General features: G+C 53.8%; 98 protein-coding genes and 1 pseudogene (2 of these 99 only partly in view). 66 read left to right on the top strand and 33 right to left on the bottom strand.

Features of this window, described 5'->3' with window-relative positions; all coding sequences use genetic code 11:
- Positions 1–48: the 3' end of a hypothetical protein gene (locus ABO_RS07355; RefSeq protein WP_041704951.1), read on the top strand. Its footprint begins 717 nt before the window's first position; 48 of the gene's 765 nt are visible here — the last part of the coding sequence; its start codon lies off the left edge, out of view; it ends in the stop codon at positions 46–48.
- A gap of 32 nt (positions 49–80) precedes the next feature.
- On the opposite strand, the gene ABO_RS07350 is transcribed toward ABO_RS07355, so the two are convergent.
- A complete protein-coding gene (locus ABO_RS07350) occupies positions 81–1,208 on the bottom strand; it encodes an alpha/beta fold hydrolase (protein ID WP_041704950.1) in 1,128 nt (375 codons plus the stop codon).
- Between the two features lie 135 nt (positions 1,209–1,343).
- Between ABO_RS07350 and ABO_RS07345 the strand changes: the two genes are divergently transcribed.
- The 3 genes from ABO_RS07345 (at position 1,344) to ABO_RS07335 (ending at position 3,518) form a co-directional block, all read left to right on the top strand.
- A complete protein-coding gene (locus tag ABO_RS07345) occupies positions 1,344–1,814 on the top strand; it encodes a PaaI family thioesterase (RefSeq protein ID WP_046961881.1) in 471 nt (156 codons plus the stop codon).
- Positions 1,811–2,275 carry a PaaI family thioesterase gene (locus ABO_RS07340; RefSeq protein WP_011588698.1) on the top strand — a complete coding sequence of 155 codons (465 nt, stop codon included), beginning with the start codon at positions 1,811–1,813 and terminating at the stop codon, positions 2,273–2,275. Before ABO_RS07345 ends, ABO_RS07340 begins: the two co-directional genes overlap by 4 nt.
- Before the next feature lie 130 nt (positions 2,276–2,405).
- Positions 2,406–3,518, top strand: coding sequence for a ferritin-like domain-containing protein (locus ABO_RS07335; protein ID WP_011588697.1), 1,113 nt, complete (start codon positions 2,406–2,408; stop codon positions 3,516–3,518).
- Here the strand turns inward: ABO_RS07335 and ABO_RS07330 are convergent.
- Positions 3,500–4,333 (bottom strand): patatin-like phospholipase family protein, encoded by an 834-nt coding sequence (locus tag ABO_RS07330; RefSeq protein WP_011588696.1) that lies wholly within the window; start codon positions 4,331–4,333, stop codon positions 3,500–3,502. The genes ABO_RS07335 and ABO_RS07330 overlap by 19 nt on opposite strands.
- Here ABO_RS07330 and ABO_RS07325 point away from each other — a divergent pair.
- Positions 4,327–5,571 carry an MFS transporter gene (locus ABO_RS07325; protein ID WP_011588695.1) on the top strand — a complete coding sequence of 415 codons (1,245 nt, stop codon included), beginning with the start codon at positions 4,327–4,329 and terminating at the stop codon, positions 5,569–5,571. The two genes, ABO_RS07330 and ABO_RS07325, sit on opposite strands and share 7 nt — an antisense overlap.
- A 22-nt stretch (positions 5,572–5,593) precedes the next feature.
- On the opposite strand, the gene ABO_RS07320 is transcribed toward ABO_RS07325, so the two are convergent.
- From ABO_RS07320 to ABO_RS07310, 3 genes are all read right to left on the bottom strand, one after another.
- Complete coding sequence (locus ABO_RS07320) at positions 5,594–6,469, bottom strand: DNA-3-methyladenine glycosylase 2 (protein WP_011588694.1); 876 nt, start codon at positions 6,467–6,469, stop codon at positions 5,594–5,596.
- Positions 6,466–7,554, bottom strand: coding sequence for a bifunctional DNA-binding transcriptional regulator/O6-methylguanine-DNA methyltransferase Ada (ada, locus tag ABO_RS07315; protein WP_231860737.1), 1,089 nt, complete (start codon positions 7,552–7,554; stop codon positions 6,466–6,468). The genes ABO_RS07320 and ada overlap by 4 nt, the downstream gene beginning before the upstream one ends.
- A gap of 191 nt (positions 7,555–7,745) precedes the next feature.
- Positions 7,746–8,411, bottom strand: a complete 666-nt coding sequence (locus ABO_RS07310) for an OmpA family protein (protein WP_011588692.1) — start codon at positions 8,409–8,411, stop codon at positions 7,746–7,748.
- A gap of 146 nt (positions 8,412–8,557) precedes the next feature.
- Here ABO_RS07310 and ABO_RS07305 point away from each other — a divergent pair, with 146 nt between their 5' ends.
- The 6 genes from ABO_RS07305 to ABO_RS07280 all read left to right on the top strand — a co-directional run bounded on the left by ABO_RS07305 (position 8,558) and on the right by ABO_RS07280 (position 15,738).
- Positions 8,558–9,382, top strand: coding sequence for a lysophospholipid acyltransferase family protein (locus ABO_RS07305; RefSeq protein ID WP_011588691.1), 825 nt, complete (start codon positions 8,558–8,560; stop codon positions 9,380–9,382).
- Between the two features lie 130 nt (positions 9,383–9,512).
- Complete coding sequence (locus ABO_RS07300; protein ID WP_041704948.1) at positions 9,513–11,123, top strand: FAD-binding oxidoreductase; 1,611 nt, start codon at positions 9,513–9,515, stop codon at positions 11,121–11,123.
- A gap of 21 nt (positions 11,124–11,144) precedes the next feature.
- Positions 11,145–12,704, top strand: a complete 1,560-nt coding sequence (locus ABO_RS07295) for a glycerol-3-phosphate dehydrogenase/oxidase (RefSeq protein ID WP_011588689.1) — start codon at positions 11,145–11,147, stop codon at positions 12,702–12,704.
- Positions 12,704–14,266 carry an FGGY-family carbohydrate kinase gene (locus tag ABO_RS07290; RefSeq protein WP_011588688.1) on the top strand — a complete coding sequence of 521 codons (1,563 nt, stop codon included), beginning with the start codon at positions 12,704–12,706 and terminating at the stop codon, positions 14,264–14,266. Before ABO_RS07295 ends, ABO_RS07290 begins: the two co-directional genes overlap by 1 nt.
- A gap of 117 nt (positions 14,267–14,383) precedes the next feature.
- The gene (locus ABO_RS07285; RefSeq protein ID WP_186326989.1) at positions 14,384–15,295 is read left to right on the top strand and encodes a hypothetical protein; all 912 of its coding nucleotides are present in this window, start codon (positions 14,384–14,386) and stop codon (positions 15,293–15,295) included.
- Positions 15,296–15,300: 5 nt separating this feature from the next.
- Complete coding sequence (locus ABO_RS07280) at positions 15,301–15,738, top strand: MerR family transcriptional regulator (protein WP_011588686.1); 438 nt, start codon at positions 15,301–15,303, stop codon at positions 15,736–15,738.
- A gap of 57 nt (positions 15,739–15,795) precedes the next feature.
- Here ABO_RS07280 and ABO_RS07275 read toward each other — a convergent pair whose 3' ends face one another.
- On the bottom strand, positions 15,796–17,754 hold the full coding sequence (locus tag ABO_RS07275) for a cation:proton antiporter (RefSeq protein WP_011588685.1): 1,959 nt from the start codon (positions 17,752–17,754) through the stop codon (positions 15,796–15,798).
- Positions 17,755–18,155: 401 nt separating this feature from the next.
- Here ABO_RS07275 and ABO_RS07270 point away from each other — a divergent pair, with 401 nt between their 5' ends.
- Positions 18,156–19,331, top strand: a complete 1,176-nt coding sequence (locus ABO_RS07270; RefSeq protein ID WP_035460384.1) for a multidrug effflux MFS transporter — start codon at positions 18,156–18,158, stop codon at positions 19,329–19,331.
- On the opposite strand, the gene ABO_RS07265 is transcribed toward ABO_RS07270, so the two are convergent.
- The gene (locus tag ABO_RS07265) at positions 19,314–21,719 is read right to left on the bottom strand and encodes an ABC transporter permease (RefSeq protein ID WP_011588683.1); all 2,406 of its coding nucleotides are present in this window, start codon (positions 21,717–21,719) and stop codon (positions 19,314–19,316) included. The genes ABO_RS07270 and ABO_RS07265 overlap by 18 nt on opposite strands.
- Positions 21,712–22,389: an ABC transporter ATP-binding protein gene (locus ABO_RS07260; RefSeq protein WP_011588682.1), complete on the bottom strand. Its 678-nt coding sequence runs from the start codon at positions 22,387–22,389 to the stop codon at positions 21,712–21,714. The genes ABO_RS07265 and ABO_RS07260 overlap by 8 nt, the downstream gene beginning before the upstream one ends.
- Here ABO_RS07260 and ABO_RS07255 point away from each other — a divergent pair.
- Both ABO_RS07255 and ABO_RS07250 read left to right on the top strand, forming a co-directional pair.
- Positions 22,388–23,023, top strand: a complete 636-nt coding sequence (locus tag ABO_RS07255; protein WP_035460388.1) for an arylesterase — start codon at positions 22,388–22,390, stop codon at positions 23,021–23,023. The two genes, ABO_RS07260 and ABO_RS07255, sit on opposite strands and share 2 nt — an antisense overlap.
- Before the next feature lie 5 nt (positions 23,024–23,028).
- Positions 23,029–23,643, top strand: coding sequence for a DUF924 family protein (locus tag ABO_RS07250; protein WP_035460389.1), 615 nt, complete (start codon positions 23,029–23,031; stop codon positions 23,641–23,643).
- Positions 23,644–24,088: 445 nt separating this feature from the next.
- Here ABO_RS07250 and ABO_RS07245 read toward each other — a convergent pair whose 3' ends face one another.
- Positions 24,089–26,662, bottom strand: a complete 2,574-nt coding sequence (locus tag ABO_RS07245) for a DUF349 domain-containing protein (protein ID WP_041704947.1) — start codon at positions 26,660–26,662, stop codon at positions 24,089–24,091.
- Between the two features lie 41 nt (positions 26,663–26,703).
- On the bottom strand, positions 26,704–27,597 hold the full coding sequence (locus ABO_RS07240) for an acyltransferase (RefSeq protein ID WP_011588678.1): 894 nt from the start codon (positions 27,595–27,597) through the stop codon (positions 26,704–26,706).
- 107 nt (positions 27,598–27,704) lie between these two features.
- Here ABO_RS07240 and ABO_RS07235 point away from each other — a divergent pair, with 107 nt between their 5' ends.
- Positions 27,705–28,841: a hypothetical protein gene (locus tag ABO_RS07235; RefSeq protein WP_186326988.1), complete on the top strand. Its 1,137-nt coding sequence runs from the start codon at positions 27,705–27,707 to the stop codon at positions 28,839–28,841.
- 57 nt (positions 28,842–28,898) lie between these two features.
- Here the strand turns inward: ABO_RS07235 and ABO_RS07230 are convergent, their stop codons facing one another.
- The 3 genes from ABO_RS07230 to ABO_RS07220 all read right to left on the bottom strand — a co-directional run bounded on the left by ABO_RS07230 (position 28,899) and on the right by ABO_RS07220 (position 30,652).
- On the bottom strand, positions 28,899–29,561 hold the full coding sequence (locus ABO_RS07230) for a TIGR04211 family SH3 domain-containing protein (RefSeq protein ID WP_011588676.1): 663 nt from the start codon (positions 29,559–29,561) through the stop codon (positions 28,899–28,901).
- A 148-nt stretch (positions 29,562–29,709) separates the two neighbouring features.
- A complete protein-coding gene (locus ABO_RS07225) occupies positions 29,710–30,009 on the bottom strand; it encodes a YciI family protein (protein ID WP_011588675.1) in 300 nt (99 codons plus the stop codon).
- The gene (locus ABO_RS07220) at positions 29,987–30,652 is read right to left on the bottom strand and encodes an inner membrane-spanning protein YciB (protein ID WP_035460393.1); all 666 of its coding nucleotides are present in this window, start codon (positions 30,650–30,652) and stop codon (positions 29,987–29,989) included. The genes ABO_RS07225 and ABO_RS07220 overlap by 23 nt, the downstream gene beginning before the upstream one ends.
- Before the next feature lie 223 nt (positions 30,653–30,875).
- Between ABO_RS07220 and ABO_RS07215 the strand changes: the two genes are divergently transcribed.
- The 6 genes from ABO_RS07215 (at position 30,876) to rluB (ending at position 36,602) form a co-directional block, all read left to right on the top strand.
- Positions 30,876–31,712 carry a PHP domain-containing protein gene (locus ABO_RS07215; RefSeq protein WP_011588673.1) on the top strand — a complete coding sequence of 279 codons (837 nt, stop codon included), beginning with the start codon at positions 30,876–30,878 and terminating at the stop codon, positions 31,710–31,712.
- Positions 31,713–31,826: 114 nt separating this feature from the next.
- Positions 31,827–32,450, top strand: a complete 624-nt coding sequence (locus tag ABO_RS07210; protein WP_011588672.1) for an L-threonylcarbamoyladenylate synthase — start codon at positions 31,827–31,829, stop codon at positions 32,448–32,450.
- A 141-nt stretch (positions 32,451–32,591) separates the two neighbouring features.
- Positions 32,592–33,806: a tryptophan--tRNA ligase gene (locus ABO_RS07205; RefSeq protein ID WP_197017555.1), complete on the top strand. Its 1,215-nt coding sequence runs from the start codon at positions 32,592–32,594 to the stop codon at positions 33,804–33,806.
- Positions 33,807–33,818: 12 nt separating this feature from the next.
- On the top strand, positions 33,819–34,805 hold the full coding sequence (locus tag ABO_RS07200) for a segregation and condensation protein A (RefSeq protein WP_011588670.1): 987 nt from the start codon (positions 33,819–33,821) through the stop codon (positions 34,803–34,805).
- Between the two features lie 2 nt (positions 34,806–34,807).
- Entirely contained in the window at positions 34,808–35,767 is a 960-nt protein-coding gene (scpB, locus tag ABO_RS07195; protein WP_011588669.1) for an SMC-Scp complex subunit ScpB, read from the top strand.
- Positions 35,760–36,602 (top strand): 23S rRNA pseudouridine(2605) synthase RluB, encoded by an 843-nt coding sequence (gene rluB / locus ABO_RS07190; RefSeq protein WP_011588668.1) that lies wholly within the window; start codon positions 35,760–35,762, stop codon positions 36,600–36,602. The genes scpB and rluB overlap by 8 nt, the downstream gene beginning before the upstream one ends.
- A gap of 103 nt (positions 36,603–36,705) precedes the next feature.
- On the opposite strand, the gene ABO_RS07185 is transcribed toward rluB, so the two are convergent.
- Positions 36,706–37,557: a 16S rRNA (uracil(1498)-N(3))-methyltransferase gene (locus tag ABO_RS07185; protein WP_231868096.1), complete on the bottom strand. Its 852-nt coding sequence runs from the start codon at positions 37,555–37,557 to the stop codon at positions 36,706–36,708.
- Between the two features lie 62 nt (positions 37,558–37,619).
- On the opposite strand from ABO_RS07185, the gene ABO_RS07180 reads away from it, so the two are divergent.
- Both ABO_RS07180 and ABO_RS07175 read left to right on the top strand, forming a co-directional pair.
- A complete protein-coding gene (locus ABO_RS07180; protein ID WP_011588666.1) occupies positions 37,620–38,462 on the top strand; it encodes an AAA family ATPase in 843 nt (280 codons plus the stop codon).
- An 18-nt stretch (positions 38,463–38,480) separates the two neighbouring features.
- Positions 38,481–39,659 carry a vWA domain-containing protein gene (locus tag ABO_RS07175; protein WP_011588665.1) on the top strand — a complete coding sequence of 393 codons (1,179 nt, stop codon included), beginning with the start codon at positions 38,481–38,483 and terminating at the stop codon, positions 39,657–39,659.
- A 184-nt stretch (positions 39,660–39,843) separates the two neighbouring features.
- Here ABO_RS07175 and ABO_RS07170 read toward each other — a convergent pair whose 3' ends face one another.
- Genes ABO_RS07170 through ABO_RS07160 form a run of 3 tightly spaced genes read right to left on the bottom strand, consistent with a single transcriptional unit; the run spans position 39,844 to position 45,499 of the window.
- The gene (locus tag ABO_RS07170) at positions 39,844–42,963 is read right to left on the bottom strand and encodes an efflux RND transporter permease subunit (protein WP_011588664.1); all 3,120 of its coding nucleotides are present in this window, start codon (positions 42,961–42,963) and stop codon (positions 39,844–39,846) included.
- 11 nt (positions 42,964–42,974) lie between these two features.
- The gene (locus ABO_RS07165; RefSeq protein WP_011588663.1) at positions 42,975–44,204 is read right to left on the bottom strand and encodes an efflux RND transporter periplasmic adaptor subunit; all 1,230 of its coding nucleotides are present in this window, start codon (positions 44,202–44,204) and stop codon (positions 42,975–42,977) included.
- Positions 44,201–45,499 carry a TolC family protein gene (locus tag ABO_RS07160; RefSeq protein ID WP_011588662.1) on the bottom strand — a complete coding sequence of 433 codons (1,299 nt, stop codon included), beginning with the start codon at positions 45,497–45,499 and terminating at the stop codon, positions 44,201–44,203. The genes ABO_RS07165 and ABO_RS07160 overlap by 4 nt, the downstream gene beginning before the upstream one ends.
- A gap of 702 nt (positions 45,500–46,201) precedes the next feature.
- Here ABO_RS07160 and ABO_RS07155 point away from each other — a divergent pair.
- The 9 genes from ABO_RS07155 to ABO_RS07115 all read left to right on the top strand — a co-directional run bounded on the left by ABO_RS07155 (position 46,202) and on the right by ABO_RS07115 (position 57,120).
- Positions 46,202–46,969 carry an alpha/beta fold hydrolase gene (locus ABO_RS07155; protein WP_011588661.1) on the top strand — a complete coding sequence of 256 codons (768 nt, stop codon included), beginning with the start codon at positions 46,202–46,204 and terminating at the stop codon, positions 46,967–46,969.
- Positions 46,970–48,346: 1,377 nt separating this feature from the next.
- Positions 48,347–49,657: a TolC family protein gene (locus ABO_RS07150; RefSeq protein ID WP_011588660.1), complete on the top strand. Its 1,311-nt coding sequence runs from the start codon at positions 48,347–48,349 to the stop codon at positions 49,655–49,657.
- Positions 49,658–49,675: 18 nt separating this feature from the next.
- Positions 49,676–50,908: an efflux RND transporter periplasmic adaptor subunit gene (locus tag ABO_RS07145; RefSeq protein ID WP_011588659.1), complete on the top strand. Its 1,233-nt coding sequence runs from the start codon at positions 49,676–49,678 to the stop codon at positions 50,906–50,908.
- A gap of 14 nt (positions 50,909–50,922) precedes the next feature.
- Positions 50,923–54,045: an efflux RND transporter permease subunit gene (locus tag ABO_RS07140; protein WP_041704946.1), complete on the top strand. Its 3,123-nt coding sequence runs from the start codon at positions 50,923–50,925 to the stop codon at positions 54,043–54,045.
- Between the two features lie 143 nt (positions 54,046–54,188).
- Positions 54,189–55,040: a HupE/UreJ family protein gene (locus tag ABO_RS07135; protein ID WP_050731531.1), complete on the top strand. Its 852-nt coding sequence runs from the start codon at positions 54,189–54,191 to the stop codon at positions 55,038–55,040.
- A 28-nt stretch (positions 55,041–55,068) separates the two neighbouring features.
- A complete protein-coding gene (locus tag ABO_RS07130) occupies positions 55,069–55,419 on the top strand; it encodes a DUF6488 family protein (RefSeq protein WP_041704945.1) in 351 nt (116 codons plus the stop codon).
- Between the two features lie 8 nt (positions 55,420–55,427).
- Positions 55,428–55,787, top strand: a complete 360-nt coding sequence (locus ABO_RS07125) for a DUF3147 family protein (protein WP_011588656.1) — start codon at positions 55,428–55,430, stop codon at positions 55,785–55,787.
- A 67-nt stretch (positions 55,788–55,854) separates the two neighbouring features.
- Positions 55,855–56,778: a cation diffusion facilitator family transporter gene (locus ABO_RS07120; RefSeq protein ID WP_011588655.1), complete on the top strand. Its 924-nt coding sequence runs from the start codon at positions 55,855–55,857 to the stop codon at positions 56,776–56,778.
- Between the two features lie 12 nt (positions 56,779–56,790).
- Positions 56,791–57,120: a YnfA family protein gene (locus ABO_RS07115; protein WP_011588654.1), complete on the top strand. Its 330-nt coding sequence runs from the start codon at positions 56,791–56,793 to the stop codon at positions 57,118–57,120.
- 1,119 nt (positions 57,121–58,239) lie between these two features.
- On the opposite strand, the gene ABO_RS07110 is transcribed toward ABO_RS07115, so the two are convergent.
- Together ABO_RS07110 and ABO_RS14700 are read right to left on the bottom strand one after the other, a co-directional pair.
- Positions 58,240–58,491: an AbrB/MazE/SpoVT family DNA-binding domain-containing protein gene (locus ABO_RS07110; RefSeq protein WP_031226830.1), complete on the bottom strand. Its 252-nt coding sequence runs from the start codon at positions 58,489–58,491 to the stop codon at positions 58,240–58,242.
- Positions 58,492–58,565: 74 nt separating this feature from the next.
- Positions 58,566–58,928: an SEC-C metal-binding domain-containing protein gene (locus ABO_RS14700; protein ID WP_011588652.1), complete on the bottom strand. Its 363-nt coding sequence runs from the start codon at positions 58,926–58,928 to the stop codon at positions 58,566–58,568.
- An 87-nt stretch (positions 58,929–59,015) separates the two neighbouring features.
- On the opposite strand from ABO_RS14700, the gene ABO_RS07100 reads away from it, so the two are divergent.
- Positions 59,016–59,231 carry a helix-turn-helix domain-containing protein gene (locus ABO_RS07100; RefSeq protein ID WP_011588651.1) on the top strand — a complete coding sequence of 72 codons (216 nt, stop codon included), beginning with the start codon at positions 59,016–59,018 and terminating at the stop codon, positions 59,229–59,231.
- A 309-nt stretch (positions 59,232–59,540) separates the two neighbouring features.
- On the opposite strand, the gene lspA is transcribed toward ABO_RS07100, so the two are convergent.
- The gene (gene lspA, locus ABO_RS07095) at positions 59,541–60,053 is read right to left on the bottom strand and encodes a signal peptidase II (RefSeq protein ID WP_022986212.1); all 513 of its coding nucleotides are present in this window, start codon (positions 60,051–60,053) and stop codon (positions 59,541–59,543) included.
- Positions 60,054–60,057: 4 nt separating this feature from the next.
- Positions 60,058–60,954 (bottom strand): cation transporter, encoded by an 897-nt coding sequence (locus tag ABO_RS07090; protein ID WP_011588649.1) that lies wholly within the window; start codon positions 60,952–60,954, stop codon positions 60,058–60,060.
- Positions 60,955–61,049: 95 nt separating this feature from the next.
- On the opposite strand from ABO_RS07090, the gene cadR reads away from it, so the two are divergent.
- A complete protein-coding gene (cadR, locus tag ABO_RS07085) occupies positions 61,050–61,457 on the top strand; it encodes a Cd(II)/Pb(II)-responsive transcriptional regulator (protein ID WP_004364961.1) in 408 nt (135 codons plus the stop codon).
- 464 nt (positions 61,458–61,921) lie between these two features.
- Here the strand turns inward: cadR and ABO_RS07080 are convergent, their stop codons facing one another.
- The gene (locus ABO_RS07080) at positions 61,922–63,256 is read right to left on the bottom strand and encodes an ATP-binding protein (protein WP_011588647.1); all 1,335 of its coding nucleotides are present in this window, start codon (positions 63,254–63,256) and stop codon (positions 61,922–61,924) included.
- Between the two features lie 19 nt (positions 63,257–63,275).
- Positions 63,276–63,944 (bottom strand): response regulator, encoded by a 669-nt coding sequence (locus tag ABO_RS07075; protein WP_007151491.1) that lies wholly within the window; start codon positions 63,942–63,944, stop codon positions 63,276–63,278.
- Between the two features lie 203 nt (positions 63,945–64,147).
- On the opposite strand from ABO_RS07075, the gene ABO_RS07070 reads away from it, so the two are divergent.
- From ABO_RS07070 to ABO_RS07025, 9 genes and pseudogenes are all read left to right on the top strand, one after another.
- On the top strand, positions 64,148–64,681 hold the full coding sequence (locus tag ABO_RS07070) for a cupredoxin domain-containing protein (RefSeq protein WP_011588646.1): 534 nt from the start codon (positions 64,148–64,150) through the stop codon (positions 64,679–64,681).
- 88 nt (positions 64,682–64,769) lie between these two features.
- Complete coding sequence (locus tag ABO_RS07065) at positions 64,770–66,551, top strand: copper resistance system multicopper oxidase (RefSeq protein ID WP_011588645.1); 1,782 nt, start codon at positions 64,770–64,772, stop codon at positions 66,549–66,551.
- Positions 66,548–67,297 carry a copper resistance protein B gene (locus tag ABO_RS07060; protein ID WP_011588644.1) on the top strand — a complete coding sequence of 250 codons (750 nt, stop codon included), beginning with the start codon at positions 66,548–66,550 and terminating at the stop codon, positions 67,295–67,297. Before ABO_RS07065 ends, ABO_RS07060 begins: the two co-directional genes overlap by 4 nt.
- Positions 67,298–67,426: 129 nt before the next feature.
- Positions 67,427–68,779: an APC family permease gene (locus ABO_RS07055; protein WP_011588643.1), complete on the top strand. Its 1,353-nt coding sequence runs from the start codon at positions 67,427–67,429 to the stop codon at positions 68,777–68,779.
- A gap of 30 nt (positions 68,780–68,809) precedes the next feature.
- Complete coding sequence (locus ABO_RS07050; RefSeq protein ID WP_007151136.1) at positions 68,810–71,119, top strand: heavy metal translocating P-type ATPase; 2,310 nt, start codon at positions 68,810–68,812, stop codon at positions 71,117–71,119.
- A gap of 390 nt (positions 71,120–71,509) precedes the next feature.
- Positions 71,510–71,644: pseudogene (locus ABO_RS14375) on the top strand (Cd(II)/Pb(II)-responsive transcriptional regulator); the annotation flags it as partial.
- Between the two features lie 724 nt (positions 71,645–72,368).
- Positions 72,369–73,664, top strand: a complete 1,296-nt coding sequence (locus ABO_RS07035) for a TolC family protein (protein ID WP_011588640.1) — start codon at positions 72,369–72,371, stop codon at positions 73,662–73,664.
- Positions 73,654–75,393: an efflux RND transporter periplasmic adaptor subunit gene (locus ABO_RS07030; RefSeq protein WP_011588639.1), complete on the top strand. Its 1,740-nt coding sequence runs from the start codon at positions 73,654–73,656 to the stop codon at positions 75,391–75,393. Before ABO_RS07035 ends, ABO_RS07030 begins: the two co-directional genes overlap by 11 nt.
- Positions 75,390–78,518, top strand: coding sequence for an efflux RND transporter permease subunit (locus ABO_RS07025; protein WP_011588638.1), 3,129 nt, complete (start codon positions 75,390–75,392; stop codon positions 78,516–78,518). Before ABO_RS07030 ends, ABO_RS07025 begins: the two co-directional genes overlap by 4 nt.
- A 505-nt stretch (positions 78,519–79,023) precedes the next feature.
- Here ABO_RS07025 and ABO_RS14115 read toward each other — a convergent pair.
- The 4 genes from ABO_RS14115 to ABO_RS07000 form a co-directional block, all read right to left on the bottom strand.
- The gene (locus ABO_RS14115; protein WP_050731506.1) at positions 79,024–79,452 is read right to left on the bottom strand and encodes a DUF6262 family protein; all 429 of its coding nucleotides are present in this window, start codon (positions 79,450–79,452) and stop codon (positions 79,024–79,026) included.
- Entirely contained in the window at positions 79,449–81,563 is a 2,115-nt protein-coding gene (locus ABO_RS07010) for a tyrosine-type recombinase/integrase (RefSeq protein WP_011588637.1), read from the bottom strand. Before ABO_RS07010 ends, ABO_RS14115 begins: the two co-directional genes overlap by 4 nt.
- The gene (locus ABO_RS07005; protein WP_011588636.1) at positions 81,554–82,756 is read right to left on the bottom strand and encodes a tyrosine-type recombinase/integrase; all 1,203 of its coding nucleotides are present in this window, start codon (positions 82,754–82,756) and stop codon (positions 81,554–81,556) included. Before ABO_RS07005 ends, ABO_RS07010 begins: the two co-directional genes overlap by 10 nt.
- Before the next feature lie 156 nt (positions 82,757–82,912).
- Entirely contained in the window at positions 82,913–83,818 is a 906-nt protein-coding gene (locus ABO_RS07000; RefSeq protein ID WP_011588635.1) for a LysR family transcriptional regulator, read from the bottom strand.
- 117 nt (positions 83,819–83,935) lie between these two features.
- On the opposite strand from ABO_RS07000, the gene ABO_RS06995 reads away from it, so the two are divergent.
- From ABO_RS06995 to ABO_RS06930, 14 genes are all read left to right on the top strand, one after another.
- Positions 83,936–84,925, top strand: coding sequence for a zinc-dependent alcohol dehydrogenase family protein (locus tag ABO_RS06995; protein WP_041704943.1), 990 nt, complete (start codon positions 83,936–83,938; stop codon positions 84,923–84,925).
- Between the two features lie 343 nt (positions 84,926–85,268).
- Positions 85,269–86,699: a cytochrome-c oxidase, cbb3-type subunit I gene (gene ccoN, locus ABO_RS06990; RefSeq protein WP_011588633.1), complete on the top strand. Its 1,431-nt coding sequence runs from the start codon at positions 85,269–85,271 to the stop codon at positions 86,697–86,699.
- A gap of 10 nt (positions 86,700–86,709) precedes the next feature.
- Entirely contained in the window at positions 86,710–87,345 is a 636-nt protein-coding gene (ccoO, locus tag ABO_RS06985; RefSeq protein ID WP_011588632.1) for a cytochrome-c oxidase, cbb3-type subunit II, read from the top strand.
- Positions 87,342–87,509 carry a cbb3-type cytochrome oxidase subunit 3 gene (locus ABO_RS06980; RefSeq protein ID WP_011588631.1) on the top strand — a complete coding sequence of 56 codons (168 nt, stop codon included), beginning with the start codon at positions 87,342–87,344 and terminating at the stop codon, positions 87,507–87,509. Before ccoO ends, ABO_RS06980 begins: the two co-directional genes overlap by 4 nt.
- Positions 87,506–88,423: a cytochrome-c oxidase, cbb3-type subunit III gene (gene ccoP, locus ABO_RS06975; protein WP_011588630.1), complete on the top strand. Its 918-nt coding sequence runs from the start codon at positions 87,506–87,508 to the stop codon at positions 88,421–88,423. Before ABO_RS06980 ends, ccoP begins: the two co-directional genes overlap by 4 nt.
- A gap of 140 nt (positions 88,424–88,563) precedes the next feature.
- Positions 88,564–89,973 (top strand): cytochrome c oxidase accessory protein CcoG, encoded by a 1,410-nt coding sequence (ccoG, locus tag ABO_RS06970; protein WP_041704942.1) that lies wholly within the window; start codon positions 88,564–88,566, stop codon positions 89,971–89,973.
- Positions 89,942–90,460, top strand: a complete 519-nt coding sequence (locus ABO_RS06965) for a FixH family protein (RefSeq protein WP_011588628.1) — start codon at positions 89,942–89,944, stop codon at positions 90,458–90,460. Before ccoG ends, ABO_RS06965 begins: the two co-directional genes overlap by 32 nt.
- Positions 90,457–92,823: a heavy metal translocating P-type ATPase gene (locus ABO_RS06960; protein WP_011588627.1), complete on the top strand. Its 2,367-nt coding sequence runs from the start codon at positions 90,457–90,459 to the stop codon at positions 92,821–92,823. Before ABO_RS06965 ends, ABO_RS06960 begins: the two co-directional genes overlap by 4 nt.
- Positions 92,802–93,053 (top strand): cbb3-type cytochrome oxidase assembly protein CcoS, encoded by a 252-nt coding sequence (gene ccoS / locus ABO_RS06955; RefSeq protein WP_011588626.1) that lies wholly within the window; start codon positions 92,802–92,804, stop codon positions 93,051–93,053. Before ABO_RS06960 ends, ccoS begins: the two co-directional genes overlap by 22 nt.
- Positions 93,028–93,828 (top strand): sulfite exporter TauE/SafE family protein, encoded by an 801-nt coding sequence (locus ABO_RS06950; protein ID WP_011588625.1) that lies wholly within the window; start codon positions 93,028–93,030, stop codon positions 93,826–93,828. Before ccoS ends, ABO_RS06950 begins: the two co-directional genes overlap by 26 nt.
- 76 nt (positions 93,829–93,904) lie before the next feature.
- A complete protein-coding gene (gene hemN / locus ABO_RS06945; protein ID WP_011588624.1) occupies positions 93,905–95,278 on the top strand; it encodes an oxygen-independent coproporphyrinogen III oxidase in 1,374 nt (457 codons plus the stop codon).
- A gap of 38 nt (positions 95,279–95,316) precedes the next feature.
- On the top strand, positions 95,317–96,069 hold the full coding sequence (gene fnr / locus ABO_RS06940; RefSeq protein WP_011588623.1) for a fumarate/nitrate reduction transcriptional regulator Fnr: 753 nt from the start codon (positions 95,317–95,319) through the stop codon (positions 96,067–96,069).
- A complete protein-coding gene (locus tag ABO_RS06935; RefSeq protein ID WP_011588622.1) occupies positions 96,066–96,983 on the top strand; it encodes a universal stress protein in 918 nt (305 codons plus the stop codon). Before fnr ends, ABO_RS06935 begins: the two co-directional genes overlap by 4 nt.
- Positions 96,984–97,011: 28 nt before the next feature.
- A complete protein-coding gene (locus ABO_RS06930; RefSeq protein ID WP_011588621.1) occupies positions 97,012–97,314 on the top strand; it encodes a hypothetical protein in 303 nt (100 codons plus the stop codon).
- A 51-nt stretch (positions 97,315–97,365) separates the two neighbouring features.
- Here ABO_RS06930 and yaaA read toward each other — a convergent pair whose 3' ends face one another.
- Entirely contained in the window at positions 97,366–98,142 is a 777-nt protein-coding gene (gene yaaA, locus ABO_RS06925; protein ID WP_011588620.1) for a peroxide stress protein YaaA, read from the bottom strand.
- Between the two features lie 74 nt (positions 98,143–98,216).
- Here yaaA and ABO_RS06920 point away from each other — a divergent pair, with 74 nt between their 5' ends.
- Entirely contained in the window at positions 98,217–98,696 is a 480-nt protein-coding gene (locus tag ABO_RS06920; protein ID WP_011588619.1) for a hypothetical protein, read from the top strand.
- Positions 98,697–98,762: 66 nt separating this feature from the next.
- A complete protein-coding gene (locus ABO_RS06915; RefSeq protein WP_041704941.1) occupies positions 98,763–99,599 on the top strand; it encodes an MBL fold metallo-hydrolase in 837 nt (278 codons plus the stop codon).
- Positions 99,600–99,640: 41 nt separating this feature from the next.
- Here the strand turns inward: ABO_RS06915 and corA are convergent, their stop codons facing one another.
- On the bottom strand, positions 99,641–100,591 hold the full coding sequence (corA, locus tag ABO_RS06910; protein WP_035458205.1) for a magnesium/cobalt transporter CorA: 951 nt from the start codon (positions 100,589–100,591) through the stop codon (positions 99,641–99,643).
- A gap of 58 nt (positions 100,592–100,649) precedes the next feature.
- Here corA and ABO_RS06905 point away from each other — a divergent pair, with 58 nt between their 5' ends.
- Positions 100,650–101,288 carry an alpha-ketoglutarate-dependent dioxygenase AlkB family protein gene (locus tag ABO_RS06905; protein ID WP_011588616.1) on the top strand — a complete coding sequence of 213 codons (639 nt, stop codon included), beginning with the start codon at positions 100,650–100,652 and terminating at the stop codon, positions 101,286–101,288.
- An 18-nt stretch (positions 101,289–101,306) separates the two neighbouring features.
- Here ABO_RS06905 and ABO_RS06900 read toward each other — a convergent pair whose 3' ends face one another.
- Positions 101,307–102,530: a nucleoside recognition domain-containing protein gene (locus tag ABO_RS06900; RefSeq protein WP_011588615.1), complete on the bottom strand. Its 1,224-nt coding sequence runs from the start codon at positions 102,528–102,530 to the stop codon at positions 101,307–101,309.
- Between the two features lie 164 nt (positions 102,531–102,694).
- Here ABO_RS06900 and ABO_RS06895 point away from each other — a divergent pair, with 164 nt between their 5' ends.
- Entirely contained in the window at positions 102,695–104,803 is a 2,109-nt protein-coding gene (locus ABO_RS06895) for a carboxy terminal-processing peptidase (protein WP_035458207.1), read from the top strand.
- 109 nt (positions 104,804–104,912) lie between these two features.
- On the opposite strand, the gene ABO_RS06890 is transcribed toward ABO_RS06895, so the two are convergent.
- Positions 104,913–105,701, bottom strand: a complete 789-nt coding sequence (locus ABO_RS06890; RefSeq protein ID WP_011588613.1) for an alpha/beta fold hydrolase — start codon at positions 105,699–105,701, stop codon at positions 104,913–104,915.
- A 90-nt stretch (positions 105,702–105,791) separates the two neighbouring features.
- On the opposite strand from ABO_RS06890, the gene ABO_RS06885 reads away from it, so the two are divergent.
- The 4 genes from ABO_RS06885 (at position 105,792) to ABO_RS06870 (ending at position 110,348) form a co-directional block, all read left to right on the top strand.
- Complete coding sequence (locus ABO_RS06885; protein WP_035458208.1) at positions 105,792–107,219, top strand: ABC1 kinase family protein; 1,428 nt, start codon at positions 105,792–105,794, stop codon at positions 107,217–107,219.
- A 241-nt stretch (positions 107,220–107,460) separates the two neighbouring features.
- Entirely contained in the window at positions 107,461–108,684 is a 1,224-nt protein-coding gene (locus tag ABO_RS06880; protein WP_035458209.1) for a Re/Si-specific NAD(P)(+) transhydrogenase subunit alpha, read from the top strand.
- Positions 108,684–108,959 (top strand): NAD(P) transhydrogenase subunit alpha, encoded by a 276-nt coding sequence (locus tag ABO_RS06875; RefSeq protein ID WP_011588610.1) that lies wholly within the window; start codon positions 108,684–108,686, stop codon positions 108,957–108,959. The genes ABO_RS06880 and ABO_RS06875 overlap by 1 nt, the downstream gene beginning before the upstream one ends.
- A 3-nt stretch (positions 108,960–108,962) precedes the next feature.
- Positions 108,963–110,348 (top strand): NAD(P)(+) transhydrogenase (Re/Si-specific) subunit beta, encoded by a 1,386-nt coding sequence (locus tag ABO_RS06870; protein ID WP_011588609.1) that lies wholly within the window; start codon positions 108,963–108,965, stop codon positions 110,346–110,348.
- 572 nt (positions 110,349–110,920) lie between these two features.
- Here ABO_RS06870 and ABO_RS06865 read toward each other — a convergent pair.
- A complete protein-coding gene (locus ABO_RS06865) occupies positions 110,921–111,706 on the bottom strand; it encodes a DUF481 domain-containing protein (protein WP_011588608.1) in 786 nt (261 codons plus the stop codon).
- 10 nt (positions 111,707–111,716) lie between these two features.
- On the bottom strand, positions 111,717–112,535 hold the full coding sequence (locus ABO_RS06860; protein WP_011588607.1) for a mechanosensitive ion channel family protein: 819 nt from the start codon (positions 112,533–112,535) through the stop codon (positions 111,717–111,719).
- A gap of 301 nt (positions 112,536–112,836) precedes the next feature.
- Here ABO_RS06860 and metH point away from each other — a divergent pair, with 301 nt between their 5' ends.
- On the top strand, positions 112,837–115,343 hold the 5' portion of the coding sequence (gene metH / locus ABO_RS06855; RefSeq protein ID WP_011588606.1) for a methionine synthase. It continues 1,195 nt past the right edge of the window; the window shows 2,507 of its 3,702 coding nt (coding positions 1–2,507); its start codon is at positions 112,837–112,839; the stop codon falls past the right edge of the window.

The raw sequence follows: 115,343 nt of genomic DNA, 5'->3' as shown, positions 1-115,343 counted from the left end.
GCGACACAAATGGCTGAACACGTGAGCGAACTGCTGGCTCAGCCATAACCGCTGCTGTGATTTATCACCTGGCGGCGCCGCTATGCTGAGCGCGCCGCCAACCAGTCAGCGCTGATGCGCCAGGCATTGGAAGGTGCTTTCGAACCGCAAAAAGCGCCTGCGTGTCCGCCAGGTACTTCCTCGAAGCGTTTTTCTTTGCTGCCGACAAGTTGGATGATATCCCGTGCGGCTCGAAGACTGACAATGTTGTCGGTAATGCCTGCAAAAGCGAGCAAATCCTGCTGAATGGATGAGAAATCCACGCTGCGGCCGCCGATGTGGATTTTGCCTTTGGCCAGACTATTGGCAAGAAGCATTTTCTCGATAACCTCACGCACCACCGCACCAGGATAATCGACCATGTCGTTAAACCACTGCCCCATGGTCATGTACTCGGTGACGTATTCTCGGTCACCGATATTGCGGATCAGATCCATGTAGGCCTGCACCACTCCTGGAGGGTTGGTCATCTTGAATCCAAGTGCCAGGAGGCTGGCAGGGATATGGAATAGCTTATCACTGAGCGGTTCAAGACGAATCTTAAACCGGTCATGGAGCTGCATGGCAGGGATAGCCGCCAGCCCTAAGGCCTTGCCGAAAAGGCCGCTTTTGTGAAAATTCACGGGGCTGGCAATGGTAATCAGGCTACGCACCGGCGCATCACTGTGGCCGCCTAGATACATTAGGCACAGCAGTCCGCCCATGCAGTAGCCCATCATGTTGATGGTTTCGGTCTGCGCATGTTTTCGCACTGTTTCAACTGCAGAGGGCAACCAGCGATTGACGTAGGTGTCCAAATTTAGGCTGCAGTCGGTATCTGAAGGCTTTCCCCAGTCAACCAGATAGACCTCATAACCATGAGCCATAAGATAACGGACCATGGATCGGTTTGGCATCAAATCGTAGGTCCAGCAATGAATACCCAGCGCCGGAACCAACAAAAGGGGGATGCGGTGTTTTACAGGGGAAACAGGCAGGAAATCATCGTTAATCGAGATTTTAGCCGTAGCCGTAGAGGGTAGGCTGTAATGGCGTACCGCCATGATGCCGTCACGATACACTTCCTCCCACGGGCATTTATCCACGTGGATAAAGCGTTGCGGGTGGCGCCTGCGCTCAACAATGTGGCCAACGGCACGCAGACTTTTTTTTAATCGTGATTTAGCCATCCACAACGACTCCTGGAAATGGGCGGTAAGCCTAACAGAGGGCAAGGCCGTTTTTATGGTAAAATAAGTAATACTTGCAGATTAGCTGGCAGTCGTTAATCTTGGCCCCGAAACTTGCTGGAGACATTGGCCGTCGTGACAGAAAAAACGCTTCCGTATACACCCAAGGACCTATGTAATCGCTTCCTAGAATCTGTTCGCCACTCTGCTGTTCTAGGGCTCGAAGTCGTTAGTGCCACAAAGGACAGTGTCCGGCTGAGGATGCCCTGGCGCGAAGACCTAGTCGGCAACCCGGAGACTGGAGTTGTACACGGCGGGGCCATCTTTGCGATGATGGACCAGGCTGGTGGCATGGCGATTACGTGCCGTAATTTCCCCACGTTTGAGATTACCCCGACCATCGATTTTCGGGTGGATCACCTGCGGAGTCCCGGAAAAGGCAAGGCTGTGGTGTGTGAAGCCATCTGTTACCGGCTTACGAACCATGTGGCCTTTGTTAGTGTAACGACTTGGGAAGAAGGGGGTGACGATGAGCCTGTCGCCACCGGGCTGGCCACATATACACGATTACAAATTAATAAAGCAGGCGCGATGGTGGGCCAATGAAAGCATTGAAAACATTGATCGAAGAGTGCCGCAGTGGCAAGGCAGAGTATCAGGCCTTGATCGATCGTGTGCCGTACGCGCGTTTTTTGGGCATTCAGGTGGTGGCCCAGGGGGACGAACTCACGTTTGTGCTGCCTAAACACGACAATGTGATTGGCAACCCGACTTTGCCCGCTTTGCACGGTGGGGCCGTGGCCGGATTCATGGAGCAGGCTGCCATTATCTTCATATTGCTTCAAATGGGGGAGCCTAAGGTACCAAAAACCATCGACTTCACCATTGATTACCTGCGCGCCGGGCTGTTTCGTCACACCTACGCGCAATGCAGTGTGACGCGGCTGGGCCGGCGTATTGCCAATGTGCATATTAGTGCGTGGCAGAAAAACCGACAGGAGCCGATCACCATTGCCCGCGCCCATTTCCTGCTGTCGGATGATACCAGCCCAGAAATAACCGGTTGATCACAGCCCCGCTTCGGGGCTGCAATTGTGTTTATGCGCCACGGACGGCGCTGATTGTCATTCCACGACATTGTTCCTTTCACGGCATCCGCCTAGCGTTTAATTGACTAAGCGCTACCAAGGATGCCTTATGAAAATAACCAAAGTTAGCACGCCGCCTAGTGACGTCAGGATCTATCAACATTGGGACGGCCCGGGTCACGAAGACATTGAAAACAAGCTGACCACCCAGCACATTGAAGATGTGGTGGAAATCTTCCAGACCCCCCTTACCGGGCATTACAATTGGGATTATTCCTCTGCTGACGGCCGAATCCGCAAATTGTACCGGCTGGGCAAAGAGCTCAATTGGAATGCGGACATGGATGTGGATTGGTCCCAGACTTTTCCCAAATCCGAAGCTCCCCTCGATCAGTCGTTTAACCCTTTTAATGGTTGGTCTGTTTTTGAGTCGCTTAGCGATGAGGAAAAGCTGCGTTTCGGCTGGCACAATCTGGCCTGGACACTGGCGCAATTTGTTCACGGTGAGCAGGGGGCGTTGCTGGTGGCCTCCCAGTTAGCCAGTTGCGCCCCCTCCTACGATGCAAAACTGTATGCGGCCAGCCAAACATTTGATGAAGCTCGGCACGTGGAAGTGTTTACCCGTTACCTGCAGGAAAAGGTCGGCATTTTCTATCCGGTGAATCCCAACCTAAAGTTGTTACTCGACAAGATTCTTTCTGATCCTCGCTGGGATCTAAAATTTATCGGGATGCAGATCATCATCGAAGGGCTGGCACTGGCTGCGTTCAATACCCTGCAAATGACCGCACAGGACCCACAGTTAAAGCAGATTATTCATCTGGTAATTCGTGATGAGGCTCGTCATGTTACCTTTGGTGTCAACTACTTAGAAAGTTTTGTTGAGACTCTAACTGAAGAGGAAAAAGAGGAGCGTGCGCAGTTCGCCTTTGAGGCCTGCGTGGTGATGCGAGAGCGACTGATCAGCACCGAGGTATTCGAGGAGTTTGGTTGGAATGCGGACGAAGCCCGTGAACAAGTGTTGTCGTCTACCATCATGGTGCAGTTCCGCAATCTGTTGTTCACCCGGATTATGCCGAACTTGAAGCGCATTGGCTTACTGACTGAATCCGTACGTCCCCGTTTTGAGGAGCTCGGGATTTTGCAGTTTGAAAATCTGGTGGATGATGGCCAGATAGACTGGGCAGAATTGTCCAAGCCGCTTTATGATGAAGCCTCTTGAACTGACTCAAGAATGAGCGAGTTACCCACCGGCCGGGCCAATGCCCGGCCGGTGGCGTTATAGGCTTGCAGCATGGCTTGCCTGCCCTTTTCCAGCTTATTGGGGCCACTGCGGGCGAGGCCGTCAATGGCAATAGTCACCAAATTGGGTCGCCTTGGGTGGTGTAATGCTGAGCTGTTACGGGCACGCCAGGGGGAGCGGGACTGCAAATGGTGATAAAGTACGCGCTCTGCGAGGTAGGTGGCAGCTAATCCATGCCGATCGGCGATGCCGCCATCCCAGTAGTAGTTCTTGCCAATGCGAGCGGGCTGAAACAGCAGAGGAACTGCGCAGGACGCGTATACAGACTCGACCAAATTGCCGCTCCGTAAAACGTGCGTACGCCGGCTTCTGCCATGCCAGGCAGAGACCGCTAGTGGGGCTAGGGTATGTTCCATGCGCTGGATGGGCAGCAGAGCTGCTAGCATTGTGCGAAAGGATTGCCCGGATAACAGTCCCAGACCTGGGGAAGGATCCCAGAATTGTGCGCGATCCAAGCCAAGCAGGGTATCTTCGATGGCGTTGACGCTGGCACCGGACGCCATGCAGCCGCCCACCAGCGCTCCGGCACTTGAGCCACAAAAACGGGCAGGTTGCAGGCCATGGTCGAGCAGAGCGCGCACGGTGCCAAAATGGGCAAAGAAGCCGAAAAAACCGGATGACATGGCCAAAGTGAATGGTGCTTTTGCCAACCAGTCCGCCAGCAACTCGTGATGATGGCCACCCTGCCGTGGCGTGTGCTCCGCCACCCCTTGAATCGGAATTTTTAATGTCACAGCTTAGCCCTTCCTCTGAAATCGCTGGCAAGCCTACCTCGCACACCTTCAGTCATACAATGTTATTGACCGCCGTAGCGGTTACCGCGCTAGGGCAGACGCTGGTGTTTACATTGCTGCCCTCACTGGGACGTGCTACCGGTATGACGGAAATGCAGGTAGGGCTAATCATCAGTTGCTCCGCGTTAGTGTTCGCCTTAGCCAGCCCGGTCTGGGGTACTTTGAGTGAATCCCTAGGGCGCAAGCGGGTAATGGTGATCGGTTTGTCAGGCTACTCGCTAGGAACCTTGTCGTTTGCTGTTGTTTTTGATCTCGGGTTACGAGGGGGGCTGGTGGGTATCGGGCTGGTGGCCGCGCTGGTGCTCAGCCGTATGCTACAGGCCGCCATAATGGCGGCTACTCCGGCGGCGGCGGCTGCGTATACCGCTGACATTACCACTCCAGCCCAGCGCACTCAGGGCATGGGCCGGATCGGTGCGGCGAATAATGTTGGCACCGTCGTCGGCCCGGTATCCGGCGGCATACTGGCCACGGTTGCACTGGTGTTTCCACTCTATGGAGTGGCTGCGTTAACGGCGCTTATGGCGATTAGCGTGGCACTTTGGCTGCCGCCATCACCGCATCGGCCAACAACCAGAACCGTGCCGTTACGTTCGGTGTTACGCCACGGGCTGGCAGCCTATGCGGATCCGCGTTTGCGGGACCTGCTATTGGTGGGGGTCATGCTGTTTATGAGTTTCGCGCTAATTCAGCAAACCCTGGGTTTCCTTTTTCAGGACCAGTTTCAGATGAGCCCGGCGGAAGCGGCCAGAGCCTTGGGTTTGACCATGATGATGGCGGCACTAACGTCATTGTCGGGGCAACTGATCGTAGTGCAGTGGTTAAAGGCCCCTGCGACACTGTTGGTCGCCCTCGCGGTGCCCAGCATCGGCGCCGGGGCGATCATTCTTTGGCTGGCGGAGGCCGAGGCTTTGATGAGTGGCGCGGTGATGTTGGTGGGGCTGGGCCTTGGCTTCGGCATGCCGGCAATTATGTCGCTGGCCAGCCTGCGAGTGCCGACGGAAGAGCAGGGGCGGGTGGCGGGTCTGGCCAGTGCCTGCCCGGCACTGGGCTTTATCGTTGGGCCTCTGGTGGGCACGGGGCTATACACGCTGGACCAGCGCTGGCCGTACCTGTTAGTGATTACGCTACTGGCGCCCATGTCGATTCTGGCATGGCGGCTGGCTCGCAAGGTCTAATCCGGGACACTAGAAAGTGCCTTCACGCTTGTGTCGATAAGGATTGCCACAGGTGTGCGGCCACCAGTGCCCGCCAGGGCGTGAAGTCTGCCAACCAATCCCGGGTTACTCTGGCCGTGGGACGTTCCGGTTGCCCAAGCAACATTTGTAGCGCCTTTTGTACCGCCACGTCGGCATGCAGGCTTCCGTCCAGAAAACCGTAGCCTCTTAGCAGGGTGTAATTCACGCTCCAGGGTCCCAGGCCACGAATCTCAAGCAGGTTGCGCTCCAGTTGCTCCGCGTAAGCGTCGAGATGCAATGTTTCTGGCAAAAGTTGCTGGTCGCGACAGAGCCGGGACACGGCCAGTAAAGTGTCAGCTTTGGTGGCGGAAAATCCCACGCTGCGAAGAGCGTCTGGCGTCAGCAAGCAGACTGTGGCGGCATCCGGGTAGCAGTGAAGGCCATCGTGTCGAACCGGGCTCGCCAGCTGGATAAAACGGCGGCGAATAGCGGTGGCCGCACTCACGCTAATCTGTTGGCCAATAATGGCCCAGGTAAGCGCCTCGAACGGCGTTGCCGATTGCGGCACCCGCAGCCCTCTTTGTCGTTGCACCAAAGTATTCAAAGGGGGCTTTGTGCCTATCGCCGTTTCGAATACCTCCACAGGTTGATTCAGGCCCAGCATGGCGCTGGCTTGGCGGGTCAAGGCCGGGGCGGTGGTGTCTGTGGCGTTAGTAATCACGTGCCCGACTTGGTTGAAGTCCATTTTCAGGATACAGGGCCGGAGGTTAAAGATAATGGCTTTGTGCAGCGTAAGGGCATCTACCCGTTCGGAAACGGCATGACTGTCTCGACCATGAAAATGAAGAAAGTCGGAAACGCTAAAGTGGGCGGGTAGTGGCAGCTTTACCGTTGTCATTTGTCGCTGGGCTCCCGTTCGCGGTCGAGTAAAGCGGCTTTGCGGCCAACACCCCAGCGGTAGCCAGACAGCCCGCCATCAGTGCGCACAATACGATGACAAGGAACCAAAACAGCCAGCCGGTTACTGGCGCAGGCCTGGGCAACAGCTCGGGCGGCTGTAGGCTTGCCAAGCTTTACTGCCAGTGCCTGATAAGACAGGGTCTGGCCTGTGGGAATCGTCTGTAGTGCCGCCCAGACTTGTTGCTGGAAGGCGGTCCCTCGAATATCCAAAGGCAGCAGATCACGAGGTGCTTGAGTAATCTGATGCGGGTCGTCGATTAGGGTAATGACCATGGCAACGCGCTGATCAAACTCACTATTACCCGGCAGCAGGGTGGCGCCACTGAATTCCTGTTCGAAATCCTGCAGTAACACGCTGGGATCATCCCCTATGGTGACGGCACAGATGCCACGCTCGCTTTCTGCCACCAGCACAGAGCCGAGTGAGCTTTCGGCGATGGCAAATCGAAGTGCCATATCTTTACCTGCTTGTCGATATTGGCCTGGTTTCATGCCAAGGGTGTTGCCAGCGACGGCATGTAGGTGGCTAGTCGAGTCAAATCCGGCCAAGTGAGCCGAGAGGGTCAATGACTGTTTATAGCGGAGCTGCTGTTGCGCTCGCCGGCGGCGAATGGCGACACCGTACTGGTGCGGTGAAATGCCGGCAACCGCTTTGAATTGGCGTTGCAGATGATGAGCGCTCCAGCCCGATTGCGCCGATAACTCCGTGAGCGTGGGTTTTCGTTCGGCCGCTTCAATCAATCGACATAGCGCAATCACTGTGGCTGTTGATGGTGCGGCGATATCTCCAAGTGGATGGCAGCGCCGACAGGGTCGGTAGCCATTCTGAATAGCCTGTACGGGGGTGTCGAAGAGACGAACATTTTCATCGCGAGGACGTCGCGATGGACAGATAGGCAAGCAGAAAATTCCCGTCGTCAGCACACCATAAACAAAGTTATCTCCCGGCAAGGGGGAGTGGTCTTTGATGGCTTGTCGCCGTTGTTGCTCGGTGCTCATGGTTGTATTCAGACCTGTTTCCATATGTGCTACCCGCAGTATGAAGGGAAATGAGACTGACTGGGAGCATCGCGGAAACCAGGGTGAGTGAGCATCCAAAAAGTTGCGATTATATTGGTAAAACGATGCAGAGGTAGAGGAGGAAAGGGGCGAGTAAAGATGTGAGTAAGTGCAATGGCGGTGGGTGCGAACCCACCGCCATCAGCCTGCTGATATTACTTGGTGTAAGGCAGCAATGTGAGTTCAACGCGACGGTTTTGCTCTCGACCACTAGCGCTGCTGTTACTGGCAATCGGTTGGGTTTCACCGAAGCCAACTGGGTCCAGGCGAACCTGCTCCACTCCGAAGGCGGAGAGCTTGTTAGAGACCGCCTGAGCTCGTTGTTGGGAAAGCAGTAGGTTGTAGCGGTCGCCACCGGTACTGTCGGTGTGCCCGGCCACTTGGATCATGGTCGATTTGTACTCTTTGAGGACTTCCGCCACAGCCTCCAGCACCGGATCGAAAGAAGGCTTCACGTCGGTGCTGTCGGTAGCGAAGGTCAGGTTGCCCGGCATGTTCAGGATAATATTTTCGCCATCACGGGTAACGGATACCCCGGCCCCTTCGAGCTTCTGGCGCAGTTTGGCTTCCTGGACATCCATGTAGTAACCCACGCCGCCGCCGGTGACTGCGCCGATGCCAGCACCTGCGAGGGCGCGCTCTTTGCGTTCCTTGGCGCTATCGGAAGTGGCGATACCGATCAGGGCGCCCGCTACCGCACCAATGGCCGCACCAGAGGTTGCCTTCGAGGTTTGTTTTTCTCCTGTGTAAGGGTTAATCGTGCTGCACCCCGTAACGGCAATGGCACTGGCCAGCGCAATAGACCCGGCAAATCGTTTCATGAAAGCTCCTTGAGATTCGATAACATATTGGTTTTTTTTACTGCTTTAGGGCTGAATGAACCATAGCGGTAGTGTAAAAGCTGGTAAAGTGACTGGCGTCATTAGCGCCTTAAATTTGACCACACTATTACAGTACAGGACATCGTTTGAGTATTAAGAGTTTTTCTCCGCCGTCACTGGCAACAATGGACCGGTTACTTGCCCTGCCACGGCGTTATTTCGCGCCTCGGTTATTTGGGGCTGAGCATGTGAGCTTACAGCGGCCAGCGTTGTTTGTGGGTAATCATGGCCTGTATGGGCTGATCGATTCGCCGCTTTTTTTGCTCGAGCTGTATCGGGAAACGGGGGTGTTTCCCCGGGCGCTGGGGGATCGTCTGCATTTTCGGGTGCCAGGTTGGGGGGCATTGGTTAAACGTTGGGGGGCGGTGGAAGGCAACCCAGACAATTGTACCGCGCTAATGCAGTCCGGGCAGCCCGTGCTGGTATTCCCCGGTGGGGCACGGGAAGTGGCCATGCGTAAGGATGAAGTACACAAGCTAGTATGGAAGAATCGGACCGGTTTTGCCCGTTTGGCGATTGAGCACGGCTACGACATTATCCCGTTTGCCTCGGCGGGTTGTGATCAAGCCTATCGTGTTTTAGTCGATGGCAGTGACTTCCAGCAATCAAGGCTTGGTCGCACCCTGCTGAAATCGCCCCGCGTGGACAAGTTACTGCGTGGTGGTGATATGTTTATGCCATTAAGCCGTGGCGTGGGCCCCACTCTGGTGCCGCGGCCGGAGCCGCTCTGGTTCCAGCTCGGTGCACCGATTTCCACCGCGCCCTGGGCTGGCAAGCAGGGTGACGCTGACGCCCGCTGGGCAGTGCGGGAAATTGTGGCTGAATCCATTGAATCCATGCTGCTCTCACTGAATCAGGAACGCTCTGAGGCTCGCCAACAAGGCTGGCGCCGTTGGTTGCTAAAGCCCTGAAGCTATTATTCCCCTTCCTTACTATACGCAAGTCACTTCTTTGTCATAAATAGTCCATTCAATGTCCTGCTACGCCAGTGAAAGCGAAGCGTGTCAGGGCTACTATTGAATGAAAATAAGGAGTGCATGCATGCGACGCTGGAATGGCTGGGGTGACAGCAATAACCACTATCCGTTAAAACCGTCTGGGCTGGCGTTTGTCCAACAACGGCTGGGGCGTGCAGAACCGTTACCCGATGCGGAGATGACGGCGGTTGTCGCGAAGGTGCCTGCCTCCCGTTTACCTGAGCATCCTAGTGTAGACACTCGGCCGGAAACCCGGCTTCGTCATGCGCGAGGGCAAAGCCTGCCCGATTGGCTAGCCATGCGCTCCGGTGAGTTTGAGCGTTTTCCTGATGGGGTGGCTACCCCTGCTAGCAGTGGGGCTGTACGTGAACTACTGGACTGGGCTCTGGAGCAGGGAATTACCGTAATTCCCTATGGCGGCGGCACCTCCGTTGCTGGCCACATTAATCCCCCTGAAAGTGATGCGCCGGTTTTGACCCTAAGCCTAGCAGGCATGGATCAGCTCATGGATTTGGATACCGAAAGCCAAATTGCTACCTTCGGCGCCGGAACGCCGGGGCCAATGGTGGAACAGCAACTTCGTGAAAGAGGATACATGCTGGGGCATTTCCCCCAATCCTGGGAGCTCTCCACCATTGGCGGTTGGGTTGCCAGTCGATCCAGCGGCCAACAGTCCATGCGCTACGGCCGTATCGAGCAGATGTTCGCAGGCGGCAGAGTGGAAACCCCAAAGGGTACCCTGATCATTCCAACCATGCCTGCTTCCTCAGCAGGGCCGGATTTGCGCGAAATTATCCTCGGCTCGGAAGGGCGAATGGGGGTAATTACTGAGGTCAAAGTGCGAGTAACACCGTTGCCAGAAACGGAAAGTTTTCAGGTTGCGTTTGCCCCTGATTGGGAGACTGGCAAAGAGCTGGTGCGCAAGATGATTCAGGCGAAAATTCCTCTGTCGATGTTGCGCCTGTCCAATGCTGAGGAAACGCGCACCCACCTGATGCTCGCTGGCCACGAAAAACTGGTCGGTATTTTGCATAGGTATCTTGGCGTACGCGGTTGTGGCGACAGTAAATGCATGATCACCTTCGGGGTGACGGGCGATAAATCCCAGGCACGTTATGTGCTGAGCCAAACACGCAAACACATTCGCCAAGCCGGTGGCGTGATGGTGGGTAGGTTGCTGGGTAAAAAGTGGGAAGAGTCCCGTTTCCGTTCCCCGTATTTGCGTCACGGCTTGTGGGAGCACGGGTACGTGGTGGATACGTTTGAAACGGCGGTGGACTGGAATCGGGTCACCTCTGCGGTGGAGACCATGGAGAAGGCGGTGCGTGATAACGCCGGTGATGGCGAGCAGGTGCACGTGTTTACCCACCTGTCACATCTGTACTCGCAGGGTTCAAGTATCTACACCACCTATGTTTTCCGCTGTTCCGACAGTTATGAAAAAACCTTGGCTCGCTGGCGTGTGCTCAAAGAAGCTGCCAGTAATGCCATTGTGGCGAGCGGCGGCACCATCAGCCATCAGCATGGCGTGGGGCGGGATCATGCTCGCTGGCTACACCACGAGAAAGGCGAGCTGGGCATGGCGGTATTGGATCGGCTGGTGAATCACTTCGACCCTCAGCACCGTCTTAATCCAGGTTGCCTGATCGAGAACGCTCCGCGCACGATTCGATAACGGCTACACAGGGGTAATCTTATGCTCGGCCAGCGCCGCACGCTGACAGAATTAGCCACACCGACAGCGCCACAAGCCCCACACTGGGACCTGATCGTCATTGGAGGCGGCATTACTGGCGCGGGCGTCATGCTGGAAGCGGCCCGACGCGGCCACCGCGTGCTGTTATTGGAGCAGACTGATTTTTCTTGGGGCACCTCCAGCCGTTCTTCGAAGATGGTGCACGGTGGTCTGCGCTACATTGCCCAGGGTGACATCACCCTGACGCGGCATTCACTGCTTGAGCGCGAACGGCTGCTGAATGAGCTGCCGGGCCTGGTAGAGCGGGCCATCTACCTGTTCCCGTTACGCAAAGGGGTCTTCCCCGGGCGTTGGCCCATGAAGATGGTGCTGTGGCTATATGATTTTCTGGCAGGTATTCGCGATCATCGTTACCTGAACCGCAAGCAGCTACTGGAACGAGTACCCGCTTTGCGGAATCAAGATCTCACCGGTGCCATGTGTTACACCGATGCCCTGACCGATGATTGTCGTTTAGTGATGCGTACTTTGTTGGAAGGCGCCCGGCATGGCGGATTGGCACACAATTACGCTCGCGTTGTTCAAGCCGAGCGGAAAGAGCAAGGCTTTGCCGTTGCCGTGGAAGACCGTGTTAGTGGCGAACGGGTAACCCTAAATGCATCGGCAGTGGTGAGCGCTACGGGGGCCTGGGCCGATCGTTTTTCTGGTGCTGAGGCTCGGGTGCGGCCATTACGCGGCAGCCACCTGTTTATCGACCCCGCCGTATTGTCGGTGAACGACTGCCTTACAGTGATGCATCCCGATGACGGCCGGCCGGTGTTCGTATTCCCTTGGGAAGGCGTCACTTGTGTGGGCACGACGGATCTGGATCATCCTGAGGACATGGATATTGAGGCGGCAGCCAGTGACCGCGAGGTGGTATATCTTCTCAAACTCATTAATACCCAGTTTCCAGGCTGCAATGTGACCCGCGAGAATATCTATTCCACCATTGCCGGGGTACGCCCGGTGATTGCCTCTGGTAAAGGTGTAGATCCGTCCAAAGAGCGCAGGGACCATGCGGTTTGGGGCGACAACGGCATTGTCACGGTGAGTGGCGGCAAGCTGACGACGTTCCGTTTGATTGCACTGGATGCCTTGTTGGCTACCGGATTAATCGATGATAGCGAACATCGCCGCAGCCAGAAAAGCAAAGTCTCAAGCTTTGATCCACTGGAAAATGCGCCCCACGCGGTGGAGGCCTTCTTGCATGCAGATCAGTCGGACCCGGCATTTATCCAGTGGGTTTTGGACCATGAATCCGTTGTGCACCTAGACGACCTAATGCTGCGCCGCACGAGATTAGGGCTGATAAAGCCTACAGCAGGTATAGCCGCGCTGAACGGGTTACGCCCGCAAATCCAGCAAACCCTGGGCTGGGATGATGCGCAGTGGGATAAGGAGCTTGTTCGCTATAAGGGTATCCATCAACGATTCTATAGCGTACCCGCCCCAGCCAGTAAGGGCGATGCCACAGAGGCCGTTGAGGCTGATGGCGCTCCTGGGCAGCAGGCAAGGTAATGGACGACCCGCTGGTATTGGCACTGGATCAGGGTACACAGAGTGCCCGGGCCATGTTGTTTAACCGTAAAGGTGAACTGGTTGCCCGCTATCAGCAGCATATTGAACCCTACTTTTCTGATAAACCTGGCCAAGCAGAACAGCACGCCGATTATTTTTGGGAGCAGCTTGGGCTGGCGTGTCAGGGTTTATGGCAACAGCACGAGCCACTGAAACACCGTGTTATAGCGGTGGCGTTGACCACCCAGCGGGCCTCGGTGGTGTGCCTTGATGATAATAAGCAGCCGCTGCGCCCGGCGATTATATGGCTGGATCAACGCCGAACAGATTCCATTCCTCGGCTACCCTGGTGGCTGGCTGCGCCAGTAACGATGATGGGCCAGAGTGAAACACTCCGGCAGTTCCAGGCCAAAGCCGAATTCAATTGGCTGGCCGTGGATGAGCCGGCAATTTGGCAGCAAACCCGACACTTTTTACTGCTTTCCGGCTATTTGAATTACCGGCTTACCGGGCAATTGCGCGATTGCACCGCGTCCCAAGTCGGCTACATTCCCTTTGATTACAAAGGGCGCTGTTGGGCGCCGCCCCATGACCTTAAGTGGAAGGCGTTGCGGGTACACCGCGAACAGCTCCCCGAACTGGTCGAGCCTGGCAAAACGCTGGGAACCATCACAGAGCAAGCCTGCCAAGCCACCGGCATCCCCGAAGGCTTGCCATTGATTGCTTGCGGCGCAGACAAGGCCTGCGAAGTGCTTGGTGCCGGGGCGTTTACACCGGAAATCGGCAACCTCAGCTACGGCACCACAGCGACCTTCAATACGTGTAATGAGCGCTATGTGGAGCCTATTACTTTTGTCCCGGCCTACGGGGCGGCTGTGCCTGATCGCTATAATTCCGAGATCATTGTTCAGCGCGGCTACTGGATGGTGAACTGGTTCAAGCGAGAGTTTGGGCAACAGGAAGTACAACAGGCTGAAACGCTTGGCGTGGCTGCTGAAACGCTTTTTGAAGCCTTGTTGGAACAAACGTCACCGGGTGCCATGGGCTTGATGCTGCAACCATTTTGGAACCCTGGTGTGCGGATTCCTGGCCCGGAAGCGAAAGGAGCGATTATAGGGTTTGGCGATGTGCATACCCGTGCCCACTTGTACCGCGCAATTATTGAAGGTATTGCCTATGCGCTGCGCGAGGGCAAAGATCGACTGGAGAAGCGCAACCGCATTGCGGTGACCTCCCTGCGTGTTTCTGGGGGAGGTTCGCAAAGCGATGCAATCATGCAGATCACTGCAAACATCTTTAATTTACCGGCGATTCGACCTCACACCACGGAAACCTCCGGGCTGGGGGCGGCCATCAGTGCGGCGGTGGCTCTGGGCCTGCATCCGGATTATCCCTCGGCGGTGGCCGCGATGACCCGTCCCGGTGATACCTTTTTGCCTGATGCAGCAATCGCGCACCATTACGACGACCTTTACCGTGGCGTGTACCTGAAGCTTTATCCCCGGCTGGCGCCGTTATATCGCTCTATTCGGCGTATTACCGGTTACCCAGCACGGCTTTAGTGCCGATCGAGCTGCGCCCTGTGGTAGGGTCGTCCTATTATTATTTCCGGGTCTATTTTGATGTCTCGCTGGTCACAAATCGCGTGCCTTTTCCTTTTCTTATTGGTTTATTTTCCTGTGCAGGCGAGCGAGGTATTACGGCAATTGCGTGCCGATCTGGCGCAGGGGCAACTGAACGTATTATTGCTGCGCCAGGATATCGTGCGGTTGCCTACAGTGGCCATTAAGCCGTGGGTTAAGGCGCAGTCCATCGACCGGTTTGCCATTACCGGCTTCAATGAAAACGACCGCCGTTTTGCCGCCCGAGTGCGGTTGCATTTTCCTGACGGCGATATCAGTTTTTTACGCCTTGAAGGCATGGCCGCAAATCCCTACACCTTGACTGACTGGTATGACTACAGTTCCGGTTTGCAACTAACGGCATTGTTGGAAAAGCGCCGCTGGTTGCAGAGCGAACGTGGCAAGGCATTTCTTGCTCAATTGGGGGCAGCACCGGGCTTACCCGACCTAGCTAATTTGGCCGAAGGGCGCCCAGCAGCGCTGAAACTGTGGCTGACCCAATGCCTGGGTAAACCTTGTGAGCGTGTTGCTGCTGCCCACCAGCTTGAATCGGAACAACCGATGATTTGGTTACTTCGCAGGGGGATTGCCAGCGGCGATATGGGGCAATACCAGCAACAGCATAACGTTCTGATTAATGCCTTGGGTGATGATGCCTATTTATGGTGGCTTGAAGGTCAGTATGCATTGAGCTACCAGCAATGTGGCTGGCTCGCCGGCCCGTTGCGGACGGCCTGGCAGCGCCATCAGGAGGTGGTGCCGCTGGCTGATGTGGCATTGCAGTGCACCTTGACTGAAACCCCAAAAGCGACAAATTTCGGGACCGCATTAACTCAGCAGTTGAGCATCGAAACGATTATGGGTTCAGTGAATGCATTTTTTGCGGCGCACAACCGCCCGTTACCAAAAGCCTGGAGGCAGTGGGCTCAGTCACATTCTGAAGCTTCCCTGTCTTCTCATCAGGAGTAGCATTTATGCGCGTATCGGAACTGGCGAAACAGGCTAAAACCACGGCTGAAACGGTTCGCCACTATACGAATATTGGTTTGTTATCGCCCAGTCGTGACAGCCATAACGGCTATCGTTATTACCGCGCTGAGGACTTGCGGTTGTTACGCTTTGCACTAAAAGCTCGTTCTCTAGGTTTTACCCTCAGCGATATTCAGTCCCTGATCCACGCATCCCGTGAAGGGGAGACCCCTTGCGGTCAGGTTCGCACTTTAATTGAAGACCGGCTAAATCAGGTAGAAACCCGAATCACTGAGCTGCAGGCGCTTAGTGACCGCATGCGTGATGCTATGGAGCAATGGCAGGGGGCACCGGATTGTCGGCTGGATGATGGTCGAGTGTGCGGGTTGATTGACTCATTTGTGGGGGATGAGGATTCAGAGCCGAGCCCTGATAGCAACTAAAAAGCCTGCCCCGTAGTAAAGTTGGGCAGGCTCTTTAGTTAGCAGTGAGGCAACAGGTCAATTTTGCTGTGTTTTGCCTGCCGTTTGTTTTGAACCCTTATTGGTGTCCGTCTTTTCGTCACGTTTATGGGTTTTTGACTCGTTTTTGTCCTCTGATTTATTTGCAGTGGCTACCTTTTCGGCGGCCGCCTCTGCACGAGCTTCAGCCTTTTTTTCTTCCTTGGCAGCATCTTCTTTTACTAACCCGAGAATGTACCAGCCGGCTTTGGGCTCGGGGCTTTCTTCCGCAGAGAACACAACAATATGTTCGCGGGGATCAATGGCAAATAATGGCCAAACTTGGCGTCCTGGTGTTTCGTTGTAAGCCTGAAAACTAAATTCTTCAGTCAGCCGCGTTTTACGAATTTCTGCGCCTTGGCTGAGCAGGCTGGCTAGGCGGGCATAGGTCATGTCGGGAGCGAAGAGGGTGGCACCACGGTGCTCCGGGGCGACCTCATGCTTCACTTCCTTTTCCGTTTTTTGCGTGGGCAGGCTAAAGATGTTTTGCTCTCCGAATTCCAGCCGGTAGCGCATGGTCGCCATAGTGTTGAGCTCTCGCCGAGGGCTTAACCCCAGCAGTTTTCCGTAACCAACGAGATCCAAATATTGGTCAGCGTGCTGTGAGACCGGGTTTCCATAAAAGGTTCCTAGTCCTTCCATACGGGCAGAACGGATGGATTCCCAACTGGAATCCGTGACCACGACCGGGTATTGGTTCTTCTGCAAGGCAGCGCCAATGGCACGGGCCACCGGGTTAGCACCGATAATCAGGAAACCGCGTGGCGCCGGCTCTGCTACTTTCAGCAGGCGAGCCAGTGGACGGGCGGTGAGACTCTGTAATGCCACCGTGCCGATAATCACCATGAAGGTAAGTGGCACCAGTTTCTCGGCACCGGGAACACCGTTTTGCTGTAACCGTTCGGCGAACAGGGCCGAGATCGCCGCGGCGACAATGCCCCGTGGTGCAATCCAGGCGAGCAGTGATTTTTCACGCCAATTCAGTGAGGAGCCAAGAGTAGATAACCATACTGACAATGGCCGAGCAACGAACTGAATAATCACTAAAACCGCCAGAGCGGTAGCACCGAGTTGACTGAGTTCGCTCATTTCCAATCGTGCGGCAAGCACGATAAAGAGACCGGAAATCAGCATCACTGATAGGTTTTCTTTGAAGTGGAGAATGTCGTCGGTGCGCACGCCTTTGCGGTTAGCCAACACGATCCCGGTTACGGTAACCGCAACCAGTCCGGATTCCTCACTCAGGCCATTGGCTAAAACAAACTCACCAATGATGGACGACAGCACCAGAAAGCTGCGCAAGTATTCAGGGATTAGATGCCGACGCAACAACTCGGCCAAGCCGAAAGCCACAGCACAACCGATGGCTGCTCCCACGCCGATTGTCTGGAAGAACAGCCACAGCGTGTGCAGTATGGCCCCATCTTGGCCGCTGGCCACCACCAACTCGTAGGCCAATACAGCAAAAATAGCGCCCAAGGGATCGATAACGATGCCTTCCCAACGCAGCAATCGAGATACGCTGCTTACTGGGCGGACACTGCGTAGCAGAGGAACAATAACGGTTGGGCCTGTCACCACGACCAGCGCACCAAAAAGTAAAGCTAGACCCAAGGGGAGTTTTAGCACCCACCAAGCAGAGACGGTAACAATGCTCCAGGTGACTAAGGCACCCCAAGTAACAAGCCGGCGAACGGTTTTTTCCAAGCCGCGAATTTCATCGAAGCGCAGTGTCATGGCGCCTTCGAACAGAATGATAGAGACCGCCAGGGATACACCGGGAAGTAGCAAATCACCGAACAGTTCTTTGGGTTGTAGTACACCCCAAAGCGGGCCAAGCGCCAAACCGGTAAGCAGCAATGGCAAAATGGCAGGGAGTTTGATTCTCCAAGACAGCCATTGGCAGAGAAAAGCGACCACAGTGATAATGGCTAGCTGGAAAGGGACACTTAAATCCATGAAGTTCCTAGGTGATTAGACGGTTCCGCAACCCTCGTGCACGCCACTAAGCATCGGGCAGGCATGCTAACGTAGCTCATGGCAAAGTGGGGTTGGAGATGATTTCCTTGCCGAGCGTTGGCGCATTATGCCTGATTGTTCGGGCCGGTAAATGCGTATTCTGGCTGAAGCAGCGGCTTAGTGTACCGTGGCTTGCCCTATTGAGTGCAATGATAGCTACTGATGCATAATAGGTTATTAATAATAAAACTGAATTAGATTCATTGAGTAACTGAAAGCCCACAGCGATTACGTTACCATCCTGCCGGATTATGTGTTCACTCAGGCTTTGAGAATAGGCCTTCCATCAGTCTTGATGCATGACGCATCGCCGGACCTCGAAACTGTATCAGGATGTACCCATGCAAACTCTTTCTCCCGGCCGCTTGGCATTTCTGCTTGCCTCGTTGGTGGCGCTGGGGCCATTGGCCATTGATACCTATTTACCTGCATTACTGGCCATGTCCGGGCATTTTGCGGTGGAAATCCACGCTGTCGAAGTCTCGGTGAGTGTCTATGTGTTGGGTGTGGCGGCAGGCCAGTGGTTGGGTGGGCCGCTTTCTGATCAGTTTGGCCGCAAGCCGGTAGCCTATGTGGGGCTGTGTCTGTTCATTCTCGGCTGCTTAAGTATCCCGCTGTCATCCAGTATCGACATGCTTTATGTGCTGCGTTTTTTACAAGCCCTGGGCGGCGGCGCCACCGTGGTGATCGCCGCCGCCTCGGTGCGAGACCACTTCACAGGTAAGGAGGCAGCTAAGGTCATGACCACTATTGGCCTGGTTATGCTGATGGCGCCGCTACTTGCTCCAGCACTGGGGGCGCTGCTGCTTAAGCTTTTTGGCTGGCAGAGCATTTTCTACATGCTGGCCCTCTACGGGTTGATGCTGTTCGGTATTGTGCGATTTATGCTGCCCAGTGTGGCGGTGAAGCCCAGTGGTGAGCCCCTGCGCCAACGCATGTTCCTGGCTTATGGCCGGGTATTGCGCAATCGCCCGGCCATGGGTTTTATTTTGGCCAATGGCCTAGCGTTTGCAGCCTTATTTACCTTCATTACCGATGCGGCGTTTCTTTACATGGAGTATTTCCGCATTAGCCCGGAAGCGTTTCCACTGTATTTCGGAGCCAACGTAGTAACCATGCTGGGCATGAACCGGTTGAATGTCTTGTTGCTGCGCCGCTATACCAGCGCCTCAATTATGCGCGTGGCGCTGGCGCTACAAATGACCGCGTGTGTGACGCTGCTGGTGTTAACGTTAGCAGGCTTGCTGACCTTGTGGTTGGTGGTGCCGTTAATTATGGTGGCGGCCGGCATGGTGGCACTGATCATGCCCAACGGCATCGCCAGCTTCCTAGACTTGTTTGACCACGATAGTGGAGCTGCCACTGGCTTGAACGGCGCTTTGCAATTTTTGCTCGCGGGCCTTATTGGCATCGTGCTCGGCATACTCCACGACGGCAGTACGCTGCCCATGACCGCTTTGATGGCCACCAGTAGCGTGGCCGCTTGGGCTGCCTTTTCGTTAGTGGCTCGTCGCTGATGCTTTGGGCATCAGCGGTGGTGCTAGCAAAGCGGCCAGTGTGACTAGAGCGGCGATACTCCAGGGCAGTAGCAGCCAGGGGCTTAGCGGTAGCTGGCTGTCGAACAGGCGCATGCCCAATGGAATCAATGCGGCCAGATGAATCAAATTGGCTAATAGCGCCGCACCACCGAACAGATAGAACGCCTGTAGTGCGGCGGTCTTACGCAGTAAGGCACGGCGCCCGCCAATAACCACCAGCAAGTGATTATCGCGCCGCAAGGTATCGGTCATCGCCAACAGCGCGGCCATAAGCACCAGCAATGCGGCCAGTAACAGCAACACACCCACCACAAAAGCGGCGCGGCTAGCTTGGCCAATGATGTCTTGGAGCGTGGCGAGGATGGCATTCACGTCCAGCAGGCTGATCTGTGGAAATTTCTGCACCAGCCCTCCCAGCTCCGCTTGCTGCACTTGGGGCAGAAAAAAACTGGTAATCCAGGTGCGGCTCTGGGCTTTCAACGTGTCCGGCGAGAAGATGAAATAGAAATTGGGCGCAAAGCTTTCCCAATCCACCTCTCGCAGGCCTACCACCGTGGCGTTAATGGCTGGCCCGGGGCCAGTGAAGGTGAGTGAATCGCCCAACTCAAGGCCCAGCGATTCAGCCAATTTGGTTTCCACCGTAACTTCGTCTTGCCCGGTTGCCCAGCGGCCGTCGGTAAGCTTGTTGCTCTCGGGCAGACGTGCAGCTTGGGTAAGCGACAGATCCCGGTTTAGGGCCCGCTCGGCACGGTCTTGTTCTTTGGTAACGGCGTCGCGCACCGGCTGATCGTTTATCTCGGTAAGGCGTGCCCGAACGACTGGATAGAGTGGCTGGGCTTCACTGTTATGGTCCGTAAGCCAGTTCTTGAAATCGTCAATATCCTGATCAAACAAGTTGATGACGAAATAATTGGGGGCTTGCTCAGGCAATGTTGCCCGCCAGTCACCGAGCAGCTCGCGCCCAGTCTGAACCGACAGGGATAACACGGAGAGGGAAATAATCAGCGCGGCCAACAAGGGTAGGGTAGCCGCTTTGCGACGGCTGAGCCTGCGCAAAGCCAGCCGGCCAGCGAGACCAAGCCGGGCACTGAAGCGGTCCATCAGCATTACCAGCGGCCACAGAATTATCGGCAAGCCGAGTGATACCGCAAGGGTAAGTAGCAGCAGTGGCCAGAGTGCGGCCAGGGAGCCGGTCATGATGGCGGCCAGTGGAATCGGGGTGAGGATAGCGATAAGCAGCACACGTCGCCCCAGCCTGGCGGGCGCCTCGCGGCCGCTGAGCAAAGCCGTAGCGGGCAACGACAGGCTGACCCACAGGGTCGGGGCGGCGAAGCCAAGCCAGAGCAGCACAGGCCCCACCAGCCCCCAGACTACGGGGGTGACAAACAGGCCATCTGCTCCTAGTAAGGCTGCGAGTTGCCAGCCTACCAGCACCGCCAACCCGACCCCGGCAAGAATCGGCAGTAGCAGAGCCAGCACATCGCCACCCAGTAATCGCCGGACGATTTGCTGTTGTCGGGCGCCCACTGTTTTCATGACGGCACACAGTGTCTGTTGTTGCCGTGCGCGGTGGCTGGCGGTGAGATAAATGGCCGCAGCGCACAACAGCACCACTAACATCACCGCCAATTGTGACCAGAGGAACATCTGCTCAACCGGGCCTTGGCTGCGCAGTTCTGTGGTGCCCACGGTTTCAATGGATTGGTCCGAACGTAGGGTGTCGCTGAGTTGTTTATCTAGCACGGTTCGCTGGGCATCATCCGCTGCCACCAATAGGTGGTGACGATAGCGGCTGCCCGGGCCAAGCACTGCGGTGCTTTCAAGGTCCGCCAGGTGAATCAGCGCGCGTGGGTTCATGCTATAAAAGCCCGCCTGCTGGTCCGGCTCCTGCACTAGCACTTTGGTGATGAGAAAACTGCGTTCACCAAGGGTAATAAACTCGCCGGTTTTTAAACCCAGCCGGTCCAGCGCCTGACCTGCCAGCCAGACGGTACCGGACTTTGGGCCATGTCCTATTGGGTAAGGTTCGCTGAATCGACTATCGCTGACGGATAGTTCGCCATAGAGCGGGAAATCCTCGGATAAAGCCCGAATGCTGGCGAGCAGGAATTGATCGTTGTTGATCAGTACGCTGGAAAAACTTACTGCCTGAGCATGGCGAAGGTCAGCTACTGCCTGTTGTTGGGAGGGCTCTGGAAAGCGGGTCCCTTCCAGTATCCAGTCAGCGCCTAATGCAACCGCCGTGCGCTGGTTAAAACGCTGGTCCACGCTGTCGCGTAGAATCAGCATGGCGGTCATGGCGAAAGCGGCTACCAGTAAGGCAATCGCTTGCACTCGAAAAGCAGGAGAACGCCAGGGTTTAAACACTGAGCCGGCCCTCCGCCAGGCAAACCGAGCGCTCACAGCGTGCCGCCAGTTGAGGGTCGTGGGTGACCAGCACTAACGCGGTTTTCTGTTCTGCATTCAGCGAAAACAATAAATCGGCCACATGCTCGCCGTTGGCGAAATCCAGGCTGCCGGTGGGTTCGTCGGCAAACAGTAGCGCCGGGGAGACCACAAAAGCCCGGGCCAGGGCGACGCGCTGTTGTTCGCCGCCAGAAAGTTGTGCCGGGAAGTGGTGCTGACGACGCCCCAGCCCCACCTGTTCCAACCAGTGCATAGCCTGTTCCCGGCGATGGTCACGGTTGAGTATTTCCAACGGTAACATCACATTCTCTAGCGCAGTTAAATCATTGATTAGCTGAAAATGCTGGAAGACAAAACCGCATTGCTCGCCGCGCAATCGTGCCCGCTCATCTTCATTGGCCTGGCTGAATGAGACACCGCCCAGTTGCACGTCACCGCTGGTGGGTACATCGAGACCAGCGAGTAATGACAGTAGAGTGGACTTGCCGGAACCGGAAGGGCCGGTAATTGCAAGGCTGTCACCGGCATTGACTTCAAGCGTGATACCCTGCAACAAATCGAGCCCGCCCTCTGGGCCTTGAACACGCTTACAAAGATTGTGGGCAAGCAAAACGGGAGACGTTGTATTCATGGCAAGATATCTTCTGCTGGTTCAGTTGTTGTGCCTGGCGGCATCCGTTCATGCCAATGGCGTGCTGATACTGGGCGATAGTATCAGTGCTGCCTACGGGATTGAAAAATCATCTGGCTGGGTTGCCCTTATGGACCGACAGCTGAAGGAAAGGTGCCCGGATTTTCCAGTGATTAATGCATCGGTAAGCGGGGAAACTACTGCTGGCGGTAAAGCACGGTTGCCGACGCTTCTGGCTCGCCACAAGCCGGATCTGGTGGTGGTGGAACTAGGAGGTAACGATGGTCTGCGTGGCCTGTCTCCCATGGTCATGGCCAGCAACCTTAAGCAGATGATCTCACTCTCGCGGCAGGCAGAGGCCGACGTGGTGTTGTTGGGCATGCGCATCCCCCCCAACTATGGGCAGCAATATACGGCCTTGTTTGAACGGCAATACCGTGACGTTGCGCAGTCCACCTCGGTACCTTGGGTACCTTTTTTTCTGGAGGGTGTGATCGAGCAGGGATGGATGCAGGGCGATGGCATTCACCCAACGATTGAAGCACAGCCATTACTATTGGAAACCGCGCTGTCGGTTATTGAGCCGCAATTACCGTCACGGTGCCGTAGCCATATCAGTACCGAAACCGAGTGAAAAACATGTTGAATCTGGGGACCTCATGGCAGGGAATACTGGACTACTGGTTTCAGGATGGCATGGAGCTAGGCTGGCCATCAGGCAAGGTGACAAGGCAGTGGTTCGCGGCGACCGCAGGCGATGACGCAGAAATTGAGTATCACTTTGGGGCTTTGGTGGAAGCTGCGCTACGCCAAGAGCTGGTTGACTGGGAGCGCAATCCTGCTGGTCGGTTGGCGCTAATCATTTTGCTGGATCAGTTTACGCGCAATATTTATCGAGGGCAGGCTGAGGCTTTTAGTGGCGATCATCGGGCGGCCACCTTGGCCATCGAAGGGCTGTCGCGCCAGATGCACAGCAAGCTACCCCTGTGTGGGCAGGTGTTTTTTGTTATGCCGCTGATGCATGCCGAAGATGAAGGTTTGCAAGAGCAATGCCTCACATCATTGGAAGTGATCCAAGCACATGCCCCCCAGCCATTGGCACATCATGTGGACGGCTCATTGAAGTCAGCCCGACAGCACTTGCAGATAATACAGACGTTTGGGCGTTTCCCGCACCGAAACCGGGCGCTTGGCCGGGACAGTACAGTACAAGAGCTGCGTTTCTTGGAAACTAGCTCAGGTTTTGGGCAGTAGGGGCGACCGGGTTTCGCAGAATTGTATCGACTCTATCGCCTCTTCAAGACGGCTCTTGCTGTATCAACCATCTCCACCGGCTAGGTGGGCAGGTGCTTACCCTTGTCAGGTTGCGCACGAATATCGTCGATGATGGTATCTGTAAGCGCAGCCCTGTCTTTTTTTGAACGCGCAAACTCGATTTCTGCCACCTTGTCTGCCCCACACCTCATCGTTTCGACTCAGCGTGGTCACGACCATTGGCATCTACAATGGCCAACAGGGCTGGTGGCTGCTACTGAAATGATGGCCTATGAATAATGGCGATCATAACAATGTAGCCCCATGGACCTTTCAGCTTACGAACATCATTCGCGAAACAACCCATGGGAACGCCTGCGAGTTAGGGGCGGAACCATTGCTGTCTTTTCAGTCCTTAAAAGGGCGGTTAGGTCGAGGTAACCGATTACGCATTGCCCGGCTCCAGCACTGCGATGGCATGATGTAGCCGTGCCTTGATCGCAGTAGACACCGGCAACGCGTGGTCTGCTAGCAATCGCTGCATCTCTTCTCGGGCGTCAAACTGCTGTCGTTTCATCGCTCCGGGTAGCTGCTCTAGTTGCCATTGCAAGCGACGCTGGCGCTCTAGTTCTGGGCTAGGCACGCCGGCCAAGGCTTCAAAGGCCACCGCTAAGGTGAGGGCATCGTCACTTTCCTCGTTTCCGGCAGTTTCCGGCAAGCCCGCGACGGCATTGCGCAATTGCTGCCACTGTTGCCAGCGGCTGAGTTGCTGGAGGCGTTCACTGGCGCGGCGTTTGAGCTGTTGAGCTTTGCGAACCAAGGGTTGCGGGAGCTCGCCACCAAGATGTTCATCCACTGCGGCCGATGCGCGGCTCAAATTGTCTGCGCTGTCGTCCGTGAAAGGTTGAGCCAGGCAGTCTTCAAGCGCGCTGATATGTGTGGCCAGTGTTTGTCCCGCTTGTTCCTGCCGTTTTCGGTGGGCGGCCATATCCCGATTGCGAGCATCGAAAAGCGCGTCCATGGTTTTACGAAACTGCTTTTGCAAAGCCCTGTGCTGTGCGGGAGGTAGCCAGGCTGATTGTCGCCAGCGTTTCTGGATGGCTTGTGCTTCGCGGGTTGCCTGTTGGGGATCATCAAGCTCCATTAGAGCACGAGCCTGATCAAGCAACTGTTTACGTTCGTTCTCCGCTTTCTCAATATAGCCATTTAACTGTTCGTCGAGCTGGGCCAGCAGAGCGGAAAAGCGTTTCTGAATATCCCGTGCATCGGTAAAGCGAATGGGGTGCAGGGCCTTCCAGTCTTTGGGAGCCTGCTGACGAATTTGCCAGACGCCGTGCCAATCCGCTTTTTCCCAGTTCTGCACGGTAATAAAGTTATCCAGTTGTTGGCAAAGTGTCTGACGCTTTTCCAGATTGCTGGCCTTGATAGCATCCAGCTCAGCAAAATGTGCACGACAAGGCTGGTAGGCCTTATCGGATGCTTCTTTGAATCGGGCCCAGAGAGACTGGTCCTCATCTTGGTCCGAACTCATCAGCGAGCGCCACTCGTCGTGGAGAGCCTGAGTGGCAGTGGCAAGCTCGGGGGCATCCATGGTGGTGCCATCAAGGGCTTCCATTTGCTCACACAGCGCCACTTTTTTCGGTTCGGCGGCAAAGCGGTGCCAGTCTTGCAATTCCGCCCGGCGCGCGGCTAATTTGCTTAATTCGGCACTAAGAGCATCGTCATTGTGGGTGTCGATAATCGTCTGAGCCCTATGCCAAAGGCGGTTCGCATGGCGCAGGTTACCCTGGCGAAGCTCTCGTTTGAGAGCTACTAATAGACCTCTGTGTGGCTGTGCAGGCTTGGCCCGCTCGGGCTCGGCTGTTTCAGCAGTATCGTCTTTTTTACGGGTGCGCAGTGCGAGTAATGCGGATGGCGGCTGGTACTCTTTCGGCCAGCGTGTTGCTAATTCTGTCAATGTTTCTTGTGAGTCTGCGGCATTGATGTCGGTGGCCAGTGTGAGCAGTTGCTCGAACGCGGTCACCAAATCGTTGAACGCCATGCGGTCTTGATCGAGCGCCTGAGCGTGTTCGTCCGCACTATTCCAGCGGCGACGCTGAGTCGCCAATGCTGAGCGCATTTCGCCTAAGTGATGATCCCAGGTTTCCGGCGTAGCTTGGCTCAATAATTGAAATAGAGTATGGGCGGCAGCTTCACGCTCTGCTTTAGCGGTTTCAGCAAGAGCCTGTTGGCGTGTCTGCTCTTGCGATTCGGTCAGCTGGTTACGACATTGATGCAGCGCTTGTTGGATCCGTGAGGCAATATCCGCTGAGGCTTGGGGTGAAAGCTGTCGCCATTGCTGTTCTAGCTGCTCCAGCTGGGGTCCGTAAAGGGCATCCACGCGCCGTCGGGCATGCTGCTCCAGGCGGTCTGCAAGGTGGTAGACCTTAACGGTTTCCCTCTCAGTTTGTTGCTGTTGTTGTTGGAGCTCACGGGCTTGATCTCGAGCCAAACGAGTAACCCGCTTGTCGCGACCGTGTTTAGCTAGGCGTTTGAGCAGGGAGAGAGAGCTGATGTTCTGCACGCAAGCAACACGCAGGGCTTGCGTGGGGGCATCCAGGGCCAACTGGTAGAGTACGGCTTCGTCGCTGAGCCGTTCAAGGGCCGCCATGCGGCTGTGCATGTCCGGGCTATGAGCCGCAACATGGGCAAGCACGTCCTGATTATCGGTAAGGCGAATCAGGCGAAGGCGAGTGTCGCTGTTGGGTGAGTCATCCGTGGTGCCTGCTAGCAACGACATAATGCGCATGGAGGCCGCTTCACGAACGGATGGTGTTTCATCACGCTGATGGACTTCGTCTAGCGCGGCAAAATCAGTGAGCTTAGCGGTGGCTGCAGCGCGTACTAACGCACTGGCATCGCCTCGTGCCAGTTGATGAAGCAGGTCGGCATCGTTGCTGTGGTCAAGCTGCTCAATGGCTTTGAGTCGAATCTCGGGCTTGGCGTGTTGCCAGCGGGGTTTTAGGAATCGGCCAAACATATAAAGTCTCAAAATGCGCCAGATGCCCGACGCTAGATTTCTCAAGCGTGCGGCGTTTTGCTTTCCAATAATGCGTCTTTTTCGGCCCAGAGTTCGCCAATCCATTGTTGAAAACGTGCGCGGAATGCCGCGTCGTCTTCATAGTTGCCCTCTGAGGCCCAGGCGGGAATAACGCGTTGCTGCACAACGATTTCAACCTCGTCCATTGCGCCGCCAAGGAAGGCTAGCAACGAGCGAGGTGTGCCCGGGGGGTAGATAATGGTCACATCAAGCAGATTTCGCAAATGCCCGGACATGGCATTGAGAGTAAAGGCAGCACCGCCGGCCTTGGGTTTCAGTAGGTGGCGATATGGTGAGCCTTGCTTTACCTGCTTTTCTGTATCAAAGCGGGTGCCTTCAAAGAAATTCATCACTGATGTAGGGAAATACGCAAATTTTTCGCAGGCCTTGCGTGTGGTTTCAAGGTCTTTGCCTTTTAGTGATGGGTTCTTTTCCAGCTCAGCTTTGCTGTAGCGTTTCATAAAAGGGAAGTCTAGCGCCCACCAGGCTAAACCAAGTAGGGGGACCTTGATTAATTCCTGTTTCAAAAAGAATTTTAGAAAGGGTATCTGGCGATTGGATATGCGTTGCAGCACGAGAATGTCCGCCCAGGACTGATGGTTACAGGTCACCAGGTACCACTGATCTTTGCTTGGCGCATCCATGCCGCTGATCCGCCACTTTATCTGGCTGGTCAATGCAATAATGGCGTTATTGTTGGCAATCCAGGTTTCTGCAATGACCACGAGGATTCGGGACAAGAGAATCTGTGCCTTTTCGAAGCGAAGCACTAACCTCAATAAAGCGAAAGCATACAATGGTAGACAGAGTAAAAAGGTGTTGATCAGGATGCCGATAAGGGCAAGGATACCCCGGATTTTGTGCCAAATGGTCATAGCGCGTTTCGTTCAGTCAACGTGAATGGGCATGCTACCCAATGGTAAACGCCTTGTCTCGTGTCTGTTTCGCTCAAATGCCCATTTGTCACTGTAGGATTTCGCATATGACTTCACGCAGCTATGCTGCGCTCATGGGGATAATGGCACGACGTTTATTGGCTTTTTTGCTTCTGCTTTGGGTATCCGCAGCCTCGTTGCCGAGCTACGCCCAGAAAACAGAGCACGGCAATCCTGAGCAAACTGTTGCCGTGCAGGGCGCTGGGGGCTTGCCCGAAGAAAGTCTGACCGAACCCGTTTCCGAGTCGCCCCCGAGGCCGTTGGAGTCAAACCCGTGCGGCCATCTTTCCGGTGAAACCGGTTGGGTGGATAGAACCCATGACTGGATGTCGCGCACGGTGTGTGGGCCGACTCGCTGGGTGGATGGTTTCTTTATCGGGTCCAATGAAATTGATGAGGAGCAGCCCGGCACCCAGCTCAGAATCATTGGTGCCAGCCGTTGGCAGGACAACGATGATGATGGGCGCGAAATAAAAATTCGCGCCAGAGTGGAACTGCCCAATGCTCAAGAGCGGTTAAGTCTGCTCTTCCAGAATGACGATGATGCCGGTAACGACCTAAGCAATGATCTAGACAGCCGACCAGAAGATGTAGGCAATGACTCCGGTGGCTTCCGCGCGGCGTTGCGTTGGGTCACCAAGATGCCCGATCGCATGAATCTAGATTTGGATGCAGGGTTGCGTTCTGAAATCACCGCTTTCGTGCGGGCCCGGTATCGCTGGCGCACCCCTTTGCCTGGCAGCAACATGTATTTCCATTTTACCCAGAAAGGTTACTGGGAAGACCCAGAAGGCTTTGGGATTAATTCTCTGTTTGAGCTGGATCGGCCACTGACGCAACTGTCTACCATTCGCTTCAGTAGTGAATATGAGCTGACAGAAGAAAATAACGCACTGAATCGTGACTGGTATTTCAATCAGGCCGTGAGCCTTTATACGCGCCTGGGTAAGCAATCGGGAATTGGTTATTCCGTGGGCTTTGACGGGTTTACCGACCCCATTGCGGCCATTGAAACTTGGCGAACCAGCGTACGTTTCCGAACGAGCATCTGGCGCCCTTGGTTTTTCTATGAAATAGAGCCGTATGTATTTTGGCCGCGTTCACTAGGCTATGAAGGCATTGCGGGTATTGTTCTGAGAGTAGAGATTCAGGCCGGACTGCCGGTTTGGGAAAATCCGAAATAAGCGGTCTTGCTGGTGGAAGAAGGGATATGCGGCCCGGATTGCCCGGGCCGCATTGGTTTAATTTGCCCAGCCGCTTCGCTGGCGACGGCCAGAACGTGAGCGCATTAGTACACCGGCGATTAAACCGGCAATCAGAATGCCCACACCGGTGATCCACTGTTGCGAAGTGTTATTATTTCGCAGCATTACGTTCTCACCCTTAACTTGGTCAAGCTCGGAGCGAAGTAGGCTGAGTTCTTCGTTCAGGCGGCGGTTGGCTTGATCTAGGCGAATTGGATCAGAGGCTACTTCCTGTAGCTGTTCCAGCTCATTACTGCGTGAGCTCAGAGCATTCTTCAGCTCGCTGGATTGCTCAGACAGGGCATCTCGCTCGCCCTTGATTTGGGCCAGCTGGGTGCGCAATTTCGCCACTTCGGCCTTGGCTTGCTCGCTGGCCTGGGTGGCGCGCTCGAGACGAATCGCGGCAGTGGGGCTCTGGCTCAGATACTGTTTACCGATATATCCCTCGGTGTCGCCATAGCGAATTTTTGCCCAGTCACCTTCGAATCCGAGAAATTCAATACGGGTACCACTTTTGATGCCGCGGTGGAGGATACGGCCACTGGGGTTTGCAGCGGCTCGAATGGGCACATAAATACTGTCATCTACCCAAGCCGCAGAGGCGAGGGCAGAGCTGGATGCGCCCAGCAGAGCCAGTACACAGAATAATCTAGCGAGCATCGGTCACTCCTTGAAGTCAGGCCGCGCAGTCTAAAGAAGTCATTGGGGTAGCGGCGCTACCATAATCACATTTCGCCGCGCTGACCGTGGTGTCTTTGTAAAAAAAGGCAAATTGCCAGGATCTGTCAGCCTGCTGTGTGCCGTCGATTCAGGGCAGAACGCGCTTGAAGGGCTTCACAACAACGTTGGCATAGACGCCAGCATCGATATATGGATCTGCATCCGCCCAGGCTTGGGCATCGGCCAGCGACTCAAATTCTGCAACAACCAGTGATCCGCAAAAGCCTGCTTCTCCGGGCTCGTTGCTATCGATGGCTGGGTGAGGCCCAGCCAGTTCCAGTCGACCTTGATCACGTAAGGATTCCAATCTTGCTAGGTGAGCAGGGCGGGCCTGTTGCCGTAACGGCAAGGAGTTCGGGCTATCTTCACTGATGATCGCGTACAGCATGGTCTTCCTTTTTGTCGTTGTCGGAGGAGGGCGGCTGATTGTTCCGGCCAGCTGGTTTTTCCTGTTTCATTATCCGTTTGCGATCTTCTTCAGGCATTTTCTTAAATACATAGGCGAACATGCTGATATAGAAGATTATTTGCAAGGCAGTAAAGCCAAATAATTTGAAGTTAACCCAGAAGTCGGTGCTGAAGTTGAAGGCGATGTACAGATTAAGTGCACCGATAAAAACAAAGTAAAGTACGAACGCGATATTGAGAAAAGACCAGTCTTTGCGCGATAGCGCCACCACAAAGCCAAGGCCAGACACCATTAACGACTCACATAAACGCTGGAGTAGATTGCGCTCACGCAGGAAATGGCCCAGCAGCAGCACGCCACCCAGTGTGAAACTGATGATGGAAGGACGCCATTTGATAAAGACATCATTATTAAAAAACAGGGTCATTGAGCCGAAGATCAAGGTGATGACGAAGACGATCAAATGCATTTTTTGCACTTTGCGCCAGATCAGCCAACCTAAAGTGACCTGAAGTGTCGTGGCAATCAGGATGCCCCAAGTGGCGAGCATGATATCCCGGCCGCTGAGAAAGTAGAGCCCGAAAAAGACAATTACCGGAAGGTAATCAAGTAGTTGCTTCATTAACAGCGCCTTATCCTGTGCCGTGCGGTAGCAGAATGCGAATGATATGGTGGCACGACCAGCCATTCACAGGGCAACGATGGTAACGGCATCAGGCAGGCAATTCACCCTGCCGCCCTGCATTATTTTTCGTCTTACTGTGGTAGCGTAATCGACCCGATTTTTCCACGGCGGTTCCGGTATCCGCCACACAATCCGCAAAACAACCTGATAAACAGTCCTTATGACCGCGTGTTTTGATCTGCACTGCCACAGCCTAGCCTCCGATGGGACCTTGTCGCCCACTGACCTAGTGGCGAGGGCCGCAGACTATGGGGTGACGCACCTGGCCCTGACCGATCACGATACGCTTCGCGGCTTGGAAGAAGCCCACCAGGCAGCGCAGGCGCGGGGGCTAACCTTGATTAATGGTATCGAATTGTCCGTTCGCCATGACAACCGGGAATTCCATATTCTAGGTTTGTGGGTCGATGTGGCTAGTGCTGCTTTACAGGCGCGGGTCAGCGCCCAAAATGAAGCCCGCATCAATCGAGCCCGTGAAATTGGTCGCCGGCTGGATAAGGCTGCCGGATTGGCTAACAGCTATGAGCGCGCCTGCGAATTGGCAAGTAGTGATGCCCCTGGTCGCCCTTGGTTTGCCAAATTACTTGAGCAGACCGGACGGGTTCGAAACCACCGTCATGCTTTTAATCGCTTCCTCAAACAGGGGCAGTCGGCCTTTGTGGCCACGCCTTGGTGCACTCTGGAAGAGGGTATTGACGCGATTCATGCTGCAGGCGGAACGGCAGTGCTCGCCCACCCCCATGCCTACAATATGACCCGCAAGCGGTTAAGGCACTTTCTCGGCCAGTTCAAAGCTGGCGGCGGTGATGGCTTGGAAGTGGCCATGCCAGGATTGACGCCCCACCAGCAGGCATTGCTCGATGAGTGTTGGCAGCATTTCGACCTAAAGGTGTCTGCAGGCTCTGATTTTCATTCGCCAGAGCAGCGCTGGTTGGCTCTGGGCAGGCTGCCGCCGGTCCCTGCGGGTGCCACTCCGGTCTGGGAGGGCCGTTACTGAGCCGTATTCACTGGAGTACGCCGCCCCTTTGGATGGATGAGATAAGATTCAGCTCAGCAGATTTATCTCCAATGCGGCTTGCGCCTCTCTGCTGTGGCCCTCAGAATTGTCACCATGACTGAAACGCTATATATCCATCCTGAAACACCTCAACCACGCCTGATTCGCCAAGCTGTTGAGGTTATCCGCGGTGGCGGGCTAATTGCCTACCCCACCGATACAACCTATGCGCTAGGTTGTGGCATTGGCGAAAAAAACGCTCTTGATCGCCTGATTCGGCTTCGTCAGCTGGACAAAAAGCACGAATTTACCTTGTTGTGCCATGACCTTTCAGCCCTGGCAATCTATGCCAAGGTAGATAACCCTGATTATCGTCTGCTCAAAGCGCACACCCCAGGACCTTATACTTTCATCTTGCAGGGAACGACGGAAGTTCCTCGACGTCTGATGCATCCCAAGAAACGCACCATTGGCATCCGTGTCCCTGATCATGCTATTTGCCAAGCTTTGCTGGCTGAGCATGGTGAGCCGATCATGACTTCAACATGCCACCTGCCAAACGATGAGTTCCCGCTCACCGACCCCCAGGATGTCCGTGATTTCCTAGACCACCATGTGGATCTGGTTATCGATGGTGGTTTTTGTGGCACGGTGGAGACCACGGTGATTTCCTTGTCCCAAGGTGAGGGACCAGAGGTCGTGCGTGAAGGGGCGGGGCCAATCGACGCCATCTATTAGCGAAAATAGTTGTGATTTGCTCATGGTTTGAGCAGTCATTGACAAGTCGCTGTCCCTCACGGCGAGGTTCACCGTATAATCGTGGGCTTTCCCCGCAGCATTCCCAATGGAATGCCACCTATTGGGTATAAGGAGTTGGCTTTGAGTTCCGTGGTTCCCTCCCAGCGAGTTGTTTCGGGCATGCGCGCTACAGGCCGCTTGCATCTGGGGCACTACCATGGCGTGTTGAAAAACTGGGCACGTCTGCAGCATGAGTTTGAGTGTTTCTTCTTTGTAGCAGACTGGCACGGACTCACCACCGAGTATGAAAACCCGCACCAGATCGAACAGCATGTCTGGGACCTAGTGATTGACTGGCTCGCCGCCGGTGTTAACCCGGGGTCAGCCACGCTGTTTATTCAGAGCCAAGTGCCTGAGCATGCCGAACTGCATTTGTTGCTGTCGATGATGACACCGTTGTCCTGGCTAGAACGGGTACCGACTTATAAAGACCAGCAAGAAAAGTTACGAGAGAAAGATCTCAGCACGTATGGTTTTCTTGGCTATCCTTTACTGCAATCTGCGGACATCTTAGCGTACCGCGCTGGCCAAGTGCCGGTGGGCGCGGATCAGGTGGCGCACGTGGAGTTAACCCGGGAGGTGGCTCGACGATTTAACCATCTTTATGGTCGGGAGCCGGGCTTCGAAGAAGCTGTGGATGCCGCCATCAAGAAAATGGGCAAGAAACAGTCGAAGATTTACTTGAATCATCGCCGCCAGTATCAGGAGAAGGGCGACGAAGCCGCGTTGGAAACCGCTCGAGCTCTGGTGGACAGTCAACAGAATATTACTCTCGGTGATAAAGAACGTTTGTTTGGCGACCTTGAAGGTGGCGGCAAGGTGATCCTGCCAGAACCCCAGGCATTGTTAACGCAGGCATCTAAAATGCCCGGCCTGGATGGGCAAAAAATGTCCAAATCCTACGGTAATTTCATCAGCATGCGAGAAGAGCCTGCTGATGTAGACAGCAAGATTCGACGCATGCCAACGGACCCCGCGAGAGTGCGGCGTACCGACCCTGGCAACCCAGATAATTGTCCGGTATGGCAGTTCCACATGGTGTACTCAGACGACACCACACGCCAGTGGGTGCGTGAGGGTTGCACCAGTGCAGGCATTGGCTGCCTAGATTGCAAAAAACCAATTATTGAAGCGGTTCAGGAAGAATTGGAGCCTATTCGTAAGCGCGCGGAAGAGCATCTACGTAATCCAGACTTGGTGCGCACCATCGTGGCAGAAGGCTGCGAGGAAGCCCGCGAAGCCGCTCGAGCAACCCTCGAAGAAGTGCGATCAGTCATGGGGCTGAATTACCGCTAGGCGGAGCTAAGCATGACGGAAGCGGTCGAACAAACGGCAGAAGACAATCAGGTATCAGATCAGCCTGCGGGTTTGCTTGGCCCTTTACACCCCAGTCAGGCGGAAATGCCCTTTGGCCTAGTATACGGCAAGGCCATTACCAAACTGCCTGATGACCTCTACATTCCGCCCGATGCTCTGGAGGTATTTCTTGAGGCCTTTGAAGGCCCCTTGGATTTATTGCTCTATCTTATCAAACGTCAGAATCTCGATATTCTTGATATTCCCGTGGCCACCATTACCGCCCAGTACATGGAGTACGTGGAGCTCATGAAGGCCATGAACTTCGAGCTGGCCGCAGAGTATCTGGTCATGGCCGCCATGCTCAGCGAAATCAAATCGCGAATGCTGCTGCCGCGCCCTAAGGCCGAAGAAGAAGAGGAAGGTGAAGACCCGCGCGCAGAGCTGATTCGCCGCTTGCAGGAATACGAGCGTTTCAAGAAAGCCGCAGAAGACATTGATCAATTACCGCGCCTAGAGCGGGATGTGTTTCCTGCCGAGGCCAAACGCCCGGAATACACTCGCGAAAAAGCGCAGCCGGATGTGGACATGCGCGAGTTACTGCTGGCGCTGAAGGAAGTGATGCACCGGGCTGACATGTTTGAGAGCCACCAGATTTCCCGGGAGAAGCTATCCACCCGCGAGCGCATGGCCAATGTACTGGACAAGCTAAAAGGGCGGGAATTTGTGCCCTTTATTGAGCTTTTTAACCCGGAAGAGGGCAAGCTTGGTGTTGTGGTCACTTTTCTTGCCACCTTGGAACTGGTTAAAGGGGCGTTGATAGAGCTTGTTCAGACGGAGTCGTTTGCGCCGATTCATGTAAAGGCGAAAACCCTCGTATTGGAAGAATCCGACTTGCTGGCCGGCCTTGAACTTGAGGATGAACCCGATGCCCACGAACGTCATATAGGGTCCCTTGATGACGCGAATGACGATACGCATGATGGAACCAAGGGGTAAGCGTGGACGCTGAGCAAATAAAAAGAATTGTTGAAGCTGCTATCCTTGTGGCCGAAGGGCCGCTGGACCGTGATGGTATGCTGGCATTGTTCGATGAAGACGATCGGCCAAGCAAAGCTGAATTGTCTAAGTACCTTGAGCAGCTAGGCGAAGAATATGAAGGGCGGGGCATTTTCCTCAAGGAAGTGGCCTCTGGTTTCCGTTTCCAGGCCCGTTCTGAGCTGGGCTCTTGGGTAAGCCGCCTGTGGCAGGAAAAACCTCCACGCTACAGTCGGGCGATTCTAGAAACTCTGGCCCTGATTGCCTATCGCCAGCCGATTACCCGTGGCGAAATTGAAGAAATTCGAGGCGTTTCGGTAAGCTCCCATATCGTTAAGAGTCTGCTGGAGCGAAATTGGGTGCGTGTGGTCGGTCATCGTGATGTACCCGGGCGTCCGGCCATGTTTGCCACCACCAAACAATTTTTAGACTATTTCGATCTCAAGAGCCTTGAGGATTTGCCGTCCCTCGCGGAAATCCGTGATTTGGATAAGCTTAATGAAGAGCTACCCCTGACTGATGTGCCCCCCAGCAAGGCGGGCGAAGGCGATGCTGACGAAGCCTCGGAAGGCGACATTGATGACGATGATTTCCTCGAGTGCGAAGCACCGATCCCTGGTGATCAGAGGAATATTCCCGGCTTCGAGCCTGAACCGGAAATCGATGATTCCACACAGATGAGCATGGACAAAGTTGACTCGGTACTCGCTAGTTTCGAGCAAGAGTTCCGTCGTAAGCAAGGCGAGCAGAATGACCCAGCTTCTGCCGATAATGATAACCGTGCTGCCGTGAATACTGATCCCAAAGAATCGGCCAACGCTGCACACAATAATGATGATGTCTCGCTAGAGGGCGAGGGCGCTTCAGATCAGCAGCAAACATCGAACGACAGCGCAGAGGGAAGCCGAACGCCGCATGAGTGAAAAATTACAGAAAGTCCTGGCTCGCGCCGGGCTGGGTTCTCGCCGGGAGCTAGAAACCTGGATAAGTGACGGTCGCGTCTCGGTCAATGGGACTGTTGCGACCTTGGGTGACCGGGTTGGCAGTGAAGATACCCTACGTGTAGATGGCAGGATTATTAAAGTGAAGACCGAAGAAGACACCGTTCAGCGCGTAATCATGTATCACAAGCCACCGGGAGAGGTATGTTCGCGCAATGATCCTGAAGGGCGCCCAACGGTGTTCGATAACCTACCGCGACTTCAAGGTATGCGCTGGGTGCAGGTGGGGCGGCTGGACATCAATACTACCGGTATGATGCTGTTCACTACCGATGGCGAACTTGCCCACCGTCTGATGCACCCCTCCAACGGTTTCGTACGCGAATACGCAGTGCGGGTCCGCGGTGTTATGACTCCGGAAAAACGTCAAGCCATGCTTGATGGCGTTTTACTGGAGGATGGCGTTTCTAAATTTGATAGTATCGAGGACGCTGGTGGCGCTGAGGAAGGTGCTAACCACTGGTACAAAGCCACTCTTACTGGGGGTAAATACCGGGAAGTCCGTCGGCTTTTCCAGTCTCAAGACTTGGAAGTGGCTCGCTTGATGCGAATTCGTTTTGGCGATCTGACATTGCCGCCGCAATTGCGCCAGGGCCGCTGGATGGAGCTGGAACCAGAACAAATGAAAGCCCTGATCGAGAAGGTGGACCTCAAGGGCAAGAAATATACCGGCCTTTATGGCCGTGCGCGGCTACGACACCAGCGTGGTGGTAACAAGCCGCCTCGCAAGGCTCGCCGTGGGCCATATCGTCGCTAGGGGTTTTCGCACTGTTTGATTTGGTTTGGTTTGGTAGGAGACTGCCTGCAGCCTAACCCGAATTGTTGCCGATAAACACCGAGGTTCGTTTGCGAGTAAGTTGCTAGGGCAGCCTCATCAGCCGGCCGACCAGGGCCGGCAACGCTGTCTCTACTCTGAGAATTCGCGCCCCAAAGCTGCGGCAAGCGAATCCCTGCTGCTGCAGCATCTCTACCTCGTAGTCGGTCCAGCCCCCTTCTGGGCCTATCGCCAACGTCACTGGCTCAGCAAGATTGCAGGGGAGGGCGGGGTGATCGCCTGGATGAGCGAGAATACGCTGGCCTGTCCCTGCCCAATCGTTCAGTGAATCTTCCACAAAAGGCTTAAAACGGGGGGCCAGTGTTAATTCAGGTAAGTGGGTGTCGCGCGCCTGCTCTAACCCCAGAATCATTTTCTCGCGAAGCAAGTCGGCTTTCAGATTGGGGGTCTGCCAGTAACTTTTGTCTACCTTCCAGCTGTTGATCAGCACGATGCGCTTGATGCCCAGGCTGGTCGCGTCGATAAGGATGCGTTTGAGCATCTTGGGCCGCGGTAGTGCCATCAGCAAGGAAAGAGGTAGCGCCTGAATCGAATTAGATTCTGGTTTAAACTCAACCTCTATCTCATTGTTTTTAATAACGTGTATAGTGGCTATTCCTGTGCTGCCGGCCAGCACACCAGCGCGGCACTGCTGCCCTTCGGCCAGCTTAAGCACGCTGCATACATGGTTACGTTGTCGCGTATTGAGACGCCAGCGATTGCCGTGTAAGTATTGGTCGGGGTGCAGCAGCAGCAAGTTCATGGCGCGGATTATGGCATACGGGATAAAGCGGCTGAACAAAGGTTTTACTGGGCTCGCTATTATCCTGGCATGAAGAATCGTGGCATGACGCAAATCACTGTCTGCTTGGCTATTATGGCCCTTTGCTCGGCGCAATCGGATTGCTAGAGTGTGCCGCCTGATCACCCGTTCGATTAACTGTTCAGTTGGAGAATTTCATGCAGTTTCAGGGTACTGACCAATATGTGGCCACCGATGACCTGAAAATGGCCGTGAACGCAGCCATTGCCCTCAAGCGCCCACTGCTCATTAAGGGTGAACCTGGTACCGGCAAAACACTGCTGGCCGAACAGGTTGCAGAATCTCTGGGGTTGCCACTGCTGTCGTGGAACGTAAAGTCCACCACCAAAGCACAGCAAGGCCTGTATGAATACGATGCGGTATCACGTCTACGTGATTCCCAGCTCGGTGCCGAAGGTGTCGAGGATGTGGCAAATTACCTGAAGAAGGGCAAGCTCTGGGAAGCCTTTACCCACGAAGGCCAAGTGGTGCTGTTGATCGACGAGGTCGACAAGGCGGATATCGAGTTCCCCAACGATCTGCTCCAGGAGCTGGATCGCATGGAGTTTTTTGTCTATGAAACCGGCGAACTGATCAAGGCTAAACAGCGGCCAATTGTGATTATTACCTCCAACAATGAGAAAGAGCTGCCAGACGCTTTTCTACGCCGTTGCTTTTTCCATTACATCAATTTCCCTGATGCGGCCACCATGCAGGCCATCGTGGATGTGCATTTCCCTGAGATCAAAAAGAACTTGGTTAGCGAAGCGCTAGAAATCTTCTTTGATCTTCGCAAAGTGCCGGGCTTGAAGAAGAAGCCATCCACCAGCGAGCTGATTGACTGGCTGAAGCTGTTGATGGCTGATGATATTCCGGATGACATTCTACATAGCCGTGATACCCGAAGCGCGGTGCCGCCTCTGTACGGTGCATTGCTGAAGAACGAAGCGGATGTGCAGCTCTTAGAGCGTCTGGCGTTCATGAATCGCCGCGAAAGCTAACCGATCCACGGGCAGACTATGCTTATTGGTTTTTTCGAAAATCTGCGTCGCTACCGGGTGCCCGTCACCCTGCGCGAACTGTTGGATTTATTTGATGCGTTGCATGCGCATGTTGCGTTTGGCTCCATTGAGGATTTTTACCTATTGAGCCGGGCGGTCATGGTGAAAGACGAAAAATATTATGACCGCTTCGACCAAGCGTTTGCCAATTACTTTGAAGGTTTAGAAAACCTGGAGCCGGACTGGCTCAGCAAGGTGATCCCGGACGAGTGGCTGCGCAAGGAGCTGGAAAAAAACCTGAGCCCGGAGGAATTCGAAAAACTCAAAGGGCTTGGGAGTTTAGAAAAAATCATGGACGAGCTGCGCAAGCGGCTGGAAGAACAAGAGAAACGTCACCAAGGCGGTAACAAATGGGTTGGGACCGGAGGCACCAGCCCGTTTGGTGGTTACGGCGAAAACCCGGAAGGGGTCCGCATGACTGGCCCTTCGCGGAACAAGAAAGCCGTGAAAGTCTGGGAGAAACGGGAATTCCGTAACTTGGATGACTCGGTGGAGCTGGGCACCCGTAACATCAAGCTGGCCATGCGCCGGCTGCGAAAATTTGCCCGCACCGGCCGCGATGAAGAGCTAGACATGGACGATACCATTTCGTCCACTGCCCGTAATGCGGGATTGCTTGATATCAAAATGCGACCGGAGAAAGAAAATCGCGTTAAAGTGCTGATTTTCTTTGATGTAGGCGGCTCCATGGACCCTTACGTGAAGCTGTGTGAAGAGCTATTTTCTGCTGCTCGGGCAGAGTTTAAGCACATGGAATATTTCTATTTCCATAACTTTCTCTATGAGTACGTATGGAAAGACAATCGCCGTCGTTGGGATGAGAAAATCTCCACTTGGGATGTGCTGCATAAGTACGGCAGCGACTACAAAGTGATTTTCGTAGGTGACGCGGCCATGAGTCCCTATGAAGTGAATTCTGTAGGCGGCAGCGTGGAGCACTGGAACGAAGAGGCCGGCGCAGTCTGGTTTCAACGAGTAATGGAGACCTACGAAAAAGTGGTGTGGCTAAACCCGGAGCCCGAGCGTGCTTGGCAGATGACCACCTCTACTCAGTGGATCAAGCAACTCTGTGAGCACAACATGTTCCCCCTCACCATAGAAGGGCTTGAGAGAGCCATGCGGCAGCTGAGCAAATAACCCTTTGCCCTCGCCTGGAGAAGCCTTTGGCGCTACGGCGAAGGCATGTCACATTCCAATGTTCTATCCGGTTGTAGGAATAGAAGGGGTTGGATGGTTATGTTGATGTGGAGTGGATTTCGCTCAGCCTCTCATCGGTAAACTGGGGCTCAATGCGCTTGAGTTGAGCCCCACCGCGTTACTGTCACTGCTCAATCTTTATCTGTTTGCTATGCACCCAATGATAGAGCACCGGGAGCAGCAGCAGGGTCAGCAGCGTTGAAGAAATAATCCCTCCGATAACCACCGTTGCCAGTGGCCGCTGCACTTCTGCGCCGGTGCCGGTATTGAGCGCCATGGGCACAAAGCCGAGGCCGGCCACCAGGGCGGTCATTAACACCGGGCGCAAGCGGATCAGCGCACCTTCGATCACCGCATGGCGCAGGTCATTGCCTTGCTGCCAGAGATCACGAATAAAAGCCACCATCACCAAGCCATTAAGTACGGCCACACCCGACAGGGCAATAAAGCCCACTCCGGCTGAGATCGATAGCGGCATCCCTCGCAGCCATAGCGCAAGGACGCCCCCGGTCAGGGCCAACGGCACCCCTGTGAAAATAATCAGTGAATCGCGAACAGAGCCAAACGCCATAATCAACAAGCCGATAATGGTCGCTAGCGTCACCGGCACCACCAGCGACAGACGTTGGCTGGCAGATTCCAGTTGCTCAAAGGTGCCGCCAAAGTCCAGCCAGTAGCCGCTGGGAAGATCTACCCGCTCACTAATGCGTTGCTGGACCGCTTGCACAAAACTGCCCAGATCCCGGTCGCGAACATTGGCGGTGACCACCACTCGGCGTTTACCGTTTTCCCGGCTGATTTGTGCCGGAGCCGGTTTTATTTCCAGCCGTGCGACTTCGTTTAGCGGAATGTAGCCGCCATCTGGCAGCGACACAGGGAGCCGCTGTAGACGGTTCACGTCCTGGCGCAGTGATTCTGGCAGCCGCACCATCAGTTTGAAGCGCCGATCTCCTTCGTAAATCAGTCCTATCTGTTCGCCACCAATACCGGCGGCGACCAGATGTTGCACCTCATCCACGGTAATACCATAGCGGCCAAGGGCTTCTCGATCGGGAACAACGGTGAGCATGGGTTGACCGGTCACCTGTTCAACCCGTACATCGGCGGCACCAGGTATCGACTGTACCTGCTGCATGATGGCATTGGCGGTTTCGCGCAAGGTATCCAGATCATCACCAAAAACCTTGATGCCAAGATCGGCTCGCACACCGGAAATAAGCTCGTTAAAGCGCATTTCAATGGGTTGGGTAAACTCGAAGTTATTGCCGGGTACGTCCAGGACTGCGCTGGACAGTTCCTGAATCAACGCCTCTTTGCTTTTTCCTGGATCCGGCCATTGGTCTTTGGGTTTCAGGATCAGGAAGTTATCCGACACATTGGGCGGCATCGGGTCGTTGGCCACTTCCGGTGTGCCGATCCGTGAAACCAGTTTGTCGATTTCTTCAATATGCTTTAAGCGCTCATCGAGCATGATCTGCATATCTACAGATTGCTCGATACCGGTGCCGGGTATGCGAAGGGCGTGCATGGCAATGTCGCCTTCGTCCAGTTGCGGAATGAATTCTGAGCCAAGAGTGGTCATCAACCAGCCACAGAACAGCACCAGCAACAGCGCAAAAGCGACTAATAGCTTGCGCAACACCAGGGCTTTTTCCAGCAGTGGCCGGTACACGGACTTGGCGGAACGTATAATCGGGCTTTCTTTCTCGCTGATCTTGCCGCCCATGAAAACCGCCACCGCAGCGGGTACGACGGTAAGCGAAAACAACATGGCGGCAAGCAGCGCCATCATCACCGTGGCTGCCATGGGGTGAAACATTTTCCCTTCCACGCCAGTGAGGCTGAAGATAGGGATATACACGATGGTAATGATGGCCACGCCGAATAGACTGGGACGAATAACCTCAGTGGTGGCCTCATAGACCAATTGAATCCGTTCCCTTAATGGCAATACACCGTTGTTTTTACCCTGAGCTTCGGCCAGCCGGCGAATACAGTTTTCGACGATGATCACCGCGCCATCTACAATCAAACCAAAATCCAACGCGCCTAGACTCATCAAGTTGGCAGACACCCCGGTTTTCACCATGCCACTGATCGTCGCGAGCATGGAGAGGGGGATTACCGCCGCGGTAATCAGGGCGGCTCGGAAATTGCCCAACAGCAAAAACAGCACGGCAATAACCAGCAAAGCCCCTTCAATCAAGTTAGTGCGAACGGTGGCAATGGTTTTTTCCACCAGGGTGGTGCGGTCATAAACCGCTTCTAGCTTGATGCCGTCGGGCAGGGAGGGTTTAACCGCCTCCAGCCGTTTGGCCACGTCTCGGGCCACCTGATTGGAGTTTTCCCCCATCAGCATCATCACGGTGCCCAGTACGGTTTCACGGCCATCACGGGTCGATGCCCCAGTGCGCAGTTCTTTCCCGATGGCCACGGAGGCCACGTCCTTCACTTTTACTGGGGTGCCGTCATGAACAGTGACGACCACATTTTCTATCTCGTGGAGGGTTTTCAGCTGCCCCGGCGTCCTCACCAGTAATTGCTGGCCATTGCGTTCAATGTAACCCGCTCCGCGATTACTGTTATTGCGTTTTAAGGCGGTTGAGAGCTGGTCGAGAGTAATGCCGAATTGCAACAGCAGCTTGGGGGAGGGCAGCACATGGTATTGCTTGTCGTAACCGCCAATGCCGTTTACTTCCGCCACCCCAGGCACCTGGGCCAGTTGCGGCTTGATAATCCAGTCCTGGATTTCCCGCAGAGCAATGGCATCGTACTCACTGCCATCGGCCTGGCGAGCGCCGGCTTCGGCTTCCACGGTGTACAGGTATATTTCGCCGAGCCCGGTAGCCATTGGCCCCATTCTCGGTTCCAGCTGCACAGGAAGCGCCCCCTTGATCGCGCTTAGCCTTTCATTGACAAGGTTGCGGGCGAAGTAGATATCCGTGCCTTCCTTGAACACCACCGTGACCTGCGACAAGCCATAACGGGAAATGGAGCGGGTGTAATCCAGTTTCGGCAAACCGTACAGCGCGGTTTCCACCGGAAAGGTGACCCGTTGCTCGGCCTCAAGGGGGGAATATCCCGGTGCTTCGGTATTGATCTGCACCTGTACATTGGTGATGTCTGGGACCGCATCAATGGGCAGTCGCTGATAACTCCAGGCGCCCAAGCCCACTAATCCGAGGATCAGTGTGAGCACCAGAATGCGCCTCTCGATGGAGAAGCGAACGATGGCATCTATCATTCGGATTCTCCTTAGTGGTGGTGAGCCGCGCCGGCTTTAAGAATGTCAGCTTTAATCAGGTAACTGTTTTCCACCACGTACTGATCCCCGGGGTTAAGGCCATCGAGCACTTCGCTGTAGCGGTTATCACGCCGGCCTAAAGTGAGTGCACGGCTTTCATACGCCTCTGCGCCATTGAGGAACACAACAGTTTTACCCTCCATTTCCTGCAGGGCACGGTTATCCACTCGCAGAGGAACTGAGTGGTTGCCGGTGGTGATGACAGCCTCAACGAAGTCCCCCGGGGCTAAACGGCCATCGCTATTGTCCAGCGACACTCGGGCAATCATGGCCGGCACGGATCCGGTATCGGGTGCCGGCACCAGGCTTTTGATCTGGCTTTGCCACTGACGTTCGCCAAGGTGCAGGGTGACGGCTTGTCCTTTTTTTACCGCAGCCCGCTGCTGAGGAAACAGCGTCAGTTCCGCCCATAGCGATTCACTGTTGATAAGTGTCAGTAGGGGCTGTTGGCCTGCGACTTCACCAGCATTAGCATGACGCTGATGAATAACACCGCTGAACGGGGCCCGCAGGCGGTAGCCTCGCAGGCTGTCATTGGATTCGATCACGGCGAGTATCTCCCCCTTGCTGACGGCATCACCAACAGAAGCGGTTATCGACTTTATTAGCCCGGGAAAACGGGCACGCAAATCAGCCTGATGCTCAGGGGCGATCACCAAGCGCCCGTATGCATGGGTTTGCGTGGCAATAACGCCGCCACTGGCTTTCTTGGTGGTGATACCTGCTTTTTCTGCGGCTTCCGCCGAAATGGCCACGCGGCCCTCGTAGGAGGGCCATTGCCATTGATGGTGCTCGCCATCCAGCTTCAGATCAAAGCTGACATCGAAGGAATGGGGCGGTTGTATCTTTTGCTTTCCCTTCCAGTGATGGTCGTCTTGCTGGAAGGTAACTCTTTTCTGTACTCCGTCCAGGCGGGTGAGGGTGGCAGAAAGGATTAAGTCATCCACTGGCTTATTGTCACGGGTGACCCAGGCCTGCAACGAGGCCAGGCCGCCACTTTCGGTTTTGAGAACTTCTAAAGTAATGTCCCGCTCTTTCAGTAAATGCCCGCCGTTGGGGCCTGTGGTTTCTTGTTTGTGTGCGTCATGATCGTCTTCACCGTGCCCATGGCCACCACTGGCGGTTACCAGAGAGGAAAGTGTCAGGAGATAAAGCGTGGAAAGCGTTACTAGCATTTTCATTGGGAAATCTCCTGTTCGTCAGCCTGGGAAAAAGGCAAGCCAGTGAGGCGTTCCAGTTCGTTTCGTTGCAGGTGAAACTGCGCGGCGAGGTTAATGGCCCGGTATTCCAGATTAAGTTGCTCTTGCTGGGCATCGATCAGCTCAAGCAGGCTGTAGCGACCGGAGCGATAGCCCTTTTGGATGTCTGCATACAGTTGTCTGGCCAAGGGCAACGCGCTCTCATCAATGAGCGCGAGCTCTTCACGTAACAGATTCAGTGAGCGATAGAGGGTGTCCAGCGTTGCCACCAGTTCAATCCTGCGGGCCTGTAGCTGTGCTTCACTGGCAGCCAGTTGTGATTCGGCTCGGGCTATATTGCCGCGGTTAGGATTCTTCAGACCAAGCGGAACAGAGAACCCCAGCACCAGGGTATTGTTGTTGTCCACTCGATCATGGCGCGCGCCAACAGAGACGGTGACATCGCGGCTGCCACGGGCATTGGCCAGGCGGCTCTGGGCCGCATGCAGGCGCGTTTCGCTCGCCAGCTGCAGCAATTGCGGAGCCTGCTCCAGCTGGTCCAGAATTTGCTCGCGCGGTGGAAGCTTGGGAAGCGGCCGCAACGAGGTTGCGGGGTGCAGTTGATCTGCGCCTTGCTGGCCCCAAAGCGCAGCCAGTTGCTGGCTGGCTCGGCCACGCTCCATATCAGCGCGCCGGCGGGCAATATCCGCATGCCGGCTGGCGAGGGTCATTCGGGTTAAATCCGCCTTCGAGGCCGCACCGGCATTAACACGACGGCGTGCCGCCTGTTTTGCTTTTTCCGCTAAAGCCAATGTGCGTTCAGCCAGTGCCAATTCTTCTTCAAAACGCGCCAATGCAATGTAACGAGTCACGGCTTCACCCAGCACATCGAGCCGTGCGATAGCGTAGCCCTGTTGTTCCGTATTGAGAGCGCGAGTCGCCACCTCATTACGTGAATTTCGCTTGTTGCCAAGCTCGATCAGCTGGCTCAAGGCAACAGTGATTTGTGCACCTTCAACGCCATTCAATGGTGCGTCTCCGGCAATATTTTCCACCTCAACGGACAGTTCTGGCTGCGGCCCAAGGCTGGACTGGAGCACCGCCGCATCCGCTGCCCTGAGCCGATAGGGGTAAACGCCAAGCGCTGGGTTCTGCTCTACGGTGCGGCTGAGCACGTCTTGCAGGGTAATCTCGGTGCCCATTGGCACCGATGTATTACCCGCGATGAGATGGCCTGGCGCGAACAGGCACAGCAAGGACGACGCAACAAGGCGCCAGCCGGAGGTTCGGCATTTCATGAAAATCTCCCGATAACGGATTGCGGCGAAGATCGCCGGCGAAAATCAGATCAATCCGTTGCGATTGGGAGGTGGCACAGGAGGCTGCGTGACAAGAGAGCGCGCGTGAGCAGGGGAGGGCTTGTGCCATTCATTGGCGGGCACAGGCCTGAGCGTTATGGGCTGATGGGCGAGGGTAGCGCATGAACTGTGCGGAAGGCAGCACTGGTGTTGCTCACATTCACTACTGTGGCGTTCTTCGGGTGCGCCATCGGATTTGCCCTCAGAGACATGAACTTGGCAAGACGCCTCCACATTCACCGAGTGCGGGATTGACTCGGTTGCACCCGCTACGGCGCTGCACAGCATCAGCAAGCCGAGCAACAAAGCGGTGAAGGAATGTCTGGACTTGCTGAAATTCATGTTATGCCAGTCGGGAGTGCGAAAAGAATCAAGATGCATACTCTAGCAAGCCGCCTTGGTGCGTCAATCTGATTCTCATCGACAACCCTTCTATGCACAGGTTTTGCGCAGCAAGATGGAATCCACGTTTGCTTGGATTCACCTTCTGTGGCGAGCAGCGTGACTAAGCAAATAAAGAGAGCCTAAATAGACTAAGGATTTGCCTATTTGGTGATGGTTGAAACTTCAGGTATTTCGTGAATACTGCGCCAGTCATTTCAGCGTTATGGCCTCAAGAGGCTATTTAGTTAGGGAAAAATAATGATTGATAACCAGATTGCCACCTCCGTAGGGCCATTGAATGTGAAGATATGGCCAGTGGAGGGTGACAGGGCGCCTGTCGTATTGCTACACGACTCTTTAGGCTGTGTTGCTTTATGGCGGGAGTTCCCTGCGGCGCTGGCGCAGGCCTGTGGCCGCACGGTGATAGCCTATGACAGAGTAGGTTTTGGCGCATCGCCAAAGCGTGAGGGGTCTCTACCCCTCAGTTTTGTGGAAGACGAAGCCGTGGTGATTGACTCCCTTATGTCAGCACTGGCATTGCCACAGGTGGTGTTACTCGGTCACAGCGTTGGCGGCGGTATGGCCGTGGCGGCGGCAGCTTCGCTGGGGCAGCGGTGTGTGGCTGTCATTACCGAGTCAGCCCAGGCCATGGTGGAGGCGCAAACCCTAGCGGGGATCCGCGATGCACAAGTGGCATTTGAGGATGCCACTCAGCGGGCGCGGTTGCAGAAGTACCATGGCGAAAAAGCTGACTGGGTTCTGCATGCCTGGATTGATACCTGGTTGTCACCGGCCTTCGCCGAGTGGAATCTGGATGCGGAGCTGGAGCGTGTTACCTGCCCACTGCTTTGCCTGCACGGAGATAACGATGAGTTCGGCTCCATGGCACATCCTGCTCGGTTGGAACGCATGTCAGCAGGACCAGCGGAGGTCGTGATGCTTGAGCGATGCGGGCATGTGCCGCATCGCGAGCAGGAGCAGGGAGTGTTGGAAGCAGTGTCCGCGTTCCTTTCTGCGTTGCCGTAACATGCCTTGGAGCATCCAGTTTGTCGCCTAACGGAATGAGCGGGAGTGGCGCTCCGCGCCAGTATCCTTGCTTACCTCGAACTACCGCTGTGTGCGGTAGTTCATCAACGGTCAATACTGATCCATCTTTCTCCGTTTGAATTCAGATCGCAGGTGCAGAGTTGTGTAGAAAATGCAGGAGAACGACCACTGTGAATAGTTTGGATCTTAGTTACTCAGCCAGCGGCAACCGAGCGTGCGTACGTAGTTCTAATAATTATCCTATTTAACATGTATGCACACCAATCAATGTATTTTATGATAATGATCAATGGAGTAGCATTATTGTGTCAACTGTGTGCGGCGCAGCCCCTCCATCAATGCTAAGCCACTGGGGGTCTTCACTAATTAGTGCCATATTCTCTGGCGTGCAAGTTTCCAGCATCTGCTCCAGCGTTGGCATTGGCCGAATGATCTGTTGCCGATCGATCAGTCAGTTCCATGTGAGGTCTGGTCGTTAAAAGTGTTGAATTTAGCAACTTCACCAATAACTAATGGTTATAAAAAATCTTTTTTATTCGCTATTTCCATGACTTCAAGTGACATCCCCCTGTTCTAGCCAACTGTTTGCCCCTTGATTACAGCGAGCCCTGGAGTTCTTAAGCTGCTCCTGAATAAGGCCTGCTAGTTCGACTTTTCGCCGGAGCGGAGCAGCCACAAGTGGCAGCACGGAAACGGATAAATTTTAATCAGGAAAGCTGGCAGAGTGACACCAAGGTAGGGAAATACCTTGAAGAAGGTCAGCAATTATCCAACACCGAGACGGTGAAATTGATGGAAAAGATAGTATCTCTCCCCATCTTATCCCCCTAACGGATCCTCCATAGGCTTGTAATCGCAATTTAAATTTGAATGGGATAATGTGCTTTTGATTCTCGCGCTTTATTGTTAGTATCCAGCACTCGTTCTATGAGTCGGTCTGTTTTGATAATCAATCGTTGGTTAACAGTCTTGTTAGCATTGGTGATTGCTCTGCAGTCACTGGCAGCTATTGGGGATACCAGTCGACCTCATTATCCTGCTACGCTTGATCACGCTCATGAAGACCTCGTCCTTAACTCGGTCACTCTGGGAATGGAGGAGTCTTCCTCATCCGACCCTTCGCGGGATCACGTGTCCGATCATTGCCATCAAAACCATTCCCACTGTCATATGGTGCTGGTGAGCGCCGCATCAAATATTTCCATTTTGTCCGCAGGTCAGGGGTTGTCCGACTATCAAGCCAGTCATACTTCAGTCATTCCACCCTCCTTGTTCCGCCCTCCCATAGCCTAATCCTACGATTCATTCCGTTCAGGAAACATCTTTTATTTATTAGACCTTCGTAGGAGAGGTTGCATGCTTATTTGCAAGCCCATGAGCATTGGGCGGCGTATAACGCCGCGCCAGATTTATATCCATTCTTTGTATCTACTCGTGCTGGCGCTCAACGTTTCCGTTGCCCACGCCGAAGAGACACCACTCACCCTTACCGACGCCCTGTCCCGGACGGTGGCGCAAAACCCCAGTCTGCGGGTATTCGACTTTCGCCTGCAGGGGCTTGAGGGAAAAAGCCTTACGGCCGATCAGGCACCGGCCTATGAAGCGGGCCTGGAGGTGGAGAATATACTCGGTAGCGGTGCTCTGCAGGGAGTCGACAGAGCTGATTACACCCTGTCGCTATCCTCAGTCATTGAGCTGGGAGGCAAACGCCGGGCTCGCACAGGCGCCGTGAGCTCCCGCTATGATCTGATGGAGGCCGAACGTGAAGCTGAGACTCTGGATTTGTTGGGTCAGGTGACGCAGCGCTATGTCGCCACCTTGGCTCTGCAGGAAAAGCTTGATTTATCCGCTCGGGCAGTGGAATTGAGCGAAGCCACCTTTAACACCGTTACCCGCCGTGCAAAGCAGGGCGCCGCACCAGAGGCCGAAGTTCTGCGTGCCAAGGCCGCTCTTACCCAGAGCCGGATTGCCCACAACGCGCTGCAAACGGAGTACGAGAAGCGAAAGATGGCGCTGGCCTCACTATGGAGCGAAACGCGGGTGGATTTTCAGCGGTTGCAGGGAGACCTGTTCCGATTCGAGCTTGGCGAGCGTTTCGAGGTGCTGTACCAGCTGGCCAGTGACAGTCCGATGCTCCGGGTTTACGCAAGCGAGCGACGGATGCGCGATGCCGAGATCCAGTTAGCTAAAAGTCAATCCGAAAGTGATATTCGCTGGCAGGTCGGCGCCCGCCGTTTTGAGGAAACGGGCGATACCGCGCTGGTGGCCGGGGTGTCAATGCCACTGTTTGCCGGTCGCCGGAATCGTGGAGAAGTGCAAGCCGCCACCGCGGCGCGTGACGAGGTGGAATACCGCCAACAGAGCGCGCTACTGCAACTGCACTCCCTGTTGTTCGAAGCCTACCACACCCGCCAACAAAGCATTGCCGCCGTTGAGCAGCTGCGTGATGCAGTGCTGCCCGATTTAACCCAGGCGCTCAATCTTACCCAACAAGCCTATGAACGCGGCCGCTACAGCTACGTGGAGTGGACCGCCGCACAGCGCGAACTGCTCTCGGCCCGCGAGGCACTCGTCGAAGCAGCCGCCACGGCGCTGCTCAACCAGGCGCTTATCGAACAGCTTACGGCGCAGCCCATGACCCAAGGCCAGGCCACGCCCGCTAACTAAACACAGGATTAGTGAACCATGCAATTGATGAAACCACTCTACTGGATACTGGTGGCCACCTGTCTGGCCGCCACGCCTCTCCACGCGGTCGAAGATACGCACGATGACGACAATGACGCGCAATCAAGCGCGCCCGAGACCAAGGGTCCTCATGGCGGTTTATTATTGACACAGGACGACACTACCGTTGAGCTGCAGATTTTCGAGCAAGGTGTTCCCCCTGAATATCGTGCCTGGGTAACAAAGGGCGGGAAGCCCATTACCGATGATGTTGACCTCAACGTCCAACTCACCCGCTTGGGTGGGCAAGTGGATACCTTCGATTTTGTCTTCCAGGGAGACTATTGGCTGGGTGACGGGGTGGTGACCGAACCCCATTCTTTTGATGTGGACGTCACGCTTGCATTGAACGGTAAACAATACCAGTGGCAGTGGGAGTCCCACGAAGGTCGTACTCGCATTGCGGCCGACATTGCTGAAAAGGCCGGAATTCAAGCTACTGAGGCCGGTCCGGGCTCAATTGAGCGAACGCTGACCACCTACGGGCAACTGACCATCGCACCGGAACAGATCGCGCGGGTGCGCGCTCGCTTTCCCGGCGTCATCACCAAAGTCAACGTTCGTTTGGGGGACCGTGTCGCCAAAGGTGATCGGCTGGCAAAAGTGGAGTCCAACGAAAGTCTCAAAACCTATGACCTGCGCTCACCCATAGATGGCGTGGTGACCGAGCGCCAAATTAGTGTGGGCGAAGTCGCCGGTGAGCAACCATTGTTTGCGATTGCCGATTTAACGACCTTGTGGGCAGAGCTTCGGGTGTTTCCGGGTCAGCGCACCGAGGTGGCGGTCGGTCAGAAAGTTCGCCTGCAAGCCGAGGGCTTTGATCAACGGGCTAGCATCAGTCACTTACTGCCTTCGCCGGGCAATGCTCCCTATACCCTGGCCCGTGTGGAAGTGGATAACCCCGCTGGCACGCTGAGCCCCGGTTTGCTGGTGGCGGGGGACATAGTGGTAGAGACCTCTGAGGTGCCACTGGCCGTGGAAAACCGTGCACTGCAGTCCTTTCGTGACTGGAGCGTGGTGTTTATTCAGGTGGACGCCACCTATGAGATTCGCCCTCTGGAACTTGGCCGCAGTGACGGCACCTTGACCGAAGTGTTGGATGGACTGCAGGTGGGTGATCGTTATGTGGTGGATAACAGCTATTTAATCAAGGCCGATATCGAAAAATCTGGCGCATCCCACGACCACTAACCCAGGAGGGTATGATGATTAATGCTATCTTACGCTTCTCGGTAGAGCGGCGATTTTTAACCTTATCTCTTATTCTAGTGCTGGTCGGTGTGGGCTTATGGAGCTTTCAGCGCCTGCCTATCGATGCGGTACCGGACATCACCAACGTCCAAGTGCAGATCAACACCGAAGCGCCGGGGTATTCGCCCTTGGAGGCGGAACAGCGCATCACCTTCCCGGTGGAAACTGCCCTATATGGCTTGCCCAATTTATCGTATACCCGATCAATATCTCGCTATGGCTTGTCCCAAGTGACGGTGGTGTTCAAGGAAAGCACAGACATCTATTTCGCTCGCAACCTGATCGATGAGCGCCTCGGCTCCATCAAGAATGCCCTGCCACCTGGGTTGGAACCTGAAATGGGCCCCATCGCGACCGGTCTGGGCGAGATCTTGATGTACACCGTGGAAGCTTTGCCCGGCGCCACCCAAGCTGACGGTAATCCTTTAGATGCCACAGCATTGCGAGAAATTCAGGACTGGATCATTAAGCCGCAACTGGCGCAGGTGCCGGGAGTGATCGAGATAAACACCATCGGTGGCTACGACAAGCAGTACCACGTCACGCCCTCACCACAAAAGTTACTGCAATTTGGCGTCACCATGGATGAATTGTTGGAAGCCCTCGAGGCCAACAATGTCAATCGTGGCGCCGGCTATATCGAGCGAAACGGACAACAGCTATTGGTGCGCTCACCTGGGCAACTAGCGTCCATTGCCGAGATTGAGCATGTGGTCATTACCAACCGCCACAAAGCACCGGTGAAAGTCAGTGATGTGGCCGAAGTGGCCATTGGCAAGCAGCTGCGCACGGGAGCCGCCACCCGCGACGGCAAGGAAACAGTGATGGGCACGGCCATGATGCTGGTGGGAGAAAATTCCCGCTCCGTCGCGAAGGCCGTGGCCGAAAAACTAGAAGCCGTTCAGCCCTCGCTCCCCGCAGGGGTCAAGGTGGAGGCGGTTTACGATCGCACAACCCTTGTGGACAAAGCCATCGCCACGGTGGAGAAGAACCTGCTCGAAGGGGCGCTGCTGGTGATCGTGGTACTGTTTCTGTTATTGGGCAACCTGCGCGCGGCCTTGATTACCGCGGCAGTCATTCCCTTGTCCATGCTCGCCACCATAACTGGCATGGTGAAATCGGGCGTGTCGGCCAATCTGATGAGCCTCGGCGCCTTGGATTTTGGCCTGATCGTCGACGGCGCCGTGATCATTGTCGAGAACTGTATTCGGCGGTTATCCCAGGCCCAACACTCACAATCTCAGGACAATGGTCAGCTGCCATTGCGGGAACGGCTTCAGTTAGTATATGAGGCTACCAACGAAGTCATTCGTCCAAGCTTGTTCGGCGTCGCCATCATTACCGTAGTGTACTTGCCGATTTTTTCACTCACTGGCGTTGAAGGTAAGATGTTCCACCCGATGGCGGCTACCGTGGTAATGGCGCTGCTGTCCGCAATGGCGTTGTCGTTGACCGTGGTGCCGGCCGCTGTAGCGGTGTTCCTTCGGGGAAAAATCAGTGAAAAGGAAAGCCCTGTGATCAGAGGCTCCAAGTCACTCTACAGGCCAGCCTTGTTGGTCGCTATGAAGTTTCGTTGGGTGGTATTGGGCGGTGCAACAGCGCTGGTGGCCGTCTGTATCTGGCTAGCAACCACCCTCGGGTCGGAGTTTATTCCGCAACTCGACGAAGGGGATATTGCGTTGCATGCTCTGCGCATTCCGGGAACGGGCCTGGAGCAATCCATTGAGATGCAGGCGCAGCTGGAAGAGGCGCTGAAAGCGTTCCCAGAGGTTGACAAGGTGTTCGCCAAAATCGGCACACCGGAAGTGGCCACGGACCCCATGCCCCCCAGCGTGGCTGATAACTTTGTCGTCCTGAAGCCTCGCGGCCAGTGGCCGGATTCTGGCAAAACCAAAGATGAGCTGGTGGCGGAAATAGCAGAGGCGGTGGAACGGCTTCCCGGGAACAAGTACGAGTTCACTCAGCCCATTGAGATGCGTTTCAATGAGCTGATCTCCGGCGTCCGAGCCGACCTCGGTATCAAAGTGTTCGGCGATGATCTGGATCAGTTGCTGGCGTCGGCCAACGAAGTTCTTGACGTTGTGGAGTCCATGGAGGGTGCGGCGGATGCCCGGGTCGAACAGGTCACGGGGCTACCCATGCTATCAGTGCATCCTAAACGCATGGCGCTGTCGCGTTACGGGTTGAATGTCGAAGACTTACAAGCACTGGTGGCGACCGGGATCGGTGGTGGAAACGCCGGGTTGATCTACGAGGGCGACCGTCGCTTTGAGTTGGTGGTACGCCTGCCGGAAAAAGTCAGGCGCGACATCGATAGCTTGGCCTTTCTGCCCATTCCTTTGCCAGACGGCGGTTATCTACCGCTATCGGAAGTCGCCGAGTTGAAGCTGGCACCGGCGCCTAACCAGATCAGCCGGGAAAACGGCAAGCGCCGGGTGGTAGTCACCGCCAATGTCCGGGACCGCGATCTCGGAGGATTTGTCGAGGAGGCGCAGGCGCGCATTGCGGACAATGTGGAACTCCCCGCCGGTTACTGGCTGGATTTCGGCGGCACCTTCGAGCAACTGGAGTCCGCCAGTCAGCGGCTTGCCATTGTGGTGCCGGTGACCCTCGCCATCATTCTCGCGCTGCTGGTGATGGCCTTTGGCTCCCTCAAGGATGCTCTCATCATTTTTACCGGCGTTCCGTTGGCTCTGACCGGCGGGGTGTTGTCGCTGTGGTTGCGGGACATGCCGCTGTCGATCTCGGCAGGCGTGGGCTTTATCGCGCTCTCTGGCGTGGCGGTGCTCAATGGTTTAGTGATGGTCGCCTTCATTCGCGACTTGTGGCGGGAACAAGGGGATCTCATCACGGCGATTGTGGAAGGAGCGCTGGTTCGCCTGCGGCCAGTTTTGATGACGGCCCTGGTGGCGAGCCTCGGCTTTGTGCCCATGGCGCTCAACACCGGTACTGGCGCGGAAGTACAGCGACCGTTGGCGACCGTGGTGATCGGGGGAATCATCTCCTCGACTTTGTTGACGCTGTTTGTGCTCCCGGTGCTGTACGCGCTGTTGCATCGCAAGAAAGCGAAAACATAGCAGGCTTGAACAGGCTTCGGGCACGCCCGGAGCCTGTTTCCGCAGCGAAACCCTGGCGGGCGAAGTGCAACTGTGGGTGCGACCGTCACTCAATTCCATAATCAGGTGTGATCGACTCGATCATCACCAAGGTTGAATACATTATGATTAAATTCTTATTTGTCGCCATTGCGTCTTTTGCTAGTGCCTCGGCCTGGGCACATGGCATGTCGGCGGAAGACCAGGCCCGGATACTCAATGCGGGCTATCTGGAGTACATCCGGTTGGGCGCCACCCATATGCTGAGTGGCTATGATCATTTGCTGTTTCTGTTCGGCGTTATGTTTTTTTTGACGCGCTTTGGCGAAATCATCAAGTTTATTACCGCCTTCACCGTCGGCCATTCCATTACCCTGGTGTTCGCCACACTGTTTGGCATTACCGCCAATTACTACCTGATCGATGCGGTGATTGCGCTAACGGTCTGTTACAAAGCCTTCGACAACCTCGGCGGCTTTCAGAAGCACTTGCAAATGAAATCCCCGAACCTAACCTGGATGGTGTTTGCCTTTGGTTTGATTCACGGGTTTGGCCTGTCCACTCGGCTTCAGCAGTTGCCGCTGGGGCACGATGGCCTGGTACTCAAGATATTGTCGTTCAATGTCGGCGTCGAGTTAGGCCAGATTGTGGCCTTGAGCATTATGCTGGCCCTGCTCATGGTGTGGCGAAAAAACCCGTCATTTGGGCGCTTCAGCAAAGCCTCGAACGTGGCGATAATGCTTACCGGTGGCCTGTTGCTGCTGATGCAGTTACATGGATTCCAGCACACGCAGTATCCGGATGATTTCCCCCTCAACCGGGACGACCACCAGCATGTCCACGAGGACATGGAAGATAACAAAGCACCTCTGTCGAACTACCCGAGAAACCTTGAGCTCGGAGCCCCGTCCGCTGACCCGCAGCCCGAAGAACCCGAAGTCCATCGCCACGAGGGTGGCGAGCCACACGCGCATTAATCTTGTTAACTTTTGTGGGAATACCATTATGAAATTTTTCGCTGCCATTTTTACGCTTATTCTATTGGCCGGTTTTCAGCAGGCTTTTGCACACAGTGATCACGCTCACGAGCCGATTTCGGAAGCGTCGGCGCTTCAGCTCGCCAAAGACACGACCTTCCAGTTGGCAGACAAGGATGTCGGACTGGGCTTTGGAAAACTGCCTGAAAACTGGAAGACAACGTCAGCTACCGCTATGAAGATCCATAAGAAAGGCAGTGGTTATTTCATCATCTCGGTGGCCAATGCGACTGAGGCAAAAACACTTTACGTGCTCATATCCAGCGACGGGAAAGTTTACGATGTGAATTTTACGGGTGAGTTTGACGGTTTGGAGTAGCGACATTTATGACATGGCAATGGCTTATCACCAAATACCTGATTACCGCAACCATCGTGGTGGTGGTGTCGGAGGTTGCAAGGCGCAGTGACAAGTTAGGCGCCCTGGTGGCGGCACTGCCTTTGGTGACCATTCTGGTGCTGATTTGGCTGCACGTGGAAAATCAGCCTCACGAGAAAATCGCCCGGCATGCCTGGTATACCCTCTGGTATGTGCTGCCGACATTGCCCATGTTTTTAAGTTTCCCATTACTATTGGGCCGATTGGGCTTCTGGCCAACGCTACTTGTCAGCTGCGCGGTTACCGCTATTTGCTTCGGCATCTTCGCGCTACTGCTGCGCCAATTTGGCATTAATTTGTGGCCTTGATATGACAGACCACCCAGATACGTCTATGCACGTTTAACCGTTGAACCATTATAACGAGGTAAGATGAATGCGGCACCATGATCACGCGCACAATCATTCAGACGACACCAGTTCCAGACGTCTTGGCCTGGTATTCTTTCTCAATGTGGGGTTTACCCTCATCGAGTTTGTTGGGGGGTTGTTGACTAACAGCACGGCCATCCTGGCCGATGCAGTGCATGACCTGGGCGATAGCCTGGCCATAGGCAGTGCCTGGTTCCTGAACCGGCAGGGACGTAAAGCGGCTACCCGGGAATTTACCTATGGCTATCGCAGGCTATCGTTGTTCGGTGCCTTGATCAACGGATTGGTCTTGGTGGGCGGGTCGCTGTGGGTGCTCAGTGAAGCGATCCCTCGTCTGGCCGACCCGGTCATGCCAGTTACCGAAGGAATGCTCGCGTTGGCCCTGTTAGGGGTTACAGTCAATGGGTTCGCCGCCTACCGTCTGAGCAAAGGGAAGTCACTGAACGAAAAAGTGCTCAATTGGCACTTACTAGAAGATGTCCTGGGCTGGGTCGCGGTGCTGATCGTCTCGATCATTTTGCAATTCGTGGACTGGCCCATCCTTGATCCATTGCTGTCCATCGGTTTTACCCTGTTTATTCTGGTAAATGTAATCCGCAACCTCTGGGCCACCGGCAAACTTTTTATCCAGGCGGTACCAGACCCGGCGCTGCATGATGAGATTCGGCGAACGCTGCTCGGCATTGAACATATAAGCGAGGTTCACCATCAACACCTCTGGTCCCTAGATGGAGAGCACCATGTTTTAACGGTGCATTTGGTGATGAGGGATTCTTTCCCGTTGGAGCAATACCTCGCCACCAAGATAGCGGTGGCCGATGCACTTGAGCCATACCAACTGGCTCACACGACCATCGAAATTGAACTGCCGGCAGAATTCTGTCGAGATTCCTCTGACCAGCGTTTATCTGCTGGCGATCATCACTAGAAGAGCGAAATCATGTTGGCTCTCTACACCCTGGGATTATTCATCCTCACAGCTGTGACCGAAATCGTCGGTTGTTACCTGCCGTATTTGTGGCTAAAAAAATCCGCTCCCGGATGGGTGTTGCTACCAGCCGCCGCAAGCCTCGCCATGTTCGCCTGGTTACTATCTTTGCATCCGACCGATGCCGGACGAGTCTATGCGGCCTACGGCGGGGTCTATGTGTTCGTTGCCTTGCTGTGGCTCTGGGGTGTGGAGGGGGTTCGTCCTCATCCATGGGATTTTGTGGGCGTGGCGGTAGCACTCGCGGGTATGGGTATTATCATGTTTGCCCCGCGAGGATGACAGGGAAACTTTAGCTGCGGCATCTCGAACATGAAATAATGAGTGGTTTAAATCTCAAGCTTGGTACGAAGAAATAGCATATGGAATGGTAGGGCCAATATTTCCAGCGCAGATAAAGAATTCCAAGAAAAAGTTACAGAGCTGCAAAAATGGATGCATGGCTCCTGAGTTAAAGCTTTTAGATGTTAGAAGAGGAGGCTCCTTCAGCGCTCCAGCTAATAGCGACAACCTTGGCCTCACATCATGGCGGCGACAAACCAGTTCTCATTCTAACGCACCCAAAATGCAGGATTAGCAGCATTGCGGCAGTGACTACCCTGAAATAAGAAACCGTGCTACTACGTTTTTTTATGCAAATTAGTTGGTCAATGAGTACCAAGATTGTAATATTGCCCAACATCAAATTGTGGTTCCCATTTCCCAAGTCATTCCTGTGAGCGTGCTAGGGGACCTAATGCGGCCATATTTAATTTTCGTGGAAATACCTTGGTCGAAAAGCAAATAAAGCAGTCGATTTGCGAACAGCCCCTTCCCAAGTTGAATGGATCAAAATCAACGCTAGTGCTGCCGTAAAGTAGCAGTTGTTTGCCGCGAGAACTCAACCACCAGAGCGGGGTGGGGCGGTTTTAATAATTGGTGACCCTATATAAATGCGAATAGTCGTTACAAGCTAACAAGCGAGACGCAACAGCGGTAGAAAAAGTGGACTTGGAAGGTCTTGTGGATAAGGCAGTTGGCCGCACGCTTCTTTTAAAAGGGCTAGAAGCAGATGTGGTGGTGATCTTATACCCCGCGCAAATCTTCCCCTAAAGCTTTCTTGCTTTGATTGACCCAAGCTACAGCAGCCCTATCAAATACGTCAGTAGGGACAGAAATTGAGGTTTCTTGATCTACTGCAAGAAACACACGCTCTGGTCTTTCGTCCATTACAGGGCCTTTACGACCACATGCACTAGATCTTTCCAAGCTGCGTTCTAATAATTACCATATTTACCATGTATGCACACCAAGTGGTGTATTTTATTATGATAATCAATCGGGTAGCACGAATGCCGTGTCAACTGTGCGCGACGCAACCGCTGCATCCCTGTTACATTATTGGTGGCGCCGGGCAGGGGATCACAAAATCTCTTTACCGACCGGACCATCGCTAAGCCACTCGCGGTCTTCCTCGCTCAGTGCGGTATTCTCTGGTGTACAAGCTGCCAACATCTCTTCCAAGGTCGGCATGGGCTTTGGGCGAATGATCAACTGCTCATCAGTCAGTTCCATATCAACGATACTTCCCACATCAAGACCAAGATGCTGCAAGACAGTTTTAGGGACTCGAAGTCCTGCGCCATTACTAATTTTCTGCACTTTCAATTTCATAAGCACCTCACACATTGGGTGTAACCTCAATTTAAATAGATAAATCACCCGTAACAACCATGTGGTAGTGATGGTCAAGAATTTAGCCATGCAATATATAGAGGTTCGGCCACGGACAAATAACTATGGATCTTCTGTTGTTTGGCGATTGCAATGATTTCACTGTGTGTGCACAAATGATCGGACAGAGGCTCAAATAGAGGGTGCCGGCGATCAATCCCTGATAAATAGCGATTAGCCCACTCCTCAAGTCGCTGGAACTCCTTGCTGTTTTCGTCGGGCGAGCCAATTGTGTCTGGAATAATCTGGTTCAATAACGCATATACCTGCCCTTGGTTCGTGGCGTGCAGCTCTGCTTCCTGCCTTGGCAAGCAGCACTTCTTGTATTTAACCCCGCTACCACATGGGCATGGCGCATTTCTTTGCAGGTGAGACATTCTCCACCCAAACGGAAAATGGGTATTATAGTCCGTGGATGCTCAGGCATCAAAAAATGATAGTTCTCACTTTTAGGTGAGACTTCCATGAGCAATGCTCGTCTTCAGGCATTTGGCGCAAAGGTTAGAGCAATGCGAAAGCAGAAAGGCCTATCCCAAGAGGAGCTTGCAAGTTTAGCAGGCTTGGACCGCAGCTATATGGGTCACATTGAGCGTGGCGAAAAGAACATTACTCTGCTCAAAATCTACCAGATTAGCGACGCTCTCTCGCTTCCTGCTGCTATTTTTCTAACCGATGAATGATATTCCTATCATGTAGAACCGGTATCAGGCTTTAATTCACTATTTTCGTTCAAGCGGTTTTGTGTCGTCAGGAAGTTGTAGGGGGGAGGGGAGGTTGAATTCATTCTCCAAGAACTCATCTAGCCGCTGCGCGATACGGAAGGCCTCCGCATTCTCCGATCGCTTGCCTTCAAGGTTTTAGACCTGGCAAATGAACTTGCGATGGACTATCTACAGGATGACCCGCTTGCCGGGTCTGAGCAAAACACGATAAGAAGCCCACGCTTAGCGAACCGCACATTCTTCCCAATGGCGTTCATAGCTGTAACGTCAGCCTTGCCTATCTGGGTTTGTATTGGTGTTTGTTTTTTCGCCCAACAAACTGCCGGAAACGAAAAGCAAGGCACCGGTGACAATAGCAATATCAGCCAGATTAAAGGCCGGCCAGTGCCAGTCCCGCCAATAGAAATCAAAGGAATCCACAACGTAGCCGCGAAATATTCGGTCAATCAGGTTGCCCATGGCGCCACCGAGGATAAGACTGTAAGCGAAGGCTTCTCCTTTATGACGATTTTCAAGAATCAGCTTGATCAGGAAAATCGAGACCACCACCGCGATTCCGATTAAAAAATAGCGCTGCCAGCCTCCGCCATTCGCAAAAAGACTGAATGCGGCACCGGTGTTCCATACGTGCACCCAGTTAAAGAACGGGGTCACTGAAATAGACTCGCCATAGGCCATTGATTGCTGCACCAGCCACTTTGCAGCCTGATCTGACGCTGCCAGCAGGCTCGATATGGAAAACAGGGCATACGACGAGTGCTTGTTGCCAATAATGAGCAATTATTTAACCCTTCAACGCCAGAATACGCCTGGCCCCGTTAAGTACAATGACTCCCGATATGGTGCCGATAATCAGATCCGGATAATTGGACCCGGTCCACGCGACCAGGGCGCCGGCGGTGATGACCCCCAGGTTGATCACCACGTCGTTGGCCGAGAATATCCAGCTTGCCTTCATGTGCGCCCCGCCTTCCCGATGTTTGGATATGAGCAGCAGACAACTGGTATTGGCAATCAATGCGACGAATGCGATAGCCATCATCACCAGCGATTCAGGCTCACTACCGAATACAAAGCGTCTCACCACCTCTACGAGCACGCCCACAGCCAAGATCAGTTGCAGTACACCAGCAAGATGCGCGGCACGTACCTGCATTTTCACGCTATGTCCAACCGCATAAAGGGCAAGCCCGTACACCGCCGCATCGGCAAAATTGTCCAGGGATTCTCCAATCAGGCCGGTGGACTGGGCGATCAGACCGGCAGTCATTTCCACCACGAACAGAAGTGCATTGATGCCGAGCAACCAGCGCAGGGTCCCGGATTCTTGCTTAGCAGAAGCTGCCGAAAACTCGGCGGCCTTGATGGTCTCCGGATTTGCAGCGACGGTTTCCTGAAGCGAGGCGCCTAGCCCCAAGGTCTTCAGTTTCGAGGTGACGGGCTCGACCTCGCCGTCATGCACGACCTTCAGCCGGCGGTTCGACAAGTCGAAGGACAGCGCCCGAATCTCCTCAAAGCCGTTCAGGGCTAGGCGAATCATTCGTTCTTCTGATGGACAGTCCATCTTCGGCACGGCATAAACACTGACCCATCTCCCTGGCGCCTCGGAGGAGGCCTGTATATCGGTATCCGCTGCGGACGTTGCATCACCGCCACAGGCGCCACCACAGGATTTGCTCATGATACGACTCCACTTGAACAATGTTGTGGTACCATTTAAAACTATAAAGCTACTATAAGGTCAATAGAGTAAAGAATCCGTTGGGGAGGAGGCTGATGCGCATTGGTCAGTTGGCGCAGTTGGTAGGGGTCGAAACACAGACGATCCGCTTCTATGAACAGCAGGGCTTGTTGCCGCCGCCTGATCGGCAGGACAACGGTTACCGTGTCTATACCGAGAAGCATGGTGAGGGGCTGGCCTTCATCCGTCGCTGCAGAATCCTGGGCCTGTCACTGGCTGAGATTCACGAACTACAGAGCTATCAGGACGACCCTCATCAGCCTTGTACCGCCGTCAACGCCTTGCTCGATGATCACATCTCTCATGTGCGGTCGCAGATAACCGCTCTGCAAGCGCTTGAGAAACAACTCGTTTCACTGAGAGCGAGTTGCAACGATGACCGGGAAGTTGAGGCGTGTGGGGTTCTTGCTGGAATTAGCGAAGGAAACATGCACCAGCAGTAGGTGAAGCATCAACCAGATAATCCGATGAGATGCCGGTCTGTCTCACTCTCATGCAAAGGTAAGATCAACTGAATCGCCACCGGTTTGCTAGACACCTTTCAGCCATACAAAATGGTGGCCGCCGTACTGATAATCTCCTCAGGATTAACGTAGCCCTGTACGTGGTACAGGCCCAGCTCGCTCGAATATCCATAGAAACTCCAAAACGGCATGAAAAAGCCCGCACAAGGCGGGCTCTGGCATGCAGTGAAAGGGGGGGGGTATAAAATTCATGATCAAAAGCATCGGTTTGCTGTTTTGGGTTGCAAGTAGAGCAAGTAGTGTTAGTGGGTGTAGATTCAGTATCCTTCAGGGAAAGCTCATTATAGAGCGGTCGAGATTGAACAGGCTGGACGAGACTCCAAATCATCATCCCAACTATTGATGAATTTGACTTGAAGCATAGAGAATGGAGGGTGAAGGTGTCAGTTGTCTGACCGGTCGCCGAATCGATCAGAACCAGGGATTACAACAACTGCAGTAAGGCCTCCTACCTTACTGGACGTGTAATGAACCTGTCCCTGATAACGCTCAACTATTGCGTGGACAATAGCCAGCCCCAATCCATGACCGGGTGTTTGCTCGTCCAGCCTCAATCCTCGCTTGCCCAATTGTGAGTGGGCTGTTTCTGATACGCCCGCTCCGTCGTCGCTGATGATAATTTTTAACTGCTCTTGATCTTCACTCAGCGTGAGCTCCACCCAGCGGGATGACCATTTGCCTGCGTTATCCAGCAAGTTGCCAAGGATTTCGTTCAGATCATGCTCCTCGACAGGCCAGCGATGGTTTTCAGGCAGATCCGTTGACAATTCAAAAGATTTATCGGGGTAGAGGCGGCCAAGCATCCACAGCAGATCCCGGGCCTGTTTGATCGGACATACACTTTGGCCGACCTGTGGACCCGCAAACCGGCTTCGCCGCATTTCGGCCTCAAGCTGAGCATCTATGTCGTCGAGGCGCGCCGCCATTTCCCATCTCAGCTTCTCATCGAGCGGGCGACTGGTGTCTTCCAGGATCTGTCTGACAGCCGCTATGGGGGTTTTCACGCTGTGGGAAAGGTTGGCAAGTGCGTCACGGGAGCGTTCCAGCCGGTCATCCAGTGAATCCAGCAGTCGATTGAGTTGCCGGACGAGGGGCTGGAACTCCTCCGGGCCGTCTGCGTTAATACGGGAGAGCTCGCCTGACTGAAGTTTTTTCAGGTTCATCTGAAGGCCCGCTATTGACCGCAGGGCCAGAGTGATTCCCAGCCATATGCTCCCGATCATCAGAATGACCAGTAAAACCGAGACGACGGCAGTCCAGATATGGAGTTTGGCCTGGCTCCGATGAAGCGCCTCCATATCCTCGGCAACAATGATCACGAAGGGGTTTCCGTCGACCGTGAAGGCACGGCGATACCCAAGCATTTGGGAAGGCGCAGCTGGTACCTCAGCATCCCTGGCTCTCACGGCTCCCTCCTGCCCGGAGGTGAGCAACGGCCTCAGAATCGGAGTCCAGGTCTCCGGTGAGATGGACTGCCCAGACGGAGAAGCGATGGCGATGGCGAAGGCGTGGAGGAGCACTTCCTGAAAATAGTCGCCGGTCTGGAGTGTATCAATCTGGCCACCGGATTGGCGGATCTGGTGTTCCAGAAAAGCTACCTCATCTTTCAAGCGGCGTTCTACTAAGTCCATGGTCATCCTCTCCAGCAAGGCCCCATGGATGATCCAAGCCAGTGCCATCAGACCAATGCCGGCCGGAAGCAGCAGAATCAGGAGCATCCCCCTGACTGAGCGAGGTCTAGCGGCTATCGGCATCGAACAGGTACCCCTGACCACGTCGGGTCTTGATGGTGTCCGGTCCCACCAGCTTCCTGAGCCGCCGCACATACGCTTCGATCACGTTCTCGCTGGGTATGTCGTCGATGCTGTATAGCTGGTCGAGAAGCTGTTCTTTCGAGAAAACCTGCCCGGGACGACTCATCAGACATCGGAGCAAACGGAACTCCGTACCGGTCAGGCTATGTTCGGTCTCGTCACCGGCCCTTAACGTCTGGCGATTTTCGTCCAGCTCGAACCGGCCCGCTGTCAGGGTATCCATTATTCTGCCTTCGCTTCGCCGGACGATGGCGTGAAGTCGGGCAATCAGCTCTTCGGTCTGGAAAGGCTTCGCGAGGTAATCATCGGCGCCGGCCTTCAAGCCATTGACCTTGTCCTGCCAGTCTCCCCTGGCGGTCAGGATCAACACCGGGAAACTGACCTTATGCGTCCGCCACTGTTTCAGTACGTCCAGGCCGTTGCCGTCGGGCAGGCCCAGGTCAAGAATACCGGCGCGGTAACTTTCCTGCTGCCCGAGGTGCCGGGCTTCCCGCGCTGTACGGGCGGTATCCACGCTGAAACCGGCCTTTTCCAGTTGGGCGCTTAGCCCATTTGTCAGCAGGTAGTCATCTTCCACCAGAAGTAATCTCATTCCTGAACTGCCTTTCTAAATTGAGCATCAGAGTCCGTCAGTGTCGCTGCCCAAGCTGAATTGTGCCAGAACAAAAAATAATTCCGATTTTCAGCCTGGATTCAGGTTGCTGAGCGATGGTAGCAACCGCTTCTGGATATTGCTCAAGTTTTGAGTGAGACAACCCGGCCCTCAGGGCCAAAGCTGTTCAAAGGAGAAGATATATGACCGTATCAAAATTCCTCGTTGCTGCCGCAACTATCTTATTGTCGGCGACCACCTTTGCCGCTGGAACCCATGGTGGAGGACATGATCACGGCGCTGCGAGTGGTGAGCCCGGCAAAGCCTCAGAGGCCAGCCGAACCATAACAGTCGAAATGTACGACAATTACTATGAACCGGAATCAATCATCGTAAGCCCCGGGGAAACGGTGCGGTTCGTGGTGGAGAACAAGGGGAACCTCGTTCACGAGTTCAACATCGGCACACCTGAGATGCATGAGGGGCATCAGGAGGAAATGATGATGATGGTCGAACATGGCGTCATCCAGGGCGGAAAGCTCAACCACGACATGATGGAAATGGACATGGGGAACGGCCAGTCCATGAAACACGACGACCCTAACAGCGTCCTGCTGGAACCGGGCCAGAGGCAGGAAGTTATTTGGAAGTTTTCCGATAACAGCAATATCGAGTTCGCCTGCAACGTGCCGGGTCATTACCAGGCAGGGATGTACGGTGACGTCAAGGTCCAGTAACTGAGTTCACTAATGGGGCGTTGATCCAGTGGGCTTGTAGGTATTTATTTTGAGGGTTCTTAGTGAAGAGCGATTTGGAGCAAAAAGTATGAACAGCCGTTTAGGTTCAGTGTTGTTAAGCCTGCTGATGTCTGCATCGGTCATGGCTGGCGAATATAATCTCACGGTTGATCGGGTCGAAATTGACACCGGCGATTTCGTGAAAGACGGCATCGGTTATAACGGTGCATCTCCCGGGCCGGTGATGCGCTTCAAGGAAGGCGAAAACGTCAAGATCAACGTGACCAACAACCTGGATGAGATGACTTCCATTCACTGGCACGGCCTGATCCTTCCTTTTGATCAGGACGGTGTGCCTGGTATCAGCTTTCCAGGCATCAAGCCGGGTGAAACCTTCACCTACGAATTTCCCATCCAGCAGGCTGGTACTTATTGGTTTCACAGCCACTCTGGTTTTCAGGAGCCGGATGGCGCCTACGGTTCCATCGTTATCGAACCCGAGGGGCGTGAACCGTTCCGTTACGACCGCGAATACGTCGTCCAATTGACCGACAAACACCCGCATTCCGGTGATCGCATCATGCGCAACTTGAAAATGATGACTGATTATTACAACCGCGATCAGCAGACCGTGGGCGAGTTTTTCTCGGATGTGTCCGAGAACGGTTTTATGAACACAGTTCGGGATCGCATGGCCTGGGGTGGCATGCGCATGATGAAAGCAGACGTCGAAGACGTGCATGGCTTTACGGGCCTGATCAATGGTAAAGGGCCGGACCAGAACTGGACCGGACTCTTTGAGCCGGGCGAGCGCATCCGGCTGCGTTTTATCAACTCTTCGGCGATGACCTACTTCGACATCCGGATTCCCGGTCTGGATATGACGGTTGTCCAGGCTGATGGCAACAACGTTCAGCCGGTCAGTGTGGACGAGTTCCGGATCGGTGTAGCGGAAACCTACGATGTGATCGTGCGCCCGAAAGATGAGCAGGCTTATACCATTTTTGCCGAATCCATGGGACGTTCAGGCTATGCAAGAGCGACGCTGGCCCCCGAAAAGGGTATGGAAGGGTCTGTGCCACCAATGCGTGAACCAGCGCGTCTGACCATGGCTGATATGAGCGGTATGCCCGGTATGGACCATGGCAGCATGTCTGGCATGGATCATGGGAACATGGATATGAGCAGCTCGGGAGATATGTCCGGGATGGACCACTCCAACATGGGCAGCATGGATCATTCCAATATGGAAGGTATGGATCATTCCAACATGAAAGATATGGATCATTCGGGCATGTCCGGCATGGACCATGGTTCCATGGCGATGGGGACAGAAGAAAAAAGCGATCCTTTTTACGCCAAGGGCAGTGGCCTCATGCCCAAAGCTGCCAATGGCGGAAAGTTCCTCTCTTACGCTGACCTGAAGGCTCAGGATCCGTTGTATGAAGTTCGCGAGCCGACCCGGGAAATTGAGCTTCGTTTGACCGGCAATATGGAGCGGTATACCTGGAGCATTAATGGCGTCAAGTATGAAGACGCCGATCCGATTCGTCTCAAATACGGTGAGCGGGTCCGTTTCAAGTTTGTCAACGAAACCATGATGACTCACCCCATGCACCTGCACGGTATGTGGTCCATCCTTGATGTTGGCGCAGGCCAGTGGAACCCGATCAAACACACGGTCAGTGTGCAGCCCGGCACCACCGTTTACATGGAAACCGAGGTCGACGCGCCCGGTCAGTGGGCGTTCCACTGTCACCTGTCCTATCACGCGGCCGCTGGTATGTTCCGCAAGGTCATTGTTGAAGGTGGGCCAGAGTCGACGCAGGCCAAAACAGACGTGATTGCCAAAGATGGAGGTGAGGTATGAGCTGTATTCGATCAATTGTCGCAGTCAGCTTCCTTGCCTCTATTGGTGTCTCAACGGCGGTGACAGCTCAGGAAATGATCTCCGACACCACCGCTCGTAAACAGCCGCTCACAACCTGGGGTGTTCAATTCGAGGAGTTTGAATACCGCTACAGCGACGATGACGAGGAACTGGGCGTCTGGAATGCGGATGCTTTCTATGGCACCGACGAGTTCAAAGTCCGGTTGCTCACAACCGGGGAGTACGAGATAGAGGAGCAGGCCTACGAAACACTGGAAAACCAGCTGGTCGGCCAGATCCCCATCTCCAAGTTCTTCGACGCCAAAGCGGGCGTACGTTTCGATACGCCCGAGGGGCCGGACCGTACATATGCCGTTCTCGGTGTAGCCGGGCTGGCTCCCCAATGGTTTGAGATCGATGCAAACCTGTATGTCAGTAAGGATGGCGATACGTCAGCCGAACTGGATGCAGAGTACGAGCTGCTTCTCACCAACTACTGGATTCTGGCGGCAACGCTGGATGCCACGGTTGCGTTTAGCGAGGACCGGGAAATTGGCGTTGGTAAAGGACTGGTTTCTACCGAAACCGGACTCAGGTTGAGCTATGATCTGATCGACCGTGCGTTCTCGCCTTATGTGGGCGTGGTGCATGAGCGCAAATACGGCGATAGTGCCGACTTTGCCGAAGCGGACGGCGGCAGTACAGCAGATTGGTTTGCTGTGATTGGAGCGCGCATCGCACTCTGATCAGGTACTTAGGGGCTAAAGATATTTCTTTGGCCCGTTTTTCTCGACATTGATGCAAGTGAGATCTACCCAAGCCAGCATTGGCTATTTATTGAGTATCAAACGCCGTTCAAAACAACAGGAGGTTGTATGAGCAGCACGCACGACAGAAGCACGCGCTATCAGAAAGGCAGTCTTACACTTCCGGGAACTGTTATGCTGGGCACCGGTGTCATGATTGGCGCCGGTATCTTCGCCCTTACCGGGCAGATGGCGCAGATGACTGGCGTTCTTTTCCCGTTGGCGTTTCTGGCCGCGGCGGTAATCGTAAGCTTCAGTGCCTATTCCTACATCAAAATTTCCAATGCCTACCCGTCAGCCGGGGGCATAGGCATGTACCTGCACAAAGCCTATGGCAATCGGTTACCGACGGCTTTCAATGCTTTGCTGATGTATTTCTCGATGGTGATTGCCCAGAGCTTTCTTGCGCGAACCTTCGGTTCTTACACCATGCAACTGTTCGATGGCGATGAAAGTGGCCGCATGGTGCCCATTCTTGGCGTCTCACTAATTCTGGCCGCGTTTATGATCAATCTGTTGGGCAACCGAATGATTCAGGGCGTGGCTTCCTTTATAGGTATCCTGAAGATCGGAGGCATTCTGGTTTTCGGGCTGGTGGGTATCTGGATTGCCGACAGTGTTTCTGTTGATTTCTCTAGCCCCGGTGAGGCTGGAACCTTTGGCAATTTCCTGGGGGCAACGGCCCTTGGCATTCTGGCCTTCAAAGGTTTTACCACCATCACCAACAGCGGCTCGGAAGTCATAGACCCCAAGAGAAACGTGGGGCGAGCGATTATTATTTCCATCGCAGCCTGCGTGGTGATCTACACCCTGGTCGGTTTCGCCGTTGCCAGTAACCTGTCCCTGGCGGAAATCATCAAAACGCAGGACTACTCTCTGGCGGCCGCTGCGCGTCCCGCATTGGGCGACTACGGCGTCTGGTTTACCGTCGCCATTGCGATGATGGCCACCGCCGGTGGCATTCTGGCCAGTATTTTCGCCGTCTCACGCATGTTGGCCATGCTGACTGAAATGAAGCTGGTCCCCCACAGTCATTTCGGCATGCCCGGTAGCATCCAGAAGCACACGCTGGTTTATACCGTGGTGCTTGGGCTTATCCTCACGGCCTTCTTCGACCTGTCCCGAATTGCAGCGCTGGGCATCATTTTTTACCTGATCATGGACATTGCTATCCATTGGGGCGTTCTGCGCTATTTACGGGAGGATGTGAAGGCCAATGTGTGGGTGCCCACGGTGGCAATTGTTCTGGATTTGCTCGCTCTTGGTGGCTTCGTTTGGGTCAAACTGAATACTGACCTGTTTGTTATTGGCGTGGCGGTTGTCACCATGATTGTTATCGCAGTGGCCGAGCAACTGTTCCTGAAAAAGGCCACAGAAGCCGAAGAAGCGGGACACAAAGAATCTCATGCTCATCATCACTAATCACCAGAACTCGATAGGGAGGGATCGGCCATGACGGCTGAGCACACGGTCAAAGATCCTGTTTGCGGCATGTCGGTGAATCCACACTCGGCGGAACATCGCAGCGAGCATGGCGGGAAAACCTGGTATTTCTGTTCTTCGGGGTGCAAATCGAAGTTTGACGGCGACCCGGGACACTACCTCAGTGGAGAACAGAAACAGGACGAACCCGTGGCTCCGGGCACCATGTACACCTGCCCGATGCATCCGGAAATTCGCCAGCAGGGCCCCGGAGATTGCCCTATCTGTGGTATGGCCCTGGAGCCCGAGCAGGTAAGTCTGGATGACGGGCCCTCGGCAGAGCTCAAAGACATGACCCGTCGATTTTGGATTGGCCTGGTGCTGGCCCTGCCGGTATTGGTGCTGGAAATGGGCGGACATCTCACCGGCCTTGACCAGATCGTTGCCCCACAAATGTCCAACTGGATTCAACTGGTGTTGGCGACGCCAGTAGTGGCCTGGTGTGGCTGGCCTTTCTTTGTCAGAGGCTGGAAGTCCGTCGTCAGCCGCAATCTGAACATGTTCACGCTCATTGCCATTGGTACTGGCGTGGCGCTGATCTACAGCCTGGTGGCGACACTGGCGCCCCAGATTTTCCCCGACGCCTTTCGGCAGGAAGACGGTTCTGTCGCCGTCTACTTCGAGGCGGCTGCGGTCATCGTGGTGCTGGTTCTGTTAGGCCAGGTGCTTGAACTGCGGGCCCGGGAGAAAACCTCGGGCGCGATCAAGGCGCTGCTGGATCTGGCACCGGCGACGGCCCGAAAGCTGGATGACCAGGGCGACGAGTCCGATGTGTCGCTGGATCAGGTCAAGGTGGGTGATCGCCTGCGAGTGCGCCCGGGGGACAAGGTGCCGCTGGACGGTGAGTTACTTGAAGGCAGCTCCAACGTGGATGAGTCCATGGTGACCGGTGAGCCTCTTGCAGTCAGCAAAAAGTCTGGCGACCAAGTGATTGGCGGCAGTATTAACCAACAGGGCAGCTTTATCATGCGGGCCGACAAGGTTGGCCGGGACACCATGCTTTCCCAAATCGTGCAGATGGTGGCCAGCGCCCAACGCAGCCGCGCACCGATCCAGGGGCTTGCCGATAAGGTGGCGAGCTGGTTTGTGCCCACCGTGATCCTAATTGCCATTGTTGCCTTTATAGCCTGGTCATTCCTTGGGCCGACACCGCCCATGGCGTTCGGGCTGATTGCGGCGGTCAGTGTTCTGATCATTGCCTGCCCTTGCGCACTGGGTCTGGCAACGCCCATGTCGATCATGGTAGGTGTTGGCCGCGGCGCCCAAAGTGGTGTGCTGATCCGCGATGCGGAAGCCCTTGAACGCATGGAAAAGGTAGATACGGTGGTAGTGGATAAGACCGGCACGTTGACAGAGGGGCAGCCACAAATCACCCGAATTGTTACAGCGAATGGGTACGATGACGATGCTTTGATGCGTTTTGCGGGCGGACTCGAGAAAGGCAGTGAGCATCCACTGGCCCACGCCATTCTGGACAAAGCCAAGGGCATGGAGCTGAAGCTGCCGGATGCGGAAGACTTCGATTCTCCCAACGGTAAAGGGGTAACAGGAAAAATCGACGGCAAGCGGGTGCTGCTTGGTAATCGTCTTCTCATGGAGTCGGAGAATGTCGACACCACTAGATTTGACAGCGATGCCGACGAGCATCGCAAAGATGGTGCTACCGTGATTTTTGCCGCCGTTGATGGAAAAATCGCTGGGCTGTTGGCCATCTCCGATCCCATCAAGAGAACGACCCACGCTGCTATTGTCGCGCTGCAAAAAGACGGCATTCGAGTGGTCATGCTGACTGGCGATAACTACACCTCGGCCGAGGCGGTTGCTCGCAAATTGCATATCGATGAAGTGGAAGCGGAGGTGCTGCCGGAAGATAAGGGCAAGATCGTCCAGCGTCTGAAAGATGAAGGGGGTGTTGTCGTGATGGCGGGTGATGGCGTTAACGACGCGCCTGCATTGGCAACGGCGGACGTGGGGGTGGCCATGGGCACCGGCACAGATGTGGCCATCGAAAGCGCGGGCATTACGCTGCTGCGCGGCGACTTGATGGGTATTGTAGAAGCGCGTCGTCTGTCGCTGGCGACCATGCGCAATATCCGACAGAACCTGTTCTTTGCTTTTGTGTACAACTCCGCGGGCGTTCCGATTGCGGCGGGGGTTTTGTACCCGTTCTTCGGGATACTGCTTTCACCGATCTTCGCGGCTGCTGCAATGTCGCTGTCGTCTTTCAGCGTGATTGTGAATGCATTGCGCCTGCGAGTTATCAAGCTTGGCCCCAAGTAATAATCGCTGGTGCCGTACACTATTGATCGAACCATAGAAGATGCTGATTTTGAGGCGGTTGACAAACGAGCGCGTCAGTCTCTCACGGATAACTGCTTCGGGGTGCTGATCGAAATCGACGTCAAAACCACGATGAAGGAGAAGCTGGGCACGGAAATACCTGCCTACCGGATCTTTGGGCATGCAATCCTAGGCCATCGGCGTGGAGCCTCGAGTAGGGGCTATTTTGCCATAGCTGGCGCCTTAAGCGACTTCATCCGTGATCTGTTGACCGTGATCAAGTTCCACGGGGTTTGCTCAGCCCGTTCAACTTTAATCCAACTCATTGTGATTAACTCTCTAGGTGTGTAAAGCCAACAGGTTGCTTATAACAGGAAGTCTGCTGATGCGCGGTCGCAGATAACGGCTTTGCAATCGCTTGAGAAGCAACTCGTTTCCCTGAGAGCGAGGTGCAACGATGGCCGTGAAGTTGATGCTTGCGGGGTTCTTGCTGGCATCAGCGAGGGCATCTTACAACCGCAATAGATCAAAGTGTCGATTTTATAGTTCTTAACCACGCCGCCACCTGTCGACATAAGCCTCGGTACCCAGCATGCCAACAGGCGCCTGGAATGGCATCGAGAGACACTTTCACGCTTCATCAAGTAATGCTATTGAAGGCTGTGGCGTAGAGAAGAGCATGCCAGAGGGAGCAGAGCTGGCGATCAATAGTTACATAGCTCAATATTAAACGTTGACATGGGGGCTACCCCAAGGTTTATGTTGTTAATAGCACATTGCTTCGGACTATGCTGACACCATATGTTTATTGCTCGGTTTTTCATTAGTTGCCTATTTCTGCTTAGCATCTCCTTGCAGGGGATGGCAGCGGTGCAATTGGCGCAGCCTTGCCCCATGGAACAAACCATGATGCAGGCAGACATGGATGACCGTTGCAGCATGATGTCCGCCATGCCACAAAACGATTGTTGTCTGGATGGTCAATCCAACACGCACAGCGGCCCGGTTTGCAAGCCTGGCCAGGAGTGCCATGCTGGGCAGCTCTCGATCATGAATACGGCTCCGGCGGTTTCTTTTCAGGCAGCAAATCCGGCTACCCCTCATTTTTCTAACCCTCTCTATCTCCCCCTTGCCTTATCTACCATCTGGCGACCGCCTCTAGCACTTTCTCACTGATCTTTTCGGGGTCCGGCCTGGTCTGGGCCCACTGAGGGCGCGTTGCGCGCCATGATCCGTGTTGGAGTGACACATGTATTGGATATTTCTGAGCGCCGGCCGGTATCGGCGCGCACTCGGCTGGCTAGCGCCCTCCCTGCTGCTAGCTAGTGTCCAGGCGTTTGGGGCAGAAGGCCTGACTTTTAATCAGGCGCTACAGCTCGCCTTACGTCAATCACCGGAATTGCGGGCGGAATCGGCCCGCGTCGAGGCCGCTCAGCAGGCAGAAGGGCCTGCCGATGCTTTGCCCGATCCCACCCTGATTCTTGGCCTCGACAATGTACCTGTGGATGGCGCCGATCGTTACAGCCTGTCGAGTGATTTCATGACCATGCAGCGTATTGGTGTAACCCAGCGTTTCCCCAATCGCAGCAAACGCACAGCAAGGGCAGAAGGTGCCAGACAGCAAATCGGCTTAACGGAGGCCACGAAAGAGGCCACTCGTCTGGCCGTGCTGCGTCAGACCGCTCAAGCCTGGATTGAGCTCCACACTCTGGATCGTCAACTAGTCCTGCTGGAAGAACTCATTGCTGAAAATCGTTTGTTCGACAAGGCAGTGCGTGCCCGGCTTTCATCGGGTCAAGGAAAGGCTATTGATAGCGTGGCACCCAGGCAGGAAGCCGTGACATTACTGGATCGGCGAGATGCTCTTCTGGCCAGGCAACGCCAGGCTAAGGCTCGTTTAATACGCTGGCTGGGGGAAGCCGGCCGGCAATCACCGGCTGGCCAAGCACCTGATTTCGCCATCAATGCTGAACAGTTACTGAATAGCCTGCATAAGCACCCTGAACTTGAGATAGCGTCGCGTCAGGCTTCTGTCGCCCAGGCTAACGCGGACGAGGCTCGTGCCGCCAAGAAGCCGGACTGGGCTTTAACTCTGGCTTATATGAATCGTGAAGAATTCAGTGACATGGCGATGCTACAGGTCAATGTGGACCTGCCATTGTTCAGCCGGTCGCGCCAGGGGCCTCGCATTGCCTCGGCGGAAGCTGAGTGGCAAGCACTGGAATCTCGTGCAGAGGCGGTACGTCGCGAACTTGAAGCGATGCTGCAGAGCGATCTGGCCGAATATGAACGCCAGGAACGCACGCTTGCCCGGCAACGGGAGCGACTGGTGCCTCTGGCAAAAGAGAAAGTGGGATTGGCTAGGGCCGCTTGGCGCGGCGGTGATGGCAGTTTGGCCGATCTTGTACGGGCACGTAGCGAATGGCTGGACGCCAAACTGAAGGAGATTGATCTCAGCGGGCAGTATGACCAGCAGGCAGCCGCCCTCCATTTTACCTACGACCACCACGGCATGGTGGGCGAGGAGCAAGATAATGAACATTAAACGCAATGCCTTGATCGGTTTGGCTGCCTCGCTGTTGTTGCTAGCCGGAATATATTTGGGCCGTTACGTCACCCCTTCGCAGAGCAGTATATCGATGGCGATGGACAGCGGTGAAACCAACAGCAAAGCGGATGAAAAGGAAGTGCTGTACTGGTATGACCCTATGTATCCCCAGCAGCACTTTGACGAGCCCGGGCCCTCACCTTTCATGGATATGGAGTTGGTGCCCCGTTATGCCAATGGTGGTGATGATAGCGATCAGCCAACGGTCCGTATTGATGCAGCCATGGTACAAAATCTGGGAATTCGCAGTGCCTCGGTGGTCGTGGCTCAGTCACAATCTCAGCTTGATGTCACGGGGTTGATTGCTTACAACGACCGCGCCCTGACACGCCTGCAAAGCCCCGCGCCTTCCTTCGTAGACAAGGTCTGGCCTCTGGCTGAGGGCGACACTATCTCCAGTGGTCAGCCGCTGATGCAATTGAGAGTTCCGGCCTGGACTGGAGCTCAGCATGAATGGCTGGCCGTGCTCGGCAGCGGCAACAACGAACTGATCGTCGCCGGGCGGGAGCGCCTGTTGTCATTGGGCATGCCTGCATCCCTGATCCGAAGTATTGAACGCCAACGTAAACCGCTGGAAACCTGGACGGTGACAGCTCCGCATGATGGCGTGATACGCAGTCTCAATGCTCGTGCTGGCATGACGCTGTCGGCCGGTGCTCCCGTGGCGGAGATTCAGTCACTCAACCCCGTGTGGGTGGAGATAGCAGTCCCGGAACGCCAATTGGGGCAAGTCAGTAGTGGTAACGCTGTTGACGTGACCGTTCAAGGAGTGAAGCCAGCACTGCGTGAGGGGCAAGTTGCCGACATTCTGCCTCTGGTGGATCAGTCCAGCCGAACTGTGCCGGTGCGAGTGACCTTGTCCAATGACGAGGGTGATCTGCGTCCGGGCATGAGCGCTCAGGTACGCATTCATGGCGAAGCCACACAGAAAGCATTGGCCGTACCAACCGCAGCCTTATTGCATACAGGAAAGCGCAGCCTGGTGATGCTTGATGAGGGGGAGGGTCGATATCGTCCGCAGGCAGTGTTGCCGGGGGGCGAGCTGGGAGACCAAACGCTGATCCTGGCAGGGCTGAAGGAAGAGCAGAAGGTGGTTGTCAGTGGTCAGTTCCTGCTCGATTCCGAAGCCAGCCTGCAAGGCATTGCCGTTCAGGAGCTGGCTATGTCAGATGAGACGGAAATGATGAACGCACTGCACTATGCCGAAGGTGTTGTCGAGCAACTGAATGGCAGCAAAATAATGCTGGACCATGGCCCTTTCAAGAGCTTGTCCATGCCTGCCATGACCATGCGTTTTAACCTGGCGAATGAACAAGTAGGCAAAGGGATATCGGTAGGTGATCGCGTGCGCATTGGCATTCGTGATACAGACAAAGGGTTGATTGTGGAGCGCCTAGAAAAGCAGGTGGCGGAACAAAAAGACACCCAAGTGAATTCGTTGCATTACGCCGAGGGGGTTATCGAGGGGCTATCCGACGGCAAGGTCAAGCTTAAACACGGTCCTTTTAAGACGCTCGGTATGCCTGGCATGACCATGCGCTTTCGTCTTGCCAGCGAACAGGTGGCCAGCGATATAGCAGTGGGCGATCGTGTGCGCGTCGGCGTCAAAGATACCGATAATGGCTTGACTGTGGTGTCTCTCGACAAACAGGAGGTTGCACCATGATCGCTACCCTGATTCGCTGGTCGTTGGCTAACCGATTTTTGGTGCTGCTGGCGACGCTGTTCATGAGTGCGTGGGGAATCTGGTCTATCAACAATACCCCCGTAGATGCTTTACCGGATCTGTCCGATGTACAGGTGATTATCCGCACCAGTTACCCAGGTCAGGCACCGCAGCTGGTGGAAAAACAGGTTACCTATCCACTTGCCACCACCATGCTGGCCGTGCCAGGTGCGCGCACAGTACGTGGTTACTCGTTCTTCGGTGATAGTTATGTTTACGTGTTGTTTGAAGATGGTACCGACTTGTATTGGGCACGCTCACGGGTGTTGGAATACCTTAGTCAGGTCCAGTCTGAATTGCCGCGTACAGCACGACCATCACTTGGGCCAGACGCTACCGGTGTCGGCTGGATTTATCAGTACGCATTGATCGATCGCACCGGCCAGCATGATCTATCGCAGCTAACCTCGATACAGGACTGGTTTCTAAAATACGAGCTGCAGACTCTGCCTGACGTTGCAGAAGTGGCAACCATAGGCGGCATGGTACGTGAGTATCAGGTAGTCCCTGACCCGGTCAAACTCGCCAGCCATGGGATCAGTCATCAACAAGTACGCAAGGCGATAGAACAAGCTAACCAGGAAACCGGGGGAGCAGTGCTGACGCTGGGCGAAGCGGAGTTCATGGTGCGCTCCAGTGGCTACCTTCAGTCACTCGAGGATTTCCGAAAAATCCCACTAAAACTGGTTGATGGAGTGCCAGTACAGCTTGGAGATGTGGCGCAGATTCGCCTTGGTCCGGAGATGCGGCGTGGTATTGCCGAGCTGGACGGTGAAGGGGAAGTCGTCGGCGGGGTCGTCATTCTGCGTTCAGGCAAGAACGCCCGCGCCGTGCTATCTGCCGTGCATGAGCGACTTGAGACACTGCGGGAAAGCTTGCCGGAAGGGGTTGAGATCGTCACCACCTATGATCGAAGTGAGCTGATTGATCGAGCGGTAACAAACCTCAGTTACAAATTGATTGAAGAGTTCATTGTAGTTGCACTGGTGTGCGTATTGTTTCTTGGCCATTTGCGTTCGTCACTGGTGGCCATCATTTCCCTACCGCTGGGAATCCTTGCTGCCTTTATTGTGATGCGTTACCAGGGCATCAATGCCAATATCATGTCGCTTGGCGGCATTGCTATCGCTATCGGCGCTATGGTGGATGCAGCAGTGGTGTTAATCGAGAACGCTCACAAGAAAATTGAGATTTGGCATCGGGATAACCCAGGGCAATCTCTGACTGGTAATGCGCATTGGCGAGTCATAGAGCAAGCAGCTGTCGAAGTGGGGCCAGCGCTGTTCTTCTCGTTGCTAATTATTACCTTGTCGTTTATTCCTGTCTTTACCTTGGAAGCACAGGAAGGGCGGCTATTTGGCCCACTGGCATTTACCAAAACCTGGGCTATGGCGGCGGCAGCCGGCCTATCGGTGACATTGGTTCCACTGTTAATGGGGTACTGGATTCGGGGAAAGATACCTTCCGAGGAAAGTAATCCAATCAGTCGCTTTTTGATTAGTTGTTATCAACCCGTACTAGAGCGAGTCTTGGCGTGGCCGAAAACCACCTTGCTGGTTGCCGGTTTAGTTTTTGTTACCGCCTTTTGGCCGCTAAGTCAGCTTGGTGGTGAATTTTTGCCACCGCTGGATGAGGGCGATTTGCTGTATATGCCAAGTGCCTTACCAGGCTTGTCAGCACAAAAAGCTACCGAGCTTCTACAGCAGACCGATCGGTTGATCAAAACGGTGCCTGAGGTGGAGCAGGTGTTCGGCAAGGCGGGGCGTGCGCGGACAGCGACTGACCCTGCACCATTGACGATGTTTGAAACCACCATCCGTTTCAAACCCAAGGACCAATGGCGTGAAGGCATGACAACGGAGAAGCTTGTCGAAGAGCTGGACCGTATTGTACGCGTGCCTGGACTGGCAAATATCTGGATTCCTCCGATACGCAATCGTATCGACATGCTTGCCACTGGCATCAAGAGCCCAATTGGCATCAAAGTAGCGGGTAATGACCTAGAGATCATTGACCAGGTGAGCCGTCAAATCGAACAGGTAGCCAAACAAGTACCCGGTGTCTCCTCAGCATTGGCTGAACGGTTGACTGGTGGTCGTTATGTGGATATCGATATTCGGCGTGGCATTGCGGCTCAGTATGGCCTCAACATCGCGGATATTCAGTCGGTTGTCAGTGGTTTGATTGGTGGTGAAAACATCGGTGAGACAGTGGAAGGGCTGGAGCGTTACCCGATCAGCCTTCGATATCCTCGCGAGTGGCGCGACACGGTGCATCGCTTACGCGATTTGCCCATAGTCACTCCCGAAGGAAAACAAATTACCCTCGGAACCGTGGCGGATATCAAGATTACCGATGGGCCACCGATGTTGAAAAGTCAGAATGGCCGACTGTCTGGGTGGGTGTATATCGATGTTCGGGGGCGTGACCTAGCCTCGGTAGTGGATGATCTACGTGCCTCAGTGAATGATGGAGTCAGGCTGCCAGAGGGCGTCAGCTTGTCCTTTGCCGGTCAGTTTGAGTTCCTGGAGCGGGCCAATGCGAGACTGAAAGTGGTGGTGCCGGCGACCTTACTGATTATTTTCGTACTGTTATTCCTGACCTTTCGCCGTGTCGGTGAAGCCTTGCTGATTATGGCGACGTTACCGTTCGCGGTGACCGGTGGTATCTGGTTCTTGTATCTGTTGGACTACAACCTGTCAGTGGCTACTGGTGTCGGCTTCATCGCCCTGGCGGGTGTCGCTGCCGAGTTTGGCGTAATCATGTTGCTGTACCTAAAGCAGGCGTGGCAGGAGAGACAGGAGCAGGGCCAAAAGGATGAAGCTGCCTTGATGGGTGCTATCCGTGATGGCGCGGTATTACGTGTTCGACCTAAGGCGATGACTGTAGCTGTTATTATTGCCGGCCTTCTTCCGATTTTCTGGGGGGGAGGTACAGGTAGCGAGATCATGAGCCGCATTGCTGCGCCCATGGTAGGAGGGATGGTAACAGCACCTTTGTTATCACTTTTCGTACTGCCCGCAGCCTATCTGCTGATGCAACGACGTGATAGGAATCCGGATTGACCAAGCTTAAAGCTTGGGTGGTAATCTCCTAGTCTTGGCGCCGGATCAGCTGCTGATCCGGCACTGATAATTGAGGGGGGGGGGGCTGCGATACCCCCCCGAAACGAATAGTCATGTCCAGATGCCCTATGGATGGCTGGTTGTGGTAGAGAGTCACAGGGGTAATAACTTATTTCTCTATAGAACAATAGGTTACGATGTTTTTGGGGGATTTTGCACGTTTGTCTGCCAACCCTCAAGATGGCACCATTTACCTCCGGGCTGAACGAAGTGGCGGCGGAGATGGACGAGTTTACACAATCACTTATCGTGCAACGGACGAAAACGGTAATGTAGGCTTCGGTTCTGCCGAGGTTCTCGTTCCGCATTCCAAGGGCAAGTAGGGCAAGCAAAGCCTTATTCGTGATTAACCTGCCGGCCAAGATAAACTGGCCGGCAGGCTTTCTACGCTCAAAACCAGCAAGGAACAAATTTTGGGCGGCTTCAAAAATTGGCACTTATCAATTTATTGCTTACCTCTTGAATTTATCCAATTTTTCCGAAAATGCTCAGACTTCCCTCGCTCTTTTTCAAGCGCTTGTTTAAGCCTGGAATTCTCATGCCGAACAGAGCCAAGTTCTTTTTTTAGTCGATCTATCTTGTTTCTCAGCAGGGCTTCAACATGCCGAGACTCCTCGGGTGTTCTAGCTGGAACGGTGACATTATCAATTTTTACGCTCGAAGCCCGGTCTCCCTCCCTCATACTAGAAATCTGGTCTTTAAAGTTGTTGTAAAGATACTGTCGGCTTACACCAGCCAGCTTGGCAACAGCTTTAAATGTGATCGTTTCATTGCTCTGCTTCAATTGATCAACCGCTTGCTCGACGGCTCTACGCTTTTGAAGGCTGCGCTCATCCCTGGCCTGACGCAAACCATCAAGGTTGTCTTCACTCATTTATCCTCCAGTGAGGTTTTGCGCGCTTGTTGCTCACGACCTTGATACTGGCCATCAGCTTCAATCGAAGAAACTATGTCATTAAGCCGCTTGTATATTTCCTTGTTTTTAGCAAGTCTGCGGCCTGTAATTTCAGACATACGACTTTGCTGATTCTCCTGCAAAGCCACAAGCTCTTCTTGCTGCTCTTCAATCAGATTAATTACTGCGCCTTTCTCATTCTTAAAGAAATCTACATCTTTGGCGTCAGCGCGGTAATGTTTGCATGTATAGCAAGCATTCGCATGCTCACACCAATCACCAATTTGAGCAGGCATAGTGCAAGCCCCGCCACACACCCGTGTAGCTCTTATCTGACCTTTTCTTACGAGGAGGTTGGCTACGCTTTCATCTACCTCCCCTTCAATTGTGTAAAAGCGGCCGCCGCCATTTTGCAGAAGAGCTTTTTTCTTGAGCTCAAGCCGGTTGTTTATATATACGGTGGCCATGTCAGGACTGGCATGGCCAAGCTCCATCATAATCGATAATATGTCATGGCCATCTTTGGCCATTGAGGTGCCTTTGGTATGCCTCAGAGGATGCCAGGAAAATGAAAGAGGGGACCCGTCATCAGACAATACACCAGCGCTTACGCATTGTTTTTTTATTTCGCCCATAGTGTAGGTGGGCGATGTAAAGCTTTCATGAGTGCCATTGAATACAGGGAAAAGGTATTTGGTCTTCTTTCCGTGTCGTTTAATAACTGCAGACCGTTGCTCTTCAATAGCGTTAATTATCTGAGCATGGTCTTTATTATTCTTGTGCAAAGGCTTTACATTCCACTTGCTAACTTTGCTCTGCCAGAATGTAAGCAGCATGAAATCTGCGTCGTTCGGGTCTTCATCTAGACAGTCAAACAAAATGGCATGGCCATCCTCAGATCTCATGCCAGCCCCCATTATCAAAGTAAAAACACATGGGGTAGGTGAGGGCGCATGCTTTACTGCGGAATAGAGCTCATCAACAATTCTCTGAGAGTAAGCACGGCCACCGCCTTCCTGCGCATAACCCAACCTTCCAAGACCTTCTTTATAATGCACATTCTTAATTTTCTTCGAAGATCGAGCTGAAACAGTTAAGCCAGGCCAAATGTCAGGCCACTTCCTGGCTGCTGTAGCCAGCATAGCCAGTGTGTCAGTATACCAGTTTCTGCCATACAAGCCTTTTGCGTTCCCCCAATCAACAAACATATCACCAATAAGAACATCCGTTATTGAACTGGGAGATGGCCGCTCGAATGTCTCATGCATGAAATTGCTAAAATGCTTAAACCGCCCAACATAGCCCGGCAGCGTTTTGGGTCCGAGTTCATCGTGACTGATTTTGTCGAGAATATGCTCTCTGACAGCATCCCTTAACCACTCCGGAAACTGGAATAGATTGACGTAGCTGCTTTTTTGCTTTTGGAGGTCCTTATATCTCACGTGATACTCGGAATACAAATCATCGAGGAGCAACACATTCCGTTTTCTTAGGCTTTGAAACTGCTCGCGCTGTATTATTATTTTCTTATGGAAGTCCCCGACAACAGTAATATTAGGGGAGGTGTATTCCTTTTCCTGCAGCTCACCTGACTTGGTGTAGTTTATTTTTACCTTTGACCTGTTTGGGTTCTGTTTTTTATCGAACAATATAAAACTCGCAATCAGGTCTTTGTTATGGCCTTTCTTGCTAGGGCCAATTGAGCCTTTTAGTGGAAATTCTGGATGCGGGATGTCGGCTATGCATGTCACCTCGAATTTTTGTAGCGTATTTTCGCAGCATTCCATCAGCCAGCTCATTGGGAGCCTTCTTCTTTGAACTATAGACTGTGAATTCATTCTTGGATCAGACAAAAGGTTGGCCCAGTAGAGCTTGAGCTCCAGTGAAGGAGTCTCAGGAATCCCAACAAATGATATAGGACTTCGGGCGGCTATATATTCATTCACAAAACAGGGAATTTCTTCTAGAAGGGTTTTGCTCCATATGTTTTCTTGGACCAGTGCTGGTGATATAGCATTCAAACGCGCTTCCATTTGCGTCAGATATAAATCAGCGCCTTCTTTATTATTTGAAATCAGCTCTAAATCCATTTAATGCCTCGCTCAGTCAATTGCGCGCCAGATTCCATAAATTCATCAAGCCGCTCCTTCAGCTTGCTTGGGCCGGTCAGATGTAATTTTCGGACTTCACTACTAAAGAGGTGTTTGTAAAAATCGAGTGTTGTTTGAGGGCTGGCATGCCCAAGTCGATCAGCGACGGCTAGCAACCCGTGTCCATCAGCGATAGCCTCACTGGCATGTGTGTGGCGAAAGTGGTGCCAAGTAAATGTATAGCCCGTACGTTTGATTAAATACGTTTTTAGATTCTCGGCATAGCTTCTAGATAGAGCTTTTCCAATCCTGCCTTTCTTAACATTACAGAACACATATTCCGTCCCTGATTCAAACGCTGCTAGGTATTCTGTGCTTGTAATATAATCTTCGTACATTTCAAGCAGGTAAGGCATTACAGGGATTGCTCTAGCACGCTTGGATTTAGCCCTGGCTCCATTTTCGTTGTCAGATCGTGGAATTACCCAAATAACGCCGTCTGCTAGGTCAACATCAGCATGGCGAAGCCCCAAAGCTTCGCCGATCCGCATTCCGGTGTTGTAGAGGAGGGTGACAAGAAAAGCGTCACGGACCAGGCTGCATGCCTTTATGAGCTCCAGAACCGCCTCAGGCGACATCCTTTTTTCAGTTACTTTCTTCCTTACGGCCCCCAGATCTCCTTTAAGGTAAGGATCTTTCTTCCTGACACTTCTACGTTGATTGATGTGTTCAAGGAAAGGCTTGTAGCTGCCTACAGGCTGATGTCGATTGCTGACAGCGACTGATGCAAAAGCAGGCTCTCTGCCAGTCAAATAGCGATAAAAGGACTTAACAGCCAGGTGCACCTGATTGTTCACCGTTGGGCTCAGCCTAGCTACAGGCTCCAATGAAGGAGAAAGAAAGGCAAGATTTGAGGAAACATCGGCCGTACCGTTCAGATAGTAAGGTAGCCACTCAAGGAAACGATCATAGTCGGAAACAGTTATCCCGATGATTTCCTTGTTATTTGAGTGGAGGTAAGTCCCAAGGCGAGCAACATGACGTGCATATGCCTGGATTGTATTGGGAGAGAGATTGATCTGTTCAAGATGCACAATCCAATCACGGATGTCGTCTACAGGGTTTCCGTGCTCATCAACAACGGTCCATGAATAGTTAGAATCATCAAATCGGATCTTTACGAGTTCCAGCACAAGCTGCTTCCATGCAGAGTGGACAAGGTGCTCATATACTGACTGGCCGTTTCCAGAACCTCAACCACACCCCCATATTGTACATAGTGGACATAGACATGCATGGTGTCCATATTAACATAATATACATTATGCGTAGTTGTTTATGCGCTTACTTTAATTCAGCCACGGCGGATTCAGGCCAATGCGTTCTATCAAGAAATCGATAAACACCCTCACCTTAGCCGTTAGCACGTTGGATTTGGGATATACCAACCACAATGCGGGTTCTGCATCCATTCGATATTCTGGTAGCACCTGCACCAGGCTGCCGTCGGCCAGCTCCTTATGAACACTCCACAACGAATGTATCGCAATACCGGCACCGCAGTGCGTGGCGATTTTATAGCTGAGACCATCATCTATAGTTAGTCGGTGTCCAGGGCCGCGTGTATTAAACTCACCACTCTTCCCACCGGCTTCGATCAATTTGATGGTGGATGCAGATTTGAACGCTATCAATTGGTGATTCAGCAGATCATCTGGCCTAACGGGTATGCCATGGCTATCGAGGTAATCTGATGAAGCGCAAAGTATTCTTTGATCTTCTGCGAGCTTACGTGCGTGTAGATTACTTTCTGGCAAAACCGCATTGCGTAATGCCAAATCAAAGCTGCCCTGTATCAGGTCCAGCTCCATGTCGGACAGCCGCAAATCCAGGCTAATTCCCGGGTACAGTGCCAGAAAATCAGGGATTAGCGGCACAATGAACTGCTGTGCGAAGGTGCTGGGTGCGGTGAATCGCAGGTTGCCGGAAACCGTTTCGTTACCGTATCCCAGCGCCGCCAGTGCTGCGTTCTCTTGAGCCAGAATTTCGCGGGCATAGGGCAGGAAGTCTGCGCCCTCTACGGACAGTGCCACTTTGCGTGTGGTGCGCTTTAATAAATCGGCACCAACGGTCTTTTCGAGCTTTGCCAGCTTGGCGCTGGCCACCGCCGCAGGCATGCCCAGCTCGCGGCCTGCGGCACTGATATTGAGCTTTTCTGCGGCGAGAACAAAGAGCTTAATGCCTTCTGTGTCCATTGTTTATATCCATAATCCGAATACTGAAACCTAATATCGCCCATTTTTTGCCAGAAAATGAAATAATAAAGTGGCTCCAACGTAACAGCAAACATCCCCAGACAGTTGGAGCAAGACATGAAAGCGATGGTTCTCAATCAATATGGCGCAACAGCCAAGTTTGAACAGGCGCAAATCGATACCCCGCAAGCCCTGCCCGGGCAAGTAATCGTCCGCGTGGCGGCTACCAGTGTTAATACCGTGGACACCATGATTCGGCAGATGGGCGCTGATTTGTTTCCCCTCTCGCCCGAGCTTCCCGCTGTTTTGGGTATGGATTTTGCCGGAACCATTGAGTCTGTCGGTGCCGGAGTCACCAGCTTTACCTCAGGTGATGAAGTCTACGGCTGCGCTGGAGGTCTAGCGGATTTACAAGGCGCTTTGGCTGAATACATTCCGGCGGATGCTCGCCTGGTTGCCCACAAGCCAAAACGCTTGTCCATGCGCGAAGCCGCCGCCCTGCCCTTGGTTGGTATAACCGCCTACGAAGGGCTGCAGCGTGCCGGCGCCAGTGCCGGGCAGACTCTGCTGGTTCATGGGGGTACCGGTGGTGTGGGTCATGTGGCTGTGCAGCTGGGTAAGCACTTCGGTGCCAAAGTGTTCACTACCGTGTCCGGCGACAAGGCGTTTGACATTGTCCGTGGCTACGGTGCAACGCCGGTGGATTACAAGAAAGCCGCCGTGGCTGATTATGTGGCTACACACACCGACGGAGCGGGTTTTGATGTGGTATTCGATTCCGTGGGTGGCGCCAATATGGCAAACAGTTTTGACGCTGCCGCGTTGAATGGCCAGGTTGTAACCACTGTTGCCATGCTGGAGCTGGATCTTAATCCGGCTCATTTCAAAGGGTTATCCATCCACGTGGTCTTTATGCTAATACCGATGCTGCATGACCACCATCGTGAAGCCCATGGGCAGATTTTGACAAAGCTAGCCACCATTGTTGATGAAGGCGCGCTCTTCCCGCTTCTTGACGAGCAACGATTCAACCTCAATGAGGTAGGCCTTGCCTACGACCGTTTGACCAGTGGCCAGGCCACCGGGAAGGTCGTAGTGGAGTGCTGATTGTCCAGGGTCGTTTGCCGGAGAGGTAAATGTGGGCGGTATGGAGCGGGTGCTCACCATGGATCGTCATCAACTAATTTTCGGGGGGATTACAATGAGGCATGAGGGGGTGAGGCAAAATGTCCTCCCTAAAAATGCCAACTCGCTATCGCTATTGTGCTTAGTACAAAATAGCATGGTGTTATTCCCATATCAAAAGTGCGGCAATAGACCGCATTGATATGGTAGGGCCAGGGGTGTAGGCCAAAACATGGGGCGTTGCCGCGTGGTTTGACTTGCATCAAAAAGCACCGCGTTTGTGCCTGTTACAGTCAGTTCGCACAAAAACCGGAAGGAAACACACATGGAAAATGCTGTCGCATCGCCGAATTACAACTACAAAGTTATTCGGCAATTCACAGTTATGTCGGTGGTTTGGGGGATTGTTGGCATGGCAGTGGGTGTGTTCATCGCTGCTCAACTGGCGTGGCCGGCCCTGAACTTCAATATCCCCTGGCTAAGCTTTGGCCGCCTTCGGCCTCTGCATACCAATGCGGTAATTTTTGCCTTTGGCGGCTCGGCGCTAATGGGCACATCTTATTATGTCGTTCAGCGCACCTGTAATGCGGTATTAGCGTTCCCGAAGCTGGCAGCCTTCAGTTTTTGGGGCTGGCAGGTGGTAATCGTTGCTGCTGCCATAACGCTGCCCATGGGCTTCACTTCCACCAAGGAGTATGCCGAGCTTGAATGGCCCATCGACATATTGATCACCTTGGTATGGCTCGCTTACGCAACCGTCTTCTTTACCACTATTGCCAAGCGCCGCACCTCGCATATTTATGTGGCTAATTGGTTCTACGGTGCCTTTATTATTGCCATCGCGTTACTGCATGTGGTCAATAATCTTGCGGTGCCGGTTTCTCTAATGAAGTCCTACTCAGCCTACAGTGGTTCTATCGATGCTATGGTGCAGTGGTGGTACGGTCATAACGCCGTAGGGTTTTTCTTGACCGCCGGCTTCCTTGGCATGATGTACTACTACATCCCAGTTCAGGCTCAACGTCCGGTTTACTCCTATCGCCTTTCTATTGTGCATTTCTGGGCTCTTATCGCGGTCTACATGTGGGCAGGGCCGCACCACTTACACTATTCCTCCCTGCCCGACTGGGCGCAGTCTCTTGGTATGGTTTTCTCTATCGTCCTTCTTGCTCCTAGCTGGGGAGGCATGATTAACGGGATGATGACGCTCTCTGGGGCTTGGCATAAGCTGCGCACCGATCCAATCATTCGCTTCATGATTGTAGCCCTGTCTTTCTACGGTATGAGTACCTTCGAAGGCCCGATGATGGCCATCAAGACCGTGAATGCACTCAGCCATAACACTGACTGGACCATTGGCCATGTGCACGCCGGGGCTTTGGGCTGGGTTGCCATGATCACCATTGGTGCCACCTACGTGATGGTGCCCCGCCTTTTTGAACGAAAGCAGATGTATTCCATATCCTGGATCAATACACACTTCTGGCTTAGCACCATCGGCACGGTTCTCTATATTGCCTCCATGTGGGTGTCCGGCATTATGCAGGGGCTAATGTGGCGAGCGGTGAATACCGACGGCACCCTCACCTACAATTTCGTTCAGGAAATGGTTGAGCGGCATCCTTTCTACATTATTCGTTTGCTGGGCGGAATTATCTTCCTCAGCGGCATGATCTTGATGGCCCTCAATGTCTATAAAACCATCCGTGCAGAGAATGATTGCCACGGTGATGACAACGTGCAACAGGCGGCCTAAGGAGAACGACATGTCTAACGCTCATGAAGTAGTAGAAAAAAATGTCGGCCTCATGATTGTGCTGATATTGATCGCGGTCAGTTTTGGCGGTCTGGCCGAAATCGTGCCGCTGTTCTGGCAAAAAGCGACCACTGAACCGCTGGAAACGCTGGAGCCGTACACCGCCCTAGAAATGGAAGGCCGGGATATTTACATCCGTGAAGGTTGCCATGTGTGCCACACCCAGATGGTGCGGCCATTGCGCGCAGAAACCGAACGCTTTGGTGTCTATTCTGTTGCCGGTGAAGACGTGTGGGAGCATCCCTTCCTATGGGGTTCTAAACGTACCGGGCCCGATCTGGCCCGTGTGGGGCTGCGGCCAATCACTGAGCAGTGGCACCGTGAGCACCTACGCGACCCGCGCCAGGTAGTGCCGGAATCGAATATGCCAGCCTACCCCTGGCTGCAACAGACTCCGTTAGATTGGAGCCTGACTGAACGTAAGTTAAAAGTATTCAAAAACGCTTTTGGGGTTCCCTATACCGACGAAGGTATTGCTGAGCAGATGAATAAGATTAATGGCGAATGGGGCAATGCCACAGAAGAAGATGCACTGGTGGCCTACCTGCTGTCATTGGGCCAGGAACGCAAGGAGGCAGCGCAATGAGTTATCACGCTTTGTTTACTCTGGTGTTCTTCTTAGCTTTTATCGCCATGACTTTATGGGTGTATCGGCCCAGTCGCAAAAAAGACTACGAAAAACTCAGTTATATCGCGCTGGATGCGGATGAAAGAGCAACAAAAAGTGTGCACAAGGGGGATGACCAATGAGTGATTTCTGGAGCTGGTTCATTATCGCCATTGTCGTGACCAACTTGTTGGGTTGTGCCGCACTGCTACTGTGGAATAATCAGATTTCCGCAGAAGAAGCGGCCAAGGAAACCACTGGGCACAGTTTTGACGGCATTCAGGAACGCAATGCTCCCCTGCCGCGTTGGTGGTTATTTCTGTTTATTGGCACACTGATTTTCTCGGCTGTGTATCTGGTGCTGTATCCTGGCTTTGGTAAATTCGACGGCATTCTGGGCTGGACTAGTGACAATCAGTATCAGAAAGAAGTGGCTGTCATGGAAAAAAGTACTGGGCCGCTGTTCCAGCAATATGCCCAAATGCCTATTGAAGAGCTGGTGCAATACCCGGAGGCTCTTGGTGTTGGGGGGCGTTTATTCGCTAACAACTGCGCCATTTGTCATGGTTCAGATGCCCGTGGCGCCAAAGGCTATCCGAACTTAACCGATAACGACTGGCTGTATGGTGGCCAGCCCGATCAAATCGTAACGAGCATCACTAAAGGACGAAAGGCCGCGATGCCCCCTATGGCGGCAGCGATAGGCAATACCGATGAAGCTGTTCGGGACATGGCACTGTATGTACAGAGCCTTAGTCGCCCGGATCTTGCCAAGGATAGTCAGAAAGCCGCCGCGATTGAGCGCGCTAAGCCCAAGTTTGCTATGTGTGCGGCCTGCCACAGCCAAGATGGCACAGGCAACATCATGATGGGCGCACCAAACCTGACTGACACGACCTGGTTATACGGCCCACGCCTGGAGGATATCGAATACACCATCCGTCACGGTCGCTCGGGGAATATGCCAGCCCATGAAAACCAGCTCAGCGAAGAGCGGATTCATGTGATTGCTGCCTATGTGTATAGCCTCTCTCAGAACACTGAGAGCGTGCAGTAACCACTCCTCGGTTTCGACCGGAGCAGAAAACAGAACGCCGCCAGCGGATTGCCGTTGGCGCCCTCCCCCTGGCGGCCACTCATTATCAGCGAATGGACAATGGCAGGGTGGGAGCAAATGGGTGTTAGCGGAGAGTCGTGATGTCGGACCCTAAGAGAATCAAGGTCACTGATGCCACTGATGGCGGCAGCGTAAGTCTGTACAGCAAACGTGAGCGTATTCAGGTCAAGTCCGTATCTGGGCGATTTCAATTTATCCGTGATGTCACCATTTTGGCGACCATGGGCCTATATCTGATTTTGCCCTGGGTCCGCTGGAATGGGCAGCAGGCCGTGCTATTTGATCTGCCTGGCCGTCAGTTCCGTATCTTTGGTGCTAGCTTCTGGCCGCAAGACTTCCTGTTGCTTTCCTGGATTTTGATTCTGGCTGCATTTGCACTGTTTTTTGTGACAGTCTTGGCCGGCCGCGTCTACTGTGGCTATGTCTGTCCACAGACAACTTGGACCCGCTTTTTCCAGTGGATCGAATTTTGGTGCGAGGGTGATCGCCATAGTCGTATCAAGATGGACAATGCCCCTTGGACGACGAGTAAGATTATTCGCCGGGGCAGCAAACACGTTCTCTGGTTGATACTTGCCCTGCTTACAGGCATCACCTTTGTAGGCTACTTCTCCCCTATCACGGACCTGATTACCCGACTCTTTAGTTTCAGTTGGGGCGGCTGGGAATTGTTCTGGGTTGGTTTCTTTACCGTGGCGACCTACGGTAATGCAGGCTTTATGCGCGAGCAGGTTTGCCTTTACATGTGCCCTTATGCCCGCTTCCAAAGCGTCATGTTTGACCGCGACACCCTTATTGTCTCCTATGATGAAAAACGGGGCGAGCCTCGTGGCCGAGGTGCGAAGAAACGTGAACAGAGTGTGGTTGATGAAAAAGGCGACTGCATTGATTGTGGCATGTGCGTACAGGTCTGCCCCACCGGCATCGACATTCGAGATGGCCTGCAATATGAATGCATTACCTGTGCTGCCTGCGTGGATGCCTGCGACGATGTTATGGAGCACATCGGCAAACCGCCCGGGCTGATTCGTTATACCACTGAAAATGCGCTTGAAGGGTTGAAAACACACATCCTGAGGCCCCGCTTAATAGGTTACGGTCTTATCCTGGTGATCATGGGTAGCCTCTTCATGGCTACTTTATATGGCCGTGTACCGCTGCAAGTGGATGTAATTCGTGATCGCAATCAGTTGTACAGAACCGCCAGCAGCGGCGAGGTAGAGAATATTTATCGGCTGGAAATACAAAACAAAAGTCAAAGCACCCACCGGTATCGCTTGACGATGAAAGGCCCAGAAGGCCTGAAAATGAACAACCGCACTGAATTTACCCTTGAAGGTAGCAAGACATTGTCTTTGCCGGTGACCGTGAGCTATGACCCTTATATCGTTGAAATGGAGTCATCGCCCATCTGGTTTATCGTCACCGCCCTTGACGATCCCGATCTGGAGAAACGCCATGAATCCCGATTCATTGCCCCGGGGCGATGAACTCCCCTGGTACCGTTACCCTTACTTATGGTTGGCTATTTTGCTGCCAGCAGCCTCCGTGGTGGGTGGCCTAACCCTGCTGTATATCGCCATTGTGAATGCGGATACGCCAGTGGTCGACGAGTGGTATAAGGAAGGACGAGGTATAAACCGTTCTGTGGAGCAAGAACGCCTTGCTGCACGCCTTGGGGTTCGTCTTGAGCTGGCGCAAGTAGGTGCCAGCGTCCAGGCGAGGCTTACCAGCGAAACCGCGATGCCCATGCCAGAAATGTTGCATGTTTCGCTGCGTCACCCCACCCTTCCCGAGCTGGATGTTGCACTGCAACTTGATCACCAGCAGGGAGCTCTTTATCGCGGTGACGGCGCTTTGCCCCATCAGGGACGCCGCGCAGCTACTGTCACGGCGCCTGGCGATCACTGGCGTTTATACCAGACAGTCATAATACAGGATGGCAACCTCACGCTCGGGAAAACTGCAGCGCCATGACATCGGCTTGCTGGCACTGCGGCAATCCAGCGCCTGCGGGCGCCTTTCCTGCAAGAACCCCGGATGGCGATCACGACGCTTGTTGCCCTGGCTGTGCTGCTGCCATTGAGACCATTTATGGGCTGGGCCTGGATGATTATTACCAGATGCGCCAGGATGCTGCGCCGCAACCAGATGATCAGCGCCAAGCATTAGATGAAGCCTTATTCGATGTGCCAGAGCTGGTCGCACCACACCTTACCAACACCGCTGAAGGTCAGCGCCTGAAATTGCAGCTTGGCGGACTTACCTGTGCCGCCTGTAGCTGGTTAATTGAAAAAACAGTCAGCCAGCAACCGGGGGTTCTCGGCGCGAGTGTCAATCTCGCTAACATGACACTCAGTGTTGATTATCAAGGAGAAGCGGACCCCAGCCAAACCGCCAGGCGAGTTCAGGCACTGGGCTACCGGGTCACTCTGCCCGGCGATCCGCGCACCAAGGCCGATGAACAACGGGCGCACAAGCAATTACTGGGTCGGCTCGCCTTGGCCGGCCTGGGAGCCATGCAGGCAATGATGTATTCCACTGCGCTTTATATTGGTGTTTTCGACGGTAAGGACGCGCTATACGAATGGGTCTTTAGGCTCGCCAGCCTTGTAGTCGCGACGCCGGTTGTATTTTATTCTGGTTGGCCTTTTTTCCAGGGTGCTCTGCGCGGCATTAGGCAAGCACGATTAACTATGGATGCCCCCATTGCGTTGGCACTACTGCTGGCCTGGACAGGAAGCCTGGTGATGATGGCCACGGGGGGCGAGCATGTTTATTTCGACTCTGCAGCCATGTTTGTATTCTTTTTGCTGTCCAGCCGCTGGCTTGAGCAGCGCCAGCGAATGACAATCCAGCAAGCCTATCAACGCCTTAGCGACACCCTGCCCCAAGCCGTTCGGCGCCTTGATGAATATCATAACCCTCATTGGGTTAGCGCTCGGCAGGTTGCTCAAGGCGACCGTCTGCAGCTTATTCAGGGCGATATCATCCCCGTTGACGGCACGCTGATAGACGGACACGGAGCGTTCGATGAATCTGCCCTTAATGGTGAACCGTTACCAGTAAATCACAGCATTAATGATTCCGTACACGCGGGCAGCCGGCTGGTAGAAGGCAATATTGTGCTCGAGGCCTCGGGGAATGTGGCAGAAAGTCTTGTGGCTAAAATCACCGAGCAGGTTGAGCATGCCCAGCACGAGCGAGTCGAGGTGGTACGTGATTGGCAGCGGATTGCGCCCTTATTTACAGGCGGGATTCTTTTGCTGGCCGCATCGACTTTATTATGGCACTGGTCTTCCGGCGTTGCTCAAGCCTTTGAGCATACCCTCGCGGTACTGGTAGTAACCTGCCCTTGTGCGCTGGCGCTGGCTGTCCCACTTACACTGTCGTCCACATTGGCGACAGCACTGCGCGAGGGCATTTTGGTAGCGTCACCACGGCAACTACTAAAAGTCGCAAGTATAAAAGGCGTATTGTTTGATAAAACCGGCACGCTCACAGCTGGACAGTTCCGTATTGTCGATAGCCAAGTCCTCGACAAGAGCCGCGGGCTTGATGACTTACTGTCGATAGTGGCTGCACTGGAGTGGAATAATCCGCATCCGCTAGCCAAGCCATTTCAACAATATGCTCGCATCGCTGGTATGACGGATATCCACGCGGACCATACCGGTGTTACCGGGATGTTGAACCAGCAGCAATGGAGATTTACCGGCGCTCCGGACATGGCAAAGCCGGGAACAACCTGCCTGCAGCTGCTTTGCGATAACGAAGTACAACTTTACGTATGGATGCAAGATCCAGTTCGCCAAGAAGCACCGATGGTAATTAAGGCTCTTGCCGATGCCGGCATTACTGCTCGGCTCGCCAGTGGCGACAATAACAAGGCGGTAACTTCTGTAGCAGACCAGCTGGGTATAAAAGAAAGGCGCGGGCAGCAGCGGCCAGAGGAGAAAGCTGAATGGCTGGAAAGTTTACAAAGCATTTCTCCACAGATGATGGTCGGTGATGGCATCAACGATGCCCAAGCGATGATGGTGGCCTCGGTGTCTGTGGCCACCGGAAATGCTACCAGCTTGGCTCAGCGAGCAGCGGGCATGTTCCTGCTCCATGATTCACTTAAGGGGATTCCTGCCTTACCGCACCTTTCGCGGCTGTGCCAACGCACCATCCGCCAGAATTTGGCTTGGGCGCTGCTCTACAACATTCTTGCTATTCCGTTTGCGGTCAGTGGATTGCTCCCCCCATGGATGGCCGCACTGGGCATGTCTGCCAGTTCGCTCCTGGTTACTTTTAACGCCACGCGGGTGTCTCGATGGAAATTGTCCTCTTATTGATTCCCCTGGCCTTGCTGTTTCTTGGCGGAGCCATTGCCGCGCTTTTTTGGGCTCTACGTAAAGACCAGTTTGATGACTTGGACAATGCCGCCTGGAGGGTCGTATTCGACGATAGGGAGCAGCGCAACCCACATTCAACAGCGAAACCAACACCAGAACAGGAACAGGAAACGAAAATGAACAGCAACACTGTCACCACGTTGAATGCAGAGTCTAGCGATGATCATTGATACGCTCATTCCCCTTATTGCCAGCGCGTCCCTTATTGCCAGTGCCGGATCTGTGCATTGTATCGGTATGTGTGGTGGCATCAGTAGTGCGCTAACCTTCTCCATACCTGAGTCCCGTCGTCAAGGCGTAGCTCTCTGGGGCTGGCAGTTGCTGTTTGGATTGGGCCGCGTGACAACTTACTGTGTGCTGGGTGCATTGGCAGGGGCCCTGGGAGGGCTGTTCCTGGGCCAACTTCCCGGTCCATCTATGTCAGTGGGGCTTATCTTGTCTGGTGTACTAATGCTTCTTTTAAGCGCCTATTTGCTTGGAAAAGGGGCGTTCCTGCAGCGTATTGAGAAAATAGGCCAGCGCCTTTGGCGCAGCTTGCAGCCCATTACTCGCAAGCTCATGCCCATAGATCATCCAGTAAAAGCACTCATGTTGGGGTCCTTATGGGGTTTTTTACCTTGCGGTCTTATCTACACGGCCTTGGCACTTGCAGCCACGGGGGGAACGGCTGTTGCGGGTGCTTTAGTGATGCTCTGTTTTGGTGTTATTACCGTCGTACCTGTTGCTATTACTGGTGTTCTTGCCTCCCAGCTACAGCGATTTCGTAAAGGCGCTTGGCCAATGATTGCCAGTGCTCTGACTTTCTGTCTCGCGTTAGTGTTTTTCTGGCAGGCCTGGCTCATGGCCCAACATGGACATAGCGGTCATTCTGGTCATTCTATGCCCGGCCCAAGCACAGAGGCCGGCGCTTCAGAGCATCATCACGATCATCATTTACACCCTTGATCTGAATCAAACTCTGCGCCCGCAACAAGAGGATAATCACCGCCAAGACAAGGTTATGTGAGCACAGGAGCCGCCCATGGTTAGCTGGAACAAAGCACTGATTCGTGAGCATGGCGGGCCCGGTCCACGCTACACCTCTTACCCGCCCGCTCCGAGCTTTCATTCAGGCATTGCTGAGGAGGACTTCTGGCAAGCTATGGATGAGGGCAATGCGGCGCGGCGGCCACTGTCGTTGTACATCCACATCCCTTTTTGTGGCAGTGTTTGCTACTACTGCGCGTGTAACCGCATCATTACTGCCAACAAGGCGCGCTCGGCAGACTACCTACGTTTACTGAAGCAGGAAATTCAACGCAAGGCCGTGCACGTGGACTCCCGTCGCCCCGTTACCCAGATGCACTGGGGCGGTGGCACCCCCACCTTTTTGGATGATGGCCAGCTAACTGAGCTGGTGTATGACCTGGCCCGCCACTTTAACCTTCGTGATGATGAACGCAGTGACTACGCTATCGAAATTGATCCGCGCACGGTGGATCAATCCCGCTTGGGCTTGCTACGAGGCCTAGGCTTCAACCGTGTTAGTTTGGGTGTACAGGATCTAGACCCTCGCGTGCAAAAGGCGGTCAATCGTGTGCAGCCCTATGAGCTGATCCGTGACACCATGGAATGGAGCCGCGATTTCGGTTTTCGCTCTATTAACACCGACTTGATTTACGGACTTCCTTGGCAATCGGAGTCCAGCTTAGCGCGTACTCTGGAGCAACTGCTAACTCTTCGTCCGGACCGCATCTCCCTTTATAATTACGCCCACCTGCCGGAGCGTTTCAAAATTCAGCGTCAGATTCAAGAGCACGCGCTACCGGATCCGGAAGAGAAGCTGAATATGTTGACCCGAGCGGGAAAAATGCTTAATGAGCAAGGCTATCGGTATATTGGCATGGACCATTTCGCACTGGAAAACGATAGCTTATCCATCGCGCAAGAAAATGGTCTGTTGCACCGTAATTTTCAGGGGTACACCCTCCATGGGGATGCAGATTTACTGGGCTTGGGCGTCAGCGCCATCAGCCAGATCGGTAACCTCTACGCTCAGAATCACAAGGCCTTGGACGATTGGCAAACGAGCCTTGAAGACCGCATTTTGCCAATCGAAAAAGGCTTTATGCTCAATCGCGACGACCAGATTCGTCGCGCGTTAATTATTCAATTACTCTGTGATTTATCCGTTGACATGCTTCAGTTTGGTGACACATGGGGCATCAATTTTGCGGATTATTTCGTCGATGCACTTACAGAGTGGTTAACGTTTGAGGCGCAAGGACTGGTAACGGTTGAGAATGACCGATTGTTCATTACCGAAACTGGGCGCTTGGTGAGCCGTGCATTGGTAATGCCTTTTGACCGTTACACCCAAAGGGAGCAAAGAACCCGATTTAGCCGGATTATTTAACCTTTATTCTACTATTTGCACCCTATACTCTAAGGGTGATGCTTTGCGCAGCGATCAACCGGAGTCAAACCGTGTCCCATCAAGTTTCCTGCAACGACTGCAGCCTCAGCCCAATTTGCCTGCCCTTAGCGGTAGCGCCAGCCCAGCTCGACCAGTTGGATCGAATTATTCACCGCGGACGGCCCTTAAAGCGGGGCGAACATCTTTTTCGCGCCACTGATGGGTTTTCCTCCGTTTACGCCGTGCGTTCTGGCGCCCTGAAGACCTATGTGGTCAGCGATGAGGGCGAGGAGCAAGTCACAGGCTTTTATCTGCCCGGCGAAGTGTTGGGTATGGATGGCATTAGCACAGCCCATCATGTCTCCAATGCAAAGGCCTTAGAAACGGCCACTGTTTGTGAAATTCCTTTCGCACAACTGGAGACCCTATCCCAGCAAATTCCGTCATTGCAGCACCATTTTTTCCGTCTGATGAGCAATGAAATTCGCTCGGACCGGGAACTGCACATGCTGCTCGGCAAAAAAAATGCCGACGATCGCGTAGCCTCCTTACTGCTATCGCTTTCTGCAAGGCATCAACGCCGTGGGCTAAGTGACAATATTTTTCGGCTTCCGATGTCTCGATATGATATCGCTAATTATCTTGGCATGGCCGTGGAAACCGTGAGCCGTATCTTTACTCGCTTCCAGCAACAACAGTGGCTGCGCGTCGATGGCCGGGAAATTGAAATTCTTGATCGTGGCAGCCTGTGTGGCCAGAACCATGACCCTGCGATGGAGTTACTACTATGACCGCCCCTATTGTTGCCATCCTTGATCGTGATCTGAAAGCAGACCAGCCTGCGCTGAGCAAAGCTCAGGTAATTGCGGCAGCCTCCCAGGCGCCCCTCCATGTCATCGTGAATGCCTATTCTTCTGCCATGGTTAGGGCTGTGGGTCTGGATACGGAGCGCCGAAAGGCCGCGAAGCAGCAAATTCATGATGCTTGGCACAAACGGATCACCCAGCTGCTAGGACAAGAGCGTGCTGAGATCAGCGTGCTGTGGGAAAAAGACAGCATGGACGGTTTACGCAAGGCCATTGTGGCCCAAAAGCCATCGTTGGCTGTCGTCCACACCAGTGACGACAGCGCCCTACGCCGCCACCTATTCACGCCCCGCGATTGGCAATTAATTCGTAAGGCGCCTTGCTCTGTGTTGTGTGTACACAGCCGCCAATGGAACAAACCACCGCGAATCTTGGCCGCTCTAGATCCAGGCACCGGGGAGGCCTTAGACGACAAGCTGTCTATTCATGTTCTTGACTGCGCTCGTCGATACTCCACCCTGCTCGGTGCGGACCTCACTGCCTGCCATGTGCTCGACGAAATGGATGAGGGCTTAATCATGGTGGCCGGTGAAGCCATTCCTGATTACACCGCCAGTATGGAAAAAGTGCGCAGCTTCCATCGGGATAACTTTTTCCAGTTTGGCGCTACCCAGGGCCTGGATAAGCAGCAGATGTGTACGCTCAGTGGTCCGATCGCACAAACCTTGGCCAGCCACTGTGAGCAAAATGATGTGGATCTAATGGTGCTGGGTACAGTACACCGTAATTTGCCCGAAAGGTTGTTGCTTGGTTCAACGGCAGAGTCGGTGATTACCAAGGCGAATGCGGATGTTTTGGTGGTAAAACCAGATGGATTTCAGTCCCCCTGGATTGATTAACAGTAGCAAATCAAGAGAGGCTAACGTTATGTCTGACAAGAAGGATTTTACTGCGCGTGCTCGTCAGCAACTTGAAGACTGGGATTATCAGCTCGATCGCCTAACGGCACGACTGAATGATTTGCGTGATGAGTGGCGTGAAGATGCCAAGGAAAAGATTGCTGAAATGAAGCATCGCCGTAAAGAATTTGAAAACAAGCTAGAGCGGTTGGAGTCCCATAGCGATGATGCTTGGGATGATATCAAGACAGGACTAGAGCTTGCTTGGGATGGACTTAAAACAGGCTTTCTTGCCGCCAAAAATGAATTTGACGAGAATAAGAAAGATTGACGTTGATCGGTGCCGCAAGCCTCGCTTGTGGCACCATCTGAAGCCCTACCCCTACCCTTGCTCTGGCCGTCGGAATACGGGCCTTAATGCAGTGGATTGCGCCTCACAGTAACAATAACCGGCCACATCAAACTGGGTTAACTTTGCCGGATCCTTAAGGCCTTTCTTGATAATCCAGGCGGCCATTAAGCCCCGCGCTTTCTTGGCGTAAAAACTGATAATCTTATAGTTACCATTTTTTTCATCTTGGAATACTGGCTCAATGATTGTGCCAGCAACCGCTTTCTTTTTTACTGCCTTAAAGTACTCGTTGGATGCCAAATTCACTAACACATCAGTTTTGGCGTCTTTCATATCTTTGTTGAGCAATTCGGTAATGGTGTTGCCCCAAAAGGCATAGAGGTCCTTGCCACGCTCATTATCAAGCTTTGTGCCCATTTCTAGACGGTAGGCTTGCATTAGATCTAGCGGTCGAAGCACACCGTAAAGTCCAGATAACATTCGAAAACGCTGCTGCGCCTCGCTAAGCTGATGATCATTGAATGATTCAATGTCTAGACCTGTGTAAACGTCACCCTTGAACGCAAACGCCGCTGGCCGGGCATTTTTTTTGTTGAAGGGCCTCTCCCACAAGGAAAAGCGTTCTGCGTTAAGATGGGCAATTTTGTCACTAACCCCCATCAGGCTGCTGATATCTGCTGGAGAAAGCTGCCGCGCGCGCGCTATCAACGCCTCGCTATCATCAAGTAAGCGGGGTTGCGTGGTTTTTAATGCCGGTAATTCGCTTTCGTAATCAAGCGTTTTGGCCGGTGAGACAACAATCAACATGCCCTTCTCCTTTACATATGCCTTTGGGGATTATATGAATCAGGGATGGTCAGGTCTGCATCTACGGAGGATTAATGCGCCTATTGCTTATATTAACGGTGGTTATCGCGGTCTCTGCCCTGTTGTGGGGAAGCTGGCAATGGGGGCGCCGGCCGTTTTTGCTGACGGTCAGCCTGGTGTTGGCCGGCTTGATCACTCTCGGCGTTGGCGTTTGGCAAGACAGCATGCATGACCAGGTTCGTATGGCACCGGAAGGCATCGCACTGGCGCTCACGGAAATTCGCAATTCTGAATCCGGTGTTCGGCTCAGTGGCACCGTTCGCAATGAAGGTGCGCAGGATGTGGCAGCCCTGACCTTACGGGCTCAGGCACTGCATTGTTCGACCCAATCTAGCTGTGCGGTGATTTATCAGCAACCGATAACGCTGCAAATGTATTTACCTAAAGGAAGCGAATATCAATTTGCTGTCGTCAGCCGTCACCCCAAGGAAAACACCCCGGTGGATCGCTGGCAGCTGCGAGTAGTGGATAAGTTAGCCTATCCGAACCCCTGAAATTCGGTGCTGGCAAGATATGCGCTGAGTCGTCACAATGCGGCTTCCAAAATTCCAGGAGTCACTATGGCATCCTTGATTCCCGGCCAGCTCACCCCCATTGGCGACAATGCCTGGCGGATGCTGGCGCGCAACCCAGGCATGATGACTGGGCCAGGCACCAACAGCTACCTGTTTGGCAAGGACAGCCTTACCGTTATTGACCCTGGCCCCGAGGACCGGGAGCATTTGCAGTCATTATTGCAGGCTGCCCGTTCTCTGAACAAACCGATTACCCAGGTAATTGTGACGCATACACACCGTGATCATTCTCCCGGCGCACTAGCTCTAGTCGCCGCTACAGGTGCTCGCTGCCTTGGCCCTTGGGTGCCCGATGATGGGCTCCAGGACGAAAGCTGGGATGCAGATACCTTGTTGGCTGAAGGTGACACGGTAGACTGCGGCGGCGACATGCTTACAGCCATTGAGACCCCTGGGCATGTGGGCAACCACCTCTGTTACCTGAGTGAGCAAGGCTTGCTGTTCACCGGGGACCATCTGATCCAGGGCTCTACCGTGGTGATCGCCCCCCCGTCCGGGTGCATGCAAGCCTATTTTGCTTCGCTGAGAAAATTGCAAAACCGTGGTATTAAGCTTATGGCGCCGGGCCATGGCGATGTCATCACTAACCCAGAAAAGATACTCATTCACACCCTCGCCCATCGCCAGAAACGCGAAGACAAGGTGCTCGACAGCTTGAGCAAAGACGCTCAGCCATTGGCAACATTGGTAACCGCGGTTTATGACGATGTGCCCGCCTTTTTACACGGGGTGGCCCAACTTTCGTTGAGCGCCCATCTGATCAAGCTGGCCGAGGATGGCAAGGCGGCTGAGACAACGAGCGGATGGGTATTGGCCGGTTGATGTGCGGGGGGTGAGCCTCTGCTACCCACCACCGATGCCTTCTACAACCAGCCCTTGCGTTTGAAGTACCAATACGGCGCCATGCCGGACAACACCATCAAACCAATTGCCATGGGGTAGCCAAAGCGGAAGTCCAGTTCTGGCATAATGTCGAAGTTCATCCCGTAGATGCTGGCGATCATGGTGGGGGGCAGAAACACCACGGCGGCAATAGAGAATATCTTGATGATCTGATTTTGCTGAATGTTGATAAAGCCCTGGGCTGCATCCATCAGAAAGTTGATTTTGTCGAACAGGAAGGTGGTGTGTGACATCAACGTATCTAGGTCATGCTGAATTTCCGCACAGGTTCTCCGCCGAATTTTATCAGGGCGCACATAGCGCTGAATAAACGAGATAGAGCGCTGGGTATCCATCAAACACAAACGGATTTTCCCGTTAGTGTCTTCTAGCTGGGCCAGACGCTCAATGTCTTCTTCCAGTTTTCCGTTTTCTTCCTCCAGCACGCTGTAGCCGACTTTTTCCAAGTCTCGGTGTACGTCCTCAAGCGCATCCGCAAGATTTTCCACTTTTTGATCAAGTATACTTAGCAAAATATCCAAAGGCTGGGATACCTTGACCCAACCCCGGCGGACTCGCAGGCGCAATAAGCGGAAATCCGGTAACCGGGAATCTCGGAATGAGAGCAATCGCCCTTCTTGGACGATAAAAGCAACTGTGGAGGTCCGTGCCCGGCCCTCGGATTGGAACATAAACAAAGAGTGGACATGAAGCCCCTGCTCATCACTGAAAAAACGGGCGGAAGCTTCAATTTCTTCCATATCGTCGGAATCAGGTAGTTCGGTCTGGAGAAATTGCTGAACCAGGTTGCGTTCTGCGTCCTCGGCATCTACTAGGTCGATCCAGCTGCCTTCCTCAGATAAGGTAGGCATAGTGGCATTCACCTCTTTTTCTCGTAGAACACCATCTTCAATACGAAAAATATGCAGCATGATGTTTTCCTGATCATTCTTGCCGGCAATACGCCGTTTACATTTTGATAGAGCGGCTATGTACCCACCATCGACAGAACCAGAGCATCACCTACTCCGTAATCCCGCCAATGAGACTACTCCGGCTGGCGATGCCACATTGCATTACTGGTCAGGACTGATGGGACAATCACACGCTGACCATGCATTAATCACATTAAGCCAGGCGCTGGACTGGCGACAACCCAACATTACGGTGTACGGGCGGCAACACCCCGTCCCTCGCCTCACTGCTTGGCACGGTGATGCGGGCTTGCACTACCGTTACTCTGGGCACACACATATCGCCACAGGCTGGCTCGCCGCACTATTGCCAATTAAAGCAGAGATCGAACACATCACCGGTAAAACCTTCAATAGCGTGCTGGCTAATCGCTATCGCAATGGCGATGACTGTATGGGCTATCACAGTGACAATGAGCCGGAACTGGGCTGCACTCCTTGGATAGCCTCCTACAATCTTGGTGCCACTCGGGAGCTGACCTTTCGCCCCAAGAGCCCTGGTGGGCGACGACAATGTTTCAGTCTGCCACTACATCATGACAGTCTGTTGTTGATGTCGCCGCAGGTTCAGGCCGGATTTGAGCACGCGCTACCCCGCCGTCGAAACTGTCCTGATCCGCGCATTAACCTGACTTTCCGGTTTATTGTTGATTAAACACAGACAAACACCTGGTTAGGTAAAAAACAGGTAGCTCAAGAAAATTGCGCTAATCAAGCCGGCAGCATCCGCTGCCAGCCCACACCATAACGCATAGCGAAAATCCCTAATGCCCACGCTACCGAAGTAAACGGTAAGCACATAAAAGGTGGTTTCTGTGGAGCCTTGCATGACCGCGGCCATTCGCCCTGCTAGCGAATCCACACCATGGGTTTGCATCACGTCCACCATGGCAGCCCTTGCGCCGGAACCACTTAAGGGCTTGAGCAAGGCCACGGGCAATGCATCTACAAACCGGGTATCAAGACCAAGGGCAGCAACGCCCACTCGAATGCCTTCCAGAAGCAATCCGAGTACACCCCCCGCTCTAAGCATGGCAATTGCGGTCAGCATAGCTACTAGGTAAGGGATGATTTTTACTGCTAGGGTAAAGCCCTCCTTGGCGCCCTCCACAAACGCATCATAGCTATCTACCCCAGAGCGCCAGGCGGCAATAAAGAACACAGCTAGCACCAGTAGCAGGATGCCGTTGCCTAGCAAGCTGGCAAAGGTATTGGCCGTTTCAGCAGGTGCGACCAAAACGATGGCACCCAGCAGGGCCAAAACGGCTAGCCAGATGCCCGCCACCGCCAATAACAACGGGCTCGCTAGCGGTAATTTCTGTACCCTCGCGGTAACAATTACGCCGATCAGCGTAGAGATCGTCGTTGCCATTAATAAGGGCAAATACACTAATGCGGGATCGGCGGCGCCTTGTTGCGCACGGAATAACAGCACCGTAACCGGCACCAGGGTCACCGATGAGGTATTCAGCACCAGAAACATGATCTGGCTGTTGGTGGCTTGGCGCGGGTTGGGATTGCCTTCTTGTAGAGACGCCATGGCTTTGAGCCCCAGCGGCGTGGCGGCGTTATCAAGCCCTAACATATTCGCCGCCAAGTTCATGGAGACCGGTGCCGCAGATCCGGGAGAGCGTGCAATCCCGGGCATCAACCGAACCATCACAGGGGTCACCCAGGTGGAAACGCGATGAGCAAGCTGGCTGGCTTCTGCTAACCGGAAGAGGCCGCTCCATAATGCTAGAACGCCAATTAGCCCCAAGCTAACATCAACCGCCAAATTGGCTGATTCCCACAGGGCGTTGATAAGACGCCCTGGCGCCTCTATATCACCGGTAAGGAGCTGAACCACAGCCCCAGCAATGCCTACAAGGAAAAACAAGCTGAACAGTCTGTGCAAAGTATCTCCCGTGCGCTAGGGTCATAGAATTGCGCCGACAAACGGCGTTAGCAGCACTGCAATTTCGTGCTATCACGATAGTCTACATCGATTACCCGCATTCAACCCTGAATGACCGCTTAGCGGTGGTCGGCTATACTGAAAAAAACTGTTTGAGAGCCAGTATGTCATTACTCCGTAAGCTATTCCCTCTTGCGCTAGCCCTGTTACTGTTGGGTGGAGCAATCAAGGGTGGTAGCGCATTACATTCCAACTCGCCTGAGGTCCAGGGCGACCTGAAGCCGACGGAACAGCAGCTGGAAGCCGCTGAAGAGATCGCCGACAAACTCAAGAATCACTACCGTCAGCTTGATTTTGATGATCAGCTCTCGGAGCAGGTTCTGCAGCGTTACCTAGAAGACCTGGACCCTAATCGGTTGTATTTCCTGGCATCAGACATTGAAGACTTCGAGCGTTATAGCCATATTTTGGACGATCAACTGCGCAAAGGTCAGCTTGAGGGCGGATATACGATCTTTAATCGCTTCCAGAAACGACTGGAAGATCGGCTTACCTGGTCTCTGGAGACGATCGCCAATGACCTGGAGTCACTGACATTTGATGCTGAAGAATCGGTGCGTGTTGATCGCGAAAACGCGCCTTGGGCTAAAGATGAGGCCGCTCTTGATGAAATATGGAAACGCCAGTTAAAGAATGCGGTACTGTCCATGCGTCTTAACGATTCCAGCGCCGAAGACATCGAAACCCGTTTAACGCGTCGTTACGAGAGCCAACTCAAACGCATCAAGCAAAATACTCCGGAAGATGTCTTCCAAGTGTATATCAATGCACTTACGCAGACGTTTGATCCACATACCACCTATTTCACCCCACATAATTCGAAGAATTTCGACATCAGTATGAGCCGTTCCCTGGAAGGCATTGGGGCCGTGCTGCAGTACGAAGATGGCTACACTAAAGTGGTTCGTCTGGTGCCCGGTGGCCCTGCCGCTAAAGGCGGGCAGCTAAAGCCTGCGGACCGTATTGTTGGTGTATCCCAAGAAGAGGGAGATCCGGTACCGGTGATCGGTTTGCGTTTGGATGAAGTGGTCGATCAGATTCGTGGCCCTAAGGGCACCAAGGTTAATTTGGAAATTATTCCGGCGGGTAGCGCAAGTGAACACGACACGCGCACCATCAGTATTGTCCGTAACAAGGTGGTACTGGAAGAACAAGCAGCCAAGAAAGACATTATCCAGATTACGCGAAACGGCCAGGATCTAAAGTTAGGGATCATCGAAATTCCCGCTTTTTATCTCGATTTCGATGCGTACCATCGCGGTGATCCGAAATACACCAGCACCACCAGTGACGTGGCAAAACTATTGGTAGAGCTGCGTAAAGAAAACATTGATGGTTTAGTTATTGATCTACGTAACAACGGTGGCGGCTCTTTGTTAGAAGTGAACAAGCTGGTTAGCTTATTCATTAACAGGGGCCCTACCGTTCAGGTGCGAGAATCCAGCGGTCGGGTCAGTATTGAGGGTGATAAATTTCCAGGGGTTCTTTTTGCTGGCCCCATGGCGGTAATTGTGAATCGGTATAGCGCGTCCGCATCGGAAATTTTTGCTGGCGCCATGCAGGACTATGGCCGCGCCATCATTGTTGGCGATCAAACTTATGGTAAAGGTACGGTGCAAACCTTGTTGGACCTTAATCATGGCAAACTGAAAATGACCAATGCAAAGTTCTATCGTGTTTCCGGCTCCAGCAACCAGAACCTTGGGATTGTGCCAGATGTGGAGTTACCATCATTAGTAGATATGGACGATGTGGGGGAAAGTTCTTTGCCCAACGCTCTGCCTTGGGATGAAATTAAATCAGCAAAATATCAGCGTGTTACGGACCTTGTACCTTTTCTGCCACAGCTTCGCGCGCAGCACGAGAAACGTACGGATAACGATCCAGAGTTCGTCTATGTGCACTCCCTGCGTAAGCTCCTTGACGTTAACCGTAACCGCACGGAGCTATCATTGAACGAAGAAGTACGGACGCGAATGCAGGCTGAGTTTGACAAAGAGCGCCTAGCGATCGAAAACAGTCGCCGCCAGGCCCGCGGTGAAGAGCCGCTAGAAAGTATTCAGGCGTTACGCACCCTAGAAGAGCAGCGAGCACTGGATCCGGAAAGTCATGATGAGGCCATGAATGAAGACCCTTATATACGCGAGACCGGGGAGATTTTGGTCGATTACATGGGCTTGCTGAAAGAAAATCAGGTCGCTCGTAAGGAGTGAAGTGATAGCCTTTGTTAAATACAAACCGGCCTTCGTGCCGGTTTTTTTATGGCTCTAGCAGATTTTAAAAGACTGCTCACTCACATAAATCTGCCTAGAGCCTAGAACCTTAAACTGACCCCGGTAAGCTTTGCGCTGCATCTGCCACACTTTCCAGCAAGGTATTGATCAGCCACTGAGGGGCATCCAGTGGCAAATCATGGCCGGCTTCTGTATGAACTTTAAGCGGCAACTGCCAGGCTACGGCTAGGCTGCGTGAGCAGCTGGGGCCGACCAAACGATCTCCTCCGCCATTAATAATGACCACGGGTACACTACTGGGTAGTGCCGCGGGGGCGCGAAAACGTATGGCTGCCAGCAATTGGCGCAGGCTATTCCCCAGAGAAACCGGCTGAGACACGGCATAATCGCGCCACTTATCCGCAAGGGCACGGAGGTAGTCTTGGCTGCGCATATTAGAGGTAATTTCCAGAATCGCGCTTTCTTTTTGCAATGCGTTTCGACTAAACACCGCGTCCTTGAGAAGTCTGCGGTAGTTGGCCGGACGAAGACGTTGCCAGAACGGGCTATATCGGCTTGCACTGGTATTGATTAGGGCTGCAAACGCCACCTCATGGGGCGCTTGACATAGCCACTGCACAGCCACCATTGCACCCAATGACAGTGCCACAACGTGGTAAGGCCCTTGATGGCCCTGCTTCTGAAGTTGCCCTCGGGCATGGGCAACCATGTCTGCAATGCGTGTAGGGCTGTTTTCCTGGCAAAATTCACCGTTGCCCGGCAAATCCAACGTTATCACGCTATCTTGCGGTACTGCCGCCTGAAAATGAGCGGGAAAACCCTCCCAATGCCGCTTTTCACGAACCAAGCCACGTAGTAACACCCACGTCCTCGCCATTTGATCTCTCCTTAGGACAATGACCCGCTTTATAATAAAGGCTAGAATGCCACCGGAGTTCTGGATGGCAAATGGAGTTTCCTCGCGACTATGGCACGTAAAACGGTAAAACGGGTTAAAACAGGCTCAGTGGAGCGACGATTCTCAATGGCCAAGGCCGGCTTTATGGCTGGCGCCAAATACGCTACAGCTAGCGCAGGAACACTGTTCACTGCAAAAGATAAGCGTGGCGAGCGGCGCAAGGAAATCCTTTCTGCTCGCGCTCAGGAGCTAGTGGAAGAGCTGGGTAGCCTGAAAGGTTCTGTGGTTAAGATTGGGCAGATGATGGCGTTGTTTGGTGAACACTTCCTGCCGGAAGAGGTGACAACCGCCCTGCATACCTTGGAAAACCAGACAACCGCACTGGAATGGCCTGCCATTGAACGTCACCTCAAGCGGCAGCTGGGCGAGGTTAAGCTTGCTGAGCTTGAGGTTGAGCAACAACCGCTGGGGGCGGCGTCTTTGGCGCAAGTGCATAAGGCTGTGCGCAAATCAGATGGCAAAGAGCTATGCCTGAAAATCCAATATCCGGGCGTGGCAGATGCCATTGATTCGGACATGCGTGCTCTGGTTCGCTTGCTGAAATTAAGCCGCCTGGTGCCTATCACTGAGCAGTTCAACATGTGGTTGGATGAGGTACGCGAGATGCTCAAGCGGGAAGTCGATTACGATCTCGAGGCCCATACCACCCGCCATTTTCGCCATGCTCTGGCCGAGGACACGCGTTTTGTGGTTCCAGAAATTGTTCCAGAGTTCTCTACCCACAACATCATGTGCATGACGTTTGAACATGGGATAAGCGTGAATGACCCGGCTGTGCTTGAGCTATCCCAAGCTCGGCGAAACTTTATCGGCCGCGCGATTATGGAGCTGTGCTGTCGTGAAGTGTTCGAATGGAACAAGATGCAGACGGACCCGAACTTCGGTAATTATTTGTTGCGCATAGGAGAAACCCCGGAGCAAGACCAGGTTGTCCTGCTCGACTTCGGCGCTATCCGAGATTTTGATAATGAAGTGCTAGGGCCAGGCCGAGAGATGATTCGCGCCTCCTTCTATCATGACACCGATCGGCTAATCCGAGCACTCAACGCTCTCGACTTCCTTGCGGGTAATACTCCGCGCAAGCTGCTTGAGGAGTTCTCCGGGCTCTGTTTTGAGGCAATCGAAGTCCTGCAAGACCCTGATCGCTACCCTCCCCCTGCATTCGTTCTAAACGAGAATGGCGAGTACTGCTGGGGCAAAAGCGACCTGCCAAACCGGATTATGAACCGCGCGGGACGCAATGCGTTGTCCGTGCATTTTGATGTGCCGCCTAAAGAATTCATCTTTTTAGCTCGCAAGCTATTGGGGGCATACACTTTTTTGCACGTTATTGAATCTGAAGTCCGAGGCAACACTATTCTGGAGCCTTTCATTCACATGCAGGAAGAGGATGACATTGCCTTGGTCAAACAGAAAACAGTCACTCCGGGTGACTAATTTGCGCCATGGTCTAGCTAGCCCTCCCTAGGGCTGGCAAAACGCGCATTTATCAGCCGCTTATCGGTGCGATAACCATTTGTCATTTGCCAAGCTGGCACGTGCACAATAAGGTTAGCACCCTGCTCATCGGCCGGTTCACCTGAACCGGCCGTTTTTCGAGGCTTTCAGAGGTTTTGGGTTGCCAATACCATCCTTTGAACAGCCAATTATTTGCGAACCACAGACGGGGGTAACGCAGGTGATTATCGGTGTTCCCAAAGAAATCTGCCCTGGCGAGCAGCGCGTTGCTTTAACGCCTGCCAATGTCAGCGCACTGCTTAAAAAACAAGGTGTCGAGATCATCATCGAGCGCGGAGCTGGCGATATTGCTGGCTATCCGGACAGTGCTTATGAAGCTGCCGGTTCCAAGCTGGTTGATCGCGATGAGGTGTTCTCTTCCGCTCAAGTTGTTCTGCAGGTACAAACGCCCGGCAGTAACATCAAGAACGGTGACGAGGATCTGACTAAATTGAAGGAAGGCCAGATATTGATCGGCATGACCGATCCACTGGCTAACCCACAATTTGCCCAATCCCTGGCTGAGAAAAAAGTCTCCGGTTTGGCGCTTGAACTGGTGCCGCGTATTACCCGTGCTCAAGCCATGGATGTACTGTCTTCCATGGCCATGATCGCCGGTTATAAGTGTGTACTGCTAGCCGCTACAGAGTCTGCACGCATGTTCCCCATGAACATGACCGCTGCCGGGACCATGAAGCCGGCACGCGTACTCATTATGGGTGTGGGCGTTGCCGGCCTGCAGGCCTGTGCCACGGCCAAGCGCTTGGGTGCCGTCGTTGAAGCCTACGACGTACGCCCGGCTGCCCGCGAACAGATTTTGTCGGTCGGCGCCAAGCCGGTCGAGTTGGATCTGGACACTGGTGAAGCCGAAGGCACTGGCGGTTATGCCAAGGCCCAAGGTGAAGATTTCCTTAAGCGTCAGCGAGAGCTAATGACCGAAGTGGTTAAGGAAATGGACGTCATTATCACTACCGCCGCTATCCCTGGCGCCAAGAGCCCGATTCTGGTTACCGAAGACATGGTGAAAGCCATGAAGCCCGGTTCCATTATTGTGGACATGGCCGCAGAACGTGGTGGCAACTGTGATCTGACCGAATCCGGTAAGACCGTCGTGAAACATGGCGTAACTATCATCGGTCCAGAAAACGTGCCCTCCACGGTCGCTTTCCATGCCAGCCAGATGTTCGGCAAAAACATGGAAAACTTGCTTAACTTGCTCATCGATGATGAAGGCAAGCTGCAGCTAGACTTCGAAGATGAAATCGTTGCTGAAACCGTGATCAGTCACGAAGGCGACGTTCCCCAGCCTCGTTTGCGCGATCTTCTCGGCCTCCCCGCTCTGGCCAAACCTGAGCCGGAAGCCACTGAAGCCACGCCCGACGCGGCTAGCAAGGAGGAAAAGTAATGGATCCTGTAGCCAATCTTACCTTGTTTGTGCTGGCGATCTTTCTCGGCGTGGAATTGATCACCAAAGTGCCGCCCACCCTGCACACTCCGTTGATGTCCGGCTCCAATGCGATCTCCGGTATCACCATTGTGGGTGCGCTGGTTGCCGCTGGCTCCGAGGGCAGCACGCTGGTTAGCGTACTCGGTTTCATCGCGGTGGTGCTGGCCACGATTAACGTGATTGGAGGCTTCATGGTCACCAATCGAATGCTGGCGATGTTCAAGAGGAAGTAAATCATGCACGTTTCTCAGAACTGGATTGATATCGCCTACTTGATTGCTGCCTGCCTGTTTGTGCTAGGCATCAAGGGGCTGACCAAGCCAAAGACTGCAGTACGCGGTAACATGCTGGCGGCAGCCGGTATGGGCGTGGCTGCCGTGGTAACACTGCTCAATGAGCGCATCGTTACCTATGAAGTGATCATCGCTGGCGTCGTTGTCGGTGGCCTGATTGGTGCCATTATGGCCAAGAAGGTACAGATGACGTCCATGCCGCAAATGATCGCCCTACTTAACGGTTTTGGTGGCGGTGCCTCCTTTGCTGTTGCCTCAGCTGAATTCTTCAGCACAAGTAGCTCCCACGATGCTGTGTCCATGATCGCCATAGGCGCAGCTGTATTGATCGGTGCGGTCACCCTGACAGGCTCCTTGGTGGCTTTTGCCAAGCTACAAGAGCTCATCAGCGGGCAGCCTATGGGCTTCCCCGGCATGAAGCTGCTCAATGCCATCTTGTTTATCGGGTCGATCGTTGGCATCGGTTACTTGGTGGCCAACCCGGGCAGCGAAATGGTTCTCTGGGCTCTGGTGGCTGCGGCCATGTTGCTGGGACTGTTCCTAGTGCTGCCAATTGGTGGTGCGGACATGCCCGTTGTGATTGCCCTGTTGAACTCCTATTCCGGTGTGGCCGCAGCAGCGGCGGGCTTCATCATGGGCAACAGCGCCTTGATCATCACCGGTTCTCTGGTGGGCGCATCAGGTCTAATCCTGACCAGTATCATGTGTAAAGCCATGAACCGCTCCCTCACCAATGTTCTCTTTGGTGTAATGGCAGAAGCTGGCGAAGCCATGGACGCAGACGAAGTCTACGCCGGCAAGGTGAAGTCTACTTCTGCAGAGGAAGTCGCGATGATGCTCGAAACTGCACGTCGCGTGGTCATTGTTCCAGGCTTTGGCTTGGCGATGGCGCAGGCGCAACACGCCGTGCGTGAAATGGCAGACACTCTGGAAGCCGCTGGTATTGAGGTTGAGTACGCCATTCACCCGGTAGCCGGGCGTATGCCTGGGCACATGAATGTTCTGCTAGCAGAAGCTGAAGTGCCATACGATCAGCTCAAGGATATGGACCAGATTAACCCGACCTTTGAGCAGACGGATGTGGCAATCGTGCTGGGCGCCAATGACGTGACCAACCCCATGGCCCGCGAAGATAAAGGCAGCCCGATTTACGGCATGCCTATCCTCAACGTGGATAAAGCCAAGACTGTGGTTGTGGTAAAACGTTCTCTGAGCGCCGGTTTTGCCGGCCTGCCCAATCCATTGTTTGCCAAAGACAATACTCTGATGTTGTTTGGTGATGGTAAAGGTGCCGTGCTCGATATTACCACGGCCTTGAAAGAAGGCTGATTAATCGCCTTTGCAGAAAAAGGAGCCTTCGGGCTCCTTTTTTTGTTCATCGCGGAATTGCGATAAGCGCGACTTTGATTTTCATGGTGAAGTCGTCGTTAGTGTCTTAAGCAGTCAGTCATTCCCCTGGCATGCTGAAATATTACCGCACCTGCCTGCTAGTGAACTCACAGTGCCTGAGGCGGGAATAGAGGAAAAAATCTTCAGCGTCTCGGTGCACACCGCCGCCGTCTCAATAGCACCTCAGTCAAGAGCGCAACTTAGAATAAAACTCAGGTTCGAATACCCAAGGGTAGATGCATGACAGCGTGCATCACGGGGTTGGTGGCGGTTACACCGATATTCGTAACTTGGCTTGGGGTTAGCTGAGGCTAATTCAGGTGCTGAGAAACGGCATGGCTGGGGATAAATATTCCCCGCCATATCAAACGTAGCATTTGATATGGCGGCAGTACGGTTGCTGCGTTACTTGATCGCAATCAACATTGTACCGCCGCCCTACTCATTTCTTTTTAATCCGTGGCGAGCAAAAAACAACCGGAGTTGGCGTTTTTCTAACGCTTAGAACGGTGCTACAGAAGTGAGTAAACCACGCCTACAGAAAAGGTATGGTCCGTTTCATTGGTTCCCGCAGGTGCCGAAGAGTCGCTCTCAAGCAGATGGCGTAGACGTAACGCGAAACGGGAGTTGATTGCCGTGGTCAGAGAGGTTTCCGCCCGGGTATCCGCTCCATCACCACCAACCTCTGTGGAAAGATCTTCCTTGAAGGTGGTGTTGTCGCTTACCTTAAGCTCATACTTGATACCGACGCGTGCGATGGCATTCTCTTCGGAGTCGTGGCAGCTCATATAGCTGTCCTGAGGCTCCAAACACTTTATTCGATAACCTGGACCGATTTCCGCATCCAGAGTCTGCCGATCCGAATCGACCCACCGACGCCCCACACCGATGGCATAACTGGCTTCGTAGTGATAACCCGAAAAATTATCTTTTTGGTAGGTCAGCACATTGAACAGGTAGTTCTTGGCATCTTCACCGAGTTTGCGGTCCAACTTGTAGGAAGCGAAGTAGTTCTCATCCGTACGGTTATATTCTTCCGTATCAGGATCTTCTTCCTTCTCGTTATTGGCATCAGCCTTGAATGTATGCCGCCATTTCTCGCTGTCCCGGGCCATGTTGACATTGGCATTGGTAGAGTCGGAATTGGTGTTACCGCGCTTGAATAGCAGCCCGACACCAATGTCGCCAGACCATTTGCTAACTTCACTACCCTTATCGGCAGCTGCGTCTTGCGCAGCTACAGAAACCGCCGGAAGTCCGGCGGTTAGCAGCATGGCAGCGATTGTCTTACTGCGCATGAATAACTCCTTAGTCATTTTTGTCTAGATGTACGTCCATCTGTGGGAACGGAATGCCAATCCCTGCTTCGTCAAAGCGAAGTTTCGCCGCTTCTGTGGTGTCCCACAGAACTGGCCAGTAATCCGCGCTATTTACCCAGGGGCGGCATAGGAAATTAACTGAGCTATCCGCCAGCTCACCTACCACAATAGTTGGGGCTGGATCCTTCAGAACACGCTCATCCGCAGCAAGAATCTCTTCAAGCACCTTTTTCACCACAGAAAGATCAGCATCGTAGGCAACACCGAAGACCATATCCACACGGCGGGTCGGTTTTTCGGAGTAATTGACGATATTACCGGACATGATTGCGCCGTTAGGGACAGTAAGTACTTTATTGTCCGGGCTGTTCATGATGGTTGCGAAAATGCGGATTTCTTTAACGGTACCAGAAGTTCCCCCTGCTTCAACGTAATGGCCCACGCGGAACGGCTTGAACAGGATAAGCATCACGCCGGCAGCAAAGTTACCCAGAGAGTCTTTCAATGCCAAGCCAACAGCCAAGCCGGCAGCACCCAAAATGGCAACTAGCGAGGTCGTTTCAATGCCAAGCTGATCTAAAGACGCAATAACAACGAAAACAAATAACAAGATATGAACAATGCGCCCTAAGAAGGTGGCGACCGTTTCATCCATTCGTTTGTTTAGTAGTTTTTGCACCCAGTGACTTAGCCGAGCAACCACCCAGCTACCAACAATGAAAATTACCAGTGCGGCGGCAATGCTCCAGGCATAGGGCACCAAGTTTTCATTGGCAAAGGTTTCTAGTTGCGACAGATATTGATCCATTAAGCGTACTCCTCATCCAGTGATGCGCAATTATGCCCATTCCTACAGCAACCCCAAGTGCGAAAGCTGCTGGCATACAGGTTTTTACAAAGATTTCATCTGCCAGATTCAAAGGCCAACCTGCCAACCCTGGACCCAGCCTGCTCAATAATGAAAGTAAATAGTCCGCATGGCCAGTCTCGAAGGGGGTTGAGCCGGCTTTATCATGGTCTTTTCCAGGATAAGGCACCACAGATTGGGTATCTGGCCCTTGCCCCGGTATAATGCACGCCCCAATTTCCCGCCTTTGCTGGAGCCATCAATGTCACAGAACTCGCGTGCTCAACTCACTGCCCAACTTAAAGAACGGATTCTGATTCTTGATGGCGGCATGGGCACAATGATTCAGCGTTGCAAATTCACTGAAGAAGAGTTTCGTGGTGCCCGATTTGCTGATTGGCCTAGCGATCTGAAGGGGAATAATGACCTGCTCAGCATGACCCAGCCTGAGCGGATCAAAGCGTTGCACAAAGGCTACCTTGATGCTGGCGCGGATATCATCGAGACCAACTCGTTCAACTCCACGTCTATCGCCATGGCCGATTACGACATGCAAGATCTGGCCCGTGAGATTAATGTGGCCTCCGCTCGCGTTGCCCGCGAAGCGGCAGACGAAGCATCCACCCCGGATAAGCCTCGCTATGTGGCCGGAGTGCTTGGCCCCACTAACCGTACGGCCAGTATTAGTCCCGATGTGAATGATCCCGGCTACCGCAATACCCATTTTGATGCCTTGGTAGAGGCATACCTAGAAGCTTTGGATGGGTTGGTAGAAGGCGGTATCGATATGGTGCTAATCGAAACCATTTTCGACACGTTGAATGCTAAGGCCGCAGTCTTTGCGGTGGATCAGTATTGCTACGAAAACAACTTGGACTTGCCGGTGATGGTGTCCGGGACGATCACCGATGCGTCTGGCCGTACCCTCACGGGGCAAACTACTGAAGCGTTCTACAACTCCCTACGCCATGCTCGCCCAATCAGCTTCGGCCTCAATTGTGCACTGGGCCCCATGGAGCTGCGCCCCTATATAGAAGAGCTCTCGCGTATCTGCGAGACCTACGTGTCTGCTCACCCTAATGCGGGCTTGCCTAACGAAATGGGCGAATACGACCTGGACCCTGCCACCATGGCTAAAGAGGTCCGCGCTTGGGCTGAGAAAGGTTTCCTGAACATAATTGGTGGCTGCTGCGGTACTACACCAGAGCACATCGACGCCATGGCCAAAGCAGTTGAAGGGCTGGCGCCACGCCCGTTACCTGAGATTGAAGTGGCTTGTCGCCTTTCCGGTCTAGAACCCTGCACAATCGCCAAGGACTCCCTGTTTGTAAATGTAGGCGAACGAACCAATGTGACCGGCTCCAAGCGTTTTCTGCGCCTGATTAAAGAAGAGGATTACGATGCAGCCTTGGACGTGGCTCGCGATCAGGTAGAAAACGGCGCCCAGATCATCGATATCAACATGGACGAAGGGATGCTGGAGTCCGCTGAGTGCATGGTGAAATTCCTCAACCTTGTGGCCTCAGAGCCGGAAATTTCCAAAGTGCCGATCATGATCGATTCCTCCAAATGGGAGGTGATCGAAGCGGGCCTGAAGTGCATACAAGGCAAGGGAGTGGTGAATTCCATTTCAATGAAGGAAGGCGAGGCTGCCTTTCTTCATCAAGCTCGATTACTGCGCCGCTATGGTGCGGCGGTTATTGTCATGGCTTTCGATGAGGAGGGCCAGGCAGATACCCGTGAGCGTAAGGTGGAGATCTGCACCCGTGCATACAAGCTGCTCACTGAGGAAGTGAACTTTCCGGCTGAAGACATCATCTTCGACCCCAACATCTTTGCTATCGCGACGGGCATTGAAGAGCACAATAACTATGCCGTGGATTTCATCGAAGCGGTGGCTGACATCAAACGCACCCTACCCCACGCGATGATTTCCGGCGGGGTGTCCAATGTGAGCTTTTCGTTCCGAGGGAACGATACCGTCCGCGAGGCGATTCACGCGGTGTTCCTCTACTATGCCATCAAGAATGGCATGGACATGGGTATCGTTAACCCTACCATGCTTGCTATTTATGCCGATATCCCAGAAGAATTGCGCAACGCGGTTGAAGATGTCGTCCTTAATCGCAATGAAGACGCCACCGAAGTGTTGCTGGACTTGGCAGAAAAATACCGAGGTAGCGGTGCCGAAAAAGTTAAGAAAGAAGATCTTGCCTGGCGTGAGTGGGAAGTAGAAAAGCGCCTTGAGCACGCCTTAGTCAAAGGCGTTGCTGATTATGTGGAAGAAGATACCGAGCTGGCCCGTCAGAACGCTACGCGTCCACTCCATGTGATTGAAGGCCCTCTCATGGACGGCATGAACGTGGTTGGTGACCTGTTCGGCGAAGGCAAGATGTTTCTCCCCCAGGTGGTGAAATCCGCCCGGGTCATGAAGAAGGCTGTGGCTTACCTGTTGCCTTTTATGGAAAAAGAAAAAGAAGAAATGGGCACCCAAGATGAAGCGAACGGCAAAATCTTGATGGCCACCGTGAAAGGTGACGTACATGACATTGGCAAGAATATTGTTGGTGTGGTGCTACAGTGCAACGGCTACGACGTAGTGGATATGGGCGTGATGGTGCCCTGCGAGAAGATCCTTGAGACTGCGAAAGAAGAGAAGGTCGATATCATTGGCCTGTCCGGGCTAATCACGCCGTCACTGGAAGAAATGGTCCATGTGGCCAGCGAAATGCAGCGCTTGGGCATGGACCTACCGCTGATGATCGGTGG

It is taken from the genome of Alcanivorax borkumensis SK2, assembly GCF_000009365.1.
GTDB classification, from domain to species: domain Bacteria; phylum Pseudomonadota; class Gammaproteobacteria; order Pseudomonadales; family Alcanivoracaceae; genus Alcanivorax; species Alcanivorax borkumensis.
Note: the sequence above shows the minus strand (reverse complement) of the source record. Positions and strands in the feature narration are given on the sequence as shown.

What these genes read in the sequence shown, in the direction of transcription:
- ABO_RS06875 (WP_011588610.1), top strand. Translation starts at nt 108,684, where the DNA reads ATGGATCCTGTAGCCAATCTTACCTTGTTTGTGCTGGCGATCTTTCTC.
- ABO_RS07150 (WP_011588660.1), top strand. Translation starts at nt 48,347, where the DNA reads ATGCTTATTTGCAAGCCCATGAGCATTGGGCGGCGTATAACGCCGCGC.
- ABO_RS07335 (WP_011588697.1), top strand. Translation starts at nt 2,406, where the DNA reads ATGAAAATAACCAAAGTTAGCACGCCGCCTAGTGACGTCAGGATCTAT.
- ABO_RS07270 (WP_035460384.1), top strand. Translation starts at nt 18,156, where the DNA reads ATGCAAACTCTTTCTCCCGGCCGCTTGGCATTTCTGCTTGCCTCGTTG.
- ccoS (WP_011588626.1), top strand. Translation starts at nt 92,802, where the DNA reads ATGGAAATTGTCCTCTTATTGATTCCCCTGGCCTTGCTGTTTCTTGGC.
- ABO_RS07235 (WP_186326988.1), top strand. Translation starts at nt 27,705, where the DNA reads ATGACTTCACGCAGCTATGCTGCGCTCATGGGGATAATGGCACGACGT.
- ABO_RS07260 (WP_011588682.1), bottom strand. Translation starts at nt 22,389, where the DNA reads ATGAATACAACGTCTCCCGTTTTGCTTGCCCACAATCTTTGTAAGCGT.
- ABO_RS07120 (WP_011588655.1), top strand. Translation starts at nt 55,855, where the DNA reads ATGCGGCACCATGATCACGCGCACAATCATTCAGACGACACCAGTTCC.
- ABO_RS07220 (WP_035460393.1), bottom strand. Translation starts at nt 30,652, where the DNA reads ATGAAGCAACTACTTGATTACCTTCCGGTAATTGTCTTTTTCGGGCTC.
- ABO_RS06920 (WP_011588619.1), top strand. Translation starts at nt 98,217, where the DNA reads ATGCGCCTATTGCTTATATTAACGGTGGTTATCGCGGTCTCTGCCCTG.
- corA (WP_035458205.1), bottom strand. Translation starts at nt 100,591, where the DNA reads ATGCTGCATATTTTTCGTATTGAAGATGGTGTTCTACGAGAAAAAGAG.
- ABO_RS07165 (WP_011588663.1), bottom strand. Translation starts at nt 44,204, where the DNA reads ATGAAAATGCTAGTAACGCTTTCCACGCTTTATCTCCTGACACTTTCC.
- ABO_RS06950 (WP_011588625.1), top strand. Translation starts at nt 93,028, where the DNA reads ATGCAGAGTCTAGCGATGATCATTGATACGCTCATTCCCCTTATTGCC.
- fnr (WP_011588623.1), top strand. Translation starts at nt 95,317, where the DNA reads ATGCTTTGCGCAGCGATCAACCGGAGTCAAACCGTGTCCCATCAAGTT.
- ABO_RS07100 (WP_011588651.1), top strand. Translation starts at nt 59,016, where the DNA reads ATGAGCAATGCTCGTCTTCAGGCATTTGGCGCAAAGGTTAGAGCAATG.
- ABO_RS07060 (WP_011588644.1), top strand. Translation starts at nt 66,548, where the DNA reads ATGAGCTGTATTCGATCAATTGTCGCAGTCAGCTTCCTTGCCTCTATT.
- ABO_RS07290 (WP_011588688.1), top strand. Translation starts at nt 12,704, where the DNA reads ATGGACGACCCGCTGGTATTGGCACTGGATCAGGGTACACAGAGTGCC.
- ABO_RS07080 (WP_011588647.1), bottom strand. Translation starts at nt 63,256, where the DNA reads ATGCTCCTGATTCTGCTGCTTCCGGCCGGCATTGGTCTGATGGCACTG.
- ABO_RS07275 (WP_011588685.1), bottom strand. Translation starts at nt 17,754, where the DNA reads ATGGATTTAAGTGTCCCTTTCCAGCTAGCCATTATCACTGTGGTCGCT.
- ABO_RS06870 (WP_011588609.1), top strand. Translation starts at nt 108,963, where the DNA reads ATGCACGTTTCTCAGAACTGGATTGATATCGCCTACTTGATTGCTGCC.
- ABO_RS07225 (WP_011588675.1), bottom strand. Translation starts at nt 30,009, where the DNA reads ATGCTGTACGCGATCATCAGTGAAGATAGCCCGAACTCCTTGCCGTTA.
- ABO_RS06895 (WP_035458207.1), top strand. Translation starts at nt 102,695, where the DNA reads ATGTCATTACTCCGTAAGCTATTCCCTCTTGCGCTAGCCCTGTTACTG.
- yaaA (WP_011588620.1), bottom strand. Translation starts at nt 98,142, where the DNA reads ATGTTGATTGTTGTCTCACCGGCCAAAACGCTTGATTACGAAAGCGAA.
- ABO_RS06860 (WP_011588607.1), bottom strand. Translation starts at nt 112,535, where the DNA reads ATGGATCAATATCTGTCGCAACTAGAAACCTTTGCCAATGAAAACTTG.
- ABO_RS07070 (WP_011588646.1), top strand. Translation starts at nt 64,148, where the DNA reads ATGACCGTATCAAAATTCCTCGTTGCTGCCGCAACTATCTTATTGTCG.
- ABO_RS07130 (WP_041704945.1), top strand. Translation starts at nt 55,069, where the DNA reads ATGAAATTTTTCGCTGCCATTTTTACGCTTATTCTATTGGCCGGTTTT.
- ABO_RS06915 (WP_041704941.1), top strand. Translation starts at nt 98,763, where the DNA reads ATGGCATCCTTGATTCCCGGCCAGCTCACCCCCATTGGCGACAATGCC.
- ABO_RS06890 (WP_011588613.1), bottom strand. Translation starts at nt 105,701, where the DNA reads ATGGCGAGGACGTGGGTGTTACTACGTGGCTTGGTTCGTGAAAAGCGG.
- ABO_RS07340 (WP_011588698.1), top strand. Translation starts at nt 1,811, where the DNA reads ATGAAAGCATTGAAAACATTGATCGAAGAGTGCCGCAGTGGCAAGGCA.
- ABO_RS07140 (WP_041704946.1), top strand. Translation starts at nt 50,923, where the DNA reads ATGATTAATGCTATCTTACGCTTCTCGGTAGAGCGGCGATTTTTAACC.
- ABO_RS07200 (WP_011588670.1), top strand. Translation starts at nt 33,819, where the DNA reads ATGACGGAAGCGGTCGAACAAACGGCAGAAGACAATCAGGTATCAGAT.
- ccoG (WP_041704942.1), top strand. Translation starts at nt 88,564, where the DNA reads ATGTCGGACCCTAAGAGAATCAAGGTCACTGATGCCACTGATGGCGGC.
- ABO_RS07350 (WP_041704950.1), bottom strand. Translation starts at nt 1,208, where the DNA reads ATGGCTAAATCACGATTAAAAAAAAGTCTGCGTGCCGTTGGCCACATT.
- ABO_RS07090 (WP_011588649.1), bottom strand. Translation starts at nt 60,954, where the DNA reads ATGAGCAAATCCTGTGGTGGCGCCTGTGGCGGTGATGCAACGTCCGCA.
- ABO_RS07295 (WP_011588689.1), top strand. Translation starts at nt 11,145, where the DNA reads ATGCTCGGCCAGCGCCGCACGCTGACAGAATTAGCCACACCGACAGCG.
- ABO_RS07135 (WP_050731531.1), top strand. Translation starts at nt 54,189, where the DNA reads ATGATTAAATTCTTATTTGTCGCCATTGCGTCTTTTGCTAGTGCCTCG.
- ABO_RS06965 (WP_011588628.1), top strand. Translation starts at nt 89,942, where the DNA reads ATGAATCCCGATTCATTGCCCCGGGGCGATGAACTCCCCTGGTACCGT.
- ABO_RS07300 (WP_041704948.1), top strand. Translation starts at nt 9,513, where the DNA reads ATGCGACGCTGGAATGGCTGGGGTGACAGCAATAACCACTATCCGTTA.
- ABO_RS07125 (WP_011588656.1), top strand. Translation starts at nt 55,428, where the DNA reads ATGACATGGCAATGGCTTATCACCAAATACCTGATTACCGCAACCATC.
- ABO_RS07065 (WP_011588645.1), top strand. Translation starts at nt 64,770, where the DNA reads ATGAACAGCCGTTTAGGTTCAGTGTTGTTAAGCCTGCTGATGTCTGCA.
- ABO_RS07145 (WP_011588659.1), top strand. Translation starts at nt 49,676, where the DNA reads ATGCAATTGATGAAACCACTCTACTGGATACTGGTGGCCACCTGTCTG.
- ABO_RS06865 (WP_011588608.1), bottom strand. Translation starts at nt 111,706, where the DNA reads ATGCGCAGTAAGACAATCGCTGCCATGCTGCTAACCGCCGGACTTCCG.
- ABO_RS07050 (WP_007151136.1), top strand. Translation starts at nt 68,810, where the DNA reads ATGACGGCTGAGCACACGGTCAAAGATCCTGTTTGCGGCATGTCGGTG.
- ABO_RS07180 (WP_011588666.1), top strand. Translation starts at nt 37,620, where the DNA reads ATGCAGTTTCAGGGTACTGACCAATATGTGGCCACCGATGACCTGAAA.
- ABO_RS07255 (WP_035460388.1), top strand. Translation starts at nt 22,388, where the DNA reads ATGGCAAGATATCTTCTGCTGGTTCAGTTGTTGTGCCTGGCGGCATCC.
- ABO_RS07030 (WP_011588639.1), top strand. Translation starts at nt 73,654, where the DNA reads ATGAACATTAAACGCAATGCCTTGATCGGTTTGGCTGCCTCGCTGTTG.
- ABO_RS07320 (WP_011588694.1), bottom strand. Translation starts at nt 6,469, where the DNA reads ATGACAACGGTAAAGCTGCCACTACCCGCCCACTTTAGCGTTTCCGAC.
- ABO_RS07240 (WP_011588678.1), bottom strand. Translation starts at nt 27,597, where the DNA reads ATGACCATTTGGCACAAAATCCGGGGTATCCTTGCCCTTATCGGCATC.
- ABO_RS06885 (WP_035458208.1), top strand. Translation starts at nt 105,792, where the DNA reads ATGGCACGTAAAACGGTAAAACGGGTTAAAACAGGCTCAGTGGAGCGA.
- ABO_RS14700 (WP_011588652.1), bottom strand. Translation starts at nt 58,928, where the DNA reads ATGTCTCACCTGCAAAGAAATGCGCCATGCCCATGTGGTAGCGGGGTT.
- ccoP (WP_011588630.1), top strand. Translation starts at nt 87,506, where the DNA reads ATGAGTGATTTCTGGAGCTGGTTCATTATCGCCATTGTCGTGACCAAC.
- ABO_RS06930 (WP_011588621.1), top strand. Translation starts at nt 97,012, where the DNA reads ATGTCTGACAAGAAGGATTTTACTGCGCGTGCTCGTCAGCAACTTGAA.
- ABO_RS07110 (WP_031226830.1), bottom strand. Translation starts at nt 58,491, where the DNA reads ATGAAATTGAAAGTGCAGAAAATTAGTAATGGCGCAGGACTTCGAGTC.
- ABO_RS07115 (WP_011588654.1), top strand. Translation starts at nt 56,791, where the DNA reads ATGTTGGCTCTCTACACCCTGGGATTATTCATCCTCACAGCTGTGACC.
- ABO_RS07215 (WP_011588673.1), top strand. Translation starts at nt 30,876, where the DNA reads ATGACCGCGTGTTTTGATCTGCACTGCCACAGCCTAGCCTCCGATGGG.
- ABO_RS07170 (WP_011588664.1), bottom strand. Translation starts at nt 42,963, where the DNA reads ATGATAGATGCCATCGTTCGCTTCTCCATCGAGAGGCGCATTCTGGTG.
- ABO_RS07010 (WP_011588637.1), bottom strand. Translation starts at nt 81,563, where the DNA reads ATGGATTTAGAGCTGATTTCAAATAATAAAGAAGGCGCTGATTTATAT.
- ABO_RS07160 (WP_011588662.1), bottom strand. Translation starts at nt 45,499, where the DNA reads ATGAAATGCCGAACCTCCGGCTGGCGCCTTGTTGCGTCGTCCTTGCTG.
- ABO_RS07245 (WP_041704947.1), bottom strand. Translation starts at nt 26,662, where the DNA reads ATGTTTGGCCGATTCCTAAAACCCCGCTGGCAACACGCCAAGCCCGAG.
- ABO_RS07280 (WP_011588686.1), top strand. Translation starts at nt 15,301, where the DNA reads ATGCGCGTATCGGAACTGGCGAAACAGGCTAAAACCACGGCTGAAACG.
- ABO_RS07055 (WP_011588643.1), top strand. Translation starts at nt 67,427, where the DNA reads ATGAGCAGCACGCACGACAGAAGCACGCGCTATCAGAAAGGCAGTCTT.
- ABO_RS07000 (WP_011588635.1), bottom strand. Translation starts at nt 83,818, where the DNA reads ATGGACACAGAAGGCATTAAGCTCTTTGTTCTCGCCGCAGAAAAGCTC.
- ABO_RS07075 (WP_007151491.1), bottom strand. Translation starts at nt 63,944, where the DNA reads ATGAGATTACTTCTGGTGGAAGATGACTACCTGCTGACAAATGGGCTA.
- ABO_RS07025 (WP_011588638.1), top strand. Translation starts at nt 75,390, where the DNA reads ATGATCGCTACCCTGATTCGCTGGTCGTTGGCTAACCGATTTTTGGTG.
- ABO_RS07175 (WP_011588665.1), top strand. Translation starts at nt 38,481, where the DNA reads ATGCTTATTGGTTTTTTCGAAAATCTGCGTCGCTACCGGGTGCCCGTC.
- ABO_RS07210 (WP_011588672.1), top strand. Translation starts at nt 31,827, where the DNA reads ATGACTGAAACGCTATATATCCATCCTGAAACACCTCAACCACGCCTG.
- ABO_RS06960 (WP_011588627.1), top strand. Translation starts at nt 90,457, where the DNA reads ATGACATCGGCTTGCTGGCACTGCGGCAATCCAGCGCCTGCGGGCGCC.
- ABO_RS07035 (WP_011588640.1), top strand. Translation starts at nt 72,369, where the DNA reads ATGTATTGGATATTTCTGAGCGCCGGCCGGTATCGGCGCGCACTCGGC.
- ABO_RS06905 (WP_011588616.1), top strand. Translation starts at nt 100,650, where the DNA reads ATGTACCCACCATCGACAGAACCAGAGCATCACCTACTCCGTAATCCC.
- ABO_RS06980 (WP_011588631.1), top strand. Translation starts at nt 87,342, where the DNA reads ATGAGTTATCACGCTTTGTTTACTCTGGTGTTCTTCTTAGCTTTTATC.
- cadR (WP_004364961.1), top strand. Translation starts at nt 61,050, where the DNA reads ATGCGCATTGGTCAGTTGGCGCAGTTGGTAGGGGTCGAAACACAGACG.
- ABO_RS14115 (WP_050731506.1), bottom strand. Translation starts at nt 79,452, where the DNA reads ATGAGTGAAGACAACCTTGATGGTTTGCGTCAGGCCAGGGATGAGCGC.
- ccoO (WP_011588632.1), top strand. Translation starts at nt 86,710, where the DNA reads ATGTCTAACGCTCATGAAGTAGTAGAAAAAAATGTCGGCCTCATGATT.
- ABO_RS07155 (WP_011588661.1), top strand. Translation starts at nt 46,202, where the DNA reads ATGATTGATAACCAGATTGCCACCTCCGTAGGGCCATTGAATGTGAAG.
- rluB (WP_011588668.1), top strand. Translation starts at nt 35,760, where the DNA reads ATGAGTGAAAAATTACAGAAAGTCCTGGCTCGCGCCGGGCTGGGTTCT.
- ABO_RS07230 (WP_011588676.1), bottom strand. Translation starts at nt 29,561, where the DNA reads ATGCTCGCTAGATTATTCTGTGTACTGGCTCTGCTGGGCGCATCCAGC.
- hemN (WP_011588624.1), top strand. Translation starts at nt 93,905, where the DNA reads ATGGTTAGCTGGAACAAAGCACTGATTCGTGAGCATGGCGGGCCCGGT.
- ABO_RS07250 (WP_035460389.1), top strand. Translation starts at nt 23,029, where the DNA reads ATGTTGAATCTGGGGACCTCATGGCAGGGAATACTGGACTACTGGTTT.
- ABO_RS06995 (WP_041704943.1), top strand. Translation starts at nt 83,936, where the DNA reads ATGAAAGCGATGGTTCTCAATCAATATGGCGCAACAGCCAAGTTTGAA.
- ABO_RS07310 (WP_011588692.1), bottom strand. Translation starts at nt 8,411, where the DNA reads ATGAAACGATTTGCCGGGTCTATTGCGCTGGCCAGTGCCATTGCCGTT.
- ABO_RS06935 (WP_011588622.1), top strand. Translation starts at nt 96,066, where the DNA reads ATGACCGCCCCTATTGTTGCCATCCTTGATCGTGATCTGAAAGCAGAC.
- ada (WP_231860737.1), bottom strand. Translation starts at nt 7,554, where the DNA reads ATGGAAACAGGTCTGAATACAACCATGAGCACCGAGCAACAACGGCGA.
- ccoN (WP_011588633.1), top strand. Translation starts at nt 85,269, where the DNA reads ATGGAAAATGCTGTCGCATCGCCGAATTACAACTACAAAGTTATTCGG.
- ABO_RS07325 (WP_011588695.1), top strand. Translation starts at nt 4,327, where the DNA reads ATGTCACAGCTTAGCCCTTCCTCTGAAATCGCTGGCAAGCCTACCTCG.